Origin of the sequence: Pseudomonas sp. AL 58 (assembly GCF_036348395.1) — a bacterium.
Lineage (GTDB): Bacteria > Pseudomonadota > Gammaproteobacteria > Pseudomonadales > Pseudomonadaceae > Aquipseudomonas > Aquipseudomonas defluvii.
Window position 1 is genome coordinate 1 of the sequence record NZ_JAZBQR010000015.1, and the last position, 115,343, is coordinate 115,343.

Sequence of the window (115,343 nt, forward strand, 5' to 3'; positions counted from 1 at the left end):
GCCTAAGCTCTGCCGGACTGGCTTCCTGATTCATGTTGCATCCTTGTCTAATTCGATTGCCAGGCAGTGGTCATCCACGAAGGGCGTGCCAACAGTGGCCTTGTTGACTGCAGTGGCAATGAGCGGGGTGCTCGCGCATAGCGGAACACCTCGAATGGCAAAGGACTGGAACGCTAGCAGATGCACTTCTGGAGGGATGTAGGACGCTTCCGAAAGTTGTTACAAGGCCGGTGTCGGCAGCTTCGCCTCACATTGCAGTGTGAGGACGGGAAGGGGGCAAAGGTCGAGGTTACCGTCTGGGCAATGATTGAATGCGCGGCTCAAGCTGTTGCCGGGGGATGATCTGGTAACCGGTCCGGTTGCTACCGGTATCCACTGAGGATGGATTCTGCCGGTCATTGGCGCTGTCATCGTTTCCATAGTCATGGCAGGACGACCCGCCCAGTGCGATGGCGACGGCAATCATGACGAGCGGTAACGTTGGCCTGAGCATGGACATTCTCCTGCGCGATGAGGTCAGGGGCTGAGTCGCGGGTGCGCAGCATCGCCGGTACGCCATTGTCACTGCGCATGAACGCACCTGCAGGAGCTCATCCCTGCAGGTTAGCGTATCCAGAGCGGTGTATCGGGAGTGGAAGACGAACTGTCAGGGCACTCAGGCCGCTTGTGCAGCACTAGAGTGGCTCTACGAGCCACTCGTTGGCCTTGCGGATATCGGCTTGTGCCAAGCGTCCGCTCCAGCGGTGCAGCACCAGCATGCTGGTGATGAAGCGGTACTGCGCCTGGTAGAGGTCACGGCGGGCGCGGAACTCTTCCTTGATGCTGTAGAGCACATCGACTGCATTCTTGACCCCGTAGCCAAAGGCTTTTTCCGTCGAGATGCGTGACTTCGTTGCTGATTCCAGCGCGCGGCGGGTGGCCTTGATACGTCCGAGTTCGGCGCTCATGCCGATGTAGGCTGTACGGGTTTCCTTGATGATCTCGCGGCGCAAGGCTTCCATTTCTTGCTGGGCAGCGTCCTTGTCGCCTTCCGAGCTGACCACGCGGGCGCTGGTGGAGCCGCCGCTGTACAGCGGTACTTGCAGGTCGAGGGACGCGACATAGTTTTCCGAGCGCGGTGTCAGGGTGCCCTCATAGCCGATGTCGCTGCGCAGTGCGGTCAGGTTCAGCCCAAGACGGGGCAGGTGCCCGGCCTTGGCTTCGGCGATTGCCGCATCGGCGGCATTGACGCTTTGTTGGCGGGCCAGCAGTGCCGGATTGCTGCTCAGGGCCGCTTCTACCCAGTAATCCTGGGCTTGAGCCGGCAGGCTGAAACTCGGGTTGTCGCCCAGCCGTTTGAGCGGTTCCTGAACGTCACGCCCTACCAGTTCGGAGATGGCCTCGCGGCTGTTCGCGACCTTGTTGCCTGCCTCGATCTCATCGGCCAGCAGCGTGTCGACCCGTGCCTCAAGATCGTTTACGTCGGTGATCATCGCCATTTGCCGGGCGAACATGGCTTTCACTTGCTTGAGGTTGCGCTCGGTCGCGCTGCGTTCGCTACGCACCAGGGAAAGCTCGTCCTCGGCGGCGAGCACGGCAAAGTAACGTTCGGACAAGTCGATGCTGGCTTGTACCTGAGTGTCGTCCGACTCGTACTCACGCTGCTTGGTCAGTTGCGTGTACTTCTGGTAGCTGCGCCAGACCTGCGGGTCATAGATCACCTGATTCAGGCTCAGGGTAGCGCGCCGACCGGTGTACTCGGTTCGGCTCAGGTCGTCATCACGCCGGCTACGGTTGACGCTGGCACCGGCGCTGAGCTGCGGCAGGAGTTGGCCAAACGCTTCGCGCTGGCGGCCTTCGCCACTGCGAATCAAGGCGTTCGCACGCAGTATGCGTGGGTCGGCGCTGCTGGCCTCCTGCTGCAGTTGCCAGAGGTCGACGGCGTGGCCTGCGGCGCTGCTTTCAACTGGGCTGTTGGCCAGTGCTGCCAGTGGCACGGTTAAGCACATCGCGATCAGGTACTTCATGTCAGTCCTCGATCAGCGAGCGGGCGAAGGCATTGCTGGCAGGTTGTATCAGGTACTGCAGCAGGGTACGGGCGCCGGTGTTGATCAGGACTTCGGCAGGCATACCCGGTACCAGCGCCAGGTTGCCGAGGGTTTTTCGACCCGTTTCGGTCAGCGCTACACGGGCCAGGTAATACGCCGTCCCGGTCTCCTTGTTGGTCAGGCGGTCGGCGGAGACCTGCAGCAATTGCCCCTCGATGACCGGGGTTGCGCTGCTTTTGAAGGCGCTGAAGCGAATGTCCACCAACTGGCCGACCACGATACGGTCGATATCGGTGGGCGACAGCTGTGCTTCGACAATCAGTTCTTCGTTGGCCGGAACAATGTCCATCAGCGGCGTGCCCGGGTTCACCACTCCGCCCAAGGTATGCACGGTCATGCCCATGACCATGCCCGACTCTGGTGCCAGCACTTCCGTGCGCTTGTCGCGGTCTTGTACGGTGGCCAGTCGCTCGCGCAGGTCGTAGATCTTGGTGCGGGTTTCACCCAGTTGCCCGGCAACTTCGGTGGCGAAGGTCTTTTTCAACTGGAGAATCTTCAGCTCGGCCTCACCGATTTGTACCTGGGCGCGGGCGCTGGCTGATTGATGCTCGACCACTTCGGCCTGCAGGCGTGCGAGGCTGCGTTCCTGTTCGCGCAGGCGCTGTTTATCAACGTAGCCTTCGGCCAACAAGGCGCGCAGGTCGACGATTTCTTCCTGGTAGGAGGTGGCCAGGGTCTGTTTGCTGGCGATGATCGCCCGGAAGCCGCGAATCTGTTCCTCGATCTGACGGATCGCTTTTTCCTGTATGCCGATCTCGCCCAGCAGCCCGCTGCGGCGGGTCTGGAAGATACGCGCTTCACTGTCGCGGGCTTCACGTACTCGCGGATCAGTGGCGTCGAGGTCGGGCACGGCGGCAGGCTCTGCCAATCCGTCGCGTTCGGCGACCAGTCGTGCTTCCAGTTCGCGTGCGGCGATCAGTTGGCTGCGCATCATCTCTGTCTCGGAGCGGGCCTGGGTGTTGTCCAGGACCAGCAAGACGTCGCCTGCCGTTACTCGGTCGCCGTCGTGTACCCGCAGTTCGCGGACGATGCCGCCTTCCAGGTGTTGCACGGTCTTGCGGTAACTTTTAACGGTGACGACACCGGGCGCCAGTGCAGCGCTTTCCAGGGGGGCAAAGACCGCCCAGCCGCCGAACAGGCCAAAGGTCACCATCACAATAAGGAAACCGACACGACGGGTTGGCCGGTCATCGACAGGCAACTGCGCCGTAGTGACGGAGGCGTGCATAGAGTCTTGCATGGCGTTGATCATCTGCTTGTTCGTTAGGCCTGAGCGGTTTGCGCGTGCGCGGTTATATTGCTGTGCAGGTGCGCCCAGACCTTGTCGCGTGGCCCGTACAGGCTCAGTTCGCCTTGGCTCAACACCAGCAATTTATCCACGTTTGCCAGCACGCCCGAGCGGTGTGTGATGACAAATACCGTGGCACCGCTTTGCTTGAGTTTGCGCAAGGCTTCAGCGAGCATCTGTTCACCGGTGTCATCGAGATTCGAGTTGGGTTCGTCCAATACCACCAGCCGCGGTGCCCGATACAGGGCGCGGGCCAGGCCGATGCGTTGGCGCTGGCCACCGGAAAGCCCGCCGCCATTGGCGCCGATAAGAGTGTCGTAGCCCTGTGGCAATTGCAGAATCAACTCATGCACCCCGGCCATGCGGGCCGCAGCGACAACGGCAGCAGCGTCGACTTCACCGAAGCGGGAAATGTTTTCGCTGATGGTGCCTTCGAACAACTCGATGTCTTGTGGCAGGTAGCCAATGTAGCGGCCCAGTTCGTCGCGTCGCCATTGGCTGATGTCGGCACCGTCCAGGCGTACCGTGCCGGCCAGGCTTGGCCAGATCCCGAGTAGGGCGCGGGCCAGTGTCGACTTGCCGGCACCACTGGGGCCGATGATACCCACGGCTTCCCCTGCAGCCACGCGAAAGCTCAGGTTACGCACCAATGGCGTGCGGTTGCCTGGCGAGCTGACGGCGAGGTTCTCGACCGTGATGGCGCCGTGTGGTGCCGGCAGTGACATACGCACTGGTTCAGCGGCAACTTTCTGCAGGAGTTCATGCAGCCGGGCGTACTGCGCACGCGCACCAACGAAGCCTTTCCAGATACCGATCAACTGGTCGATCGGGGCCAGGGCGCGCCCCAGCAGAATGGAGCCTGCGATCATCAGACCGGAAGAAATCTCATGCTTGATGGTCAGGTAGGCGCCCAGGCCCAGTACCAGTGACTGGACAATCTGGCGGAAGGTCTTGGAGACCGCTGCAATGGCGCCAGCGCGATCACTGGCGCAGCTTTGTAGCATCAGGACCTTGTTGATGCGCTCGCTCCAGCGCTGGCGCAGGTCTGCAAGCATGCCCATCGATTCGACGACTTCGGCATTGCGCAGGCTTTTCTGGGTGAAGGTAGTGGCCGCCATCTGCTCGCGGTTGGCCGCTTGCAGGGGGGGCTGGGTGAGTTTTTCGTTGAGGTAGGCCAGCGCACCCAGCAGCAGGGCGCTGATCACGCCCATCCAGCCATACCAGGGGTGGAAGATAAACATGACCGCCAGGTAGATCGGTATCCAGGGTGTGTCGAAAAAGGCGAACAGGCCATTGCCGGTCAGAAACTGGCGCAGGCTACTGAGGTCGTTGAGGGGTTGGGCCGACGCATTCATGCCGCCGCTGTTCAGCGCCTGCTTGAAGCTGGCATCGAACAGCCGCTGGTTCAGCAGCGTGTCCAGGCGGGTGCTGATGCGCACCATGACTCGCGAACGCACCCATTCCAGGGCGCCGAGGGTGACCATCAACAGCAGCATGATCAGCGTCAACATCAGCAGTGTCGAGAGGCTGCCGCTGCCTACGGCGCGGTCATACACCTGGAGCATGTAGAAGGAGGGCACCAGCATCAGCAGGTTGACGAAAAAACTGAAGAAGCCGACCGAAAGAAAACTCTCCCTGCATGCTGCGAGGGCGCTTTCCAGTTCAGTTCTGGGTTGCGTTGACATGGTCCCTTACCTGAGGCCCGCGAGGGGGTGTCTCAAAAATCATTGTCTGTAGAGTGAACAAATGCCCACCCCTGACGGCCACACATCTGTGTTGGCCGTCAGGGGTGGGCATTAGTGTGTGCTGTCTCTGTGACCATCAAGGCCACAGAGACAGCTATCACTGATGCTTAGAGCACCAGGTCTGCAGCAGCCAGGGCAGTGACACCCACCAGCTTGATCGAGAAATCAGCGTTGTGGTCAGCGTTCGAGGTACCGTACAGCGTCACGGAAGAGCCATCCGTCACGTAGCGCAGTTCCTTGGCCGCCCCGCTGAAGTCGGCCGCTTCACCGATGAACGTGTAGCCCTTGAGCGCGGAGAAGTCGAGCTTGTCGCCTTTGCCTGGGCTCACTGCATTGGTGGTGAAGCCATGGACGACGTCCTGCTTGTTGTTCAGGCCCAGTTCCTTCAACGCATTGAACTTGATGGTATCGACACCGCTGCCGGCATAGAGCGTGTCGGCACCGGTGCCGCCGATCAGCACGTTGTTGCCACCATCGCCGGCATACAGGGTGTCGTTGCCCACGCCGCCATTGAGGGTGTTGTTGCCGGTGTTGCCCCACAGGGTGTTGTCTGCAGCATTGCCGGTCAGGGTGATGCCCAGTTTACCGGTCGCGCGTGCGTCGAGGTTTTCCAGGTTGGCGCCCAGCGTGATGGTTGCTTTGCCCTGGAAGGCGTTGACGGAAGCGTCGCTCATGCGCAGTGCCAGGGTGTCTAGGCCCTGTTTGGCACTCTCGATGACGGTGTCTTCGAGCACCACGGTCGCCTTGCCACCAGCGCCCTTGGCCAGCAGGTCGACGATGTAGGTGTCATTGCCAGCGCCGCCGACCAGCTTGTCAACGCCCGCACCGCCGTCCAGCGTGTTGTTCGCCGTGTTGCCGATGAGGGTGTTTTTCAGGGCGTTGCCGGTACCGTTGAGGGCACCATCAAGCAAGGTCAGGTTTTCAATGTTGGCCCCCAGTACGTAGTCGATGGAGGCGTTGACAGTGTCCGCACCTTGGTTGACGTTCTCGATCACACTATCGCCAGCGTTGTCGACGACGTAGGTGTCATTGCCCTTGCCGCCGATCAGGGTATCGACACCAAGGCCGCCGTTGAGGGTGTTGGCTACGTCGTTACCGGTCAGGGTGTTGCTCAGTGCGTTACCGGTCAGGCTGATCGCAGCCTTGGAGTCGACGATGGCGTTTTCAACGTTCGCGGCCAAGGTGTAGCTGTTCTTGAGGTAAGACACGACCCGCACGGTGTCGGTACCTTCGCTGGCGTTCTCGATGACCACATCCTTGTTGCTGTAGACGTAGTAGGTGTCATTGCCCGTGCCGCCCTTGAGGGTGTCGACACCTTTTTTACCGTCAAGCACGTCATCCCCGGCACCACCGCTGAGGGTGTTGTTGCCCATGTTGCCGATCAGGATATTGTTCTGCGCATTACCCGTCAGGTTAAACAGGCCTGCACCGGCCACGGTGACGTTCTCGAAGTTCAGCAGATTGTTTTGGTTCAAGTCGATGGTCAGTGCCTTGCCCTTGTTGACGTAGCCAACTTTCAGGGTATCGGTGCCCTCGTTCGCGTTTTCTTGAACCAGCGCCAGTTCGCCAACGTTGTCGAGCAGGTAGGTATCGTTGCCCTTGCCGCCGATCAGGGTGTCGATGCCGGCCTTGCCGTCAAGCAGGTTGTCGCCATCACTGCCGACGATCCGGTTAACCAGGGCGTTACCCGTCAGGCCAATGTTGAGCTTGCCGGTAGCGGAGGCATCGAGGTTTTCCAGGTTCGCACCCAGGGTCAGTGCGGCTTTACCGGCAAAATTCTGGGCCAGGTTGGTGTCCATGCGCAGCTTCAGGGTGTCGGAGCCCTTATTGGCAGTCTCGAGGACCGTGTCTTCCAGTACCACGGTTGCCTTGCTGCCTGCACCTTTGCTCCGCAGGTCAACGAGGTAGGTGTCGTCGCCGGCACCACCACTCAGCTTGTCGACACCGGCACCACCGTCCAGGGTATCGTTGCCTGCAGCACCGGTCAGGGTGTTCTTGGCGCTGTCGCCGATGATGACGTTGTTCAGTGTGTCGACGGTCGTGTCGACACCCAGCAGCTCGCCCGTGCTGCTGATGTTTTGCAGGTAGATTGCGGTAGGGCTGTCGTTTGTCTGGGTACCGGTTTCCCAACTGATGGAAATCGTGCCATCGTCCCGGACGGTCACTGCCGGGGTGTCCCAGAGGATTTCATCGACACCTGCGGTTGCGACCTTGATCGGTGTTGCATCGCTGGCCGTGCCGTCTGCGGCGAAGCGCTGGACATAGACATTGGCTTCGCCCATGGCGTATTCGTTCCAGGCCAGCAGGTAACCGCCATTCGGCAGTGAGGTGATGCTGGCGCCATTGACCGAATAGGCGCTCTCGACTTCCGATGGCGTGCCGACTGGATTGAACTGGCTGTCGTAGCGTTGGGTATGAATGACCCGGTTCATGCCGGAGGCGCTTTGGTCAACCCAACTGACCACATAGCCACCGGTGACGTCGACAACGTTGAAATAGGCAGCATTGCCATAGTTGCTGGTGACAGTGTCGAGGGTTTTTGCCGTGCCTGTGACCACCTTGCCATCGGCACCGATCTGGCTGATCAGGTACTTGGAGGTGTACTGATAGGTCGGCGGTGTGGTGGCGTCAATCACCTCGCCGCGTTCAACACTGTACGCCAGCCAGTAGCTACCGTTGCCGGTGGGCAGCACGGTCATGTCGTCCGCTTCGCCGTCGGCCGGATTGGCGGTGGCGAGGGTCTGCACAGTGCCTGCCACGTTGTTGGTGTACACCACGGCCTTGAGGTCGGAGGTGTCTTCGCGCTCGTCACCCGAAGGGCTTTCATGGGTCTCGCCCCAGGTGACGATGTATTGGGTGGCGCTCAGTACGGTGACTTTGGCGTCTTCAAGCTCAAGCGGGGAGGTGGTAACGACCACCGGGCTGCCGCTTTTATTGCCATTGGCATCGAACCGCTGGGTGTAAACGGTAGAGGTGTGGGTCGCATCATTTTCCGAGCTCCAGGCCAGAATGAACTGGCCATTGGGCAAGGCGGTGACCGATGGATCGTCGACATCGTTGGAGCGGATCTGGGTACTTTTCAGCAAGTCACCATTGGCCGCGTAGCGATTGACCACCATTCCCTCGAAGTCGGCGTTGTCCACCGACCAGGCAACTACATAGCCGTTGTCGGTAAGCCCCGTGAGGTTTGGGCTTTCTACGTTGCCGGAGGCGATGATGGCGCTGGTGTCCGTTTGATTTCCGTTAAATGTAACCGAGGTGCTCATATTCCATTTCCTTGCATGACCAGGTACGGCGCTGGTGCCGTGACGATCGGGTATTGGGATAAACAGTCGTGATTGGGCGTCAGTTCCGAGAACGGTTGTGTTTAGTGGTTATTCAAAGCGCAGCTTTTACCACCAGCAGGCCTTTGATGGTGGCATTCTGGCATTAACTAGCGTTATGTAAAGCGCTTGGACGAGCTGCTCTGGTCGTCGCCTCGACAGGGAATTGCAACCTGTATCGGCCCATTCCAGGCAATCTTTAAGGCGAAATGGTTGCGCGCAGGCGTGCATTTTTCGGCAGACGTTTCAGGCGGGAGGTATACGGCGAGTGTCTATCGGGGGGATGGCCCGATGGTGGGAATGTCCTGGCGCACGCGTTACACGTACGGCGCCAGGACCCGATCAAACATTACTTCAGGCGAACCTGCTCCGGCAGCATGCGCTGGAGGGTGTTGTCGCGGTTGACGTAGTGGTGGAACAAACCAGCCACGGCATGCAAGCCGATCAGCCAGTAACCCGCCGAGCCGGCCAGTTCGTGCCACTCCTTGATTTCACCTGCCAGCTCAGGGTTCTTGCCAATCAGTGGGGGTAATTCCAGGCCGAAGAACGGGATGGGTTTACCGGCAGCGCTCAACACCAGCCAGCCGGCCAGCGGTGCGCCGATCATCAATGCATACAAGGCCAAGTGCATGAGATGGGACAGTGCCGTCTGCCATTGCGGTGGTGTCGGGGTGATTTTCGGCGTGGGGGCAATCAGGCGGCTGAGCAGGCGTATCCACACCAGAGTGAAAATGCCCAGGCCCAGCATGAAGTGCCATTGCTTGAGCAGTTCACGAGGCTCGCTGCCCTTGGGGAAATTACCTTTGAGTTCTATGCAGGCGTACACGCCAACCATCAACACCAGCATCAGCCAGTGCAGGGCAATGGTGAGGCGACCATAGCGCTGTTCATTGTTGTTCCGCGTCATAACGATTCCCTAGTTTTGCGCGATTGTGGGTGGGTTCGCCGCAGACGGTAATCGGGGGAGCTTAAGCATAGCTTAAGGCCATGAGTTGTCGGGCAACGGCGCCTCAGCTTCGGCCTCAGCGTGGCATGTAGCGCAGTTGCCAGCGTCGAGGGATCTTCAACGAGATCAGGCCGAGGCTGAGTGTCATGAGCGCGCTGAACAACATGGCGCCCAGGCCAAAGGTTGTTTCCAGCAGGGCGCCGATGACGGCACCTACGAACATGCCGGTCCAGGGCACCAACTGCACACGCCAGCCGTGCCGACGCTCACCGAGCAACGTGCGGCCCAGGCCGCGGCCGAAGCGCGACAATGCCCCTGTGACGTAGGTCAGGCCGATGGGCAGGCCGTTCACTTCCTCCACCACGGTGTTCACCAGGCCCATGGCAACCACTGCGGTGACCAGTGCCAGCAGTTGCAGTGATGCGGGCAGGAGGGCGGTGATGCAGAGCAGAGTGGCAATTGTCAGCAGCAATGGCCATGGCCGACGACCGCTAAGGCGGGCGGCGATGACACCCAAGGCATTCCCCAGCACAAAGGCTGCGATCAGCAACACGATACGCAGGGCCGGGCCAAACTGCTGTTCGCCCAGTGAAACGGCGAGGCGGGTAGTGTTGCCACTCATGAAGGAGACGAAGTCGCCGGTGGCCATGAAGCCGATGGCGTCGGTCATCCCCGCGAGTACCGACAGGCCGGCAACAAAGTACAGGCCCACACGGCCGCGTAACTTCGCGGAATGAACGGTACGGACGCTGGTATGGGTTGAATCGGGCAGCATTGGTCCCCCTGAGTGAGCCTTGTAAATGAGCTGGAACCCTACACGCTCATTACGCCGTACCTGTATTTCTACCACAGCCGGGCAGCCCGGCAGTAATACCTTGGTCTATTGATCCGGCTCGCCGAGCCGGTGCGTCCCCCGTGCAGGCCGCTCCATGGAACTTAAGCGGCAAATGATGATCGATTGGCTGGCTGATCATCTGCACGCGGGGAACACATGTTCAAGAAAATAGCGGCTTCCCTACTGGTGGCCGGTTCCGTCTTGCTGGCGGGCTGTGGCAAAAGCATCGAGTTTCGCAATACCGAAATCGTCAACGGCGCCGTCTACGAAAAGGGTGCCAACCAGCCGTTGACCGGTGAAGTCACCAACTTTCCTGAGCGCTTGCTGGCCTTTCAGGTCGGGCATAACGACTTGCTCGACACACTGAACCGGCTGTTGAACCTGATCGGGAATACCTCCGATGGTTTGCTCGGGCAGAACCTGCTGTGCACCATCACGGTCGACGAAGGTCGGCTCGACGGGCCGGTGACCTGTTTTACCCCACGATCCACACTGGTGCGTTATCAGGCCCGCTATGCCGGCGGCACCTTCGAGGGTGAGACCACCGTCTTCAGCCATGACGGTAAGCGCACGCTTGCCAAAGGCCATCTGAAGGGCGGCCTGCTCGACGGTGAACTGGAAGTGCTCCATCCCGAGACCGGCAAGCCGCTGTACCGCGCCGAGTACAAGGATAACCAGACCCAGGGCACGATTGAGAGTTTCAGTGCCAAGACCGGCAAGCGGGTCCTGTCTGCTGGTGCGGTTGCAGGGAAGTACAACGGTCAGATGCAGCGCTTTACCGAGCAGGGCCAATTGATTTATCGCGGCACCTATGCCGACGGGGCAAAGGTCGGCTTGCATGAAGAGTTCTACCCCGACAGCGGCAAGCCATCGGTTTCAGCCGAATGGGCCAACGGTCAGCTCAATGGCGCGGTCAAGCAGTGGAATGCCCAAGGCACGCTGGTGGAAGAGTCCACTTACAAGGACGGCGTCAAAGTCGTCGCGCGGCCGACCGCTCGTGCCGCTGGCAGTGATGATTGCGTCAGCAAAATGGCGGCCGAGTACCGTAAGGAAGCGGGGGCGGCGGCAGTGGTGCGGGCCGGTATGCTGGATGAGTGGGCCGCCATGTGCCGTCAGCTTTGAGGCCTGAAAACACCCCCTTCGACGCTGACGTCGCAGGGGGTATTGGCCAGGCAGGTAGCGCTTAGCCAGGAAACAGGAAAGGATTCAGCGCACTGCGTCCGAACCCTTCGCGTTCCAGTTCCGCATCCAGCGCCAGTGAGGCCAGGTCATCGGCTACCAGCTCCAGGTCACGGTCACGCTCTGGATAGAACACCTTGAGATAGCTCTGGCAGTCGTCACAGCTCTCGGCCTTGATCGGTGCCTCTTTATTCTCCAGCGACCAGTAGTCGAGCGCGCCGGTGGCTTCGCAGTTGCTGCATTTCAGGCGCACCATGTGCCAACGGCTTTCACACAGGCCGCACTGCAGGTAGCGCAGCCCGGCCTGGGCGCCGGTCATGATCACACTGGCGACCGGCGCGCTGGCGCACACCGGGCAATGCTGGCGCGCCTCACCCGGCAGGGCCTTGGCAGAGGCGGGCAGGTGCGCCGCCAACTGGGTGAAGTACAGCGACAAGGCTGCCCAGAGGAATACTGCCTGGCCGCTGTCGACTGCCGTGTAGTCGCCTGCGAGCAGGGCGCTGGCTTGCTGCTCACGTTGTGCAGGTGTTTGCGAGCGCAGCGCGTCCAGGGCGGCACTTACGGTGGGCGTTGCCGCGGCAGTCAGTTGATTGAGCAACTGCTCCAGCACGTCTTGCCAGTAAGGCGCACGCGGGTACTCGTGATAGGCCAGTGGTGGTTGTGCGCGGCCCAAGCGTTCGGCCAAACCGTCGACGCAGGCCGCCGGTAATGGCCGCGTGTCGAGCAGGTGTTGCTGTGCTGCAACGATGTTGGCGGCGAAGTTCAGGTAATCGGCCATCACATGCTCTTCAGCCAACTGACGCAGCCGCGCGGCACGCGGTGCATAGCGTTGCTTGAGGCTTGGCAGCAGGACGGCGGGGATCTCGGTGATACCCGGCGAGCGCGGCTCGACCGGGGTCAGTTGAATGCTGCTCATTGCTTGCGACCGCTCCCTGGTTGCTTGTTGCTGATCTGCCGGTACCAGCGATCATGGTGGGTCTTGGCCCAGCGATGCGAGACATAACCGGTGACCATGCCACGGATCGAGCCTTTTACCCAGAACGCCAGGTAGGCGTGGCCGATGATCAGCAGGATCAGGCTGATGCCGGCCAGGGCATGGACGAACAGGCCGATGCGAATAATCGGGATCGAGAACAGCGGCGCGAAGTACGGTCGCCAGATCACCACGCCACTGATCAACAGTAGGGTGATCAGGGCCATGATGCCCCAGAACAGCACTTTCTGGCCGGCGTTGTACTTGCCGATCTGCAGCGCCGGTTCATGCTTGCCGGCCAGTACCTGCTTGATGTTCTTGAACCAGGTCAGGTCCTCGCGCTCCGGCAGGTTGTATTTGACGAAGCGGATGAACAGGAACATCAGCAGCAAGAACACCACCACCCCGAAGAACGGGTGCAGGATGCGCGCCAGTTGCGGCGTGCCAAACACCGCGTTCAGGCCATTGAGCGACGGGAAGAACCACGACAGCCCCGACAGCGCTACGGCAAAGAAGCAGATGACCATGAACCAGTGGCTGGCACGCTCGATGAAACGGGTGCGCAGGATCAGTTTGTCCTTGTTCATGCGTGGGTGTCCTCTTCGTGCGTTTCGTCCTGTTCATCCACTTCGTTCGGCCCGACGCCAACGTAGTGGAAGAGGGTGCCGGCCAGGGTGGCGAAGAACGCCACTGCGGCAGCAGGCTTGAGCCAGCCCTTCCAGCCATGAACGGCGCTGCTGATACGCGGGTCGGTCGGCAGCTTGTGGTACAGGTGCGGTTTGTCGGCATGTTGCAGCACATACATCACATGGGTGCCGCCGACGCCTTGCGGGTCATAGATGCCTGCCCCGGCGAAGCCGCGCCCCTGCAACTCGACCACCCGCTCGCTGGCCAGGTGCTGCATGTCCTGCTTGCTGCCGAAGTTGATCGCGCCCGTCGGGCAGGTCTTGACGCAGGCCGGCTCCTGGCCGACCGAAACACGGTCGACGCACAGCGTGCACTTGTAGGCTTTGTTGTCCTTCTGGCTGATGCGCGGCACATCGAATGGGCAGCCAGCGATGCAATAGCCGCAGCCGATACAGTGCTCGGATTGGAAGTCGACGATGCCGTTGGCGTACTGGATGATTGCCCCCGGCTGCGGGCAGGCCTTCAGGCAGCCCGGGTCGGCGCAGTGCATGCAGCCGTCCTTGCGGATCAGCCACTCCAGCTTGCCGCTCTCGTCTTCTACTTCGTCGAAGCGCATCAGCGTCCAGGTTTCAGCCGAGAGGTCGGCCGGGTTGTCGTAGACGCCGACGTTGTGACCCACCTCGTCACGCAGGTCGTTCCATTCGTTGCACGCGACCTGGCAGGCCTTGCAGCCGATGCAGATACTGACGTCGATCAGCTTGGCCACTTCGGCCTGGTGATCGCGGGTATGTGGCGCCGGGGTCAAGGCATTGGTGGCGGAGCGCCTGACGATGTCTTGGGATTGCATGGACATGGGTTCGCTCCGTTACACCTTTTCAATATTCACGAGAAACGCCTTGTATTCCGGCGTATGGGTATTCGACTCGCCGACACCCGGGGTCAGGGTGTTGGCCAGGAATCCCTTGCGTGTGCTGCCTTCGTAGCCCCAGTGGCAGGGGATGCCGATGGTGTCGACGTCCTGGCCGTCGATGGTCAGGCGGCGGATACGCTTGGTCACCACGGCCTTGGCCTTGATGTAGCCGCGCTTGGTGCTGACCTTGACTGTGTCGCCTTGAACGATGCCCTTGTCACTGGCCAGTTTTTCACCGATCTCGATGAACTGCTCGGGCTGGACGATGGCATTCAGCCGTGAGTGCTTGGTCCAGTGACGGAACAGCTCGGTGATCGAGTAGGTGGTCGCCACATACGGGAACTCCTCACGGGTGCCCATGCGCAGGCGGTCGCTTTCGTACAGCCGTGCCGTCGGGCTATAGGTGACGTTGGGGTGCAGCGGGTTCTTCGCCAGCGGGCTTTCGGTTGGCTCGTAGTGTTCCGGGAATGGCCCGTCGTTCATGGCACCGACCGAGAACAGCCGGCCAAGGCCTTCTGGCAGCATGATGAAGGGGTTGGTATTGCTGCCCGGTGCGGCGGTGACGGCAAAGTCCGGTACGTCGACACCGCTCCAGCGCGTGCCGTCCCAACCGATCAGTTTGCGCTTGGCATCCCAAGGGTTGCCCTGCGGGTCGGCCGAAGCACGGTTATAGAGGATGCGGCGGTTCTGCGGCCACGCCCAGGCCCAGCCCGGCGTGCAGCCCAGGCCACTGTCGGCATTGTCGCGCCGTGCCATCTGGTTGCCTTGCTCGGTCCATGAACCGGCGAAGATCCAGTTGAAGCAACTGGTGCTGCCGTCGTCGCGTAGTTGCGAGAAGTCGTTGAGCAGCTGGCCCTTGCGCAGGATCAGATTGCCCTGGTCATCGTGCAGGTCGGCCAGGGCGCGACCGTTGGACTCCTTCGCCACTTCTTCAGGTTTCGGGTCCAGCGGGTCGGCATAATCCCAGGCCATGTTAAGGATCGGCGCCGGGTTGGCGCCGCCTTCCTTCTCGTACAGCTCGCGGATCTTGAGGAACAGGTGGCCGAGGATCTTGCCGTCGTGCCAGGCTTCCCCGGGCGGTGCGGCACCCGCCCAGTGCCATTGCAGCCAGCGCCCGGAGTTGACGATGGAGCCGTCTTCTTCGGCGAAGCAGGACGAGGGCAGGCGGAACACCTCGGTCTGGATCGAGGCGGTATCGACGTCATGCTGTTCGCCGTGGTTCTGCCAGAAGCTTGAGGTTTCAGTGGCCAGCGGGTCGATGATCACCAGGAACTTGAGCTTGGCCAGGGCAGCCTGGGCCTTGTTCTTGTCCGGGAACGCCGCGACCGGGTTGAAGCCTTGGGCGATGTAGCCGTTGACCTTGCCTTCATACATGCGGTTGCTGAAGTTGAGCACGTCATAGCTGTCGTCCCACTTCGGCAACCAGTCAAAGCCCCAGCTGTTCTCCCGGGTCGCCTTGTCACCCCAAAGGCTTTTCATCAGGCTGACGAAGAACTTCGGGGTGTGCTTGTAGTAGTTGACCTGATCAGGCAGCAGCGCCGTTGGGGTGATCTGCTTGAGGTAGGTTTCAAGGTCGGTTTGCGCGTCGGACGGCAGGTTCATGTAACCCGGCAAGCGCAGCGAAAGCAGGCCCAGGTCGGTGTAGCCCTGGATGTTGGAGTGCCCGCGCAAGGCGTTGACCCCGCCACCGGCCATGCCGATGTTGCCCAGCAGCAACTGGATCATGCCCGAGCCACGGATCATCTGCGCGCCGTTGGTGTGGTGGGTCCAGCCCAGGGCGTAGAGGAAGGTCGCGGTCTTGTCCGGGGCGCTGGTTTCACCCAGGATCGCGCAGATCTTCAGGAAATCGTCTTTGGGTGTGCCGCAAACCGTGGTGACCATCTCCGGGGTGTAGCGGCTGACATGGGCCTTGAGCAGGTTCCACACGCACCGTGGATGGCTCAGGGTCAGGTCGCGCTTGGCATAGCCTTGCGCGTCCAGTTCGTAGGTCCATGAACTGCGGTCGTAGGCTCGCTTCTGCGCGTCGTAACCACTGAACAGGCCATCGTCGAAGTGGTAGTCCTCGCGGACGATCAGGCTGGCGTTGGTGTAGGCACGTACGTATTCATGCTGGATCTTGTCGTGGCTGATCAGGTAGTTGACCACGCCCATCAGGAAGGTCACGTCGGAGCCCGCGCGGATCGGCGAGTAGATGTCCGCTACCGAGGCACTGCGGTTGAACCGTGGGTCGACCACGATGACCTTAGCGCCATTGCGGATCTTCGCCTCTATCACCCACTTGAAGCCTACCGGGTGCGCTTCGGCAGGGTTGCCACCCATGATCATCACCACGTTGGCGTTCTTGATGTCGACCCAGTTGTTGGTCATCGCGCCACGGCCAAAGGTCGGCGCCAGGGCTGACACGGTCGGGGCGTGGCAGACCCGCGCCTGGCTGTCGGTACCGAGGATGCCCAGGGCGCGTGTGAAGCGTTGATCGAGTGAGCCGGTCTCGCTGCTGGCGGCCGAGGAGCAGAGCATGCCGGTACTCAGCCAGCGGTTGACCGTGGTGCCCTTGGCATTTTTCTCGATGAAGTTGGCGTCGCGGTCGTCCTTCATCAAGCGGGCGATGCGCTCGATGGCGTGTTCCCAGCTGATGCGCTGCCATTTGTCCGAGCCCGGCGCCCGGTACTCTGGGTAGAGCAGGCGTTGTTCGCTGTGGATGTAGTCCACCAGCCCGGCCCCTTTCGGGCACAACGAGCCACGGCTGACCGGATGGTCCGGGTCGCCTTCAATGTGGAAAATGCGGGCCTTGGCGTTCTTCGCGCCGTCGCCCAGGCTGTACATGAGGATGCCGCAACCCACCGAGCAGTAGGTGCAGTTGTTGCGGGTTTCCTTGGCGCGCAGCAGCTTGTACTGCCGCGACTGGGTCGCTTGTGCTACGCCGGGAGCGAAGCCGAGGGTGGCACAAGTGGCGGTGGCAGCGCCGACGGTACAGAGCTTGAAGAACTGTCTTCTGCCAAGACCCATGGTTATCTCCTTATACAGACGACGTCAGGCATTGCGCGTCGGGGCCAGGCCCGACAGCAACATGTCGATGGTGGTCTTCGGTTTACAGGCTGGAAATCAGAGGGTGCGCCGGTGCCCATTCTGCGCAGGGCTGAGTGCGCGCTTGCGCCGCAGTCTATTGCCTTACTAAATGTAAGACTAATTGACCTTGTCGATGGCGCCATCGACACGCTCTATCGGTGACGCATGTACAGGCCCGGCTGGAGGTTTTCACGGGCAGGCACGCTCATCAGCCCCGCGCAGTGATACAGTCGCGTTTTCTCAAAGAGGATGGACCATGCGGGTAGTCATCGCGGTTGTTGCCGCAGCGTTGTTGGCGGGCTGTGCGTCCTCGACGATGGATGAAGCACGAAGCAAGACACCGGGCAAAACGTTTTCATCGGCCAAGTCGGCGGACGTCGTTGCCCAGTGCATTCAGTTTTCCTGGCAGGACGAAGCCGTGTTCGGTGTCGATGCCAGTGGTTACCTGGAACCCGGCAAGCAGGGCGGCTTTACTGTCTACACTCGCGGTGCGGAGTCGTTTGCAGACATCCAGAGCCAAGGGGCGGCCTCGCGCGTCAACTACTACGCGGTGAAGCCTGACGCGGTTGCCCAGCGTCGCATGGCCGCCTTGGCCACCTGCCTCTGAACGGGGTCAGTGTGTTGCCGCCAACTGGGCTTCCAGGTCGGCAATGCGTGCCTGCAGGCGCGCCTGCTCTTCGCGCTGGGCACTGATGTCCTCGTACACACTGATCAGTTGTTCCGGCTCACCGTTCTGGCAGCGTTGCAGGGCGGTACGCGCCCGTACCCAGACATAATGCCCGTCTTGATGGCGCACGCGCTTTTCCACGACATAGCGGTCGATCTCGCCGGCCAACAGACGCTGCAGCAGTGTCAGGTTGGTCGCCAGGTCGTCAGGGTGGGTGAGTTGCTGGAAGGTCATGCCATAGAGTGCTTCGGCGCGGTAGCCCAACAGCTCGCAGAAACTGCTGTTGACCCGCTTCCAGGTGCCGTCCAGATCAATGTAGGCGAGGGCGCCCCAGGCCAGCTCGAAGATCGCCCGAAAGCGTTCTTCACTGTTGCGCAATGCTTCTTCAGCCACCTTGCGATCCGTGGTGTCCATGCTGATGCCGACCATCCTGATCGAACGCCCGGCGCTGTCGCGGACCACCGTGGCACGCGAAGAGATCCAACGCAGTTCGCCGTCGGGTTGGTAGATGCGGAAGTCACACTCGCAGCCAGTGCCTTCAGCCACGGCCTGGGCGTACATGGCCTGCATGTTGAGGACATCCTCTTCGGGCAGGTGAACCCAGAAGTCCTCGTTACGGTTGACTTGCCAGCCGTAGACCGCTTCGACGTTAGGTGAATAGGTGACTTCGTCGCTGATCAGGTTCCATTCCCAGGTCACGATGCGGGCGCCTTCCTGGGCCAGCTTCATGCGGGTTTCGCTTTCCATGATCTCGGCGGTATAGCGGCGACGCAGATCGGTCATCGGCAGTTCGACCACCTGGGTAGTCTGCACATCCTGCAGCGCGTCTTCGCCATAACGCAGCCAGATCCAGTTGACCTTGAGGAAGGCTGCCAGCTTGCGCAGGTTGTCGTAATCGATTTCGCCGCCACGGGTCCATTTGTGTACCGCCGTACGCGAAATGCCCAATGCCGTACCCACCGCCTGCAAGGTGAGTTTGTGGTGTTCAAGCAATTCTTTCAGGCGAAACGCGAAGCTGTTTTCCATCATGCGCAGGGGTGTCCTGGTCAGGTACAGAGCCTGCAGTATACCTAAGCTGTCAACTTGAGGTTGACGGTGTGCGCCAGTGTCAGTCGTCAGGGGGGCTTGCTGCGCCGACAAGCCAGCACCCCTTTACCACAGGATCACAGGACCACAGGGTTGGGGCTGGCTTGTCGGTGAGGCGGTGTTACAGGTCCAGCACCAGGCGTGCCGATTTGGCCCGCGACACACAGACCATCAGGCTCTGCTGGGCGGCTTTTTCTTCATCGCTCAGGTATTGGTCGAAATGTTCGGCCTCGCCGTCGATGATCCGCGTTTCGCAGGTACCGCATACGCCTTCCCGGCACAGGCACTCGACGTTGGCGGCCTTGGACTTCTGGATGGCCTGCAGGATGGTCATGCCTTCTTCCACCAGCAGCTCCTGGCCGGAACGGGCCAGCACCACGGTGAATGCCGCGCCGGTGGCCGGCGTGGCGGCAAATTGCTCCCAATGTACGCGTCGCTCGGCGATGCCGGCCTTGGCGGCAGTGGCGATCACCGCATCGATCAGTGGCTTGGGCCCGCAGACATAGAGGTGGGCATCGTCCGTCAGGCCTGCGCAGAGTGCGGCCAGGTCGAGCTTGCGCCCCAGGCTGTCGATATAGAACCGGGTACGCCCGGCATGGGGGCCGCTCGAGAGGTCATCCTGGAAGGCGCCGTGCTCCGGGCTGCGGAAGGCGTAGTGCAATTCGTAGTCGGTGTCGCCACCTTCCAGTTCATGCAGTTGCGCCAGGAACGGCGTGATGCCGATACCGCCGGCGATCATCACGTGGCGTCCGGCGGTCGGGTCCAGGGCGAACAGGTTGTTCGGGCTGGAGATGGTCAAGGTACTGCCGACCTCGACCTGTTGATGCATGAACGCCGATCCACCCTTGGACTGCTCTTCCAGGCGTACGCCGATCTGGTAGCTGCGGGTGTCGCGTGGGTCGCTCATCAGCGAGTAGGCATTGCTGAACTGGCTGCCGTCGGCACCCTGCATTTGTACGATGATGTGGCTACCACCGGTAAAGGCTGGCATCGCTGCGCCATCGTCGCGCGCCAGGGTGAAGCGCTTGATCAGGGGTGTTGCTTGCTCTACTGCGGTTACCCGCACGTTGAACATTTCATAGGGGTTGGCCATGGTTCACCTCGACTGCAGCAACGCGCGGCAGGCCCTGCCGCGCGCTGTAACTCAATGCCTGTTCAAACGGCCAGGCACAGGTACTTGATTTCCAGATAATCCTCGATGCCGTACTTCGAGCCTTCGCGGCCCAGGCCGGATTGCTTGACCCCGCCAAAGGGGGCGACTTCGTTGGAGATCAGCCCGGTATTGACCCCGACCATGCCGTACTCCAGGCGCTCGGCCACCTTGAAGACCCGTGCCAGGTCACGGCTGTAGAAGTACGCAGCCAGGCCATAGAGGGTGTCGTTGGCCAGGGTGATCACCTCTTCATCACTGGAGAAACGCACCAGTGCCGCCACTGGGCCGAAGATTTCCTCGTCCAGCAGTTCCATGCCTGGGCCAATGTTGGCCAGCACGGTCGGTTCGAAGAAATTTCCGCCCAAGGCATGGGCCTTGCCACCGAGTACGACTTCGGCGCCTTTGCTCACCGCGTCGTCGATCAGGCTCTGGACCTTGGCCACGGCCTTGTCGCTGATCAGCGGTCCGACCTGCGTGCCGTCGCTTTGGCCATGGCCGACGCCGAGGGCGCGTACGCGCTCGACGAAGCGCTCGGTGAACTGTGCATACACGCGGTCATGCACATAGAAGCGGTTCACGCAGACGCAGGTTTGCCCGGCGTTGCGGTACTTGGCTATCAGGGCACCTTCCACGGCGGCGTCGATGTCGGCGTCTTCAAACACAATGAACGGCGCGTTGCCGCCCAGCTCGAGTGACACCTTCTTGATGGTTTCGGCGCATTGGCCCATCAGCATGCGGCCAACCGGGGTCGAACCCGTGAAGCTCAGTTTGCGCACGGCCGGGTGACGGGTCAGTTGCGCACCAATGGCCGGCGCATCACCGGTGACCACGCTGAACACGCCCGCCGGTACGCCAGCGCGCTCGGCCAGTTCGGCCAGGGCCAGGGCCGAGAAGGGGGTTTCGTTGGCCGGCTTGACCACGATGGTGCAACCGGCGGCCAGTGCCGGGGCGACTTTGCGCGTGATCATCGCCGCCGGGAAGTTCCACGGGGTGATGGCGGCACAGACACCGATGCCTTGCTTGATCACCAGCAGACGCTTGTCGCTGGCCGGGCTTGGGATGACATCGCCATAGACACGTTTGCCTTCTTCGGCGAACCACTCGACAAACGAGGCGGCGTAGCGAATTTCACCCAGGGCTTCGTGCAGCGGCTTGCCCTGTTCCAGGGTCATCAACTGGGCCAGGTCTTGTTCGTGTTCCAGCAGCAGCTCGAACCAGCGGCGCAGTACCTGCGCGCGGTCCTTGGCGGTGCGCCCGCGCCAGCCGTCCAGTGCGGCTTCAGCGGCTTCGATGGCCCGCACCGCTTCGGCGCCGCCCATCAGCGGTACGTTGCCGAGCACGTTGCCATTGGCCGGATCGGTCACGGCCAGGTGGCGACCGTCATCGGCCTCGCACCAGGCGCCAGCAATATAGGCTTGCTGGCGGAACAGTTTGGAATCGTTAAGTTTCACGCAAGGCACTCCGTATACCGCCGCCGACCCGTAGGTCGGCGGCTGGCAGGGTCAGTCGTTGATATGGGCGACGGCGATCAGGTTGTGGAAGTGGGCAATGCCGTGCTCGCTCATGCCGCTGCGCTGACGGTCGGCCATGATCCGGCCCTGACCACGGTAGCCACGCGACTTCAGGCCCTTCTGCACGCTTTCCACCAGGCGCAGGTCTTCAGGACGGAACACTTCGCGGTACCAGTCGATCAGCTTCTGCTGCTCTTCGGTGATGTCCTTGTTCAGGAAGTAGATGTCGTAATGCTGGAGTGTGGTTTCAGCATCGACCGGGAACTCATAGATCACGGTCATGAAGTTCGCACCTGGCGGTACGTTGAACATGGTGCATGGCCAGGTCCAGAAACCGGCGAAGGATGGGTCTTTCACCGAATCGTCGAACTTGAACGACTGCTCCGACGGTTTGGCCAGACCGTATTGCAGGGTCCAGTTACCGAAGGTGGTGTGGGTGTACTGGCCAACGTCTACCGAGTCGGCGAAGCCTGGGTGGGCCGGCGCGCAGTGGTAGCACTCCAGGTAGTTGTCGACGATCGACTTCCAGTTGGCCGGGGTGTCGCTGACGAAGCGGGCAGCCAGGTGCAGGTCATCAATGACCGCACAGGCTTGACGCATGCGCGCCTCCAGGCCAGGCAGCTGTTCTTCAACGGTGCCGGCTTCCATGTCCATGTTGATGAAGATGAAACCGGCGTACTCCTCGACGCGCAACTGCACCAGGGTGGAGTTTTCCTTGTCGAAGTTCACCACGTTTTCGCAGTTACGGGCATGGGCCAGCTCGCCATCGAGCTTGAAGGTCCAGGCGTGGTAAGGGCAGGTGATGACGTTCTTGGCCTTGCCGCTGCCGCTGAGCAGCTGGTGACCACGGTGTGGGCAGACGTTGTAGAAAGCGCGCAGCACGCTGTCACGACCACGAACAACGATGATGCTTTCGCCGATCACTTCACGGGTGATGTAGGCGTTGTTTTCGGCGACTTCGCTGCGGTGGCCCACACAGATCCAGCTATGGGCGAAGATCGTTTCTTTCTCGTGCTCAAACACCGATTGCTGGGTGTAGAAGTTCGCCGGAATGGTAAAGGCTTCATCGGCGTTGCTGCAGAAGTCGGCGGGCAGACGTTTGAAATCGTTCATGGTGGTTTCCTCTTACAGGCACTGACGCGTTAGCGTCGTACTTTTTACTTGTTGGTTAACGAGTATCTATTGGTTAACAAGCAGGGCAAAAAAAATAGCCTGCCGCCTCGGTCCCTGAGGGCGAGCAGACCGTCGCCGTGGTTACGGCGTTGCGACAACCGCAGGGGCCGGGGCTTTTTCTTCAGGGGATTCACCTGCCAGCCGCGCCGCTTCTTCTTCGATGCGGTATGCCGGCACATGGCTGTAGTCCTGAAGCATCCATTTGAAGAAGCCGTAGATCTTCACCAGCAGGATCAGCATGAACGGGATCGCAGTGAGCACGACAGCGGTTTTCATGGTCGACAGCGAAGCCTTGGCGAACAGCATGGCCAGTGGCACCAGGGTCAACACCAGGCACCAGAACAGGCGGTGGGTTGGCGTTGGGTCTTCACCTTCGCGCAGGTTCGGGGTGCTGGTGGCTGCGACCGCATAGGCAGCAGCGTCCATGTGCGAGGCGCAGAAAACGGCCATGATGAACAGGTACACGGCGAGGAACACCTTGCCCAGCGGCAGGGCGGTCAGCAGCGCACTCACGGCGCTTTCGCCACCTTGTTCCGTCAGGATTTTCGGCACGTCGATGGCACCCGTGATGAACTGGTGCATGCTGTAGCTTTCCAGTGCGCCGAAGAAGAACCAGCACCCGAAGCTGCCACCCAGCAGCAGGGCGAAGACCACTTCCTTGATCTGCCGGCCACGGGAAACGCGGGTCACGAACATGGCCACGCCCGGTGCGTAGGACACCCACCACAGCCAGTAGAACACCGTCCAGTTACGGGTAAATGCACCGTCACCGGCAGGGTCGGTGAACAGGCTCATGTGCACGTAGTTCTGGATCATGATGCCGACGGCGTTGGCCGTGTTGTTGATGGTGAACTGCGTTGGGCCGACCAGCAGTACCACACCGGCAAACACCAGCGCGCCGATACAGACCATCTTGCTCAGACGCTGCAGGCCGCCATCGATGCCGATGTAGGAACTGAGCGAGAACAGCACTGCCACGGCACCGATCACCATCAGTTGCACGGTAAAGGTGTTGGGCGTGCCGGCCAGGTCAGCCAGGCCTCGGGTCAGGGTCGAGGCGGTCAGGGCCAGGGATACCGTCAGTGCGCCCATCATGGTCAGCAGGAAGATCAGGTCCACGGTGCGACCGACCGGGCCGGTGGCCTTGAAGCCGGTTACCGCTTCAACGATCGAGGCCAGGTTCAGGCCGCTCTTCTTGCGGACATGGAAGTGGTAGGCCATGGCCAGGGATGCCAGCGCGTAGATCGACCAGGCGCTGATGCCCCAGTGGAAGAACGAGTAACTGACACTGTATTCCAGTGCCTGGCGCGACTGCGGAACAATGTTCAGGCCCGGCGTCTGGTAGTAGTAGGCCCATTCCATGACGCCCCAGTAGAGGGTCGAGGAGCCCATGCCGGCGCAGATGAACATGAATACCCACGTGGTCGTGGAGTATTCCGGTTTACCACTGCCGAAGCGGATGTTGCCGTACTTGCTGAAGGCCAGGTACAGCACCGCCAGGGAGCTGATGAACACCAGCAACTGCACGCTGGTACCGAAGGTGCGGGTGGAAAACTCGAACAACAGGTTGGCCGTGGTTTCGGCCTGGGTGGGGAACAAGGCTAACCCGATGACAGTGAGCAGCACGGCAATCAGGCTCACGGTAATCAGAAACACATCAATCTTTTTATTTTTGTGGGACATCATCGTCTCCTGGACGTTGGCGTACGTAGTGCTTGGCCCGGAGCAAGTCCGGGGTACTGCGGTACCTCTACCTCCTTGTCGTTAACCAAAAGTTAACGTGAATCTTTCGGTTAACAGTTTGCATAGAATCGTCGAGGACTGCAAGCACGCGAAGGCCGGTTGTCGGACAATCCTGACAACCGGCCCTGGGTGATCAGGCCCCGATCAGTTCGGCGATCGCCTTGCCGACCTGCTGGGTGGACGCGTTGCCGCCCATGTCGCGGGTGGTGTCACCGTCGGCGATGACCTGTTCAATGGCCTTGAGGATGTCGTCGTGGGCGGCGCGGTAGCGTGGGTCGGCACCGTCATTGCCAAGGAATTCAAGCATCAGTGCACCGGACCAGATCATGGCAATCGGGTTGGCGATGTTCTGCCCGAAGATGTCCGGCGCCGAGCCGTGTACCGGCTCGAACAGCGACGGGAATTTGCGTTCCGGGTTGAGGTTGGCCGACGGCGCGATGCCAATGGTGCCGGCGCAGGCCGGGCCCAGGTCGGAGAGAATGTCACCGAACAGGTTGGAGGCCACCACCACGTCGAAGCGCTCTGGCTGCAGGACGAAACGTGCGCAGAGGATGTCGATGTGCTGCTTGTCCCAACTGACGTCAGGGTAGTGCGCAGCCATGGCGGCGGTACGCTCATCCCAGTACGGCATGCTGACCGCCATGCCATTGGATTTGGTCGCTGAAGTCAGGTGCTTGCGTTCGCGGGTCTGGGCCAGGTCGAAGGCGTACTTGAGGATGCGGTCGACACCACGGCGGGTGAACACCGACTCCTGCAGGACGAACTCATTCTCGGTGCCTTCAAACATCCGCCCGCCCAGCGACGAGTATTCGCCTTCGGTGTTTTCGCGGATCACCACGAAGTCGATATCGCCAGGTTTGCGCCCGGCCAGTGGGCACGGCACGCCAGGGAACAGGCGAACCGGGCGAATGTTCACGTACTGGTCGAAGTCGCGACGGAACTTGAGCAGCGAACCCCACAGGGAAATATGGTCCGGTACTTTGTCCGGCCAGCCGACTGCGCCGAAGTACAGCGCATCGAAACCTTTGAGCTGCTCGAACCAGTCGTCCGGCATCATCTTGCCGTGCGCCAGGTAGTAGTCGCAGCTGGCCCACTCAAAGAATTCGAACTCAAGGTTCAGGCCGTGCTTGCGCGCAGCCGCTTCGACCACGCGGATACCTTCTGGGAGAACTTCGTTGCCGATGCCATCGCCAGGGATTGCGGCGATCCGGAATGTCTTGCTCATGGGGGACACACTCGTTGTCTAGGGAACAGGTGCGGACCATGCTATAAGGGCTTCGCTTAGAGATAATCTCGTCAATCATGGATTCTTAGTGCACGTATCGTGAACAATATGCCCAGCCTTGAAGACCTGACCATTTTTGTTCAGGTCGCCAAACGTGCCAGCTTTGCGGCAGTTGCCGATGAGCTTGGAATGTCTGCCGCGTTCATCAGCAAGCGCATTCGCGTGCTTGAAGACAACCTGGGGGTTCGGTTGCTGCACCGCACCACCCGGCGTGTGTCGGTGAGTGAAGAGGGCGAGCGCGTCTACCGCTGGGCGCTGCATATCTTTGATGCGGTGCAGCGCATGGGTGACGACATCAGTGCCCAGCACCGCGAGCCGGTAGGGCAACTGCGCATTGCCAGCAGCCTGGGGCTGGGCAGGCGTTTCGTTGCCCCGGCCTTGTCGGAGCTGGCCGAACGTTACCCGAAGCTGGATATCCGGCTGGACGTGCATGACCGCCTGGTTGACTTGATCGACGAAGGGGTCGACCTGGATATCCGCGTGGGCAACACCATCGCCCCGAACCTGATCGCCAAGCCACTGGCGAAGAACCGCCGTGTGCTCTGTGCCTCCCCAGACTACCTCGAACGTTGTGGCACGCCGCGAACCCTGGCGGAACTGGCCAGCCATGACTGCCTGGTGATCAAGGAACGTGACCACCCGTTCGGGATCTGGCAACTGGAAGGCCAGCAGGGTGAGGAGAGCGTGCGAGTGACTGGCACATTGTCGACCAACCATGGCGAAGTGGCCCACCAGTGGTGCCTGGATGGTCGCGGGATACTGCTGCGCTCCTGGTGGGACCTGCACGACAGCCTGGCGGCAGGGCGGTTGGTGCAGGTGCTCAGCGAGTACCACCAGCCGGCGGATATCTGGGCGGTGTACGCTTCGCCGCTGGCCAGTTCGGCGAAGGTTCGCGTTGCGGTGGAGTTTTTCCGTCAGTACTTTGCCGAACGCTACACCCTGCCTGGGTAGTCATTGTGTTCTCACGCCCTGTGCGCGGCTTCTGGATCGCCAGCAAAGCTGGCTTACCTATCGGCGCCGTAGCAGGGCGATGAAGAACACCCCGCCAATCGCTGCCGTGGCGATGCCGATGGGCAAGTCTTGCGGGGCGATCAGGGTGCGGGCGGCAACGTCCACCCAGACCAGAAACAAACCGCCGAGCAAGGCGCTGACCGGCAGCAGTCGCCGGTGTTCGGCGCCCACCAGGCGCCGGGCCAGGTGCGGCAGCATCAACCCGACAAAACCAATCGCCCCGGACAACGCCACCAGCACCCCGGTCAGCAATGCCGTGCAGACGAATACCTGCACGCGTACCGCCTGGACATTGAACCCCAGGCTCACGGCTGTGTGTTCTCCGCTCATCAATGCATTCAAGCCACGGGCCAGGGCCAGCAAGGCGAGCAGGCCGAGCAGCAAGCACAGTGCCGGCAGCCAGAGCATCTCCCAACGTGCCAGGCCAAGCCCGCCGAGCATCCAGAACATCACCGAATTGCTGGCGTGTTGGTCGCCGGTGTACAGCAGCAGGTTGACCAGTGCCATCAGCACGAACGACACCGCCACCCCAGCCAGCAACAACCGTTCGCTGCTCATTCGGCCTTGTTGATTGGCTACCGCCAGCACTAGGGCCATGCTGCCCAAGGCGCCGATGAAGGCGGCCAGCGGCAGGCTGAACACCCCGGCAAAATCGCCGAGGAACAGCACCACCAGTACTGCGCCCAGCGCCGCGCCGGAGCTGACCCCCAGCAGGTGCGGGTCGGCCAGCGGGTTGCGAGTCACGGCTTGCAGGGCGGTACCGACCAGGGCCAGGCCGGCGCCAACCAGTGCGCCCAGCACCACCCGTGGTGCACGAATCAGCCAGACGATGCGTGACTGGCCCTGCGTCCAGTCACCGCCACCGCTTAGCCCCAACTGCTCGCCAACAATCCCCCAGACGTACGCCAACGGTACGCTCGCCGAGCCAAAGGCCAGCGCCGTCAGGCACGACACCAGCAGCACGCCCAGTAACCCAAACACCAACAGGCGGTACGCCGCCACGCTACGTATCGGCATCACTGACCTGCCCGCGCCACGGTCTGCGGATGCAGGGCGTTGGCGATGGTTTCGATGGCCTCGGCGTTGTCCACGGACGGCGTCACCGCCACATAGGGCAGCACGATAAAGCGTTGCGTGCGGATTGCACTCACGCCCTGCAGGGCCGGGTGCTGCAGCAGGAAATCACGCTTCTGTTGCCAGGTGCGTGGGCCATAGTCGACGATCAGGATGACCTCGGGGTCTCGTTCGACCACACTTTCCCAGTTGACCTGGGTCCAGCTGGCGGCGATGTCGTCCATCACGTTTTGGCCACCTGCCGTCGTCAATAGCGCCTGTGGAATACCCAGGCGCCCAGAGGTCATGGGGCGGTCTTCGCCGCTGTCATAGAGGAATACGCGCGGCGTTTCGTTCGTTGCCGTCAGCCGCGCCTGAACCCGGGCGATACGTTGGCGCAGCTCGTTGATCAACGCCTCGGCGCGGGCTTCGACCGAGAAGATTCGCCCGAGATTGCCCAGGTCACGGTACAGGTCGTCAAGGCTGGCCTCGCGTTGCGGCATGATCCGCGAGCAGGACTCGCTCAGTTCATAGACCTTGATCCCCAGCGGTTCAAGGCTGGCCGGGGTGAGCGGGCCGCCAATCCGCATGCCATAGCCCCAACCGGCGAAAAAGAAGTCGGCACCCGCGTCCAGCAGGTTCTCTTCGCTGGCGTAGTGGCTGGCGAGTTCCGGCACACCCTCGAGGGCCGTGCTGAGCCTCGGGTCGAGGGTTTTCCAGCCGCTGACGCCGGTGTAGCCGACCATGCGTTCGCGCAGGCCGAGGGCCAGTAACATCCCGGTCAGGTTGATGTCATGGCTGACCACGTGCTGCGGCGCCTGCTTGAACGTGACCTGGCGGTTGCAGCTCTGCACACTCAGCGGGTAATGGCTGGCCTGGGTCGAGAGGGCCGGCAGCAGCGCAAGCCAGGCGAGGTAGGGAAGCGCTCGTTTCATGGTTCGGTGATCCAGGTAATGCGCGGGTAGCCGGCCAGTGGATGGGTGTCGACCAGTGCATGCACACCGAATACCTGGTGCAGGCGTTCGGCCGTCAGTACCTCGGCCGGTGTGCCGCTGGCGACAATGCAGCCGTTGTCGATGACGTAAAGGCGGTCGCAGAATGCCGCAGCCAGGTTCAGGTCGTGGAAACTGGCCAGGGTGCTCAAGCCCAGGCGGCGCAAGTGGCCCAGCAGTTCCAGTTGGTAGCGTGGGTCGAGGTGGTTGGTCGGCTCGTCGAGTATCAGCAGTTGCGGTTGCTGCACCAGTGCACGGGCCAGCAGCACGCGCTGTTTTTCGCCACCGGAAAGGGTGGCGAAATCGTGTTGATCAAGGTTGCCCAGGCCAACCGCGTCGAGGGTCTGTGCGATCAGCTGGCGGTCTGCCTGGTTGTCGCCGGCAAACATCCCCTGGTGGGGCGTGCGGCCCATGGCCACGACGTCAGCCACGGTAAGGCCGAACGCCTGGGGAAACTCCTGCAGCACGACGGCGATGCGTTGCGCGCTCCAGCGCGGGCGCTGCTGCCAGAGGTCAGTGCCGTCCATGCTGACATGCCCGGCCAAGGGCAGGTTGAAGCGGTAGGCGCAGCGCAACAGGCTGGTCTTGCCACTGCCATTGGGGCCGATCAGACCGACGAACTCACCGGCCGCCACGTGCAGGTCGATACCGTGCAGCAACCAGTGCTGACGACGCTCGAGTGCTGCCGGCGTCCAGCGCAGTTGGTGGATATTCAATGCGGTCATGAGCGGCGGTTCCTTGTGCCTTAGAAACGGTAATCGAGGGTGGCGAAGTACGAGCGCGGCGCCCCCATCAGCCATTGCTCAGTGCTATGGGCCGTGACGGCATAGCGGCGGTCGAGCAGGTTATTCAGTTGCAGGCCCAAACGCACCTCCGGCAGCAGTTGCCAGCCGAGATTCCCATCGATCACGGTGTAGCCCGGTACCGTTGCGGTGTTGGCGGTATCGGCATAGCGCGCATCAACGTAACGCAGGCCCAGCCCGGCATCGAGGTTGTTGCGCAAGGCCTTGCTGAGCCAGAGGTTGGCGGTGCGCCGTGGTACACCGATCGGGCGGTTGCCCGAGCGGGACACGATATTACCGGCCACCACCTCGTCGAAGTCATCATACGCGGCACGCACCAGCGAGGCGTTTGCCGAGACGTGCCACTGCTGCGCAAGGGCCAGCTCCAGGGTCGCCTCCAGGCCTTCGGAAGACTGCTGGCCGACTTGCTGGGTGAGTCGCGTGTGGCTGTCGGTGACCACCGGCAGCTTCTTTTTCACGATCTGATAAGCCGCCAGCGTCCACTCGCCGCGGCCGTTCCAGAACTGCTGCTTGAGGCCGAGTTCGGTTTGCTTCGACTCGGTCAGGTCCATCTGCTGTGCAGCCGGGCTGAGGCTGATCAGGTCGCCAACCCCGTCTTCACTGGTGGAGTACTGGCCGTACAGCGACAGCTGCTCGGTGACTGCATACACCAGCCCGGCACGCCAGTTGCCACCGTCGAGGCTGCGGTCGCTGCGCGTGCCGTCGACCCGGTTGTCGCGGTCGATATGGTTCTGGTCGCGGCGAATTCCGGTGACCAACGACCAGCGCTCTGACAATTGCGTGCGGTTTTCCGCGAACAGGGCAAAGGTCTGGGTGGTGCTGTGAGTTTGTGGGCGGGTGGGGTCCTGGCTGCTGAAGTATCCCGGGGCCGGCTGCCACGGGTCGATGTAGTCGCCGCCGTTGTCGGTGTACGGCGAATTGCTGTCGACGTCGAAACGAATCCGGTTGTATTCGGCACCGACCACGGTCTTGCTCGTCAGGCCGAACAACGTATGGTCGAGGGAAAAGCTCTGGCGATCGCCGATTTGCTCCTGATCATGCTTGATGTGCAGATAGCTCTGGCGCAGCAGTTGGTCGCGGCTGCTGTCCCAGCTGTAGTCCTCGGCATTGCGCCAGTGCCGGCGGCTCTTGATGTAATAGAGCTGGTTGCTGGCCGTCAGGCTCTCGTTGATCGACCAGTCGCTGTTCAGTCGCGTCCATTCATCGTGGTAACGCTGTACCGCGTCGTGGAGGTTGTAGTTCTTTTTGCGCAGGCTGTCGCGGTAGTGGCCGTCGATCAGCGGAGTACCGAAGTCGTTCATCGGCTCACTGTCGCCACGCTCATGGGCCAGGGTGAAGCTCAGGTCATCACTGGCATCCCAACGCAGCGCGGCACTGACGGCGAGGTTTTCCGAGTCGCCGCGATCAATCCAGCCGTTGCTCTGCTCACGGTTGAGGGTGAGCCGGTAGCTCAGGCGCTCGTTTAACGAACCACCGCTGTCCAGGCCCAATTGCTGGCGGTCATACGAGCCATAGCCCAGGCGCAGGTGGTTACGGATCTCGCCGGTGAAGGGCTTCTTCGGGATCACATTGATCACGGCCCCGGTTGCCCCTTCGCCATACAGCACTGAGGCCGGGCCACGAATGATGTCGATGCGTTCGACCATCCACGGGTCTACCGGGAAGCTCTGGGTGCCTGCGCCGGTGTACAAGCGCGAGCCGTCGAACAGGGTCATCACCGAGCTGTGACCGCTGAAGCCTCGGGCAGAAAGGGCTGTGTTGCCGTTGCCCGGGGTGCCCACAGAGGTGATGCCCGGCGAGCGACTGACCGCGTCCTGCACACTGCGGTTGTTGCGCCCGTCGATGGCCTCGGCATCGAGACTGCTGGTACTGGCAGGCGTCTCCAGCGCACTGAGGTTCAGTCGGGAGCCGGTCGGCAGTGGTGTTGCCAGAGTGATGGCTTCGCGTTCGCTATCACGATCGCCCGTGATGGCTGTCGAGGGCAGGGCGAGGATGCGCTCGGTATCATCAGTGGCCAGTGTCGGCAGCGAAAGCGAGAGGCAAGCAGAGGACACAAGGGTGTGAAACAGGTAATTGCGGGACATGTCGTTCCAGGCTGAAACAGGAATGAATGAATCCCGGGGGAATAACGCATAGAGGCATGGCGAGCACGCAGGCGCCCGCCCACCGGCCTGCGCCCGCCCACCGCGGGGTTGCCAAACAAGGTTTCAGGCCGGTCTCCGGGCTTGCGAGGGTCATGAGGCCTTCACCTTCCCATGCCGTGGCACAGTGGTCTGTCGAAGGCCTCGCTCGCTTACCGTTGCGGGGGCAGCGCCGGACTGGTCAAAGAGACGCACCGGCTTCCCGTTTCACCCTGCGCACGGCGGCGCAGGACACCTGAAACTGGCGCGCATCTGAACATCGAACGCCAGCTCAGTCAATCACTTAGCCGCGTTGCGCGGCAGCAGTGGCAGGTGTTGTCGTGCTCGATTTGCGCACCAGGCTGATCATCAGGACGATGCCGGCGACCGCTGCGGTCATCAGGGTTTCATAGCGATATGCAGCGCTGAACAACATGTAGCCGAGCACGCTGCAGATCAAGGCGATGACGAACCAGGTCAGCCATGGGAACAGCCACATCCGAAACACCGGGGTCTGGCCTTTCTGCTCCAGCTGTTTACGCATGCGCAGTTGTGACACCGCGATCACCAGGTATACCAGCAGGGCGATGGCGCCGGTGGTCGAGAGCAGGAAGCCAAAGACCTTGCCCGGCAACAGGTAGTTGATCAGGCAGCCGACGAAGCCTGCCAGGGTGGACATCAGCACGGCCACGGTCGGCACGCCGCTGCGCGAAATGTAGCGGGTTGCAGTCGGTGCTTCGCCGCGTGCGCCCAGCGAGTAAAGCATGCGCGATGCGGTGTACAGGCCCGAGTTCATGCAACTGGTCACGGCGACGAACACCACCAGGTCAACGATCAGTTTCGCGCCTGGCACATTGAGCACTTCCAGTGCGCGCTGGAACGAGCCGACCTCCAGCAGCCGTGGGTCGTTCCAGGCAACCAGCGAGACGATGAAGAAAATCGAGAAAATGTAGAAGATCGCAATGCGGTAGATCACCAGGTTGGTGGCGCGGCGGATCTTCTCTTTGGGGTTCTCGGTTTCGTCGGCGGCGATGGTGACGATCTCGGCGCCGAAGAACGAGAAGATGGTCACCAGAATGCCGCCCAGTACCGCACCAAAGCCATTCGGCATGAAGCCGCCATTGCTCAGCAGTTGGCTGACCCCCGAGACTTCAGCCAGCGGCCAGTAGCCCAGTACGGCCGCGCTGCACACGCCGATGAAGGCCAGAATGGCGATGATCTTGATCAGGGCGAACCAGTACTCGAAGGTGCCGAAATTGCGCACGCTGATCAGGTTGGTGGCCGACAGGGTGATCATGATCAGGAAGGTGAAGGCCCAGGACGGGATGGCGGGGTACCAGGCATGCAGGATGTCGGCACCGGCGATGGCTTCGACCGGGATGATCAACACCCAGAACCACCAGTACAGCCAGCCGATGGTGAAGCCGGCCCAAGGGCCGATGGCCTCGCCGGCGTAGGTGGAAAACGAACCGCTGTTCGGGTTTGCAACGGCCATTTCGCCGAGCATGCGCATGACCAACAGCACCAGCAAGCCGGTCAGTGCGTAGGAGATCAGGATGGCCGGGCCTGCGGTGGCGATGGCGTTGGAGGAGCCGATGAATAGACCCGCACCGATAATGCCTGCGATGGAGATCATCGAGACCTGGCGTGTGGTCAGGCCATGCTTGAGCGAGCGTTGCCCGCGGTTGTTATTGTTTGAACTCATGCATCAACCCTCGGTTCAGCAGCCCCCTGGCTCACAGGTCCGTTCGGGGTGAGCCGGCGCTGAACAATCGTTAGTAAGGAAACCTTCCGTGTCGGTACTGCGTCCTGGTCCTGGTAATTGATCCAGATCAGTATTGGTCGACGAACGGGGCTTCAACAAACGAGCAATACTCAGAACATCATTCCTTGGAGGAATTCAAGGTGTGCCTGGGACGACCGTGCGAGGTCTTAAGGAAAACATTCTTGCTAAGTGCTTTGTGACCGATGACGCCAAATTCGATACTTTTAGGAATGACAGTAGAATTTTTATTCGCTTGTGCCAGGCCACCGTCACTCGCTTAGATAGCCGCCATACACGACCCTCAAGCCACGGGAGCGGCGCTTGTCATGCCTGCGCAAACCATCAGCAATTCCATCGCAATAGTTCACCCGATCGAACTCGATCATGGCTGCAATGCCGAGGTCTGGGATGTCGATGGCAAGCGTTACATCGACTTTGTCGGCGGTATCGGCGTGCTCAACCTGGGCCATTGCAACCCGGCGGTGGTGGCGGCGATTCAGGCGCAAGCGGCACGCTTGACCCACTCGGCGTTCAACGCTGTGCCGCACACGCCTTACCTTCAGTTGATGGAGCGGCTTGTGGCGTTCATCGGCCTGAGCTACCCAGCCAGTGGCATGCTCACCAACAGTGGTGCCGAAGCAGCCGAAAATGCCCTGAAAATTGCCCGGGGCGTTACCCGGCGCACTGCAGTGGTGGCGTTCGACGGCGGTTTTCATGGCCGCACCCTGGCCACCCTGAACCTCAATGGCAAGGTCGCCCCGTACAAACAAGGCATTGGTGTGTTGCCGGGGCCGGTCTATCACTTGCCATACCCTAGCCCGGACAACGACGTCAGTGTCGATCAGGCGCTGAAGGCCATGGAGCGCCTGTTCAGTGTCGAAATCGACGTCAACGAGGTGGCCTGTTTTATCCTGGAGCCGATTCAGGGCGAGGGTGGTTTCCTGGCGCTGGAGCCAGCGTTTGCCCGGCACCTGCGTCAGTTCTGCGATGAGCGCGGGATTCTGCTGATTGTCGATGAGATTCAGTCTGGCTTCGGTCGCACCGGGCAGCGTTTTGGCTTCGGTCGCCTGGGTATTGAGCCGGACCTGCTGCTGCTGGGCAAGAGTATTGCTGGCGGGGTGCCGCTGGGCGCGGTGGTGGGCCGTCGGCAATTGATGGACACGCTGCAGCGCGGCGCATTGGGCGGTACCTATTCAGGCAACCCAATAGCCTGTGCGGCGGCGTTGGCCAGCCTGGAGCAAATGAGCGACAGCAACCTCGCCACCTGGGGCGAGCGGCAAGAGAAGGCGATTGTCGAGCGTTATCAGCGCTGGAAAGCATCCGGTTTGTCCGCTTACCTGGGGCGCCTGACCGGCACAGGCGCCATGCGCGGCATCGAGTTGGTAAATGCCGACGGCTCGCCAGCACCTCAGGCGCTGGCCACGTTGTTGCAAACCACCCGCGAGGCGGGGCTGTTGATCATGCCGAGTGGCAAATACCGGCATATCGTGCGCCTGCTGGCGCCGCTGACCATCGAACCCGAGGTGTTCGAGGAAGGTCTGGATATTCTCGAACGCTGCCTGGCTGGACTCAGCGTCTGACATCATTGCCCGCCGTACTGCTCACAGCGGCCCTCGGGCCGCTGTACCACGACGTCCTGAAGACGCTGACCCGGCTGGCGACCTTGCCACCTCGGTAAAAAATACCCTTCACCCCATGAACCTTGTGCAGCGGCTCCAGTCTTAGGCCCTGCCTTGGCATGTCTTGCCTTGGCTGCGTTACTGCCTTTTCTGTCGTCACCTCTTCAGAGCTGTCTGCCTCATGCGCCAAGCCGTCCACTGTTCCCGCATTGTTTCGCTCTGCCTCGTCCCGCTGTTGCCGCTGCTTTCCAGCCCCGCCCATGCGCGCGGGGAACAGCAGCTGGCGGAGGCGATCAACGACTACCGTGCTCATCCCCAGCGTTGCAGCAGAAGTGCGGGCCGCGCCTTGCCCCCACTGGCGCTGAAGTCGAGCCTGGCGTTGCCGATTCGCTATCGCGGTGAAATGCGCGAGGCGTTGAAGGATTCCGGCTATCGGGCCGTTTCAGTACGGAGTATCCGCTTGGTGGGCGCCTACGACGCTGATGAGGCGTTCGACCAGCTAGAGCGTGATTACTGCGCAGCCTTGCTCGATAACCAGTACGCGGATATCGGCATCCGTCGCGACGACAGTGAGTGGCGAGTCGTGTTGGCGCGCCCCTTGCTCGAGGGTCATCTGGAGGATCGGCGAGCAGCGGGCTCTACCTTGCTGGCACAGGTCAATGCGGCGCGGGCAAAGCCGCGCCTCTGTGGTCGTAAACGGTTTGCCGCCGCCCGGCCGCTTACCTGGAGTAGTGCCCTTGGGGCCGCAGCGCAAGGGCATAGCCAGTCGATGGCCAGCGGCAGCTACCTGGCCCATCGGGACCTTGATGGTGACATGCCCGCAGACCGGGCATGGGCGGCTGGCTACCGTGGCCGGCAGATTGGCGAGAACATCGCCGCCGGGCAAGGTTCAGCAAGCAAGGCTATGGCGGGCTGGCTGGCCAGCCCTGGCCACTGCGCCAACCTGATGAACCCGATGTTTACCCAGGTTGGCGCGGCCTATGCGACCAACTCGCGTAGCGATGCGGGGGTCTACTGGACGATGGTGTTCGGTGCGCCCTGAGTAAAGCCCTTGTGCCGCAGGGGGTGATTTCGCGCATTATTAGCACCATCAGAAAAAGGGAGAGTTACATGCGCGTCCTATCATCCGCTTTGCGTTTTGCCGCGTTGTCTGCAGGGTTGGTGTTAGCCGCCACGGCAGCCGCGACCGAGGAGACGCAACTGGTCCAGTCGATCAATGCCTACCGCAGCCAGGTGCAGCGTTGTGCGGGGCAGGCCTCGCAAGAGTTGCCGCCACTTGCAGCCGATCCGCGTCTGGTGCTGTCTGCCAGTGGTGTCGGTGACCTGCAGCAAGCACTGGCGCGAGCCTCGTACCCGATGGTCAATGTGCAGGCGATCAGCTTGTCCGGGCCGCGTGATGCGCAGGCGGCGATGAAGGCGGTGCAGGAGAGTTTCTGCCAGATTGTGCTCGACCCGCAGTTCGTCGATATCGGCGTCAGCCGCGAAGACCGTGCCTGGCGCATCGTGCTGGCCCGGCCGCTGCTGGCGGGGCGACTGGGCGACTGGCAAGCCGAGGGCCAGAAGCTCCTCGAACAGATCAACAGCGCACGTGCGCAGGCCCGCCAGTGCGGCACCCAGCCCTTTGGCGCGACAACACCGTTGGTTTGGAATGCGACACTGGCAACGGCGGCTGAAGGCCATACCCGATCCATGGCCAACAACAATTTCTTCGATCACAAGGACCGCGACGGCCGTACACCGGGTGACCGGGCTGAACTGGCAGGCTACAGCGGCCAACTGATTGGCGAGAACATTGCCGCAGGGCAGGACACCGTACGCAAGGTGGTCGACGGCTGGCTGGCGAGCCCTGGCCATTGTGCCAACCTGATGAACCCACGGTTCCGCGAACTGGGCGCAGCCTACGCAGTCGACCCCAAGAGTGACGCGGGGATCTACTGGACCGCGATGTTCGGTACGCCGTGAGCGCCGGGGTATCAGTACGTGCGCGGCGCCTGCATCGTTGGCAAGCCAACTCCCACAGGGAGCACTGCGCTTTCGGTATTTGGCTTAGGGGCGTTTCTTTTGCAGGCTTTTCAGGCGCTGGGTTGCGCGTTGTACGGCGGCCATCTTTTCCGGCCGCTTCATGCGCTTCCATTTCTTGATGTCTTCCTTGCTGCGACCACAGCTCAGGCACAGGTCGCCGCTTAGCTGGCAGACGGCGATACACGGGTTCTCGATATCCTTGGCCATGCTTCAACCCCGTGCCAAACGCTGTTGCCAGTTTCCCGCATGGGTGCGCTGGCATTGTTCTTCGGTGTCGTAGTGCACATGTGTCGACACGGGGTCGAGGGCAATCCCGGCTTCAACCAGCGCCGCTGCCGTCAGTTCAACCATGCGCGCGCCTTGCCCGCTGGCCAGGGCCTGTTGCTTGTTGGTCAGGGTATCGAAGACCCAGGTCACCTTCAGGCTGGAGGGGAACGCCCGGTAATCCACCGTGTGGGTTAGCCAGCAGAACCCGACGATTTCTGCCTTGGCCGTCTCGCAGGCCTCGGTCAGGGTTGCCACCAGGCGGCGCTCGATGTTCGCCTGATCGCGTTTGTTGAAAAACATGGGTTGATCCTTGCCTGTGTGTCGACGTGCAGTCTCTGGGGTGAAACGTTTTTTGCGCGAAGGGGTGACTTGTTCCGCTTGGCCGTCATCTCTGCTTGCATCATAAGCGATGTGCTGATGCCTCAAGCACAGAATGCTGAGTTGCTGATCGATATCGACTACTTCAGCAATCGCGCTGATTCGGGCTGCGGACCAGGCGTTGTACAGCGCGAAAGCCGCAGGCCGCAACCGTGTGGCTGTTCATGCGGCGCTACAGCAGGAGCAGCAACCCCCCGGCTGCCAGGCCTAGCAGGAAGCACAGGCTTTCCACGCCCGCTTTGCGGGAGGCCAGGGTGAAGGCATAGATCCCCTTGACCAGGTTGTTGCTGGCCGCTGCAACGATGATGGCGGAGGCTGCGACCGACAGTGGGGTGCTGCTCACGGCAGACTGCGTCATGCCGAGAATGAACGGGTCTACATCGGTGACGCCCATCACCGAGGCCAGTGAGTAGATGCCCACGGACCCCAAGTATTCGATTGCCAGGTGTGTTGCCACCAGCATGCCGACAAACAGAAATGCAAACAGCAGCGCGGCACTGATTTCCAGCGGGTTCTTGGGTTCAAGTGGCTTTATCGTCGTCGCCCCGGCGTATCCTTTTCGCGACCATAGCCAACCGATGAGTATCGCCATACTGCCCAGGACGATGAACGGAAGTGCCAGGCGGCTCATCAGGTCGCGGTTGAACAGGGCCAGGAGTGCCGCCAGGCGCAAGTACATGGCGCCCGATGCAATCAGGATGGCGCCAGAATAAAGGTGCGCCTGTTCTTCCTGCTGCGAGCGCCTGGCAAGCACCACCGTGGTCACAGTCGATGAATAGGCGCCCCCCACGAGTGCCGACATCAACACGCTGCTCTGGTTTTTTGTCACGCGCTGCAACACATAGCTGCCATACGACAATGCGCTCACAGCAACCACAACAAGCCAGGTGGTGAAGGGGTTGATCTGAAACGGGGTGAGTGGTGTGTTCGGCAACAGTGGCAGGATGACTGCGGACAGCAGGAGAAATTTTGCGAAGGTCAGGATGTCCGTGGTTTCAATGCGCTTAGCCAGGTTTTCCAGCTGTGTCTTCAGCTCCAGGAGGATGATGCTCGACACGGTCAGCGCGGTGGCCAGCCAGAACATCTCGTGATAGATCAGGGCGCCCACCAGGTAGGTGGTCAGCCCGGACATTTCCGAGGTGATGCCGGGTGATCCGGTAGAGGAGAGTCGGTGCCAGTAGGCCAGTAACAGGAAGGCGGCCACAACGGCAAAGCCCAACGCTTGCGGCAGCAGTTCGCCACTGTTCAACACTGCAATCGAGTAACCGATCAGGCCTATCAGTGGATAGGTACGGACGCCGCCAAACGCATACTGGTCATTGTTGGTCTTGTGCTCTTCGCGTTCCAGCCCGATGAGGAAAGACAGGAACAGCACAAAGAACAGGTGGATTGCGTCTGTGGGTAGCCAGTCAAAGCTGTTCATCGAATCTCATCAAGGCAGGTGGCAAGAAACTTTCACACTATAGACTCATCCGGTCGGAATGCTTGCCGGTTACCGGTGTTCGCATCCATTCACTGCCGGGTTAGCCGTGTTTGAGGGGCAGGCGGAACCCATTGCGCTTCAGTGTCTCACTCGGAAGCTCCTTGAACAGTGCCTGGTAACTGCTGGAAAACCGCCCCAGGTGCCAGAACGACCAGCGCATTGCCACTTCCGCCACGGTCACATCGCGGGCCTTGAGCAGTTCGCGTCGTGCGCCGTTGAGGCGACGCAGGCGTAGCCAGTGGGTCGGGGTCATGCCGGTATAGGCTTTGAAGGCGCTCTGCAGTTGGCGCAACGATCCCCCCGCAATGTGCGAGAGCTCCAGCAAGTTGACGGTTTCCTCGGGTGAGTCCGCCGCCCACTCGCATACCCTGCGCATGATGTTGCGCTCTTCGGTGCGCCGCCACAGCTCGTTCTGCCCAAGGCGGGCACAGGCGTTGTCGAGGATGAACAAACAGTCTTCCAGCAACTGCTCGGCCAGTGCGCCCTCGTCGGGTGAGTCGAGGCTTTGCGAGAGTCGGGTGAGGGTGCTGCTCAGCCAGCTGCTGAACAAGGCATTCTGCTGGGAGTTGAGCGGCGCCATGAACAGGCCTTCCATCGCGGCGACATCCAGCCCGTGCCCACGAACGAACTCCGGGCCAAACACCACGGCCACTTCCTGGTAGTTCTCCGGAGTGATCCAGATATTGCGGCTCTCGCCGTTCAACACGTAAAGGCTGTTGTCGCTGCGGTCGAAACAGAACGCCAGTGAGCCACTGGGCGCGCTGAAGCTCTGTTCTACACGAGTGTTCATGCGTTCTTCGTAGACGTCCACGCCCTGTAGGTCCAGGCAGCGCACCAGCCCCGCGAAATGCCCAGGGGACATCTGCTGATAGTGCTGTGCCCAGCCAGGGGTCGCACGCACCTGTTCGGCAACATCGGCGGTGGTAAAAGCCTGGACACGCAAGGGGTTCAGCGATGTCATGGAAACCTTCAATGCACTACATTGGTGCATTTTGTTGTGTTCAAAGTGGATAGATCGAAGCCCGATCGCTCGCCCAAGATAGTCCTCAACGCGATGCAGGGGAAGCCATGCACCCCGCGATGCGTAGAAGGCGCCATGTCGGGTGCCACCCCAAAACAACAACGAGGTTTTTATGAATACCCCTTTCGATCAGCTGTCCGCCTGGCTGAAAGAACACAAGATTACTGAAGTGGAGTGCGTGGTCAGCGATTTGACCGGGATTGCCCGTGGCAAGATCGCGCCCACCAACAAGTTCCTGCATGAACGGGGCATGCGCCTGCCGGAAAGTGTGCTGCTGCAGACGGTGACCGGCGATTTCGTCGACGACGAAATCTACTACGACCTGCTCGACCCAGCCGATATCGACATGATCTGTCGGCCAGACTCAAACGCGATCTATGCCGTGCCGTGGGCCATCGAGCCGACCGCCATTGTGATTCACGACACCTTCGACAAGCTCGGCAACCCGATCGAACTGTCGCCGCGCAACGTCCTGAAGAACGTCTTGAAGCTGTATGCCGACAAAGGCTGGCAGCCCATCGTCGCGCCCGAGATGGAGTTCTACCTGACCCAGCGCTGCGACGATCCGGACCTGCCGCTACAAGCCCCGCTGGGCCGCTCGGGCCGTGCCGAAAGTGGTCGGCAGTCGTTTTCAATCGACGCGGCCAACGAATTCGACCCGCTGTTTGAAGACGTCTATGACTGGTGCGAAGCCCAAGGCCTGGACCTCGACACACTGATCCACGAAGACGGCCCGGCGCAGATGGAAATCAACTTCCGTCATGGCGATGCGCTGGACCTGGCCGACCAGATCACCGTGTTCAAGCGCACGATGCGCGAGGCTGCGCTCAAACACAACGTCACCGCCACCTTCATGGCCAAGCCGATAGGGGATGAGCCAGGCAGTGCCATGCACCTGCACCAGAGCGTTGTGGACATCGCCAGCGGAAAACCGATCTTTGTCGATGCCGACGGGAAGATGAGCGAACTGTTCCTCCACCACATCGGCGGCCTGCAGAAGTACATCCCGAAAGTACTGCCGATGTTCGCGCCCAACGTCAACTCGTTCCGCCGCTTCCTGCCGGACACCTCGGCGCCGGTGAACGTAGAGTGGGGCGAAGAAAACCGCACGGTGGGCCTGCGTGTACCGACCTCCAGCCCTGAAGCCATGCGCGTGGAAAACCGCCTGCCAGGGGCGGATGCCAACCCCTACCTGGCGATTGCCGCCAGCTTGCTCTGTGGCTATCTGGGCATGGTCGAGCAGATCAACCCGAGTGCCGCCGTGCAGGGCCGAGCCTATGAGCGCCGCAACCTGCGCCTGCCGATCACCATCGAGGATGCGCTGGCGCACATGGAAGACTGCCCGACCATCGAGCGCTACCTGGGCAGTAAGTTCGTGCGCGGTTACGTCGCGGTGAAACGTGCCGAACACGAGAACTTCAAGCGGGTCATCAGCTCATGGGAGCGTGAGTTCCTGTTGCTCAGCGTCTGATTTCGGCCACGTCATAACCATCGATAAAACAATATGAAAGGTGTCGATATGCGTCTTATGAAAACCGTTGTTCCGGCGGGCTTTGCCTTGCTGTTCGGTACGCTTGCCCAGGCTCAGCCAAGTGTCAGTGTGTACAACTGGACCGACTATATCGGTGAGACCACGCTCGCTGACTTTCAGGGCAAAACCGGGATCAAGGTGATCTACGACGTATTCGACTCCAATGAAACCCTGGAGGGCAAACTGTTGGCAGGGCGGACCGGGTACGACGTCGTGGTGCCGTCCAACCACTTTCTGGCACGCCAGATCAATGCTGGCGCGTTCCTGAAACTGGACCGCGCCGAGCTGCCCAACTGGAAGAACCTCGATCCGGCGCTGCTCAAGCTGTTGGAAAAGAACGATATCGGTAACGCGCACTCGGTGCCCTATCTGTGGGGCACCAACGGCATCGGCTACAACGTCGACAAGGTCAAGCAGGTGCTGGGTGTAGACCACATCGACTCCTGGGCCGTGCTGTTCGAGCCCGAGAACCTGAAAAAACTCAGCCAGTGCGGCGTGGCGATGATGGACTCGGCCGATGAGCTGTTTCCGGCGGTACTCAACTACATGGGCATGGACCCGAACAGTACCCGCCCTGAAGACTACAAGAAGGCCGAAGCCAAGCTGATGACCTTGCGGCCGTACATCACCTATTTTCATTCCTCCAAGTACGTGACGGACCTGGCCAACGGCGATATCTGTGTGGCGATGGGTTACTCAGGTGACGTGTTCCAGGCCGCCAACCGTGCCAAGGATGCAAAAAACGGTGTTCACATCGCCTACGCCATTCCCAAGGAAGGCAGCAACCTGTGGTTTGACCTGCTGGCGATTCCCGCCGATGCCAAAAACACCACACAAGCCCATGCCTTCATCAACTACCTGCTTGAGCCAAAAGTGATCGCCAGCGTGAGCAGCACCGTTGGTTATGCCAACCCGAACCCGGCGTCCAAGGCGTACATGGAGGCCGAGCTTGCCAGCAACCCGGAGGTCTACCCGCCGCAAGCCGTGCTGGACAAGCTGTACATCTCGCAAACGCTGCCGCCTGCGATCATGCGCTTGATGACCCGCGCCTGGAGCAAAGTGAAATCCAACCAATGAGTCGAGCACGTACCATGGCAACGTCGTCGGAACATGCCCGTTCGTACTACTACGCAACGGCGAAACACATGGCTGCCTATCCCGCGCTCGCATCAGATGTTATCGCCGATGTCTGTGTGATCGGCGGCGGCTTTACCGGGGTCAACACCGCGATTGAGCTGGCCCAGCGTGGGCTCTCGGTGGTGCTGCTCGAAGGCAGGCGAGTCGGCTGGGGTGCCAGTGGGCGCAACGGCGGCCAATTGATTCGCGGCATCGGTCATGATGTTTCAGGCTTTGTCCGTCATGTCGGCCAGGAGGGCGTGCGCTATCTGCAGCGCGCGGGTATTGAGTCGGTCGAGGTGGTCGGCACGCGGATTCGTGAACACGCGATCGACTGCGACCTGCGCTGGGGGTTCTGTGAGCTGGCCAATACGCCTGCGCAGTTCGCTGCCTTCAGCGAGGAGCAGGAAAGCCTCGCAGCCTTGGGTTACCGTCATGAAACCCGACTGATCAGGCCAGAGCACATGCGCCAGGTCGTGGCGTCCGATGCCTATGCCGGTGGCTTACTGGACATGGGCTCGGGCCACCTTCATCCCCTTGATCTGGTCTTGGCTGAAGCGCGTCTGGCCGAATCACTGGGCGTATGTATCTACGAGCAAAGCCCGGTGCTGGAACTGATCCACGGTGACACGGTACAGGTGCGTTGTGCCAAGGGTACGGTCAAGGCGGGAAGCCTGGTGCTGGCGTGCAACGCGCACCTGGACGACCTGGAACCGCGCCTGAGCGGCAAGGTGCTGCCTGCTGGCAGCTACATCATCACCACCGAGCCGCTGGCGCCTGCCGTGGCCAACGCGCTGATCCCGCAGAACCTGGCCCTGTGTGACCAGAAAGTCGGCCTGGATTATTACCGCCTGACCGCTGACCGGCGCTTACTGTTCGGTGGCGCGTGTCACTATTCCGGGCGCGACCCGGCGGATATCGCCGGCTACATGCGACCGAAAATGCTCAAGGTGTTCCCGCAGCTGGCCGACGTGCGCATCGACTTCCAATGGGGCGGCAAGATCGGCATTACGGCCAACCGTTTTCCCCAGGTCGGGCGTTTGCAGCAGCACCCGAACGTGTTCTATGCCCAGGGCTACTCAGGCCATGGCCTGAACGTCACCCACTGGACCGCGAAACTGCTGGCTGAAGCGATTCATGCCGGGCACAGCCATGGCCTGGACATCTTCAGCAAAGTGCCGCACATGACCTTCCCCGGTGGCCCGGCCTTGCGCTCGCCGCTGCTGGCGCTGGGAATGTTGTGGTATCGAATGCGGGAGTTGTTGGGGTAGCGCCAGTATTCTCGTTAAAAGGACGAGGAGGTTACTCGGCCGCAACCACCTGATTGCGGCCGAGGGCCTTGGCGCGATACATGGCTTTGTCGGCATTGTTCAACAGGTCGTGCAGGTCCATATCCTCGGCACTCGCCGAGGCTACCCCGAGGCTGGCGGTAAGGCGTTGTGTTCGTGTTTTTTCGAGCATCAAGGGCATCTCGGCAATCGATTTTCCGAGCTGTTCGGCAATGCGTAGCGCTGCCTCCAGGGTGGTATCTGCCAGCAGTACCGCGAACTCCTCACCGCCAAGCCTGCCGTAGACGTCCGATTCGCGAAAGGACGCCCGGATCACTGCACCTATTTGGCGCAGAACCTCATCACCGGCCTGGTGGCCGTGTGTGTCGTTGATCTGCTTGAAGTGGTCGATGTCCAGCACCAGGGCGCAAAGAGGGCGCTGATTGCGCTTGCAGTAGCTATAGAGTTGTTGGGCGTGCTCGAAAAATGCGCGGCGATTGTTCAGGCCGGTGAGTTCGTCGGTCTGTGCGGCATAGCTGGCAATGCGGTGTGCATGCTCCATTTCATGGGTTAAACGAAAGGCTTTCTCCAGCGCCTCGGAGAGCTCGCGCGTCGCCCGCACGATGGATGCCGAGAACAGCAGGGCGGCGATGGCCATGCCGACCTGCATCGCCGAGGGTTGAAGCAGTAGCCAGAGCGTGCACGGCAGCAAGACCAGCCCCATGGCCGACAAGGTCATGGATCGGTACGCCGAGTAGCAGGACACGGCGCTGCCGGCCATGCCGACGGTAAACAGCAGTACGATCGCCTGCGCCAGGAGGTCATCACTTGGCATTATCGCCAGCGCGCCGAGCCCCCAGAGGCCGGCAGAGAGCACCAGGGTGATCCAGTACTTGCCTTCCCAGCGGTCAGGAATGCGTTCGCGCTCATGGCTGCGAAAGTAGGCCAGGAACAAGCCGATGCGCAGCAGTGTTGCGCCACCGAGCAGTGAGATCCATAACAGAATGACGGATTGATCCGCACGTTCCCAGCACAGCCAGCAGAGCATACAGGCGGCAATGAAGCTGCCGACCACCGCCGTTACGGACTGACGGAACAGCAGATGCAAGCGGTCGGTACGAACTTGCTCGGCAATGAGCACATTCTGGTCATGCTGTAGTGCAAAAGGGTTCATTCGCGCCGCCCAATCATGACACTGCTCCATCAGCGCAGTTGGGGGATGGTTGACTGTCATCGACCCAGGCGCGCGAGTGCTAAAACCTTACGAATATAAAGGATAACTCAGCGACGTATCTATGCAATCCAGAGGCCACCCGGAAAATACCGGAAAATAGCCAACCTGCGTCATGTACAAGCCCCTAAAACCCACTTCACTTTCATCAGTACTCTGGGAAGTCACCCAGGTAGCACACAGGCGAGCTTGCGCCTGCCGATCGATCAAGTGCCTCTTCCAGCCAGTCGGCGAGGACCACGGCATTGTTTGCCTGCGGATCCCTGGCTGCGAACACAAGGGTAAGCGTACCCTTTTCGGCATGGGGCAAAAGCGTTTGCCAATACTCCGGATGTGCGGCCAGCTCTTGCCGATAGGCCGCGGTGAACTGGGCAAAATCCAGTTCACCGGACTTGAAGGCCTTGCGTAAGTGCGTAGAGGGTGCAACGTCTTGCAGCCACGCGTTCAGCAACAGCTGGTCTTTCCGACAATTTCGCGGCCACAGCCGATCAACCAGAACGCGGTATCCGTCTTCCGCGGCTGCTGGGGTGTAGGCGCGTTTGCACTGAATCATGGGGGGATCGGGTTACTGCCGATCGACCGAGAACTTGCCTGCGCCTGTCACGCTGAGCAGCAACAAGCCTCCCATGATGCTGATGTTCTTGTAGAACTGGATCATGTTGGCGGCCTTGTCGGGCTCAGGCATGCTCCAGAAGGGATGGCCAATGAGTGCCGTCCCCAGCACGAACAACGCCATCAATGCCGCCAGTGGCCGGGTAAAAAAACCGACTATAAGGGCAATGCCGACGAAGAACTCCATCAGTATTGCGATCCCTGCTGCCACGGGCGGCATCGGTGCGCCAAGCGACGCAAGATAGCCTGCAGTACCTTCGAAGTTGGTCAGCTTGCTCCAGCCAGACATGACAAAAATAGTCATCAGCAAAAGGCGTGCGATGAGGATGATCAAGTCTTTCTGCTGTTCAAACAGGGTGTAACGCATGGTCTTTACCCGATGCTGAATGTAATGCCATGAGTCTAGTCATTGCATCGCCGAGTGCCAGTACGCGCAAAGGCTGAGGTGAGTACCTGCAGCCAGCCCATCACCGCGTCTCTAAGCTGTTCGCTGTGTTGAACAGGCGTTGCATCTGGTCGGCCGGTCGTGGCTGGCTAAACCAGTAACCCTGGCCATAGTGGCAGCCTTCATTGAGCACAAAATCGAGTTGTGCCGGGGTTTCGATGCCCTCGGCGACGACTTCCAGGCCGAGGTTCCGGCCAAGGCCGATGATCGCCTGGCTGATCGTGCCTTGTTTGCTATTGAACGGGATACCGCCGATGAAGCTCTTGTCCAGTTTGAGAATGTGCAGTGGAAAGCGCGTGAGATAGCCGAGTGAGGAGTATCCGGTGCCAAAGTCGTCCAACGCCAACAATACGCCCAGGCTGGCCAGTTCATTCAGGCAGGCCAAGGTGTTCGAGTCCTCATTGATCAACTGGCTTTCGGTAATTTCCAGGATCAGGCTGGCAGGGGGCAGGCCGCTTTCCTGCAGGATGTCGATCAGCCTGGGGGTGAAGTCGGTTTGTTGCAGTTGCAGGCTGGAAATGTTCACCGAACAGCGGATGTGCTCATGTCCTTCCATCTGCCAGGTGCGGGTCTGCTGGCAGGCCTGGCGCAGTACCCATTCGCCGACGTGGATGATTTCTCCTGATTCCTCCAGCGCTGGAATGAACTCCAGGGGTGAAATCAGGCGTTCATCCTGGCGCCAGCGCAGTAGCGCTTCCACCCCGCACACCTGTGGTACCCCTTGGTCCAGGCGATAGATCGGTTGGTAGTGCAGTTCGAATTCATCGTGCTGGAGTGCCTGGCCCAGCGCGGATTCCAGTTCCAGATGGTGCTGTGCATCGTCCTGCAAGGCTTCACTGTAGTGGGCAAAGCGTGCCTTGCCAGCAGATTTGGCGCTGTAGAGGGCAAGGTCGGCGGCCTGCACGACATCCAGCGCCTTGCCATGTTCGTGCATGGGGGCGATGCCAATACTGGCACTGACCACAAGGGTATGGCCGTCGATATGCAGCGGCTGATGCAGGTTGTCCAGAATGCGCTGGGAGATGTGTTCGGCGTCGAGGCTGCAACTGAGGTCGCTAAGCAGGACGATGAATTCGTCGCCGCCGAAGCGAAACAGTTGATCACTGGGACGCAGCGCGTTTCTCAGGCGCTGGGCCACTTCGACCAGCACGCGATCACCGACACTGTGGCCCAGGCTATCGTTGATCAGCTTGAAGCGGTCGAGGTCGATGAACAGCAGTGCTTCGTAGTCGCCGCCCCTGCGTTCTTTCATGATGGTCTTTTGCATTTGCTCATCAAGGCGTATGCGGTTGGCCAGACCGGTCAGCGGATCATGGTGAGCGGCATGCATCAGGCGTTGCTCGACGTCTTTGCGGGCACTGATATCGGACTGCGAGCCGGCCATGCGTAACTGGCCCGGTGTGGTGACTTCGGCGACCCCGCGTACCAGTACCCAGGTATAGTCACCGTTGCTTTGGCGGATACGGTACTCATGGTGCACGAAGGCGGTCTGCCCTTGCAGGTGAGCATCGATGGCTTGACGAAAATCCGGCAAGTCGTCCGGGTGAACGCGGTTGAACCAACTGGCACTGCTCTCGCCCATGCTGTCGCGGCTGAGGCCGAGCATGCTGGCCCAGCGCTCGGATACATACAGTCGATCCTGGTCGATGTGCCAGTCCCAGATGCCGTCGTTGGCACCGCGCAGTGCACGGGCAAAGCGTGCTTCGCTGTCTTCCAGCGCCTTGTGCTGCGCTGCGCTGTAAGTGTCGATGGCCAGGGTCATGTCGAAGAACACGGCCTTCAACAGGCTGGAGTAAAGCGTGGCCTGATCGCTGTCACCGAATACGCTGGCAAGCATATCGTCAAGGTACAGACGGTAGGTGCCCAGGTACCATTTCAACTCCAGGCCGACCTGTTGGTGGATCACGCCAATGCGCAGGCGGCTGTTGATGTAGGCATCATCGTAGAGACCGGCCCACAAGCGCTGGTAGTACTCCGCCTGGCTGTGCTTCAGGCGGGTAGTGACCTCGGGCGTGCGCAGCAGTGCAGAGGGTGTGGCAAACTGCTCCAGGTGACTGTACAGCCGATTGATGAACGTCGGCTGAGCAGGGGCCATGTGCGCTGCTGCTGCGCTGAGACGCTCGGCATCTGCTGCGCTCCAGTCTAGAAAGCGAAAGCGCTCGGCGATTTCCTCCTGGTCGAGGCGAATACGTTTAAGCAACTCCGTCAGATCTGCTGTCACCTTCATTCACATGTCCCTGTACTTGTACAGATACGTTTTCTGCTGAAAAAAAAGCGCCGTGACCCTGCATTCTGCTCAAGAACGCATGGTCACGGCGCTTCGTCTTTCAGGCCCGATGTCCTGCTCGGCAAAGCCGGTTCCCGCTTCTAGCGGAACCTTCTGATGGCATAATTACATCATTCTGGATTGTCTGACAACTTCTCCAGCAACCCGACCAGACGCCGCCGTAACATCCCCAGTTCGCGGGATTTGAAGGCATGACGCGTCTGCTCCAAAACCTCGGTCGTTTCGACCAAGGCTGCGTGTACTCGCCCTGTCGACCCGAGGTGCGCGTCACCTAGCCAGCGACAAAGGGGGGCGGCACTGCAATCACTCGGTACAACCAGCACCTCGCAGTCTGGCGCGATGTTAGCCAGCAGCGGGCGTAGCTGGTCGGCTAGCACTTCATTGCTGCAGATGATTCGGGCTGCCTGGTTGGACTCGTACATGGCACTGCATCCCTACGAAGGTGGACGGGCTATGTACAGCAACGCCTGTTGCAGTTCACTGACATGAATCAACGTTCAAGCCGACCGTGCTCAGTTGCTGCTGTTTGATATGTGCGCCTGCCTCATGGTTGATAACAGTATTGAATACTTGGATGATGGCTGATTGATGTCAATGCTGCGTCAGTGTGACGCGTTTAAAGTTCCTCGATACGATCAAGGTGCACCGACTTCAGGCCCGCGTTTTGATTACTGACACCATGACGTTTGGCACACGGGTGCTAAGGAGCGGTTGCGATGTTTAGTGGTAAATGGCGAACGCGAGTTGCCGAGCAGGACGATGAGCTGGTCGCGTTGCGCCGAGAAAACGAAGCCTTGCGCCAGGAAAACCGGCAATTGGCCGATCTGGTTGCCCAGACCCAGGCCGAACAGGCTGCGCTCAATGGTTACAGCCGCTACCAGAGTGAGCTGCATGACAAGCTGGGCATGTTCGATGAGTCCATGAAGCAGACCCGTGATGGCGTGGTCCATCAGGCAGAAATTCTGCGCGGCGAAGTGGACCACCTCAAGGCCAATAGCGGTGTATTTGCCCAAACCTCCGAGATGCTGTCCTCGTTCTCCAGTTCGCTCACGCACATGGCAGAGCAGGGCGTGAGCAGCGTGGAGAGTGTCAGCCAACTCAAGACCCGCGTGAGTGAGATCAGCAACATCGTTGGCTTGATCAAGGCGATTTCTGACCAGACCAACCTGCTGGCACTGAATGCGGCCATCGAGGCGGCGCGTGCCGGTGAACAGGGCCGTGGTTTTGCAGTGGTTGCCGATGAGGTCCGGGCGCTGGCGCAACGCACCCATCAGGCGACCCAGGACATCAGCGTCCTGGTGGATGGCATCAACACCGATACGGCGGCGGCAAGCGCCTCGATCGGTAACCTGTCCACCGAGGCAACCCGCCTGGCCAGCGATGTGTCGTCGTCGGCGCAGACCCTGGATGAAATGGTGGTGATGGGCGACCACATGACCGGCTTGATCGAGAATATCGCGCTCAGTTCGTTCTGTGAGGCGGTCAAGCTTGATCACCTGTTGTTCAAGTTGATGGTCTATCTGCGCCTGTTCAATCAAGACCAGAACCTTGAGCTCTCGGACCACAAGAACTGCCGTCTCGGGAAGTGGTACCTCACGCCTGAAACCCAGGAAACCTACCGAAATGATCGGTCATTCAGCCAGCTCGACGATCCGCACCGTCTCTGCCACGAGTCCGCAAGCGAGGCGTTGCACAAGGCACAGCACAAGGATTGGAATGCCGTGGTGCAGTCGTTGAACAGCATGGAAGTCGCCAGCTTGAAGGTTAACCAGGTTCTGGTTGCGCTGGCTAACCGGGACGCTTAGTAGAGGAATGCCGCGTACGGGTCGCACTCATGCTACTAGTATGAACATGCAGCCGTTAAGGAGCCTGGCATGATTGCGATACGTGAAGCATGGAAAGCCGGCTTGTTCGGGCGCGAGCATTGGCTAGGCAATCTGGTGTCCGGGGTGGTTGTCGGGGTGGTTGCACTGCCGTTGGCCATGGCGTTTGCCATCGCCTCGGGAGTCAAGCCCGAGCAAGGCATCTACACCGCAATCATTGGCGGCCTGCTGGTGTCGATCTTTGGCGGTAGCCGGCTGCAAATTGCCGGCCCGACAGGGGCATTTATCGTCATCCTGGCAGGTGTCACCGCGACCCACGGTGTCGAGGGCCTGCACATTGCCACGATGATGGCCGGCGTCATCCTGTTGCTGCTGGGCATCACCCGCCTGGGTGCAATCATCAAGTTCATCCCGGACCCGGTGATCGTCGGTTTTACCGCGGGCATCGGCGTGATCATCTGGGTGGGTCAGTGGAAGGACTTCTTCGGCTTGCCGGCAATTACCGGTGAGTACTTTCACGAGAAGTTCTGGCATTTGCTGCTCGCGCTGCCGAACCTGCACATGGCCACGACGTCGTTGGCGTTGCTCAGCCTGTTCCTGGTGCTGATCACCCCCAGAATTGCAGCGCTCAAACGCTTTCCCGGGCCATTGGTTGCCATGGTGGTTGCGACGCTGATCCAGTCACTGTTCCACTTCGATGGCGTCGCCACGATTGGCAGTGCCTTCGGCGGTATCCCTCAAGGTTTCCCCGACTTCAACCCGCCGCAGATCACCCTGGCGCGTGTTATTGACCTGATTGGGCCGGCGTTTGCGATCGCCATGCTGGGGGCCATCGAATCGCTGCTTTCCGCTGTGGTTGCCGACGGAATGGCCGGCACTCGGCACGACTCCAATCAGGAACTGATCGGCCAGGGTATCGCCAACCTGGCAACCCCTCTGTTTGGTGGGTTTGCTGCGACCGGCGCGATTGCCCGTACCGCGACCAATATCCGTAATGGCGGTACAAGCCCGCTGGCCGGTATTGCCCATGCCATTACCCTGGTCTTGATCATTCTGTTCCTGGCACCCTTGGCCTCGAACATTCCTCTGTGCGCCCTGGCGGCCATCCTGTTCGTTGTCGCCTACAACATGAGCGAGTTGAAACACTTCAAGCGTATGGTTCAACGTGCCCCGCGCGCCGATGTAGCGATTCTGCTCATTACCTTCACCCTCACCGTATTCAGCGATCTGGTAATCGCCGTGAACATCGGCGTGATTCTGGCGATGCTGCAGTTCATGCGGCGCATGGCATCCTCCGTCGAGGTGCAGCAGGTCGTCGAGCACGAGCTCGAACACGAACTGCGCCAGAACGGTCACCAGCACCTGCCGCCTGGCGTGTTGATCTACACCGTCGAGGGGCCGCTGTTCTTTGGTGCGGCGGAAACCTTTGAGCGTGCCCTGGCCCAGACGCATACCGATCCCGTCGTACTGATTTTGCGCCTTAAACACGTACCGTTCATGGACATCACCGGCCTGCAAATGCTCGAAGAAGTCATCCAGCAACTGCACAAGCGGCACATTGTCATAAAACTCTGTGAAGCCAATGCCAAGGTGTTGGGCAAGCTCGGCAGGGTAGGCATCCTGCAAGCCATTGGCAGCCAGCATTACCATGCGGCGTTCAGTGACGCACTGGCTGACGCTGCCGAGCTTGCGCGCTGACCTCGACAGCGGGCGCTACGCTTGCCGCATCGTTTTTCACCTGCACCGGGAAGTTGTTCATGAGGCATATCGAAGCTCATAAAACACAGCGTATCGGCTGGCTGCGTGCCGCTGTGCTTGGCGCCAATGACGGTATTGTTTCCACTGCCAGCCTGATCCTGGGTGTGGCGGCGGCCGGCGCAAGTGCTGCCAGTATTCTGATCGCCGGCGTTGCAGGCCTTGTTGCGGGGGCGATGTCGATGGCCGCTGGCGAATACGTGTCGGTTAGTTCGCAGGCGGATACCGAGCGTTCCGACCTGGACCGGGAGCGTAAAGAGCTGGCGGCTGATCCTGTACATGAACACGCCGAGTTGACCGAGATCTACGTTGGTCGCGGGCTCGATAAAGAATTGGCCAGCCGCGTCGCCACACAGTTGATGGCACACGATGCGCTGGGTGCGCATGGCCGCGATGAACTGGGCATTTCCGAAGCATTGGCCGCGCGACCGGTGCAGGCTGCCCTGGCCTCGGCAGGTACGTTTTCAGTCGGTGCGGCACTGCCATTGCTGATCGTTCTATGGGTGCCGCAATCGCTGTTGATGTATGCCGTGGCTGGCGGTTCGCTGCTGTTTCTCATGCTTCTGGGGGTATTGGCAGGCTACACCGGTGGCGCGTCGGTGGTGATTGCTGCAGCCCGCGTGACCTTTTGGGGCGCACTGGCCATGGGCTTGACGGCGGGGGTCGGTGTTTTGTTTGGCGTCACCGCTTGACGGGTGTGCGCCAGGTTATGTGGCAGCCGTAATCAACGACCGCGACGCCGGGACACCACCGCCTCGATGTTCTTGCGGCCAATCAGCTTTGGTTGCTCATGCTGCACAGGTTCGCCCAGCCATTTGTACATTACCAGGCAGTCCACCAGGCCCAGCCGTGCGTGCTGGTAGGCCTTGGGCAGGCGCCCGACCACCTCGAAACCAAGCTTTTGCCAGAGGGCCACGGCCACTTCGTTGCTCGACACTACCGAGTTGAACTGCATCGCCATGAAACCGTTATCGCGGGCCAGTTGCTGAGAGTGTTTGCACATCGCCTGCGCTACGCCTCGGCCGCGTGCGGCCTCGGTAACCATGTAGCCGCAATTGCACACATGGGCGCCTGGGCCGGCGGCGTTGGCCTTGAGGTAATAGGAGCCCAGCAGTTCGCCGTTTTCCTCGGCTACCAGGGTATGCAAGGGCATTTCCAGCCACAGTTGGCGTGCCTGTTCGACAGTGATGGCGGGGTCGAAGGCATAGGTTTCGCGGGCGCCGACGATGGCCTTGAAGGTCGGCCAGAAGTGCTCGAAGTCGGCGGCGGTCATGGGGCGGATGTGAATCATGCTGTACTCGGAGGGGGCGTGCGGGTGGGCTGGCGGCAACGGACGTGTCGCGCCAGCCTGGCGATGGCGGGATTATGGCTCGACCTTGCCTACCGCATCCAGTGCCCGTGCCGAGTAAACCAGTGCTGCACCCGCGTTCATTGCGATGGCAACGCCCAGTGCTTCGGCAATTTCTTCCCGGGTGGCACCGTGTTTCACGGCCTGTGCCGAATGCACGGCAATGCAGCCATCGCAACGGGTCGTGACGGCCACGGCCAGAGAGATCAGTTCGCGGGTCTTGGCGTCGAGGTGGTTGGTTTTTTCGCCGGCAGCACTGGCGGTCAGGTAGCCGCTGACCGTGTCCGGTGAGAGTTGCTTGAGGTCGCGAATGCCGGCCGTCAGCTGTTTACGGTACTCGTTCCAGTCCAACATGGTGTTCACCTTGTGTGTTTCGACAAAATGAACAGTGAAGCTAGTTTTTCGGCAGTTGCTGCGCCGTTGGTCGATAGGCGCAGGGCAGGGACGTGGGCAGCCTTTGCAAGACGTGGGCGCCGACTGTGTCGGCGCCGCCATAACAGGTCAGATATAAATGAAGATCAGCGCCAACACGGCCACTACCGCCCATTTTTCGGCGTAGTAACGTGCGCGGTTGCGTTTCTTCAGTGCCTTGCCGCGCTCGCGGATCTTGTAGATCCGGGTGAACAGGCGGTTGATGCCGCCGGTCTTGTCCCCGTCAGCGTTCGGCGCGGCAGCCGCGGCCATGACATTGCGGCTGAACCAGCGGTTGAACGCAGTGGCCCAGCGGTACTTCAGGGGGCGCTCGATATCGCAGAACAGAATGATGCGGTTTTGATCCGTCTGGTTGGCGGCATAGTGAATATAGGTTTCATCGAACACGACACCTTCACCGTCACGCCAGTGGTACTTCTCACCGTCCACGTCGATGTAGCAGTCCGGGCTGTTGGGGGTGTCCAGGCCTAGGTGGTAGCGGTAAGAACCGGCATAGGGGTCGCGGTGACGAACCAGTTTCGAGCCCGGTGGCAGGGTGGCGAACATGGCTGCCTTGACGGTGCCGATACCTTGCAGCAGCTCTGTGGTACGTGGGCACAGCTTCATCGCCGAAGGGTGACTTTCGCCATACCACTTCAGGTAGAAACGTTTCCAGCCACTTTTGAAAAATGAGTTGAAGCCCACATCGTCATAACGCTGCGAGCTTTTGATTTCGCCGACATTCAGGAGCTGTTGGGCCTCTTCGCGGATGGCTTCCCAGTTGTCCTGCAGGGGTTTGAGCTCGGGAAATGAATCGGTGCTGAGGTAGGGCCGGGCGGGCAGCCTGGAGAACAGGTAGAGGAAGACGTTGACGGGCGCCAGGAAGCTGGAGTGGTCGCCCAACTGACGGGTCAGTTTGTGTCGAACGCGACCGCGCAGGTGGACATAGGCAATCGAAAAAACGAACAGAAGAACGAGAAATAGTTTCATGCACGGTTACTTGTCGGTGTGGCTATGAGCCATTGCGTAAGTGCGCCAGCATAAACAATCGCGCCTAGTCTTTGAACATATTGTTACTGTTTGACAGGTCGACTTATGTGCAATATCCAGCCGGGATTTACCCGTTAATCAGCCGATAATCCTACACATCGACACTGCCTGGACTCACTTTCGAGTGCCGCACCGCGTGTGGCAAATCAGTCATTGGAGAAACCCGTTTGAAATGTTCCCGACTTGCCCTGATGGGTGTATTGAGTCTTGCCTCTACGTTGGCCTTGGCCGAAGGCGGCAGTGATCGCCTGCAGGCGCGCTATGAAGCGATCTTCTCCGCTCAGCAACAAGCCCCTGACAACGTAGCCTCGGTCGAAGCCCCTGAGCAGGCCGCTGAACACACCGATGCCGAGTCAGAAGGCTAGTTACACAAGCCCGCTTGCCGGCGATGCTATCGTTGGCAAGCCTTCACTGCTTCACGCCGCACCGTTCATCCACCAGCGAAAGACGAAGAAAAACGCCATGCTCAGCAGCATGCTGATCAAGGTGTTACGGGTCAACAACACCAGCACGACTGCCACCATCGAGCCCACCAGGTAGGGGTTGGCCGGGTTGAGGTCAAGCTGGTGGTCGGGCATGAAGATGATCGGCCCGCAGATAGCGGTGAGCATGCCGGGCACGGCAAAACCGAGAAATTGCCGCGCATTTGAACTCAGGCGCAATGGCAGGCGGGGCTCGAGAAAGGCGTAGCGGTTGAGAAACACGACCAACCCCATGCCGACGATCAGCAGGAAAATCATGAGCGGCCTCCGCTCAGTTTCTGGCAGATGAAACCGGCGCTCATGCCCAGCAGGCCGGCCAGCACCAGCGCTGTTTCCCAGTGCCAGAAACTGAACAGCACTGAACTGAACAGCGAAACCGCGACGCACACCACCGTCGGCAGGTTGCGTACCAGTGGCGCAATCAAGGCTACAAACGTGGCAACGATGGAGAAGTCCAGGCCCAGTTTGTCCAGGTGTGGAATGTTCTGGCCCAGGACGATGCCGGCCAGGGTGAACAGGTTCCAGGCCACGTAGAAGGTCAGGCCTACGCCCAGCGCATACCAGCGGTTGAACTGTTGTTTGTCGTACTGGCTGGTCAGGGCGAAGAATTCGTCGGTCAGCAGAAAGCCCAGCCCCACCCGCCAGCGCACAGGCAGGTCAGAAATCACGGGGCGCATCGACAGACCGTAGAGCAGGTGCTGTGAGGTCAGTAGCAGGGTGGTCAGGATGATCGAAAACAGGTTCGCGCCGCCCTTGAGCATACCGATGGCAACCAGTTGTGCGGCACCGGCGAAGACAATTGCCGATAGCCCCTGACCTTCAAGGGGTGTCAGGTTGGCTTCAATGGCCATCGAGCCGGCCAGCAGGCCCCAGGGCGCAACGGCCAACGACAGCGGCAGGATGGCAATGGCGCCATGGATGAATGCCTGGCGGGCGAGGTGTGGGTGAGTCATGGTCTACAAACGCGACTGAACAGGGGGGCATAGCATGCCAGAGTGCCAGCTGCGCTGCTTGAGCGATCTTGTCAGGCTGCGAACTGGCGCAGGTCACCTCACTCAGCGCTGGCTGGTCAGGCGATGCTGGGCGGTTGCGCAGCCATTGGCATCAACCGCCTTGCGGTACCACATCTGGCGCTGCGGTCGGTCGACGGCACCGAGCAGTCGATAGACCTCGGCCTGAAAGTCACGTTGCTGGCCCCATTGCAGCGTCAGCCCCCGACGGCCTTGCGGTCGGCACTCCAGGCGCATGGCCGGTTGCGGGTAGTAGGTGGCATAGCGCGTGGCATCTTGTACGGCTTTCTTCAGCGCTGCCCGATAGGCATCGCTGTCGCGGTACTCGCTACACAGCGAGTTGATCTGCAGCGAGGCCGGTGCGAACCCCTGGCTGAGGCTGGCGGCAAGTAGCGGGCAGGCCTGTGCCGGTACTTCGGCGGGGCTCAGGTAGGTCATGTAGTAAAGCGCCAGTCGGTACTCGGCCACCGGATGGTTGAGCGACGCTGCCTTGCGCAGCAGTTCCACACCTGGCGTCAGGGTGTGCACCAGTGTCGTGCCCTGGCGCAACAGGTCGTCCTGGGTTGCGTTGGCTTGCGGGCTGAAGGTACTGGCCTGGGTGTCAGCCTGCTCCAGAAACGGCAGGGCCTGGCGGTACAGCAGGTCGGCGTGAGGGTCGATAGGGCTGTCGGCCAGGCTCAGGCAAGGTGCCATTATCGAAAGCACCGTCAACAGACGCAGGCAGCGGTTCACTTCGCGCAACCTGTGAGCAGGGATGAGTGCTCGACGTGTACACGCCAGAGCGAAGCAGATGAGCCGACGACGGTATGCATGGGTCGATCCGATGGTCCAGCAGTGGAAAGGGCGTTACCTGATGCTCGCTATTCTAGCGGCTGCAGGCAGACAGCTGAAGTGATGCCTTATGCCCTGTCATGCACCTTGTCGGCAAGCGGCTGCAGGGCCGCGTTATCGACATCGTTGCGGTTAAGCGCAGAGGACACGCCGGAGCGGGTGACAGCTCGGGTAGAATCGACGCTCACGATTCAGTTCAGGGGTTGCAGCGGTGGATGTACAACAGGGCTTCGTCCTGACCCGGCATTGGCGGGATACGCCAGACGGCACCCTGGTGGAATTCTGGCTGGCGACCGATGCCGGCCCACGCCAGGTGCGGCTGCCGGTGCAAACCTCCGTGGCCTTTGTCCTGGCCGAGCAGCGAGACCGCGTCGAGGCCTTGCTGGCTGGCGAGCGAGAGGTCGAACTGCGCCCGCTGGACCTCTGTGACTTCCAGCACCGCCCTGTACTGGGCCTGTATTGCCGCCACCACCGTCAGTTGATGCAACTGGACAAGCGCTTGCGTGCGGCCGGCATTGAACTGCTGGAAGCCGATGTTCGTCCGCCGGAGCGCTACCTGATGGAGCGCTTTATCACCGCGCCGGTGAGTTTCGCCGGGCGCGTCGACGCCAGCGGTGTATGGCTGGATGCTCAGCTCAAGCCCGAATCAGGCTATCGCCCACAGTTGAAGCTCGTGTCGCTGGATATCGAAACCACCGAACGCGGTGAGCTGTACTCCATTGCACTGGAAGGCTGTGGCCAGCGTCAGGTGTACATGCTGGGGCCGGCCAATGGCGACGACCAGACCGTGGATTTTGCCTTGGAGTATTGTGCCAGCCGTGCGCAATTGCTTGAGCGGCTGAATACCTGGTTGGCCCGTCACGACCCTGACGCGATCATTGGCTGGAACCTGGTGCAGTTCGACCTGCGTGTACTCCATGAGCATGCTCAAAGGCTGAAGGTCCCTTTGATCCTCGGGCGTGGAGGCGAGCCGATGGAGTGGCGCGAGCACGGCAGTCGTTCTCATTTTTTTGCCGGTGCCGCAGGGCGCTTGATCATCGACGGCATCGAAGCGTTGCGTTCGGCGACCTGGAGCTTTCCGTCGTTCAGCCTGGAAAACGTTGCCCAGACCTTGCTCGGCGAGGGCAAGGCAATCGACACGCCTTATCAGCGCATGGACGAAATCAATCGCATGTTTGCCGAGGACAAGCCGGCTCTGGCGCGCTACAACCTCAAGGACTGCGAACTGGTGACACGGATTTTCGCCAAGACCGAATTGCTCACCTTCCTGCTGGAGCGTGCCAGCGTCACCGGCTTGCCCGCGGACCGCAGTGGCGGCTCGGTGGCGGCGTTCTGTCACCTGTACATGCCGCTGATGCACCGCCAGGGGTTCGTGGCGCCCAACCTTGGTGGCCGTCCGGACGAAGCCAGCCCGGGCGGCTTTGTCATGGACTCGCGCCCGGGCTTGTACGAGTCGGTGCTGGTGCTCGATTACAAGAGTCTGTACCCGTCGATCATCCGCACGTTCCTGATCGACCCGATCGGCTTGGTCGAGGGCCTGCGCGAACCCGGCGATGCCACGTCGGTGCCAGGTTTTCGGGGGGCGCGTTTTTCGCGTACCCGGCATTGCCTGCCCTCGATTGTCGAGCGGGTGTGGCAGGGGCGTGAAGCGGCCAAGCGCGAGCGCAACGCTCCGTTGTCCCAAGCCTTGAAAATCATCATGAACGCGTTCTACGGGGTACTCGGCTCCAGTGGTTGCCGGTTCTTCGACCCACGGCTGGCATCGTCGATCACAATGCGCGGTCATGAAATCATGCGTCGCACCCGCGAGCTGATCGAGGCCCAGGGGTATGAAGTGATCTATGGCGATACCGACTCGACCTTCGTCTGGCTCAAGCGCACGCACAGTGAAGAGGATGCAACGGCCATCGGCCGACGCCTGGTGCAGCAGGTCAACCTGTGGTGGCAAGCACACCTGCAGGCAGAGTACGGCCTGACAAGCGCTTTGGAGTTGCAGTTTGAAACCCACTACCAACGCTTTCTGATGCCGACTATCCGAGGTGCCGAGGAGGGTAGCAAGAAGCGCTATGCCGGCTTGGTGCGCCGTGCAGACGGGCGTGACGAGATGGTCTTCAAGGGCCTGGAAACCGTGCGTACCGATTGGTCGCCGCTGGCCCGGCAGTTCCAGCAGGAGCTCTACCAGCGCATCTTTCTGCGCCAGCCTTACCAGGCTTATCTGCGTGACTATGTGCGGCAGACGCTGGCGGGTGAACGGGATGAGCAACTGATCTACCGCAAGCGCCTGCGTCGACCCTTGGCGGACTATCAGCGTAACGTCCCGCCGCACGTGCGTGCCGCGCGCCTGGCCGATGACTACAACGACCGTCAGGGGCGTCCACGCCAGTATCAGAATGGTGGCTGGATCAGCTACGTGATCACCTTGGCCGGGCCTGAACCCTTGGAAAGCCGCAACGCGATGATCGATTACGATCATTACCTGACCAAGCAGCTGCAGCCGATCGCCGATGCAATCCTGCCGTTTGTTGGCGATAGCTTCAGTGCCTTGATTGACCGGCAGATGGGGTTGTTCTAACGCCGGGTGCCTTCGCGTGGATTAGATGAAACTCGATGCTGCGAGCCGATGGACGGCAGCAAAGTGCGGACCATCAGCTATCCTCTGGTTCAATGGATTCAGCCTTACATAGCGCGTCGGGTGGGGCTTGGTCATCGGAAGTTACCGTTGTCTTGCGTACATGGTCGGTACAGTCGTTTAGGCTCGCAGGTCGGATCTTTCGTCAGGATTCGTAGCCTATGGAGCATTGAAACAAGAAGGAGATGCGTATGCTCACTCGTTCACTGACCCTTGCCACCCTGCTGGCTGTTGCCTGCCCCTTGATGGCCGCTGACAGTGACGGCCCCCTCGCTCTGGAGCGGGGTAGAACCCGACCCTTGATCATCATTGCGCCCAGTACAGTAGACCCGACGCTGGTCAGCCTGAAAAAGGCCTTGGATGAACCGGCCAACCGTCAGGCGTTCACTGAGCGCAACATGGTGCTGTTCACCATCGCCAATACCATCGGTCAACGCGACGGCAAGAACATGGACCCGCAAACCACCATGGCCTTGATTCGCGAGCTAAAGCTGGGTGCCAGCGTGGGTACCAAGGTGATTCTGATGGGCAAGGATGGCGAGAAAAAGCTCGAGCGCATTGGTACGGTTGAGCCCAAGGAGCTTTTCACCACCATCGATCAGTTGCCGGCCAGCGAGAAAGAAATGGTTACGACGACACCTGTCGTGACAGAGGCTGCGCCAGGCAAGGAGGGCAAAGAGGGCAAACCGGTAAAACCGGCGAAGCCAGCAAAACCGGCAGCGCCGCCCAAGCCGCTTGAAGACTGATCATCCCCGGCACGTCAGCCCAGTGCCTGCAGCAACGCGGCAGGCACTCACCGCGATACCCTCCTTTCGGTAAATGATTCTCTCTAAGCAGTAGGATAATGCTCGCTTTATTGTTATGTTATTACGTAGTCAATAAAGGAGCCCCCATGAATCACCCGCTAGGAAGGTTGTACCTCGGCCTGTCCGCAGGCCTGTTGAGCGTGCCTGTCACTGCCGAACAAACCATCGTCCTCGATGCCGTCACCGTCAGTGACAGTCGTTTTGAAGAGCGTGCCGATGGCCCGGTACAGGGTTATCGGGCCACGCGCTCCAGCACCGCGACCAAGACCGATACCGACATCCGCGACACCCCGCAGAGCATCAGTGTGGTACCCGCCCAAGTGCTCGATGACCTCAACAGCACCCGCATTGATCGCGCACTGGATTTTGCCGGGGGTGTGTCGCGGCAGAACAATTTTGGTGGCTTGACCTTCCTCAACTACAGCGTGCGGGGCTTCACCACCGGCGAGTTGTACAAGAATGGTTTTGCCGTCAACCGGGGCAGCTACAGCGCGCCGGATACCTCAAGTATCGAGCGTATCGAAGTGCTCAAGGGGCCTGCTGCCAGCCTGTATGGGCGAGGTGACCCCGGCGGGTTGGTGAACATCGTGACCAAACGGCCCGAGGCCGAAGCCTTCACCCGCTTCAAGGCCAGTGCCGGCAGTTGGGACCGCTACCGCAGCAGCCTGGATGTGAACACCCCGCTCAACGACGATGGTTCGCTGCTGTCGCGGGTTAACCTGGCGGTGGAAGACAACGGCAGCTTCCGTGACCATGTCGACAGCCAGCGGCGGATCGTCAGCCCGTCGCTGAGTTGGCAGCTCAACCCGGACACGCAACTGTTCGTCGATACGGAATTCTCCCGTACCGAGTCGGTGTTCGACCGTGGCATTGCGGCCGTGAACAACGAACTGGGTTCAGTAAAGCGTTCGACCTTCCTGGGTGAACCCAACGATGGCCGTATCCGCAATGACAATCAGACGCTGGACCTGGCGCTGGAACATTACCTCAATGACGGTTGGAAGCTGCGGCTGGCCAACCATTACACCCAGGGCACCCTCAACGGTGACAGCTCGGAAGCTTCACGGGTGGTCGGAACGGCCATCAGCCGGTTCTACCGTCAGCGGAATTTTGAATGGAACGACAACATCACCCAGGCAGAACTGCATGGCCGTTTCGATGTGGGCAATTGGCAACACCAGACACTGATTGGCCTGGAGTACGAGAACTACCGCAACAGCCAGAAGTACCCGCAAAGCGCTACGACCCTGGACTATGGCCTGGATGTTTACAACCCGGTGTATGGCCAACCCAAACCTGCCATCGTCAAGGCCAACGACTTCTTCGAGCGCACCGAAAGTTACGCCCTGAACCTGCAGGACCAGATCGTTTTCACCGAACGGCTGCGAGGGTTGCTCGGCGTACGTCTTGAACATATCGAGCAGACCGCTCAGAACCGAGCAACGCAGGTCAGTAACACCCAGGAAAAAGATGCCGTTACGCCTCGGGTGGGCCTGTTGTATCAGTTGACACCGCAGGTGGGGGTGTTCGCCAACGCATCGACCTCGTTCAAGCCTAACGGCATGGGCACCCAGGGCGAGGTCTACAAGCCGGAGAAAGGCCTGGGTTATGAAACCGGGGTCAAGCTCGACCTGTTCGACAGCCGTTTGGGCGCGACGATTGCGTTGTTCCAGATCGACAAGGAAAACGTCATCACCACCGATGCCAATGGCGACAGCATCGCGGCGGGCAAAGCACGCAGCCAGGGCCTGGATGCACAGTTCAGTGGCCAGTTGAGCGATGCCGTGCGCGTGATTGGCGCTTATGCCTACATCGACGCCGAAGTCACCAAGGGCGATGCCAGCGTGCCCAAGGGCAGCGACTTGCTGGGTATTCCCCGGCATAGCGGCAGCCTGATGGCGGTGTATGAGTTCCAGGACGGTGCCTTGCGCGGTTCTGACATGGGGGTGGCGGCCAACTATGTAGGCGAGCGCTCGGGCCTTGCTGGCAGCGATTTCCGCTTGCCCGGTTACAGCACGGTCGATCTGTTGGCCCATTACAAGGCGACGGAGAACCTTACGCTTGGTTTGAACCTCAACAACCTGTTCGACCGCACCTATTACGAGCGCAGCTACAACGCGGCGTGGGTCATGCCAGGTGATCCGCGCAATGTCAGCCTGAGCCTGGCCTTGAGCCTGTGATTCTGGCTTGGTCCCGTGTGCCAGGCTTGCCTGCGATGCAAACGCCGCGCACTCACTGGCACCCCGCCGAAGCCATCGCAGGCAAGCCTTGCTCCTACAGAGTGGACTGCCCCCAAGAAGTTGGACACAAATCCAACCCTTGGGGGATTTATGGGCAAGTACACAGAGCAGTTCAAGCTCACTGCAATCACAGCCTACTTAAATGGCAGCGACGGCTTCCGGAAGGTGGCTCGACATTTCAGCCTCGATGTCAGCCTGCTGAGACGGTGGGTGGCAAGCCATCAAGCCAATGCCAGTCTTGGCCCGCGATCCCATGCGCAACGCTACAGCGATGACTTCAAACGGCAGGTGCTGAAGTACATGCAGGAGCAGCGGCTTTCGTTGCGTCAAACGGCTGCCTATTTTGGTTTGGGCCAGTCTTCTCAGATAGGCATCTGGCAGCGGCAGTACTACAGTGGTAGCCCCACTGCCCTGATTGCCATTCAACAGAGAAAGCCGAACAACGTGGCCAAAAGAATCAAGCCAGCCAAACCCCTGGACTCCAACGACACGGAGAAATCCCGAGAGCAGCTGATGGCTGAGCTCGAATATCTGCGCATGGAGAACGCTGTCCTAAAGGAGCTCAAGGCTTTGCGGGAGGAAAAGGAGCGAACACGGGCGAAAAAGCCCTGATTGTCTAGCAACTCAAACGCAGATTTCCGTTACCAGACCTCCTGAAGCTAGTTAGTCTGGCGCGTAGCACGTTCTATTAACAAATCAAAAGCCAGCAGAAGCCGGACAAGCATACTGCGCTCAGAGAGTTGGTACAGCGCGTTTATCACGAGGAAAAGGGGCTTTACGGCTATCGGCGTGTGGCGTTGGTCATCAGAAGCCAGGGAACTTTGGTCAACAAAAAAGTTATCGAGCGGCTGATGGCCCAGCTAGGCCTGAAATCTGTAGTGCGCCCCAAAAAATACCGTTCCTACCGAGGCGGCGTCGGCAAAGTGGCCAAGAATCTGCTGGAGCGTAACTTCATCGCCCAGCAGCCCAACCAGAAGTGGGTGACGGATGTCACTGAGTTCAAGGTGGCTCAGAAAAAGCTCTACTTGTCGCCAGTGCTGGACTTGTACAACGGAGAAATCATCGCCTACGAAACGGCTAGCCGGCCCAGCTACAGCTTGGTTGGAAACATGCTGGACAAAGCGCTAAATCGCTTGGGAGAAGAGCCCAAGCTAGTGATCCATTCTGACCAAGGCTGGCATTACCAGCAGGCTCAGTATCGCCACAAGCTCAATGAGCATGGCGTGAAGCAAAGCATGTCCCGCAAGGGCAACTGCCTGGACAATGCGGCTATGGAAAGCTTCTTCGGCACACTCAAGGCTGAATTTTTCTACCTGAAGCGATTTGAGAGTGTTGAGGAACTGAAGGAAGGTCTGGAAGAGTACAACCATGACCGGATCAAGCAGAGGCTCAATGGCCTAAGCCCTGTCGATTACAGGACTCAGGCCATTGGCTGAAACTGTCCAATTTTTTGGGGGCAGTCCAAATGTGGCAGGCGCTGCGCGCGTGCTGATACCCCACTGATCCTATCGTAGGCAAGGCCTACTCCTACAAAGGTGCAGTCACGGGTTATGTGCTTATCGCGGGCTTTAGTAAGAATATTCCTGCATTTTCTGGGCTTAGTACCTACATCTTGCATGTAAAGCAATCGCCATACTGTGCGCATTGGTTAGCAGTGATGAATGCCTGACAGATAGCGCTGTAAGCCATAGACAGGAACTTGCTTATGTAAGGCTGTCGATTGCATCAAACCCATTTTTTCTCGAAATTCCCTGTGGAGTTCATATGAAGAAGTTCCTGGTTGTTCCTTTCGCCATGCTCGTTGCTGGCAGCGCCTTTGCTGTCGATACGAAAAACAAGACGGTTGATATCACTGCTAATATTCCAACCGATGCATTCTATGTTGAGGCCGACACGGGTTGGGATACTGCCCCTCAAGCATTGCCTTATAACGCAGTTACGCAAACTTTGACGCCAGTTCAGCAGCGTTATGTTGCCAAGAGCACCTCGGGCGCCATTAGTGCCAAACTCGACGGTGTTCCGCAAATCAACAGCGGCGCAGACGCCATTCTCCTTGATGTTGAGTTTAACGGCATCCCACTGACTCAAACCAGCGCGGTAGTTATCCCGACTGCTGCTGCCGCTACAGAATCGATCGTGGGGTTCAAAGTTGCTGCCCAGCCCGGTCCATATCAGCCTGGTAACTACAGTGGCACTGTCAACATGACGTTTGAAACTCCGACGCCAATTACTGTGCCGTAACATTTTTGGAATAACCGCTACACCGTCTCTAGTTTGAATGCCTGGGGGTATTATGTTCCCCCTCGTGCCCCCAGGCTGCTGTTGCGCTTTTCCCGTTTAAACCTCCCCATCTTTAATTGTTTGCGCTTGTTTTTGCGCGAGCCGGGGACTTATTGCCCGAGAGATGATCATGACAACTTTTCCGTACCCTGGCCGTACGGGTCGACCTCGACGGCCGTTTCATGGCAGAAGCCATGCTGGTACTCAGCCGTGACGAGAAGGTTCAACTGCTTGAGTACACCGATACCCACGAGTCGGAGGTTTCGGCGCAGGTGTTGCAACAGTGGTTGGCCACGTTGAACGAACCGCAGCTGATCTTTGAAACACCCTTGTGAGTGATGCGGCGCCGGGCACTGAGCGTGGGATGCGTGAACATGGCCCGCGCCAGCTGTAGGAGCCGGGCTTGCCCGCGATGCAGGCGCCACGAACTCACTGGCACCCCGCCGAGGCCATCGCAGGCAAGCCAGCTCCAACAGAGCCCGCGCCAGCTGTAGGAGCCGGGCTTGCCCGCGATGCAGGCGCCGCGCACTCACTGGCACCCCACCGACGCCATCGCAGGCAAGCCAGCTCCAACAGAGCCCGCGCAGGCTGTAGGAGCCGGGCTTGCCCGCGATGCAGGCGCCACGAACTCACTGGCACCCCACCGACGCCATCGCAGGCAAGCCAGCTCCAACAGAGCCCGCGCCAGGTGGGAGCAGGCTTGCCTGCGATAGTCTCAACTCGGTTCGCGTACGTACCTGATGCCGTCAGGCGGTAACGGCTTGTGCGGGAGGGACAGCCAGCGCCGTTTGCTTCAACTGCTGTCGATAACGCGGCAGTGCCAGCGCCAGGAAAACCGCCGCCAGCACCAGCAGCGAGACGGAAGAGGCGAGTGCATAGCGCAGCGACTCACCGCCCAGGGTCGGGATGAAGAAATCACTGAGCATGCCAATCAGCAGCGGGCCGACACCGACACCGAGCAAGGTCATCGACATCACAAAAATAGCGGTGGCCTGGGCCAGTCGCGAGGCCGGAAACAGGTGGGTGATCGCGCTCAGGCAGGGCGTTGCCCACCAGACACCGAAGAACCCGAACGCACTGTAGAACAGGAACGCTTGCGGTACGGCGATGCTGCCGATATGGAAGGCAACGCCTTGTGGCCAGAGGAAATAGGCCAGTGCAAAGGGGATGCTGATCAGCGTGCCCAACAGGGGTACACCGATTTGCCAGCCGACATCGCGCCGTGCCATTCGGTCGGTCAGCAGGCCGCAGGTCAGGGTGCCGATAGTCGAGCCGGTGCCGCCGACCACGCCGACCAGGAACCCAGCCTCCTGCAGGTTCAGGCCATGGGAGCGAATGAGGAAACTCGGGCTCCAGGTACCAATCGCATACCCGGCAATGGCCGCCGCACCGCCGGTGAGCACCAGCCACAGGAATGATGGCATCTGGAACAGCTCGACCAACGTCTTGAGCCAGCCTTCCTGCTGCAGTGCAGCCTTGTTCAGGTGCGCTGGCGGCAGTGCAGGTTTTGGCGCGCGTACGGTCAACAGCAGGAGCAGGCCAAGGAAGATACCGGGGGCGCCGATCAGCAAGAAGGCGTAGCGCCAGCCATGGTGCTGGGCAATCCAGCCGCCCAGGCCGAGGCCGACAATCGCACCCAGGCTTGAGCCCAGCATCAGCACGGCCAGTGCTGTCGAGCGTCGGCGTGCCGGGTACAGGTCCGAAACCATCGCCACTGACGGCGCGGTACCGCCGGCTTCACCGACAGCGACGCCGATCCGTGCCAGTACCAGCGTCAGAAAGCTGCCAGCCATGCCGCAGAGCATGGTCATCAGGCTCCAGGCGATGCAACTGAAGGCAATGACCGGTTTACGCCCGATGCGATCCGACAGGCGGCCCAGGGGGAAGCCAAAAACCGTATAGAACACCGCGAAGGTCACACCCGACAACAAGCCGATGCCGGTGTCCGATATGCCGAATTCGAGCTTCACCGGTTCGATCAGAATCGCCATCAACTGGCGGTCGATGTAGTTGAAAACGTAGATGCTGGCGAGCACGAAAAGCGCGTAATGCGTTCGCCATGTCACGGGGTTGGATGCGTTCACTGCGGGTGCTCCCGGTCTTGTTCTAGTGGGCTTGATCGTCAGTGCATCCGGCTGTTTTTTCATCGTCCGTTCAGACCATTTTTCCCGTAGTTGCGGGCATTTGGCTGCGATGTCCAGGCCGGTAAATCTAGTCTTGTCGGACGATGTTTCAGTTGCGTTCAAGGTGAATCATTCAGCCCATATCCGGTTCTGCGCAATCCCTGGCCACCTTGCGGTGAGCCGCTTGGCATCGCCGGAAACAATAAGACGTTAAGGAGCTGACATGAGCATCTTGTTCGAGCCGGTGTGCCTCGGCGAACTGCAGCTGGCCAATCGTATCGTCATGGCGCCGATGACCCGCAGTCGTGCCGATGCCGGTGCGGTGCCAAGCGCCGACATGGTCGAGTACTACCGCCAGCGTGCCAGCGCCGGGTTGATTGTTGCCGAGGGTACGGCGCCATCGGCCAGTGGCCTGGGCTATTGCCGTACACCGGCGATCTACACCGGCGAACAGATTGCCGCCTGGCGCCAGGTGACCCGTGCGGTGCATGACCAAGGCGGTCGCATCGTACTGCAACTGATGCATGTGGGGCGCGCTGCCAGCCATTACAACAAACCCGGCGGTGCGGCTACCGTGGGCCCGTCGGCGGTGCGCGCACGCACTCAAGTGTTCAGTGATGCCGTTGGCCTGGTAGACACCGATAGCCCGCAGGCGTTGACCCTGGAAGGCATCGCCGCGGTGATCGAGGACTACCGTCAGGCAGCGTTGAATGCGCGTGAAGCCGGTTTCGATGGCGTCGAGTTGCATTGCACCAGCGGCTACCTGCCGATGCAGTTCATGGCCTCGGGCAGCAACCAGCGTACCGATGCCTACGGCGGTTCGGCGAGCAACCGGGTACGGTTTGCCAAGGACGTGATCGAGGCCATGGCCGCAGCGATTGGCGCTGGCCGTGTGGGCTTTCGGATGTGCCCGGGCAACCCCTATAACGATATCGACGACCTCGACCCGGCAGGCACCGCTGTCGCACTCTGCGCCGCCGTGGCACCGCTGGGCCTGGCCTACCTGCACATCATGCGTTCACCGGTGGCGGGGCTCGATGCCTTTGCCCTGGCGCGCGAGCATAGCGCCCATGGGCTGATTCTCAACGACGGTTTTGATGGCGCTTCGGCCCGCGCCGCGCTGGAAGCGGGCGAGGGCGCAGCGGTCTCCTTCGGTCGACACTTCATTGCCAACCCCGACCTGGTCGAGCGCTTGAAGCACGGCTTGCCGTTGGCCGGGTTTGACCGCAAGACCCTCTACACCTCTGGCCCTCATGGCTATACCGACTACCCCGTGTATCAAGCCGCTGCACTGGAGGTGACGCCATGAGCCTGAGTAACCTGGCCAGCGTCCTGCCGAGCTGCCCTGTGCCCCGTGAACAGACCCAGGCGATTCTGGATCGACGTTCGGTAGCCAGTGCGCAGATCAAACCCCGAGACCACTACACCCTGGCCGATCGGCTCGAGCAGCAGGCCATCCGTCATGCCGATCGGGCGTTTCTGATCTATGGCGACGAAATCCTCAGCTACGCCGAAGTCGATGCGCGCGCCAACCAGATGGCCCATACCTTTTACGCCAACGGCCTGCGTGCCGGTGATGTCTGTGCCATCGTGATGGAAAACCGCCCGGCGTTCTTCTGCACCTGGTTTGGCCTGGTCAAGCTGGGGGTGGTGGTTGCGTTCATCAACACCCAGGTCAATGGCCGGCCCCTGTTGCATGCGCTGGAAACTACCGGGGCCAAGGCACTGGTGGTCGGGGAAGAGTGCCTGGCCAATGTCCAGGTTACCGAGGGCCTGCCTGAGCTGCCCTACTGGCTGGTACGCGACCCAGAGAACCCATGGCCCGAGGCGCTTCCCAAGGGGGTTGACGGGCATTTCGCTGCGCGCCTGGACAGTGCGCCACGCAGTGCCTTCCCCCGCGATGTGCGTGCGGACATCGAGGCCCAGGCCCCGACCTTGCTGATTTTTACCTCGGGTACCACCGGGTTGCCCAAGGCCGCCCGTTACAGCCATATGCGCTGGATGTCGTCTGGCGATGTAATGGAGGTAACGCTGCAGGCCACCTGCGACGACGTGTTCTATTGTTGCCTGCCGCTGTACCACGGGGCCGCCGCCACCTCGGTGACCTCGACCGCGCTACGTGCCGGCGCGAGCATCGTGGTGCGCCGCAAGTTCAGCGTGCGTGAGTTCTGGAGCGATGTCGCCCGTCACCGTATCAGCGTCTTCCAGTACATTGGCGAAATCTGCCGCTACCTGCTCAACCGGCCGGTTGTACCGGGTGAACGCGAACATAGCCTGCGCTGCATGCTCGGTGCCGGCCTGACACCTGAGTCGTGGCAACGCTGGATTGAACGTTTTGGACCGATCCAGGTTTTCGAGGGCTGGGGTGCCACCGAAGCCAACACCAACCTGATCAATGTCGACAACTACATCGGTTCGTGCGGGCGTGTACCTGACTGGAACAAGACCAACCTGCGGCTGGTGCGCTTCGATGTCGAAAATGACTGTCATCCGCGCGACGAGAATGGCTTCTATCAGCTCTGCGAGGTCGGCGAAGTGGGTGAAGCCATGGGTTTCATCGTCGATCATCCGGATATCGGAGGAGGGCGCTTCGAAGGCTATACCTCGACCGAGGCCACCGAGAGCAAGATCCGCCGCAATGTCTTTCGCGAAGGTGATGCCTACTGGAGTTCGGGTGACTTGTTGCGTGAGGACGCCGATGGCTACTGCTATTTCGTGGACCGTATCGGCGACACCTTCCGTTGGAAGAGCGAGAACGTCTCCACCCAGGAAGTCGCCGATGCCCTGGGGGATCTGCCGGGCCTTGAACTGATCAATATCTACGGTGTGCAGGTACCGGGGCATGAAGGGCGTGCGGGCATGGCCGCAGTGCTGATGCAGCCGGGGCAGGTGTTCCAGCCCGAGGCCTTGTACGCACTCACCGAAGCGTGCCTGCCGCGTTACGCCGCGCCAGTGTTCGTACGTGTGACCGCGGCGGCGGACCTGACCAGCACCTTCAAGCTGCGCAAGGTTGATTTGCAGCGCCAGGGCTATTGCCCGAGTGCCTGCAGTGATCCGTTGTTCATTCGTGATGAAAGCACGCGAACCTACCAGCCCTATTCGCCAGAGGTGTTGGCGCGAGTCGGTCTGGCGCCGTTCGCAGGTGCTCATCATGGTTGATCTGGACCCGAACGGCCATGAACTGCGCAGCGGCCTGCGCTACCCGTGGCCGCAGGCCCCGGCCGCCGGGCAGGTCTGTGAAGTCGCGCCGGGGGTGCTCTGGCTGCGTATGCCGCTGCCGTTTCGTCTGGACCATATCAACCTCTATCTGCTGCGTCATGGCGATGGCTGGGTAGCGGTGGATACTGGCATGAACACCGCGCAAACCCGCGAGGTCTGGGAGCGCGTGTTGAGTGAAGCGTGTGCGGGGCTGCCGCTGCTGGCGGTGGTCTGCACGCATTATCACTCCGACCATGCCGGTGTCGCCGCCTGGCTGGCCGAACGCTTTCGCTGCCCGGTGTACATGACCGCCAGTGAATACCAGTCGTTGTACGTCAGCGTCCCCTCTGATCAGCCGCCCGGCTGGGACTTCCTGGCGTTCTACCGCAAGGCCGGTTTCAGCAGCGAGCAGGCCGCCCAGATGTACGAGGTGATCCAGAACGGGCATTTCCGTCCCGCGCACTTCAACAGTTACCGGCGCTTGCGCGACGGCAGCCAGCTGCGCATCGGCGGTCGCCTCTGGCAGGTAGTGGTCGGTCGCGGGCACTCGCCCGAACATGCCTGCCTGTTTGCTGAAGAGGATGGCCTGCTCATTTCCGGGGATCAGGTGTTGCCGCGCATCACCCCGACGGTCGGCGTGCATGCCACTGAGCCGGAAGCCGATCCGCTGCGCGACTGGCTGGCCTCCCTTGAGCGCTTGCGTGGCTTGCCGGACAGCGTTCTGGTTCTGCCGGCCCATGAACGGCCGTTCTTCAACCTGCATCAGCGCCTGGACCAGTTACAGGCCCATCACCAGGCCCACCTGGCGCTGCTGTTGGCCAGCTGTGAGGAGCCGCGTAGTGCGCTCGACCTGATGGCTGTGTTGTTCCCGAAGCTTTCAGGTCGTTTCGACGAACTGATGGCGCTGGGTGAAACGTTGGCGCATGCCAACTACCTCGTGGCCGAAGGGTCGCTGTTGCGGGAGGAACACCGCGGGCTTCACCAGTATCGGCGTTCCCCGCAGGGGGCACCTGCTGTTACGCCGCTCGTGGTGTTTTGAGCGGCCGGTGCAGCGGCAATGTTCAACATTCCAGGCGGCCAACCGGTTGCCCTTGAGGAGAGTCAGTGTGATCGATAAGAACAACAATAATTGTACTGGCCTTGGTTCGCGCGGTGTTCAGGCAGTCAGCCTGACGGCGGCCATCGCTTTGGTTTCGACACCGGTATGGTCGGGGGAGACGATCGAGTTTGATAACGGCACGACCCTCGACTGGTCGGTAACCACCAGCTACGGCGTGGGCGTGCGCCTTAACGATCAGAATGATCGCTTGCTTGGGGTCAACGCTGACGATGCCAACCGCAACTTCGATCGCAGCAGCCTGACCACCAACCGTGTGGGTGCGCTGGGTGAGATGATCCTGCGCAAGGACAACTACGGTGCCGTCGTGCGCGGCAGTACCTTCTACGATGATGTCTACCACCAGGAAAACGACAACGATTCGCCCGCGACCGTCAACAAGGCCGGTCGCAATGACGAATTTACCAGTGATACCCGTTACTACAGTGGTGGTCGCACGCGTTTGCTGGATGCCTACGTATTCAGTGGCTGGCGCTTTGACAATGACTCCATGCTCGACGTCAAGGCGGGCCGCCATATCGAGTCCTGGGGCGAGAGCCTTTACTACCCCGGCGTCAACGGCGTACAGAACCCCTCCGACGCGGTAAAGGCGGCGCAGCCGGGCGTTGAGGTCAAGGAAATCCTGTTGCCGGTAGGGCAGTTCTCCGGGTCCTATCGGTTGAATCCAAGCCTTACCTTTGGCGCTTATGTGCAGTACGAATGGAAAGGCACCGAGTTGCCGCCAGTGGGCAGCTACCTGTCTGGCAGTGACGTCGTCGGCCCGGGCCGCGAATTCATCATCACCCAAGGCGGCAAGGTTGCCTACCGTGGTACCGACGAGCCTCGCGACGGTGGGCAGTGGGGGGTTCAGGTTCGCTACCGCCCCGTACCGGCTCTTGAATTGTCGCTGTTTCACGTCAACTACCACGACAAGAACCCGGCCACCGCGCTGGTGGGGTATGACCCGTTGCCCGTGGGTGGCGGCCTCTATGCCTTCACGCCCAACGGCTACCGGGTGAAGTATTTCGAAGACATCAAGCTGACCGGTATCAGCGCCTCGACCAAGCTGGGTGATACCCAGGTCGGTGCCGAGTGGTCCTACCGCGACGGTGCGCCGGTCATGGTCAGCACTGGCCTCGGGCCGGTACCGGCCAAGGGCAAGGGCCAACAGATGCAACTGTCGGCGATCCGCATTCTCGGCGATCGGCCATGGGCCAGCCAGACCAGCCTGACGGCGGAGATTGTTCACGTGCTGGTCGACAGCGTCGAATCCACTTCGGCCGCGGGCAATCTGCAAGGCGTGAACCTGTTGCCTTCGCTGGCACCGTTGGTTGGGGAGTCGGATGACTACACCTACAAGACCAGTTCGGCCTGGCGCACCAAATCGGCCAGCGCCTACACCCTGGGCGCCTCGTTCAGCTACCCGGGCGTTTTCCAGGGCTGGGACCTTGAAGTGCCCGTGCGCTTTTCCAACGTATTCAGTGGCTCGACCCCGATGGCCGGCAGCATTTCCGGCGTTCAGGGCGACCGCCGCATGAGTATCGGTACCACATTCAAGTACCTGGGCAACCTGGAAGTCGGCATGAACGTGACCAGCTACCTGGGCGCAGCGGATGCGATCAAGCGGCCGTTTGCCGACCGTGACTACGCCACGTTCTCGATGAAGTACACCTTCTGATCCCGGCTGTTTCGTCTTGACCACTCAGGTCCGGGGCAGGTTGCCTGCCTCGGGCCTTAACCATCACTTGGAAATGTCCGAAGCCCGGCGCTTCGGAGTGGAGGCACTATGGGGCTCAAAGGGCATGCGGCCATTATTGGTACCGCGCAGTACAAACCGGAGAAGTACGCGACTGCGCCGAAGATGTTTCACCTTGAACAAGTCGCCGACCTGGCGGCCCAGGCCCTGCGCGATGCGGGGCTCAGGGCTGAAGACCTTGACGGGCTGGTGATCAACGGCCCGCAGTTTCATGAGGCGTCGGTGTTCGTCCCGGCAATGGCCGCCGAGTACCTGGGGTTGCGGCTGAATTTTGCCGAAGTGGTGGACCTTGGCGGCTGTACCTCGGTGGGTATGGTCTGGCGCGCTGCCGCCGCCATCGAACTGGGGTTGTGCCAGGCGGTACTGTGCGTACTGCCTGCACGCATGGCACCGCTGGGCCCGGATGAAGACCCGAGTTGGATGGCCAGGGCCATGCGCTTTGGTGGCCACAGCACGGCGTTCGGTGCGCCGGAGGCTGAGTTCGACCTGCCCTACGGGCACATGGGCCAGAACACCGGTTACGCCATGATTGCCCAGCGGTATGCCGCCCAGTACGGCTACGATCCGGTGGCGATGGCCAAGATCGCCGTGGATCAGCGCACCAACGCCCAGGCCAACCCGCAGGCCATGTTCTATGGCCAGCCGTTGACCATTGAGCAGGTGCTGGCGAGCAAAATGGTTGCCGATCCCCTGCACATACTGGAAATCGTCATGCCCGTGGCCGGCGGTGCGGCAATGATCATCGCTTCCAAGGAAGTCGCGGCACGGGCGCGCAAGCGGCCTGCGTTCATTACCGGTTTTGGCGAACACCTGGCCTTCAAGTCGCCGTCCTATGCGGCAGACATGATTCACACGCCGATTGGGCCGGCGTCGCGACGTGCCTTCGAGATGGCCGGGCTCAAACCGACCGATGTCGACGCGGCGCAGATTTACGACTGCTACACCATCACCGCGTTGCTGACCCTTGAGGATGCAGGTTTCTGTGGCAAGGGCGAGGGCATGGCGTTTGTGCGTGAGCATGACCTGACCTGGCGGGGTGATTTTCCGATGAATACCCACGGCGGGCAGCTCAGTTTCGGTCAGGCCGGTTCGGCCGGCGGCATGTCCCAGGTGATCGAGGCGGTGACGCAAATCGCCGGGGTAGCCGGCGAGCGTCAGCTTGGACGCTGTGACAGCGTCTATGTCTCCGGTACCGGCGGCGTGATGAGTGAGCAGGGCGCATTGATACTTCAGGGAGCATAAGCACCATGTCCAACAATAAACCGATGCCTGTACCGACGGAAATTTCCGCACCGTTCTGGGAAGGCCTGAAGGCCCGGCGCTTACTGATTCAGCAATGCACAGCCTGTGCGCACTGGATTTTCTACCCGCGTCGGCATTGTCCCGCCTGCATGGCCCATGACCTGGCCTGGCGCGAGGTCGAGGGCAGCGCGACGCTGTACAGTTACACGCTGACGCGCATTCCCACCTTGCCCGATTTCATGGATGAAATGCCGCAGAAACTGGCGGTTGTCGAGTTGGCCGAAGGTGTGCGCATCAACACCAACCTGGTCGGCCTGGCTGAAGACGAAATACACATCGGCATGCGCTTGAAACCGGTGTTTGCCGAGGTCGACGCCAAGGGCAATCGCTTGTTGCGCTTCACCGGCCTGGACAAGGAGGCTGCCAGCCTTGAACGCTTGCCCGCCGTCGACAGCGAACCGACACCGACGCACTCGCAACCCGAGCCACGCAAGATCGATTTCAACGATGCCGCGAGTCTGCAGGCGCTGGTCAGTGAACAGTTCAGTGACTGGAGCAACAGCATCGTGGTGGATCAGGCCCTGATCGATGCCTTTGCGCAGTTGTCTGGCGACGACTACTGGATCCATACCGACCCTGAGCGTGCTCGTCTGCAGAGCCCGTTCGGCGGCACCATCGCCCACGGCGCCTTGGTGCAGGTGTTGCAGTCGCGGATGAAGCTGGCGCTGGGTTTCGAGATCACAGGGTTCACTACCCAGATCAACTATGGCTCCGACCGTTTGCGCTTCCCGGCACCCGTGCCAGCGGGTTCGCGTATCCATTCGCGGGCGCGGGTCAAGCAGGTCGAACTGCTTGCCAGAGGCACCCAACTGACATTGGAGCTCAACACCCATGTCGTCGGTCATGAACGGCCGTCGGTCATCAACGATCTGGTGATTCTCTACCGGGCCTGATCGTGCCCGTCCTGCGCCCACGGCAAGGCTGTGGGCGGCATTGCCGTGCGCCTTTGCCGCGCATTTCCAACATACGCCATTCACGCCATTTTTAAGCCGTTTGGACGATGTTTCAAACGGCCCTACACCTGAGTATCCCCCCTAGGCAATGCCCACTTAGCTCGCTGCGACCCAAGGCGTGGCGCCATACAAGAACAAGAGGACTGGCCCAATGACCCCCACTTTGCACGCGTGTCACGAACAGGAGCGTCCCTCATGCGCTCAGTGATCGGATACCTGGTCTGCCTGGTTGTCGGGCTGACCATCCTGTTTACCTTTTCCCCCAAAGCCGAGCCCGAGCAGGCGAAAGTCGCGCTGCGTTCGGACCGGGTTCAAATCAACGGTTTGCTCAGCCTGGGGACACGTGTCGTGGCCGTGGGCGAACGGGGCAGCATCCTGTTCAGCGACGACCAGGGTGTGAGTTGGCAGCAGGCCAGTGTCGACCGGCAACGTGATGTCGCGCTGACTGCCTTGGTGGCACTGGGTGAGCAACGCCTACTGGCGGTCGGGCACGACGGTTGGATCCTGCGCTCCGAGGATGCCGGTAGCCACTGGCAGGAAATGCGCTACGACAACGAATTGGGCGAGCCGCTGCTGGGTATCTGGGCGGCCGGTGACGAGAGTGTCCTGGCGTTCGGCAGCTTCGGTAAGTTCTATCAGTCCGATGATGCCGGGCTGAGTTGGCGCAAGCTGGCGCTTGATGTCGACAGCGCGCACCTCAACAGCATGGACGGCGGCCCTGATGGCCGAAGGATGTTGGTCGGCGAGCAAGGCCTGGTGCTGCGTACTCGCGATGGCGGCAAGCATTGGCAGACCCTGCCTGCATTTTACAGCGGTTCGTTGTTCGGCATCGTGCGCCTGAGCCCAGAGCATTGGGTGACCTATGGCATGCGCGGCCATGTATTCGTCAGCCACGACTTCGGTGATAGCTGGGCACAGGTCAACGTCGGTAACCAGTTGCCGCTCTACGGGCATGTGCTGTTGCCCGACCACTCTGGCCTGGTGATCGTCGGAGCTGGCAGCTCGGTCGTTCGGCTGGATGCTCGGGGTGTGCTGGTTGGTGTCAGTCGCTTGGCCGGCCTCGGTACCTTGACCTCGGCGACGATGGTCGGTTCGCGTCTGCTGGTCGGTGGTGAGCGCGGGTTACTCCAGGGTTCTGGTGGCAGCGTTGCCGCCCTAGGTAAATGAGAGGCGGGCAATGAAACAAGCTAAAAGCTGGGTGACGCACAGCGTCGAAGCGGTCGCGGATCGGCTGATGGCATGGCGCAAGGGGTTGTTAGTGCTGTTTGTGCTGGTGACCGCAGGCCTGGGTTACAGCGCTACCCACACGCAACTGGACCCCGGCTTCAACAAGCAGATTCCGGTGCGACATGCGTATATGGTCAACTTCCTGAAGTTCAGCCAGTACTTCACCGGTGCCAACCGTTTCCTGGTCAGCGTGCATTGGAAAGGCGAGGGGGATATCTATAACCCGGTGTTCCTCGACACCTTGCGCAAGGTGACCGACGATGTGTTCTTCATCTCCGGTGTCAGTCGTGCCAGCGTCACCTCGCTGTTCACCACCAACGTACGCTACATCGAAATCACCGAGGAGGGTTTTTTCGGTGATGTGGTCGTACCGCCACGCTTCAGCGGCACCGAACAGGACCTGGCTCAGGTACGCAGCAATGCCGCCGCGTCCGGGCAGATCGGGCGCTTGTTGGCCAACGACCTGAAGTCGGCCATGGTGCGTGCCGACCTGCAGGATATCGACCCGCAGACCGGCGAACCGGTGAAATATGCCGAGGTTGCCCGCCGTCTTGAAGAGCTCCGCGACAAGTACAGCAATGAGCAGATCGAAATCAACATTGTCGGTTTCGCCAAGCTGGTCGGTGATGTGGTCGAGGGGTTGAACACGGTCATCGGCTTCTTTGTGATCGCCTTCGTCATTACCGGGCTGCTGCTTTGGCTCTATTCGCGCTCTTTGCGCCTGACCGTGGTTGCATTGGTGGTGGCGTTGCTGCCGGTGGTCTGGTTGCTTGGCCTGTTGCCGCTGTTGGGGCTTGGCATTGATCCGATGTCGATCCTGGTGCCGTTCCTGATTTTCTCCATCGGTGTGTCCCATGCCGTGCAGATGACCAATGCCTGGAAGCAGGATGTGGTGGCGGGTAGCGATTCGTTGCGGGCCGCGCATTCGGCATTCTGCAAAATCTTCATTCCCGGCTCCCTGGCGCTGTTGATGAATGCCCTAGGTTTTGCGGTGATCATGTTGATCGATATCCCGATCGTGCATGAACTGGGTGTGACCGCCTGTATCGGCGTGATGCTGATGATCATCACCAACAAGCTGATGCTGCCGGTGATCATCTCCTACCTGCGGCTGGAGCCCGGGTTGCTGCGACGGGCGCAAACCCGTCAGGCCGGCAGGCATCGCCTGTGGTGGCGGTTGTCTGCGCTGGCCGAGCCGGGACCTGCACTGAGTGTGTTCGCCATCAGCCTGTTGCTGCTGGTGGCCGGCGCCTACAAGGCACGTGACCTCGCGGTGGGCGATATCGGTGCAGGCGCGCCGGAGCTCAGGGCCGACTCGCGCTACAACCAGGACAACCGCAAGATTGTCGACAGCTATTCGATCGGCCTCGACGTAATGTCAGTGTTTGTCGAAGTCCAGGGCATCGAAGAAGGGTGCTTGTCGCCGGAAGTGATGCGCGCGGTAGAAGCCTTCGATTTCCGCATGCGCGCTGTCACCGGTGTGCAGTCGGTCCAGAGCGTCGCCGGCATGGGCAAACGGGTCATTGCCGGTAACAACGAAGGCAACCCGCGATGGGCGGCGATCCCTGGTTCAGCACGCGGGCTGAGCCAGGGCGCACGGGCCTACATGCCGGACGACGGGTTGGTGACCGACGGCTGCCAGCAAATGCAGATCCTGGTGTTCCTGGCCGACCACGAAGGGGCTACGGTGGCCCATGCGATCAATGAAGCCAAGCGCATCATCGCCGAGGTTCGCACCCCGCAGGTGGCGTTTCTCCTGGCGGGCGGAAACGTGGGTGTGATGGCGGCATCCAATGAGGCGGTGAAACGGGCGGAGATCATCATGTTGGCGGCACTCTTTGGTTCGGTGGCGCTGTTCTGCTGGCTGACCTTCCTCTCGGTCCGCGCCGTACTGTGCATTCTCGTCCCCCTGGCGATTGTAGCGATCCTCTGCAACGCACTGATGGCGATGCTGGGCATTGGCCTGAAAGTCGCGACCTTGCCGGTGATGGCGCTGGGTGTGGGTGTGGGTGTCGATTACGGGATCTACCTGTATGAACGTATCCAACACGAAATGGCCGGTGGTGCGAACCTGCGCGAGGCGTTCTACGAGGCGATGTGCCAACGGGGCACGGCTGCAGTGTTCACGGCCTTGACCATGTCGATTGGTGTGTGCACCTGGGCGTTTGCGCCGCTGAAGTTTCAGGCAGACATGGGCGTGCTGTTGTCCTTCATGTTCCTGGTGAACGTCTTGGGGGCCATATTCCTGCTACCGGCGCTGGCAGCCTGGTTCAACCGTGGGCGCCGGTTGGTGGCCACGGAAAGTCCCGTGGCCCAGGTCCAGTGAGCCGGCAAAAGGCCTTGTAGGAGCGTGCTTGCCCGCGATGGAATTTAGACATTCAGTAACTAAAAATAAAAGGTCAACACCTATTGTGGAGTACGTAGTGGACAGGGAGACTGTGGCGCGGGCCCTGTTGCAGGCCTGTGCAAGTCGCGTGTAGTCAAAAAGGGGGCGTGCTGCCCTCAAGCCGAAATTATAAAAATAACAAGGGAAGGTCATCGTGCCTTACCCGTGCGCGGAGAAGACTATGGTAAGTGCTGTCTTGACCCATGAGGTTTTGGCCAGCGTCGGCCTTGACCTGAGCGAATACGACCGCCTGGTTGGTGAAGTCTATGAAGGTGCCCTCGACCCAAAGTTGATGGCGCGTGCTCTCAAGAGCTTCCGTACGCTCTACGACGCCAACTACGTCACACTGATCCTGCGGGTGCCGGACCAACCGGACATGGGTGTGATGATCATCGCCGGCGACATCGAAGGGGCCGGCGACGTCAGCTACATGACCTACCCCCAGACCAATACCCCGTTTGCCAACCAGCCGCTGGACTACGTGTTCACGGTCGACGACGTCATGACGTCCGCGGAATGGGAGCACAGTGCCTACTTCAAGATGTTCTGCGGCCCGCAAGGGGTGTACCACGTGATGGGGGCCGATATTTCCACCCCGGACGGCGGCAAGTTGCGCTTTCGCATTACCCGTCCCAAGCACGCTCCCAACTTCTCGGCCAACGAACGCGCGTTGTGCGGCGTGTTCTTGCCACACCTGCGGCGGGCGCTACAGGTGCATAACTTGCTGGACCGCAGCGAGTCGTTGAGCGAGCTGTATTCCCAGGCAATCAGTCGGCTGTCGGTGGCAACCCTGGTGCTGGATGAAAGCGGCAGTGTGCTGCGGGTCAACCCGGTCGCCCAGGACATCCTCGCCAACGCCGATGGGCTGAAGTTGGTCGGCGGCCGCCTTGAGGCCAGCTACCCAAGTGACAATCGCGAGCTGCAACGGCTGATTCGTGCCGCATTTTCCCCGGATGCCCCCAAGAGTGCCGAAGCGATGTCTGTTACGCGGCCGTCCGGGCTGGTCAACCTGGGCCTGGTGGTCGAGTCGATTCCCTCGCTGGACTGGGCGGAAGAGAAGGGCCAGCCCGCCGCGCTGGTGTATATCCGCGACGCCGCGAGCAAATCGCTGGCCAGTGAAGTGGTGACCAAGCAGTTGTTCAACCTGACCAGGGCCGAGACTGCCCTGGCAATGGAGTTGGCCAACGGTTTGTCCCTGGAGGAAGCGGCCGAGGTGCTGAACATCCGGCGTAACACCGCGCGTGCCCATCTGCGTTCGATTTTCTCCAAGACCGGCGTGCGCCGGCAGACCGAACTGGTGCGCATCATGCTCAACAGTGTCGTGGCGCTGGGCAAGCCCAAGGTCGCCCTCAAGGCTGTTGAAAAACTCAAGGTTCCACCGCCACAACTGGCGGTAGCTGCCCGTCAGGCGTGAGTCGCCATTCTGTTTCCGGGCGGCAGGCAGTCGCCCGGCGCCACCACGAGCCTGAACACCCTTAGTCCGCACAGACGATGCAGCCTCGTGGTCGGTCTCTGAATACTGCCCGAACCTATCACGGAGAATACCTATGCCAGTTACAGCTATCAGCGGCAGCGCTTCGGGAATCGGTGCCGCGGTGAGCACTGCGTTACGCGCCGCCGGACATCGTGTCATCGGAATCGACCGCAGCAATGCCGAGGTGATCGCCGACCTTTCAACGCCCCAAGGCCGCGAGGCCGCGATTGCCCAGGTACTCGAGCTCAGTGACGGGGTACTCGACGGCCTGGTCTGTTGTGCGGGTGTCGGGGTAACGGCCCCGTCCTGCGGGTTGATCCTGGCGGTCAACTACTTCGGCGTCAGCCAGTTGCTGAGTGGCCTGGCCGGGGCTTTGGCCAAGGGCGACAGCCCGGCTGCGCTGGTGATCGGCTCGGTGGCCGCGACCCAGACCGGTGCCGATCAGCAGGCGATGACCGAGGCGATGCTCGCTGGAGATGAAGCCAATGCACTGGAACTGGCCAATGCCCTTGGTCAGCCCCATGTGGCCTATGCCTGCTCCAAGTATGCAATCACCCACCATGCCCGGCGTACCTCATCCAGTTGGGCGAGCAAGGGTATTCGCTTGAATGTGGTGGCACCGGGGGCGGTGGAAACCCCGCTGCATCAGGCATCGCTCGACGATGCACGTTTCGGCAAAGCGGTACGGGAGTTCGTTGCGCCCTTGGGCCGTGCCGGGCATCCGCAGGAAATTGCCGCTCTGGTGGCGTTCCTGCAGTCCAGGCAAGCCGCGTTCATCCATGGCAGCGTGGTGTTCATCGATGGCGGCATGGACGCCATGGTTCGCCCGCAGCGTTTCTAAAAGGACTCCCCATGAGCAAGGTGGCATTCATTACCGGCGCGAGCCGTGGCATCGGTCGCGAAGCGGCATTGGCGTTCGCGCGGGCCGGCTTCGACCTGGCGATCAGCGCGCGCACCCTCGACGAAGGTGAGCAGCACCCGCACGCCCTGCGCGACGCCACAGGCGCGCCGCTTCCCGGCAGCCTCAACGGCACCGCCGAAGCGATCCGGGCACTGGGGCGGCGGGTATTGGTCGTGCCCATGGACCTGCTCGACAGTGCCTCGGCCATCGGCGCCTGTGAGGCGGTGCTGGCCGAGTATGGGCGGATCGATGTACTGATCAACAACGCGATCTACCAGGGCAGTGACCTTAATGCGGGCTTCATGAGCCTGCAGCCGGAAACGCTGGAGCGGATGTACAAGGGCTACATCCTGACGCCGTTCCTGTTGACCCGGGCAGTGGTCGAGCACATGGCCGAGCAGGGCACTGGCGTGGTGATCAACGTTACCTCCGGGGCCGGCGAGAGTGACCCGCCCGTGGCGGCGGGCAAGGGCGGTTGGGGGTACGCCTATGGGGCCGGCAAGGCGGCGGTATCGCGTCTTTCAGGGATCCTCTCGGTAGAACTGGGGGAAGCCGGTGTGTGTGCCTACACCCTCAACCCGGGTGTGGTAACGACCGACGCGCTCAAGGCGACCATTGGTGACAAGGGCGTGATCGCCTTGCGTGCCGGCAGTGCGCCGCCGCAGGTTCCTGCCGAGGTGATGCTCTGGTTGGCGACGGCAGAACAGGCGCCTCGTTATCAGCGTCGAACCATCGCTGCACAGCCGTTTGCACTGGAGCATGGCATCGTTGCCGACTGGCGTTGAACCCTTGATGTATTGACACCTTGATGTGAAGTTATTGGCGACTCAGGTCGCCAATAACGTAGGTGCAGGATCAGCCGATACCCAGTGGCTCAGGCCTGGCGGCGTTGCCGGGCGAGGGTCATGGCGGTGTCTTCGATCATGTCCTCCTGGCCACCCACCATGCCGCGACGGCCCATTTCGACGAGGATTTCCCGCGCCGAGACGCCATACTTCTTCTCGGCTCGCTTGGCAAACAGCAGGAACGAGCCATAGACCCCGGCATAGCCCATGGTCAGTGCATCGCGGTCGCTGCGGATCGGGAAGTCCATGATGGGCACGACCAGGTCTTCGGCCACATCCTGGATGCCGAACACACTGACACCCGTCTCGATGCCCATGCGGTCGCAGACCGCGACCAGTACTTCCATGGGCGTATTGCCGGCGCCTGCGCCGAGGCCGGCACAGGCGGCGTCAATGCGGGTGGCCCCAGCGGCGATGGCGGCGATCGAGTTGGACACGCCCATCGACAGGTTGTGGTGGCCATGGAAGCCGATCTCGGTTTCCGGTTTCAGTGCCGCACGCATTGCCGCCACCCGGGCGCTGACGTCATGGGGCAGCAAGTAGCCTGCCGAGTCGGTCAGGTAGATGCAGTTGGCGCCATAGCTTTCCATCAGCTTGCCCTGCTTGACCAGGCCTTCCGGGCTGTTCATGTGGGCCATCATCAGGAAACCGACCGTGTCCATGCCCAGACTGCGGGCGTGGGAAATATGCTGCTCGCTGACGTCTGCTTCCGTGCAGTGGGTGGCTACGCGAATGGTGTTGACGCCCAGCTCATGGGCCATCTTCAGGTGGTCGACGGTGCCGATCCCTGGCAGCAGCAGGGCCGAGACCTTGGCCCGTTTCATCAGCGGGATGACGGCCGACAGGTAGGCCTCGTCGCTGTGCGCGGGAAAGCCGTAGTTGACCGAGCTGCCGCCCAGGCCGTCGCCGTGGGTGACTTCGATCAGCGGGACGCCAGCTGCATCCAGGCCGCAGGCAATGTCTTTCATCTGTTGCAGGCTGATCTGATGACGCTTGGGGTGCATGCCATCGCGCAGGCACATGTCATGAACGGTGATGTGTTTACCGCGAAGATCCATGGTCGATTCCTCAGGCAAGGGCGGGTTGTGCGTGGGTGGCGTGCAGGACCAGTTCGCCCTTGAGGATTTCTTCGGCGAACATTTCGGCGGTACGCGCTGCGGCGGCGGTCATGATGTCGAGGTTGCCGGCGTACTTGGGCAGGTAGTCGCCCAGGCCTTCGACTTCCATGAACACCGAGACGCGGTTGCCCTCGAACACCGGGCCGTTTACCAGCTTGTAGCCGGGGACATAGCGCTGCACCTGCAGGATCATTGCTTCGATAGCGGCGGTGATGGCTGCCTGATCGGGTTCCGTTTCGGTCAGGCAATGCACGGTGTCGCGCATGATCAGCGGTGGTTCGGCGGGGTTTATGATGATGATCGCCTTGCCCTTTTTCGCACCGCCGACCTGTTCGACCGCGCTGGATGTGGTGCGGGTGAACTCGTCGATGTTCTTGCGCGTGCCCGGGCCGACCGATTTGGAGGCCGCGGTTGCGATGATTTCGGCGTATTCCACCGGCTGCACGCTGGATACTGCCGCGACCAGCGGAATGGTGGCCTGGCCGCCGCAGGTGACCATGTTGACGTTCATCACGCCCAGGCCGAGGTTGGTCTTGAGGTTGACCGGTGGTACGCAGTAGGGGCCGATGGCAGCAGGGGTCAGGTCGATCATCAACACCCCCAGCGCATTGAGCTTGCGTGAGTTCTGCTCGTGAACGTAGGCGGATGTGGCATCGAAGGCGATCTGTACCTGGTCTTCGATAACGTGGGGCAATAAGCCGTCGACCCCGTCAGCGGTGGTTTTCAGGCCCAGCTCACGTGCCCGTGCGAGGCCCTCGGAGGAGGCATCGATACCGACCATCCAGACTGGCTCAAGCACCTCGCTGCGCATCAGTTTGTACAGCAGGTCGGTGCCGATGTTGCCCGGCCCGATCAGCGCGCATTTAATCTTCTTGCTCATTGTCTATGGCTCCAGGGGAGGGATTGCGTAAGGTTCACTCAGGGCACGAAGCGCAGGCTGGTCTGGCCCAGGCCGCTCATGGAAAGGCTGATGCGGTCGCCCGCCACAACCGGAACGAGCGGTGCCAATGCTCCCGAAAGGATGATTTCGCCCCGGCGAAACGGGATGCCGAGCTCACCCAGGGTGTTGGCCAGCCAGGCCACCGCCGCACACGGATGGCCCTGCACCGCCGAACCCAGGCCGCTGCCCGCCGGTTGGCCGTTCTTGGACAGCTGCATTTCGACCCGGGCCAGGTCCAGCTCGCGAGGGTCTATGCGCTGTGGGCCGAGGGCGAACACGCCGCAGGAGGCGTTGTCGGCCACGGTGTCGTGAATACGGATCTGCCAGTTGTCGATACGCGAGTCGACAATCTCGAAGCACGGCACCACGTATTGGCTTGCCGCCAGCACGTCTTCGGCGTTGATACCCGGGCCTTGGAGGTCTTCGCCGAGAATAAAGGCGATTTCGCCTTCGGCGCGCGGCTGAATCAGGTTGTAGCGGGCCAGGCTGACATCGCTGCCGTCGTCGACCTGCATGGCATCGGTGAGGAAGCCGAAGTCCGGTTGGTGGACATCGAGCATTTCTTGTACCGCGCGGCTGGTGACACCGATTTTCTTACCGATGACACGTTCACCGAGGGCTTCGCGGCGTTGCAAAAAATGCAGGGAAATCCGGTAGGCCTGCTCCAGGGTGATGTGCGGGTAGCGGCGGGTCAGGGGGGCGAGCGTCTGGCGTGTGCGCAGGGCGTTGAACAGTTCGTCACCGAGTGCGTTGATCAAGTGGGCGTCCATGACGGGGTGCTCTGTGTGAGGGAAATAAAAGGGCCGGGCCCAACGGGCTCAGGGCGCCGGCCAAAAAAGGGCGATGTTCAGCCGGGCCAGACCGTGGAGTCCGCGCCGCCGTCGACATCGATGATTTTTCCGCTGACCCAGGCCGAGGCGGGGCTGGCTAGGTACAGGGCTGCGGCGGCGATATCTTCCGGGCTGCCCAGGCATTTGAGCGGGGTATTGGCTTCCATGGTCTGACGCATGGCCGCCGGCATCACGCCGTTCAGCGCTTCGGTCAGGGTGGGGCCGGGCGCGACGGCATTGACCCGCACCAGCGGAGCAAAATCCTGTGCCAGCAAGCGGGTCAAGTGGCTCAGGGCGGCCTTGGCGGCGCCGTACGCGCTGAAGTGCCGCTGTGAGTAGCGGGCGGCTACCGAACTGATGTTGACGATGTTGCCGCCACCGGCCTCACGCATCAGTGGCACGCACAGTTGGCAGAAGGCGTAGGCGGTGGACACGTTGAAACGCAGGATCTCGTCGAACTGTTCCGGGCTCATGCTCAGTGGATCGTTGGGGCCGCCACCACCGACGTTGTTTACCAGATGAGTGATGCGCCCCATCTGCTCATGGCTCTGGCTGACCAGCGCCTTGCGCTGCTCGCTGTCGTTGACATCGCAGGCGATGGCCAGGGCGCGTCGGCCCAAGGCGCGCACTTCCTCGGCAACGCGTTGCACATCCTCAAGCGAGCGCGCGGAGCAGACGACATCGGCACCCGCTTCGGCATAGGCCAGCGCGATGGCGCGGCCAATGCCTCGGCCACTGCCGGTGACGATGGCGACGCTACCGTCCAGGTGGAAACGCTGCAGGATACTCATGGGCTGTCCTTCCTCAAGGTAGGGGTTGGGTTGAACCGGTTTTCAATGTATCGAATATCCCGAGACTGACTCGCGGCTGCATCGTCTCAATGGACTAACGCAGGTGACCCGCGCCCTTTGCGGCAGCGGGTGTCCTAGTCCGCTTTGACGATGAACGATCCGTCACTCGCCCCGATGATCAATCACGGCTCGCGCACCGGCGCAGCGAGATTGGGAGAATTGAGTGATGCAAAGCATGCGAGAAAGGACCCAGGACGAAATCGAACTGATCGAACGTGCGCGGCGCCTTGTGCCGGCACTCAAGGAGCGTACGGCGCAGGCTGACCGCGACTTGAAGGTCCCGGACGAAAGCATTGCCGAATTGCAATCGGCCGGGCTGCTGCGTGCCTTGCAGCCGCGTGCGTTCGGAGGCTATGAAGTCGACCCGCGGACCTTCTTTGAAATCCAGATGATTCTTGCCGAAGGCTGCATGTCCACGGCCTGGATCTACGGTGTGATGGGGGTCCACCCGTGGCAGTTGGCGCGCTACCCTGTCGAAGCCCAGCGTGAGGTCTGGGGCAACGATCATGAGGCCCTGATTTCCTCGACCTATATGCCGTCGGCCAAGGTGACAGTGGTCGAGGGTGGATATCGCATCAGCGGCCAGTGGAGCTTCTCCAGTGGCAGCGAGCACTGCCAATGGGTGCTGCTGGGTGGCATTCTGCCCGCCGAGGGTGATGTTGCGGCGGAGCACGGCACCTTCCTGCTGCCTCGCAGCGACTACCGCATTCAGCGCAACTGGGATGTACTCGGGCTGCGCGGTACCGGCAGCCACGACATTCTGGTCGAGGATGTGTTTGTGCCGGCGCACCGGGTTCAGCGCACCAACAACTGCACCATCGAGGCCACGCCAGGGCGTCTGGTCAACACCAACCCGATCTATGCGATTCCGTTTGCCCAGGTGTTCTCCCGCGCGGTCTCGACCTCGGCCATCGGCGCGCTGCAAGGGGCGATCAATGAGTTCCGCGCCAATGCCGCCAAGCACATCGGCAAGCATGGTGCACGCACGGCGGATGACCCCGTGGCGCAAACCGCGGTGGCCGAAGCGACGATTACCGTCGACAGCCTGAAGCTGGTGCTGGAGCGCAACTACGAGCACCTCATGAGCCTGGCCAGGGCCGGCGAATACCCGGACACCGAAACCCGCTTGTTGTATCGCTACCAGTCCGCCTACGTGACCAACGTCTGTGCCGACAAGGTGAATGACTTGCTGCGCAGCATGGCAGCGTCCGGTTTGTACAACACCAACCCGGTTGCCCGGCTGTTCCGTGACCTGCACCAGGCCCGTGGGCACATCGCCAACAACTTCATGGCCTACGGTCGCGCCTTCGGTGCGGTGCAATTGGGCTTGCCCAACCCTGACCCGTACGTCTGAGGCTGCCCGGCCGTTCTAACACCATCGCGTCTACACCCGCCTGTCTCTCGCAGGCGGGTGTTAATGAGTACCTGACCTATGAATGATTATCTTGCCCTGCGCGTGGCGCGGGTGATCGAGGAAACGGCCGACGCGCGCTCTCTGGTGTTCGACGTACCCGAGCACCTGGCCGAACGCTTTCGTTATCGCCCCGGTCAATTCCTGACGCTGCGTGTCCCGTTTGAAGATGGCTGGTTGCCCCGCTGTTACTCATTGTCCAGTACGCCGATGCTGGATGAGCCGTTGCGTGTGACGGTCAAGCGCGTGCATGAAGGCCGCGCCTCGAACTGGCTCTGCACTGAGCTGCAGGAGGGGCAGACCTTGCAGGTGCTGCCACCAGCAGGCGTGTTCGTGCCGCGTAACCTCGACAGCGACCTGCTGCTCTTTGGTGGCGGTAGCGGCGTAACTCCGGTGCTGTCAATTCTGCGCTCGGCATTACTGGCGGGGCAGGGGCGGATTCTGCTGGTTTATGCGAACCGCGACGAAGGCTCGGTGATTTTTCGCGATGAGCTCAGGTTTCTGGCCAGTGCTCATCCACAGCGCCTGCAAATCGTCCATTGGCTGGATTCGGTACAGGGCATTCCGGCGGTCGGGCAACTGGCCGAACTGGCCCGGCCGTTCATTGATGCGCAGGCGTTCATCTGCGGCCCAGGCCCGTTTATGGACGCTGCGGTCAGCGCCCTGAAAAGCCTGGGCATGCCCGATGCCAGGGTGCATGTGGAACGCTTCGTGTCGTTGCCGGGCGAGGGTGAGTTGCCAGTGGTCTCCAGCAGTGAGGCTGCCGTAGCCGCGCAACTTGCCGTTCGCCTGGACGGTGAGGAGCACAACCTGGCCTGCGACAGCGGCGAAACCCTGCTGGCAGCAATGCAGCGCGCCGGCCTGAACCCGCCGAGTGCGTGCCGTGTCGGTGGCTGCGCCTCGTGCATGTGCACCCTGGAAAGCGGCGACGTCGAACTGCTGCACAACGATGCCCTGGATGACAACGAGTTGGCCGAGGGCTGGATCCTTGCCTGCCAGGCCGTGCCGACCAGCGCGCACCTGCGTATCCGCTTTCCCGAATGATGCAGATGACCGAGCCTACGATGAATCAGAGCCTGAAGTGTTCCCCGCCGGTGCTCGACGCGCCGACCACCATTGCCCAATTACTGTTCTCCAGCGCCGAGCGGTTCGCTGGGTATACCGCCATTGAAGAGAATGGCCAGTGCACGGACTACGCCGAACTGCCCAATCAGGCGCTGACCATCACCCGTGGCCTGATGGCGCTGGGCATTCAGGCCGGTGACCGGGTCGGCATATGGGCACCGAACAGCCGGGACTGGATCCTGGCGGCGCTGGGTATCCACTGTGCCGGTGCGGTGCTGGTGCCGATCAACACCCGCATGAAAGGCGCCGAGGCGGCCGATGTACTGGCGCGCAGTGGCTGCCGGGTGCTGTTCGTCCAGCAGCGTTTTCTCGACGTCGATTACCCGGCGATGCTTGAGCCCCATCGCCCCGCCAGCCTTGAGCATCTGGTGGTGTTGGCCAGTGACACGCCGCCGCGCCCGGGCGATCTGAGCTTCCAGCAGTTTCTGCTGGGGGCTGCCACCTACGACAGCGAGGCGGCGCGACGTCGTGCGCTGGCCATTGAGCCGCAGGCGATGTGCGATCTGCTCTTCACCTCGGGTACCACGGGCAAACCCAAGGGCGTAATGAGCGGTCATGGGCAGAACCTGCGGGCATTCAGCGAGTACGTCAAAGTGATTGGCCTGGTGCCGGGTGACCGCTACCTGATCGTCAACCCGTTCTTTCATGCCTTTGGCTACAAGGCGGGTTGGTTGACCTGCCTGATTGCCGGGGCAACCATCCTGCCGCATGCGGTGTTCGATGCTGATGCGGTGTTCCAGCGTATTGCCAATGAGCGCATCAGCGTCTTGCCCGGCGCCCCGACCCTTTACCTCTCACTGCTGGCCCACCCACGTTTGGCCGAAACCGACCTGTCCAGCTTGCGGATTGCCGTAACCGGCTCGGCCAGTATCCCGCCGAGCCTGATCGAGCGCATGCGCAACGAGCTGGGTTTCAGCGTGGTGACCACCGCCTACGGGCTGACCGAATGCGGCGGCCTGGCGACCCTGTGCGACCCGCAGGATTCGGCGCAGGTGATCGCCGGCACCAGCGGGCGGCCGATTGCCGGTACCGAAGTCAGCATCCGCGACCCGCACAACCACGCCTTGGCCGATGGCGAAACCGGCGAAATCTGCTTGCGCGGCTTTCATGTCATGCAGGGCTATTTCGAGAACCCCGAGGCCACCGCCGAAGCCATCGATGCTGACGGCTGGCTGCACACCGGCGACGTCGGGCGCCTGGATGAAGCGGGCAACCTGATCATCACCGACCGCCTGAAAGACATGTACATCGTGGGTGGCTTCAACTGCTACCCGGCGGAAATCGAAGCCGCATTGATCGCCCACCCGGCCATTGCCCAGGTTGCCGTCATCGGCGTTGCGGACGCACGCATGGGTGAAGTGGGGTGTGCCTGTGTGGTGTTGCGTGAAGGCCAGACGCTGGACGAAAGCGCGTTGATCAGTTGGAGCCGTGAACGGATGGCCAACTACAAGGTGCCCCGTCTGGTGCGCTTCTTCGATGCGCTGCCACTCAACCCCTCGAACAAGGTTGCCAAGAACGAACTGCGCGCTGCGATCAATCCAGGCTGAAGGGCAATAGGCCGACATAACCAAACGGACGATGCGCAGGCCCAGGCAGTTTTTCAGACTGGGCCCGCAAACCGGAAAACAACAAGAAAGGAGAGGAGCATGTCTACGTTGAACCCTGCGGCGCTCAACGCGGCTAACGGTACTCGCCGGCACTGCCTGCTGGCCGTGGCCGTTGCGCTGGCCAGCGGTACGGCCAGCGCCGGGCCCACCATCGAGTTGGGCGAAAACACCACGCTGGACTCGTCGCTGACCGTCAACTACACCGCGTCGGTACGTACCGCCAAGCCTGCCCAGCAATACCTCAACGACCTGAACAATGACGACGGTACGCGCAACTTCGACCGCGGCTCGATGATCAACAACCGGGTCAGCCTGTTTGGTGAGCTGCTGCTCAAGCACGACAATCTCGGCGCAGTGCTGCGCGGCAGTCATTTCTACGATGACGTCTACCACGAGCGCAACGACAACGATTCGCCGGACACCGTGAACAAGATCGGTCGGGCCAACGGCTTCAGTGAAGACACCCGTCGCCTGAGCGGGAGCAAGGCGCGCCTGCTCGATGCCTATGTCTACGGCAACTTCGATGTCGCCGACAGCCAGTACCTGTCGGTCAAGGCCGGTCGCCACCTGGTGGCCTGGGGTGAAAGCCTGTTCTGGCCGAACATCAGCCAGGGGCAGGCGCCGGTGGACGCTACCAAGTTCAACGTGCCAGGCACCGAAGCCAAAGACTCCTACCTGCCGGTGGGGCAGGTGTCCGCGTCCTGGTCGCTCAACGAAGACCTGGCGCTGGTCGGTTACTATCAGTACGAGTGGGAGAAGACCCAGCTCAACCCGGTGGGTGACTACTTCGGCAGCGATTACTTCGGCCCGGGCGCCGAGTTCTTCCGGCTCAACGCGGGGGTGATCAACAGCCTGCCGGACAAGACCTTTACCGGCGTCAACTATGCCGGTGAAGTCGATGCCCGCGACAGTGGCCAGTGGGGCCTTGGCGCGCGCTACCGGCTCACCGAAAACACCGAAGTGGGGTTGTTCCATTACCGCTACCACGAGCGGGTCGGGTCGATCTTTTTCGACTTCAGCGGCAGTACCCAGTACTCCTCGCTCAAGAGCATCGGCGAGCGCTCGAACACGGCTGTTGCGCCGGCCTACCGGTTGGGCTATTTCGAGGATGTCGAGCTGACGGGAATCAGCTTCAGCTCCAAGATCGGTGACTCGGTACAGTATGCCGGTGACTTGAGTTACCGCGATGGTGCCTCGGTTTATCTGAACAATGGTGCACCGACGACCGGGCAGCTCTGGCAGGCCAACCTCAACGCTACCTACATCCTGGGCCCAAGCTTCCTGGCCCAGCAGACCACCTTCCTCGGCGAAGTGGTGCATCAGCGTATCGAAGGGGTCGACACGTTGGTGGTCAGCGGTGGCGGTCCCGGTATCGACGGGACATTCAACCAGTTTGAGTCCAACACCCAGACCCGCGGTTCGACCCTGCTTGGCGTCGGGGCCTACATGGATTATCCGGCAATCAGCGATGGCCTGGACCTGACCACCAAGGTGGTCTGGACGCAGAACGTCGACGGCAGCGCCTACCAGGGCCTGGGCCGTGATGAAAAGCGCCTCACCGTCGGCGGCGACTTCAAGTACCTGGGCAACTTCCAGGTGGGCCTGACCTATGTCGCTTACCTGAGTTCGCCGGATGTCGCCCAAGGGCGCCTGTTGGCTGACCGCGACTACCTGTCGTTCAACGCCAAGTACACCTTCTGATGCACTACCGGCCATGCCCAGCGCCTAGGCAGGCGTGGCCGGTATTCTCCGATAATCTGCTGCCAAAAAAGGGTCTGCCATGAACCTTCATCCGACACCGTCACCGTTCAGCCCCATTACCATTGGCCCGCTGACGTTAAAAAACCGTTTCATCAAGGCGGCGACCAATGAGGGCATGAGTGCCCAGGGCGTGCCCTCCAAGCAATTGGTCAAACTGCATGCCGCCCTGGCCAACGGCGGCACAGCGCTGACCACCGTGGCCTATTGTGCCGTGAGCCGCGATGGTCGCACGCTGCCCAACCAACTGATCCTGGCGCCTGAGAGCCTGCCGCACTTCAAGGCGTTGACCGATGCGGTACACCGCGAAGGTGGGCTGGCCAGTGCGCAGATCACCCATGGAGGCTGTTTTACCTTTATTCGTGAACGCTCCACCCCGCGTCCGCTGTCCGCCAGTGGCGGTTTCAACAAGATCGGCATGATGAGCGGCATGTTCCTCAAACAAGCGATGAATGAGGGCGATATGCAGCAGGTTGTGCAGGATTTCGCTCGCGGTGCGCGGCTGGCCCGGCAGGCCGGATTCGACGCCGTGGAAATTCACATGGGGCACGGCTACCTGCTCAGCCAGTTCATTTCGCCGCTGTACAACAAGCGTCGTGACCAATACGGCGGCAGCCTGGAAAACCGTCTGCGTTTTCCGCGTCGTGTGCTGCGAGCGGTACTCGATGCGGTTGGTCGGGACATGGCCGTGATTTGCAAGTACAGCATTACCGAAGGCGTACGCAGCGGTAACAGCGCCGAGGATGGTGCCCAGATTGCCCGCATGCTGGAACAGGAGGGCGCGCACCTGCTGGTGCTCAGTGCCGGCATGAACGCCGAGTCGATTACCACCATGTTTGGCTCCTCGTTTCCCAAGGAGAATCGCGTCCAGCAGAAAAACCCGGTGATCGCCCTGGCGATGGCCATTCAGCGACGGACCGATCCCAAGGTGGAGTTCCGAGAGCTTTACCTGCTTGAGCATGCTCGCAAGGTGCGTGCCGCGGTGAAGATGCCGCTGGCCTATCTGGGCGGTGCGAAGAGCCTCAACAGTATCGAGCGGATCATGGCCGAGGGCTTTGACCTGATCGCCATGGGGCGGGTGTTGTTGGCGGAGCAAGACTACGTCAACAAACTGGCCAGCGGGGCGAGCAAGAACTCGATCTGCACCGCCTGCAACCGCTGCGTGGCCATGATGTACACGCCAGGCGGTACCTCGTGCGTACTGGGCAAGCCCGGCGATGCCGAGCTGAACCGGCAACCGGCAGCGGCCCAGTAGGGCGGCTTGTTCTACCCTGGCACCGCCAGGATGCGTGAGCCCTTGTAGGTCAGCGCATCCTGGGTGCATCTCGGTGAGGCTACAGCGCGTGTAGCCCCTGTTCCCAGGCTCAGCCGTGCTGCAGGAAGTCGATGCAGCTGCGGTTGAACAGCTCGGGATGTTCGACCTGCACCCAATGCCCGCAGCGGTTGAGCACAATGAAGCGGGCGTTTTCGGCTCCGTCGATAATGCGCTGGACACCGCTGACCGGGTTGAAGTTGTCGTTGCTGCCCCAGAAGCCCAGGATCGGGCACCTGATCTCGCCCAGGCGGGCTTCCATGTTGGGCACCATCATGGTGCTGAACAGGTTCTTCGGTTGCGTCACCGCGACCGCTACGCGTTCCAGCAGCAGGCTCTCTGGCAGGATCGAGTCATCGAACAGTTGCAGGCGCATCATGCTGCGCATTTCTTCCAGGCCTATGGGACCTGCGTTGAACAGGTTGACCATGCGCACGATGCCTTGCATCTGGAAGTAGGTCTCGCGTTCTTCGACGCCACCGGGTGCCAGCAGAATCAGGCGCTCTGCCAGTGATGGATAACGCAGTGCCAGCCCCAGGGCAATCGCACCCCCCAGGGAATTGCCCAGCATCGTGCAGCGTTCTACGCCGATTTCCGTCAGGAAAGTGCCCACACAGTCGACGAAGAAGTCCAGGTTGTACTGCACATCGTCGGGTTTGTCCGAACGCCCGAAGCCCGGCAAGTCCAGCAGGATGTTGCGGTAACCGGCCTCGACGAATGCCGGGTAGTTACCTTTGAAATTGCTGAAACCACTGGCGCCCGGTCCGCTGCCATGCAGCCACAGCACCACCGGGCCGCTGCCTTCGTCCAGGTAGTGCAGGCGCAGGCCGTTGGGCAGGGTCGCGTAATGGCCTGTAGGCAATGGCAGGTCTACGGCTTGATTCATGGGGGTTCTCCAGAGTCTGCGGGTTCATGAGGCGCTTACCGGCCGGGCCACATTGATGCCTGAAGGGGATGCTGATGCCCGGCCCGGTTTGCGCAGAACAGATCCTGGGCTGCCGTGGTCCTGATGGCATCGTCCGTTCAGACCACGCCGATCGGCGTGCCGTTAGTCCTATCGGACGATGTTCGTATCGGGGTGGCAGCTAATCATGCAGGTGACTGGCTCGCTGCACCTGCAGCGGGTTGCGATGCACGTCAATCCAGGAGAACGCAATGAAGTTGCTGAATAAAGTGGCCTTCGTGACAGGCGCAGGACAAGGTATGGGCCAGGCCATCGTGCGTCGGTTCGTCGCCGAAGGGGCGAAGGTGGTGGCGGTTGATCTCAACCTGCCAGCCTTGGCTGAAAGCCTCGCAGACCTCGGTGACAGTGTGCTGGCCTTGGCCTGCAACGTTGCCGACAGTGGATCGGTTGCCGATGCCATGGGGCAGACCGAACAACACTTTGGTGGCCTCGACATCCTCGTCAACAATGCCGGTGTCGGTGCCCTCGACAGTTTCCTCGACACGCCGGACGAAAGCTGGGCGCGGGTGATCAATGTCAACCTGGGCGGGACCTTCCTGTGCTGCCGCGAAGGTGCCAGGTTGATGGTCAAGGGGGCTCGCAAGGGCGTCATCATCAACCTCTCCAGTACGGCCGCACTGACCGGTGAAGGGCCTAGCCACTACTGCGCGTCGAAAGCCGGCGTCATGGGCCTGACCCGCTCGATCGCCCGCGACCTTGCTGCCAGTGGCATTCGCGTCAACACCCTGGTACCCGGCCCGACCAACACACCGATGATGGCCGGCATTCCCGACGAACACATGCAGGCGCTGCTCAAGAACGTACCGTTGGGACGCATGTGCGAAACCGACGAAATCGCCCGTGTCGCGGTATTCCTGGCCAGCGAAGACGCCAGCTTCATGACAGGGCAGAACATTGCGGTCAACGGCGGCATGGCCTTTATCTAAGAGAGGAGTGACCTATGAGCAAGCGTCTGGAAGGAAAAATTGCCTTTGTCACCGGCGCAGGTTCCGGTATCGGTGAAGCCACTGCGTTGCGGTTCGCCGAGGAGGGCGCCACCGTGGTGTTGTGTGGCCGACGTGCCGAACCGTTGCAAGGCGTCCAGGAGAAGATCCTCGGGCTGGGTGGGCGCGCTGAAATCGCCGTTGCGGATGTGAGTGATGAGCAGGCCTATGTCGGCGCGCTTGAAGCTGCAGCGCAACGTCATGGTCGCCTGGATATCCTGGTCAACAACGCGATGGCCTACACCTGGGGCGGCATCGACACGATGTCTACGGCAGACTGGCATGCCAACTTCGCCACCACCGTGGACGGCACCTTCTGGGGTACCCGTACCGCCATGCAATTGATGAAGGCACAGGGCGGTGGTGCCATCGTCAATATTGCCTCCATCTGCGGCCTCTTCGGTACGGCCTGGATGGCGGGCTACTCAGCGGCCAAAGCGGCGGTGATCAACTTCAGCCGTGCCGCTGCCAGTGAAGGCGCCCCCAACAACATCCGCTGCAACGTGATCATCCCGGGCGTGGTCGATACCCCAGCGACCGCCGGCATGCTCAGCGACGACAAAACCCGCAGCAACACCGAAAAAGTCATCCCCATGAAACGTGTCGGCCTACCGGTGGAACTGGCCAACGCCATTCTCTTCCTGGCCAGCGATGAGGCATCGTACATCACCGGCGCGAGCCTGGCAGTGGACGGCGGGCGTAGTTCCGACCTGTACACGGTGCTGGATTGATGAACATGGACTCGACCTCACTGCTTGAACGGATCGACCGTCTGGAATCGCTGGATGCCATTCGCCAACTGGCCGGCAAGTACGCGTTGGCGTTGGACATGCGCGACATGGACGCCATGGCCAACTGCTTCGCCCCGGATGTTCGGGTTGGTCGTGACAAGAGCGGGCGCGCGCACCTCAAGGCCTGGTTGGACGAGACCATGCGCAAACAGTTTCACGGCACGTCTCATCACCTGGGGCAGCACATCATCGAGTTCAGCGATCCGGACCATGCCACTGGCGTGGTCTACTCCAAGAACGAGCATGAGACCGGCCCTGAGTGGGTCATCATGCAGATGCTGTATTGGGATGACTATGAGCGTATAGACGGCCGCTGGTGCTTCCGTCGGCGTTTACCGTGTTACTGGTATGCCACCGACTTGAACAAACCACCGATTGGTGGCTTGAAAATGCGCTGGCCGGGGCGTGAGCCTTACGCGGGGAGTTTTCACGAGTTGTTCCCGTCATGGGACGCGTTCTGGGCACAGCGGCCGGATAAAGACGCGTTGCCTCACATTGCCGAACCGGCACCGCTGGAAGGGTTTCTGGCGAACCTGCGACGGGGTGCGGGTGATCCCAAGATTCGTGTTCGGTAGGTTAGGTTTTTCGCAGGCAAGCCTGCTCTCACTCCTGTGAGCGTTGGCTTGCCAACGATGCAGGCGCCGCGCATCTACTGACACCCCGCCGACGCCATCGCAGGCAAGCCTGCTCCAACAGAAAAGCAGTGTTTCGCGCAGATCCCTGTAGGAGCCGGGCTTGCCCGCGATGCAGTCGCCGCGTATTCACTGACACCGCGCCGACGCCATCGCAGGCAAGCCTGCTCCAACAGAAAAGCAGTGCTCTGCGCGGATCCCTGTAGGAGCCGGGCTTGCCCGCGATGCAGGCGCCGCGTATTCACTGACACCCCGCCGATGCCATCGCAGGCAAGCCTGCTCCAACAGAAAGGTAGTGCTCTGCGCAGATCTCTGTAGGAGCCGGGCTTGCCCGCGATGCAGGCGCCGCGCACGTACTGACACCGCGCCAAGGCCATCGCAGGCAAGCCTGCTCCAACAGAAAAGCAGTGCCCTGCGCAGATCCTTGTAGGAGCCGGGCTTGCCCGCGATGCAGACGCCGCGCACGTACTGACACCCCGCCGACGCCATCGCAGGCAAGCCTGCTCCAACAGAAAGGCAGTGCCCTGCGCAGATCCTTGTAGGAGCCGGGCTTGCCCGCGATGCAAGCGCCGCGCACGTACTGACACCCCGCCGACACCATCGCAGGCAAGCCAGCTCCAACAGAAAAGCAGTGCTCTTCGCAGATCCTTGTAGGAGCCGGGCTTGCCCGCGATTCAGGCGCCGCGCATCTACTGACACCCCGCCGACGCCATCGCAGGCAAGCCTGCTCCAACAGAAAGGCAGTGCCCTGCGCAGATCTCTGTAGGAGCCGGGCTTGCCCGCGATGCAGGCGCCGCGTATTCACTGACCCAGAACCTGTGTATCAACCACGCACACGCGCTTCGCGCGGCATCCCCAGGGCCCGTTCAGCGATGACATTGCGCTGGATCTCGTTGCTGCCACCATAGATCGTGTCGGAACGGGTGAACAGAAACAGCGACTGCAACCGGCTCAATTGGTAAGGCGCACCTTCGAGAATCTCCCCCTCGCTGCCCAGCACGTCCATGGCCAGCTTGCCAAGGTCGGCATGCCAGGTCGACCAGGCCAGTTTATAGATCATGGCCTCGCGGCTCAGGCTACCGTCCTGCGGCCCGGACAGCATCCGTAGCGAGTTGTAGCGCAGCACCTTGAGCCCTGCCCAGGCCTGGGCAATGCGTTGTCGCAGCAACGGGTCGCGGGAGGCGCCGTTGTCACGGGCAATGCGGATGATCTCGTCAAGTTCGTTCTGGAACTGCATCTGCTGACCCAGCGTCGATACCCCGCGTTCGAAACCCAGCAGGGCCATGGCGATTTTCCAGCCATCGCCGGGTTGTCCGATCAGGTTGTCCGCCGAGGTGCTGGCCTGGTCGAAGAACACTTCATTGAATTCACTGGTACCGGTCAGTTGCTGGATAGGCTGCACACGAATCTGCTCCTGGGCCATCGGCACCAGCAGGAACGACAGCCCATGATGCCCGCTGCTGCCCGGCTCGGTTCGGGCCAGGACGAAGCACCAATCGGCCTCGTGGGCCAGTGAGGTCCAGACTTTCTGCCCACTGATCAGCCAGTGCTCGCCGGTGGCATCAAGCCGGGCGCGGGTTTGCACGTTTGCCAGGTCAGAGCCGGCACCGGGCTCGGAATAGCCCTGGCACCAGAATTCAGTACCGTTGAGGATGCCCGGCAGCAACCGCTGCTGCTGGGCTGGGGTACCGAACGCGGCGAGTGTCGGCCCGACCAGGCCTTCGCCGATGTGGCCCATGCGTCCAGGACCGCCGGCGCGTGCGTATTCTTCATGGAAAATTACCTGTTGGCTGATGCTCAGGCCGCGCCCACCGTGTTCCTTGGCCCAGCCCACACCGATCCAGCCGCCAGCGGCCAATGTTCGCTCCCAGGCTTTGCGTTCGGCAGGAAAGCTGTGCTCGTCGCCAGGGCCGCCGCGAAAACGCAGGGGTGCGAAGTCGCCTGTCAGGTGTTCGGTCATCCACTGGGCAACCTGTCGACGGAACGCTTCATCTTCGTTGTTGAAACCGATTTTCATGGTTGCTCTCCAAATAGATGCGCGGCCAGGCGCTCGCGGTGGAATGCGGGGGTGCCCAGCAACTGCTCGCTGGCACGGGCCCGCTTGAAGTACAGGTGCGGGTCATATTCCCAGGTGAAGCCAACGCCGCCGTGCAGTTGAATGGACTCGGCGGCGCAGTGGAAGAACGCTTCGCTGGCGTAGATCTTGGCCGTTGCGGCGGCTGCATCGAGCTCGCTCGATACGGCAGCATCGCCCGCTGGATCAAGGCGCTCCTGGGCTACGCAAGCGGCGTAGTAGGCTGCCGAGCGGGCGCATTCGACCTGCAGCATCATGTCGGCGCAGCGGTGCTTGACGGCCTGGAAGCTGGCGATGCTGCGGCTGAACTGCCGGCGTTCGGCGGTGTAGGCCAAGGTCAGGTCGAGGGCCTGTTGCGCGCCGCCGGTCTGTTCGGCAGCCAGGCCGATGGCGGCGATCTGCAAGGTGTCACGCAGCAACGGCCAGCCTTGGCCGGTTGCGCTCAGCAACTGGGCGTCGCTCACCTCTACCGCATGCAGTTCGATCCGGGCCAGGCGCCGGGTTTGATCCAGCGTCGGCAGTGCCTGGCGCACGACGCCCGCAGTATCCGCAGGCAGTGCGAACAGGCTGATGCCGTGTTCGCCCTGACTGCCAGGGGTACGCGCGGCGACGATCAGCAGGTCGGCCTGGGCCCCATCGATCACTTGGGTATAGGTACCTGAGAGGCGAAAACCGCCGGTGCAGGGGCGGGCCTCGGTCTGCACGCTGTTGGCGTCCATGCCCGGGCCACTGGCGAAGGCCAGGCTGGCAGTGGTCGTGCCGGCCGCAATGGCGCTGAGCCAGGTGGCCTGCAATGCGGCGTTGTCGGCCAGCAGCAGGGCTGGGGTCGCCAGGCAGGTGGTGGCAAAGAGCGGTGAGCAGAGCAGGTAGCGGCCGCTTTGTTCGAGCAGGATCGCCAGCTCGACAAAGCCCAGGCCCATGCCGCCCAAGGCCTCGGGCACCATCAGGGCGGGCCAGTACAGCTCCTGGCCGATGCGTTGCCAGACGGCAGGGTCGTAGCCGTCAGGGCGGCTCATGGCGGCGCGTACCGCATGCGAGTCGCTGACTTGTGTCAGAAAGCGTATCGCGCTGTCCCGAATCATCTCGTGTTCTTGAGTAAAGGCGAACTCCATGGGGCTGTCTCTGCTGGGCGGATGGATGCCCGAGTCTAGGGTTGCGTGGCTTTTAGCCGAATCATTGAAACGGACTAGTCCGCCATCTACCCAAGGGCCCGGGAATGGCCAAGTTGCGTAGTCTCAACGGACGATGAAGGCAGCGCTGCGGGTTTGCACAATGTTCATCAGGCAATGAACTCAGCCATTGAGGAACATAGGCATGATCGACATTCGCGGTTTGAGCTATTTCGTCTCGCAGATCGAGAACCTCAGCCAGTGGCAGCGTTACGCCGAGGACGTCCTCGGTATGCAGGTCCATCCGGCGCCAGGTGGCGGCCTGTACGTGAAAATGGACGAGCGGCCGTTCCGCATGCTGATCGTCGAAGGCAGCGAAGCGCGTTATCTGGCCTCCGGTTGGGAGTTGGGTTCCGAGCAGGCGTTCAGTGATGCACTTCAGCACCTGACCCAGGCCGGCGTTGAGTGGGAGCTGGGCAGTGCCGCGCAGGTCGAGCAGCGCGGCGTGCAGGCACTGGCGACGCTGGTCGACCCGTCCGGCAACCGTCATGAGTTGAGCTGGGGGCATCGCTCCGACTGCCAGCCGTTCGTCTCGCCCCAGGGGGTGCCGCGTTTCGTTACCGGCGACATGGGGCTGGGGCACACCGTGCTGCCGGCACCGAACTTCGACGCAACGCTGGCGTTCGCCAAGGACGTCCTCGGCTTTGGCCTGTCGGACATTTTCAACTTCCGTCCTGATCCGGCGGCCGCGCCGATCCGTATCCACTTCCTGCATTGCCGCAATGCCCGGCACCACAGCCTGGCGCTGGCCGAGTACCCGGTGCCGTCGGGCTGTGTGCACGTGATGGTCGAGGTTGACTCGATGACCGAGGTTGGCCGTGCCCATGACCGCCTGCTGGCACATGACGTGCGCCTGTCGGCGACGTTGGGGCAGCACCTGAACGACCGCATGACCAGTTTCTACATGAAGACGCCGTCCGGCTTTGACCTGGAATACGGCTACGGCGGGTTGCAAGTCGATTGGGCCGAGCACTCGGCATTCGAATTCACCCGCGTGAGCATTTGGGGGCACGACTTTTCGGTCGGCCAACAGTAAGGAACCTGCACATGAACAAACAACTGACAGCGGCCGATGCGGTTGCTCAATTGCGTGACGGCATGACCATCGGTTTCGGTGGATGGGGGCCGCGGCGCAAGCCGATGGCGATTGTCCGCGAGATTCTCCGTTCGCCAGTCAAGGACCTGACCGTGGTTGCCTACGGCGGCCCCGAAGTGGGCATGCTCTGTGCGGCGGGCAAGGTGCGCAAGCTGGTGTTCGGTTTCGCCACCCTCGACGCTATTCCGCTCGAACCTTACTACCGCAAGGCCCGTGAAGCCGGTGAGCTGGAACTGCTTGAACTGGATGAAGGGATGTTCCAGTGGGGGCTGCGCGCTGCCGGCATGCGCTTGCCGTTCCTGCCGACCCGCTGCGGGCTGGCCACCGATGTGACCCGTCTCAACCCGGAACTCAAGACGATTCAGTCGCCCTATGCCGATGGTGAAGTGCTGTTGGCAATGCCCGCGTTGAACCTCGATGTGGCGTTCCTGCATGTCAACGTCGCGGACCGCTTGGGCAACTGCCTGGTGACCGGGCCAGACCCGTATTTCGATCACCTGTTCGCCCGTGCCGCCGCGCAGTGCTTTGTCTCGTGCGAAACGCTTGAAGAGCGCCTTGAGCTGAGTGCCGAACTGGCCCGTTTCAATACCTTCGAGCGTTATCTGGTGACCGGTGTGGTGCATGCGCCGCTGGGTGCGCACCCGACCTCCTGCCCGTCGGATTACGGCTGGGACCTGGAACATCTCAAGCGCTATGTCGCCAGCAGCCAGGAAGAAAACGGCTGGAACGCCTATGTCGAGACTTACGTGGCGGGTGGCGAGCAGGCCTATCAAGCGCAGAACGGCGGTGCCGTACGCATGGGCGCCTTGCCCCTACCCGTGTTCTGAGGAGTATGAACAATGTCTGCAACCTGTGATTTCACCCTCGCGGAATTGATGATTGTCGCCGCAGCCGAAGCCTGGCGCGGCAATGGCGAGGTGATCGCCTCGGGCCTGGGCGTGATCCCCCGTTTGGGCGCAAGCCTGGCCAAGCTGACCCACAGCCCTGAACTGCTGATGACCGACAGCGAGGCCTTCCTGGTCGAAGAGCCGATCCCGCTTGGGCCGCGTGGCGATTTCGTGCCGCGCTACTCGGGCTATCTGTCGTTTGAGCGTGTGTTCGAATGCGTCTGGGGCGGCCGCCGTCACGCGATGATCGGGCCAACCCAGATCGACCGTTGGGGCCAGACCAACCTGTCGTGCGTCGGCGACTACCAAAAGCCGAAGACCGCGATTCTGGGGGTGCGCGGCTTGCCGGGTAACAGCATCAACCACCTCAATTCGTTCTTTGTGCCCAACCACAACACACGGGTGTTCGTCAGTGGTGAAGTGGATATGGTCTCGGGCGTCGGCTTCAAGGCCGAGCGCTGGCCTGAGGGGGTTCGCCGCGACCTGATGGACATTCGCCGGGTGGTCACGGACCTCTGCACCCTGGATTTCGACGGCCCGCAACGTGCCGCCCAAGTGCGCACCCTGCACCCCGGGGTGAGTTTCGACGAGGTTCAGGACAAGACCGGCTTCCCGTTGCTCAAGTCTGCGCACCTGCAGGAAACCGCGCACCCCAGCGCTGAACAGTTGGCGCTGATCCGCCGACTTGACCCCCACGATTACCGGGCCTCGGCGATCAAGGGCAACCCGGCCGGTATCCGTACGGCCTGAGGCGAGGACAGCGAACATGCACAGCCGCGACAGTGAATTCGTCGTCCGCGAAGACCAGGCGGTCTATGAGACAGATGCACCGGTGCTGTACGGCGTGGCTGAGGGTATTGCCACGCTGACACTGAACCGACCGACCTTCAACAATGCACAAAACTCGCAGATGACCTATGCGCTGGACGCCGCCTTTCGCCAGGCGGTCGACGACGACAGCGTCAAGGTCATCGTCTTGCGCGGCAACGGCAAGCATTTTTCGGCAGGGCACGATATTGGTACCCCAGGGCGGGATATCAACAAACCGTTCGAGCGGGCGCACCTGTGGTGGGACCACACCAACAAGCCGGGCGGGGAGCAATTGTACGCCCGAGAACAGGAAGTCTATCTGGGCATGTGCCGCCGTTGGCGTGACCTGCCCAAGCCGACCATTGCCATGGTCCAGGGCGCCTGTGTGGCCGGTGGGCTGATGCTGGCGTGGGTCTGCGACCTGATTGTCGCCAGTGAGGACGCGTTCTTCCAGGACCCGGTGGTGCGCATGGGCATTCCGGGCGTTGAGTATTTCGCCCATCCGTACGAGTTGAACCCGCGCATCGCCAAGGAATTCCTGTTCTGCGGTGACCGCATGAGCGCCGCACGGGCTTATCAGATGGGCATGGTCAATCGGCTGGTGCCGGGCGAGGAACTGGAACAGGCGACCTACGCGCTGGCCGCCGGTATTGCCCGACAACCGCGCATGGGCCTGGCCTTGACCAAGCAGGCCATCAACCATGTCGAGGACCTTCAAGGCAAGCGCACGGCCATGGACGCGGCGTTTGCCTGGCACCACTTCGCCCATGCCCACAACGAATTGCTCTCCGGCGACAAGCTCGGCGGCTTCGATGCCAAAGGCATGGCCCAGGCCAACAAGCGGGCGGCCACAGCCGAGGATAAATCCGTATGAGTCGCTGGTTGAACACACCGCTGACCGAGGCCCTGGGCTGTCGCTATCCGATCGTGCAAACCGCCATGGGCTGGGTCGCCGACGCGAACCTGGTGATCGCCACCACTCAGGCCGGCGGTTTCGGTTTCCTGGCGGGGGCGACCATTCCCGCGGATGAGCTCGAAGGCGAGATCCGCAAGGTGATCGACGCCACCGGTGGCAGCAACTTCGGGCTCAATTTCCACATGTTTCAGGACAACGCTGCGCAATGCGTTGACCTGGCCATCCAGTACCGCTTGCGTGCCGTCAGTTATGGCCGTGGGCCGGACAAACAGACCATCGCCCGTTTCAAGGCGGCCAAGGTGCTGTGCATCCCGACGGTGGGTGCGCTCAAGCATGCGCTGAAGGCGGTGGAGCTGGGTGCCGACCTCATCACTATTCAGGGCGGCGAGGGCGGTGGCCACACCGGCGGCGTGCCCAGTTCGATCCTGTTGCCGCAAGTCTTGGCGGCGGTCAACGTACCGGTGATTGCCGCTGGCGGTTATGCCACCGGGCGCGGCCTGGCCTCGGTGCTGGCGGCGGGTGCCAGCGGGATTGCCATGGGTACGCGGTTTCTGATGACCCGCGAGTCGCCAACCCCGCGCGCGACGCTTGAGCGTTACCTGAAAGTGGCCGATCCACAGCACGTGCGGGTGACCACCGCGGTGGACGGCATGCGCCACCGAATGATCGAAAACCGTTTTATCAATGAGTTGGAGCGGGCCGGGCCTTTTGGCCGGTTGCGCATTGCCCTGGGCAGTGCCTGGCAGTGGAAACAGCAGACTGGCATGAGCCTGGCGCATATGGCCGGGGTGTTCTTCCGGTCGCTGCGCGAAGACCCGTCCGCCTTGTCGCAGGTGGTCATGGCTGCCAACCAGCCGGTGCTGCTGCAGCGTTCGATGGTCGATGGGCACCCGGACGAAGGCATCTTGCCCAGCGGCCAGGTGGCTGCGGCCATCGATGAACTGCTGAGTTGCCGCCAGGTGATCGAAGGCATCGCCGATGAAGCCGAACAGTGCCTCGATGCGCTCCTGGCCCGTTGCCAGCCCACCGCCGAGCCGTGCCAACCCCATCATCCCGCCAGCATTGGAGAACCCCTGTGAACCAGGCCTTTACCACGCAGCTCAATCAGGGGATCGCGGAACTTGTGATCGCCAAACCACCGGTCAATGCACTCGACAGCCAGGAGTGGCTGGCATTGGCCAAGCAGATCGAAGCGCTCGGAGCCAACCCCGAGGTGCGCGTCATCGTCATCCGCGCCGAAGGCCGGGGGTTCTGTGCCGGGGTGGATATCAAGGAACTGGACGCTCACCCGGAGCGCATTGTCGAGGTCAACGCGGGCAACTACGCGACCTTCAAGGCCGTACACCGCAACCCGGTGCCGGTGATCGTCGCTGTGCACGGTTTCGTGCTCGGTGGTGGCATCGGCATTACCGGCGCGGCCGATATTGTCGTGGCCTCCGAATGCGCCACCTTTGCCTTGCCGGAGGTCGATCGCGGCGCCATGGGCGGCGGCGCGCATTTGCAGCGGCTGTTTCCGGTGCAGAAGGTGCGTTACCTGTTCTTTACCGGCGCCTCGATTGGTGCCATCGAGGCTCAGCAATTCGGCTTTATCGAACAGGTAGTGCCGAAGGATCAACTGCGTGAAACCGCACTGGAAATCGCTGCGCGCATCGCGGCGAAAAGCCCGGGGATGATCCGCATTGCCAAGGAGGCCTTGAACGGTATCGAAGACGGCAACCTGGAAGACAAATACCGCTGGGAGCAGGGCTTCACTTTACAGGCCTACAGCAGCCCCGATTCGGCGGAGACCCGTCGGGCCTTTGTCGAAAAACGCGACGCCAAGTTCTGAGAGAACGCCATGGAACTGACTTACACGCCAAAACAAAAAGCCTTCCGCGCCGAAGTCCGCGCGTGGTTGGCAGACAATCTGCCGCGTGAACCGCTGGCCAGCTACGACACCCGCGAAGGCTTTGAGCAGCACCGCGCCTGGGAGGCGAAGCTGTTTGACAGTCGCTGGTCGATGGTGATGTGGCCCTCTGAACTGGGGGGCCGTGGTTGCGACCTTATCGAGTGGCTGATCTTCGAGGAAGAGTACTACGGTGCCGGGGCGCCGATGCGCGTCAACCAGAACGGCCAGTTACTACTGGGCCCCACGCTGATGGAGTTCGGCACCACCGAGCAGAAACAACGCTTTCTGCCGCGTATGGCGGCCAGTGCCGACATGTGGGCTCAGGGCTGGTCGGAGCCCAATGCCGGTTCTGATATGGCGGCGATCACCAGCAAGGCGGTACTTGAGGGTGAACACTACGTCATCAACGGTCAGAAAACCTGGTCTACCCGGGCTATCTTTGCCGACTGGCTGTTCGGGCTGTTCCGCAGCGAACCGGGCTCCACCCGGCACCACGGCCTGTCGTTCCTGATGGTGCCGCTGAATGCGCCGGGGGTGAGTATTCGCCCGATCAAGGCCCTCAATGGCAAGGACGCGTTCGCCGAAGTGTTTTTCGACGACGTGCGGGTGCCGGTCGGCAACCGTATTGGTGTCGAGGGGCAGGGCTGGCATGTAGCGATGGCCACTGCCGGTTTTGAGCGCGGGTTGCTGCTGCGTTCACCGGCACGTTTCCAGCACACCGCCCGCAAGCTGGTCGAGCTGTACAAGGCCAACCGCGAAAGCGCCGACCGTGACCCCGGCCTGCGTGATGCCGTGCTTGAGACCTGGATGGGCGCCGAGGCCTACGCATTGTCTGCGTACCACACCGTCGGCCGGCTGAGCCGGGGAGAGGCGATTGGTGCCGAGTCGAGCATCAACAAGATCATCTGGTCGGAACTGGACCTGAAGATGCACGAGACCGCCATGCGCATTCTCGGCGCGCGCGGTGAGCTGCTGGCCACTGCACCTGTCGCTGGCGATGCGGCGGGCTGGCTGGAGGGTTTCCTGTTCGCCCAGTCCGGGCCGATCTATGCCGGTACCAACGAAATCCAGCGCAACATCATTGCCGAGCGGATGCTCGGCTTGCCGAAGTAAGGAACAGGCCATGGACTTCACTTTTACCGATGACCAGCTCACGTTTCGCGAAGCCATCAGCCGTTTTCTGATGACCGAAGCTGCGCCGGAAATGCTCCGCGAAATCTGGGAAACCGATGCCGGGCGCTCGCCCGACCTGCGTAACAAGATCGCCGCCCAGGGCCTTACCGCACTGTCGGTGCCCGAAGCGGAGGGCGGCCTGGGCATGGATGACGTAGCGTGGGCCTTGATGACTCAGGAGTTGGGCTACTACGCCATTCCCGACTCCATGGCCGACACCGCTTATGTCGCCACGGGCCTGCTTGCAGGCCTGGCGCCAGCGCATCCGGCGCGTGCTCGCCTGCTGCCCCGTATCGCCGAGGGCAGCTTGCGCCTGGCCATCGGTCACCCGGTCAACCCGCTGGTCAGTGATGCGCAACTGGCCGAAGTTCTGATCTTGCTTGATGGGGATGACATTCATGTCGTGCCGCGGGCGGAGGTTGATGTCGAGGCCAACCCGAGTATCGATGCCTCGCGGCGCCTGGGTCGGGTGACCTGGAACCCTAGCCCGGCAACATTGATTGCCAGCGCAGAGCAAGGGCGTGCCTTGCAGGCCCAGTTGCTCGACCGTGGCGCGTTGTCGGTGGCCGGGCAACTGCTGGGCTTGGCGCAACGCATGCTCGACCTGTCGGTTGACTACGTGGCCCAGCGCAAGCAGTTCGGCAAACCGATCGGCAGCTTTCAGGCGGTCAAGCACCACCTGGCTGATGTGGCCCGGCAAATCGAACAGGCCAAACCGGTGCTCTACCGTGCCGCCCATGGCCTGGCCCGGGGTGAGCGCAATGCCAGCCTCTGGGTCTCCCAGGCGCGCCTGGCCTGTTGTGAAGCGAGCTGGCTGGCGGCGCGCAAGGGTATCCAGGTGCATGGCGCCATGGGGTACACCTGGGAAGTCGATTTGCAGATGTTCATGAAACGCGCCTGGTCGCTCGACGCATCCTGGGGTGACCGTGCCTTCCACAAGTCGCGTGTCAGCGACTACCTGTTCGCCGACGGCGCCCGACTCGGGCCAGGGCATACCTTCGAGGAGTGATTCATGGCACAAGCCTATATTGTCGATGCGCTGCGCAGCCCGACCGGCAAGCGCAAAGGGGCGCTGTCGGAGGTTCACGCGATTGATCTGGGTGCCCACGTGCTCAAGGCACTGGTGGCGCGCAACGTCATTCCCGGCGAAGACTATGACGATGTGATTTTTGGCTGCGTCGATACCATCGGCTCACAGGCCGGGGATATCGCCCGCACCAGTTGGCTGGCTGCCGGGTTGCCGCTGAACGTGCCGGGTACCACGGTCGATCGCCAGTGCGGTTCGTCGCAGCAGGCGCTGCATTTTGCCGCGCAGGCGGTGATGAGCGGCACCCAGGACGTTGTTGCCGTGGGCGGTGTGCAAACCATGACGCGCATCCCGATTTCCTCGGCGATGCTGGCCGGGCAAGCGCTGGGTTTTGCTGACCCGTTCTCCGGTAGCGAAGGCTGGCGCTCGCGTTTCGCCAACCAGCCGGTCAACCAGTTCTACGCCGCGCAGCGTATCGCCGACCATTGGCAGATCAGCCGCGAGCAGATGGAAGTGTTCGCCCTGCAGAGCCATCATCGCGCCTTGGCGGCCATCGAGAGCGGGCGCTTTGCCCGCGAGATCGTCGCCTGCCAGGGGCTGCAGCATGATGAAACACCGCGCCTGACCAGCCTGGAAAAAATGGCCGAGTTGCAACCGGTAGACCCACAGTTTCCTTCGATCACCGCTGCCGTCTCCAGCCAGACCTGTGATGCCTCGGCCGCCTTGCTGGTGGTGTCGGAGGCCGCCCTCAAGCGCTACGACCTGACGCCACGGGCACGTATTCATCACCTCACGGTGTTGGGTGATGACCCGATCTGGCATTTGACCGCCCCGATTGCGGCGACGCGCCACGCCTTGAAAAAGGCCGGCATGCGCATGGCTGATATCGACCGGGTGGAGATCAACGAGGCTTTTGCATCGGTGGTCATGGCCTGGGCCAAGGAGCTGGATTACGACCCGGCGCAGACCAACGTCAACGGCGGCGCCATCGCCCTTGGCCATCCACTGGGCGCCACCGGAGCACGGTTGATGACCACCTTGCTGCACGAACTGGAGTGCAGCGGTGGCCGTTACGGCCTGCAAACCATGTGCGAAGGCGGTGGCCAGGCCAACGTCACCATCATCGAGCGTCTGTAGTCCCGTTCCCTCAATCAATCCGTGCCGCCGCCCTCAGGGCGCGCGGCCATGCAGTCAAAGGAGTCAAACATGGCTATTTGCACAGACCGCACCGTGATCATTACCGGTGCTGGCGGTGGGCTTGGTCGCGCCTACGCGTTGGCGTTCGCCGCGCAAGGCGCCAAGGTGGTGGTTAACGATATCCGTGCCGAGGCGGCGCAGGATGTTGCTGGCGAGATCTGCGCCAGTGGCGGCCAGGCCATCGCCAACAGCGACGACATTACAACCCTGGACACCGCTCAGCGTATCGTCGACGCCGCGTTGGCGGCCTTCGGTGAGGTGCATGTACTGGTCAACAATGCCGGGGTGTTGCGCGACCGAATGTTTATCAGCCTCTCGGAAGAGGACTGGGACACGGTGATGCGTGTTCACCTCAAGGGGCATTATTGCCTGGCAAACCTGCTGGGGCGTCGTTGGCGCGACCTGGCCAAGGCGGGAACCCCGGTCGCTGGGCGGATCATCAACACCAGCTCCGGTGCCGGCCTGCAGGGCTCGATCGGGCAGTCCAACTATTCCGCAGCCAAAGGGGGTATCGCCGCACTGACCCTGGTGCAGGCTGCTGAACTGGCTCGATATGGGGTCACCGCCAACGCCCTGGCACCGGCGGCACGGACGTCCATGACCGAGAGCGCCATGCCCGACGTGGTGAAAAAGCCCGAGGACGGCAGCTTCGATGCCTGGGCCCCGGAAAACGTCGCACCGCTGGTGGTCTGGCTCGGCAGCCTTGAATCGTCCCATGTCACGGGGCAGGTCTTCGAGAGCCAGGGCGGGCGGATCTCCCTCGGCGATGGCTGGCGCACCGGCACCACCCGTGACAAGGGCGGGCTTTGGCAGGTCGAGGAAGTTGGCCCGGTCGTCGATGCGATTCTTGCTGAAGCGCCTGCGGCCCAGCGTGTCTGGGGCAGTTGAATCGGGGGCCGTTGAAGCGGCCCTGAAATGGCCGCTTCATGCGGCCATACCCCGTTTTGACGATGTGCCCGCCGGGGCGGCGCTTTATACCTGACAGCGTATTGATTTCTTCGGAGGTAATCGCTGTGAAACAAGCTCCCCCTTATGTACCCGGCCATCAACTGCTGGCCGGCAAGTCCGTACTGATTACCGCCGCTGCGGGTGCGGGTATCGGTTATTCGGCGGCCCGCCGCAGCGCCGAAGAGGGCTGCCGGGCATTGATGATTTCGGATGTGCACCCGCGCCGCCTGGAAGAGGCGGTGGAGCGGCTCAAGGCCGAAACGGGTTTACAGGCCATTTACGGCCAACTGTGCAATGTCACGGTAGAGGAAGAGGTTCAGGCCTTAGTCGACAGCGCCGAAACCCTGCTGGGTGGTGTCGATGTGCTGATCAACAACGCCGGCCTCGGTGGCCAGAAGCGGCTGGTCGACATGAGCGACGAGGAATGGTCGCGGGTACTCGACGTGACGCTCACCGGCACCTTCCGCATGACCCGCGCCATGCTCCCGCACATGCAGCGGCGTGGTGCTGGTGCCATCGTCAACAACGCTTCGGTACTGGGCTGGCGCGCCCAGAAAGAGCAGGCGCATTACGCCGCCGCCAAGGCCGGGGTGATGGCCCTGACCCGTTGCAGCGCCCTGGAGGCTGCCGAATTCGGGGTTCGGATCAACGCCGTCTCGCCCTCGATTGCCCTGCACGACTTTCTCAAGAAAGCCTCCAGCGAGGAACTGCTTGCCCGTCTTGCGGATCGCGAGGCCTTTGGCCGTGCGGCAGAAGTCTGGGAAGTGGCCAACGTGATGATGTTCCTGGCCAGCGACTACGCCTCCTACATGGTTGGCGAAGTGTTGTCCGTCAGTTCGCAGCAGGCCTGAGGAGTCCGTGATGAGTCATACCTTCAGTAGCGCCCAGGCGTTGCTCGAGGCCGAGGGCCTCGACCTTGGCTACACCGAATGGCTGAGCATCAGCCAGGAGCGGATCAACCTGTTTGCCGAAGCCACGGGCGACCACCAGTGGATTCATGTCGATCCCGTGCGCGCTGCCAGCGGCCCTTTCGGCGTTTGTATCGCCCACGGCTACCTGACCCAGGCACTGGCGAACCTGTTCATGCCGCAGTTGCTCACCCTCGAAAACATGGCGATGGGGGTCAACTATGGCAGTGACCGGGTGCGCTTTCCCGCGCCGGTCAGGGTCGGTTCGCGTGTACGCGGGCATGGCGTCATTGTGCGCGCCGAGCAACTTGGCGAAGCCGTGCAACTGGTGGTGCGCATTACCGTGGAAATCGAGGGCGAAGCGCGCCCTGGCTGTGTGGTGGACACCATCAGCCGTTACACCTTCAACCCTATTGCCGAGTGAGCCTGTTCATGGACCTGAATGAAGTTGTGATTGTCGCCACCGCGCGTACCGCGCTGGCTAAGTCTTTCCGTGGATCGTTCAACGACACCGAGGCCCCTGTGCTGGGCGGCCATGTAGTTCGTGCCGTCGTCGAGCGGGCCGGTATCGAAGCTGAGGCGGTAGAGGATGTAATCATGGGCGCTGCCGTGCAGCAGGGCACCCAGGCCTACAACATCGGTCGTCTGTGTGCCTATACCGGTGGTTTGCCGGACACTGTGCCGGGCATGGCCCTGGACCGCATGTGCGCATCAGGCCTGATGAGTATTGGTGTCGCCGCCAAGGGCATCATGACCGGCGAGATGAGCATTGCCATTGCTGGCGGCGTCGAGTCGCTGTCCCTGACCCAGACCAAGCACAAGAACACTTACCGTGCCCAGTCCGAGGCGGTGCTGGAGGTGATGCCCAGTGCTTACATCCCAATGCTGGAAACGGCCGAAATTGTTTCGCGTCGCTATGGCATCAGCCGGGCTGCGCAGGATGAGTATGCCTTGCAGAGTCAACTGCGCACTGCGGCCGCGCAGCGTGACGGGCTGTTCGACGATGAAATCGTCGGCCTGACGGTCGACAAGCTGTGTTTCGACGAGGCGGGCCAACCCAGCGGGCATACCCGAGTGTTGGTCGAGCGCGATGAGTGCAACAGGCCAGGTACCCGTCTGGAGGACCTGACGGCGCTCAAGCCGGTCTGGAAAGACGGCAAATGGGTCGCACAGGGCGAGTTTATTACCGCGGGCAACGCCTCGCAGTTCTCTGACGGCGCCTCGGCAAGCCTGTTGATGAGCCGTGCGCAAGCCCGGCACCGTGGGCTTACGCCGCTTGGCATCTACCGCGGGATCGCCGTCGGCGGTTGCGCACCCGAAGAAATGGGCATTGGCCCGGTGGTGGCGGTCCCTCGCTTGCTCAAGCGCTTTGGCCTGAGCGTGGCGGACATTGGCTTGTGGGAAATCAACGAGGCCTTTGCTTGCCAGGTGTTGCATTGCCGCGACGCGCTGGGCATCCCGGCCGAGCGCTTGAACGTCAATGGCGGGGCCATTGCCATTGGCCATCCGTTCGGCATGTCGGGCGCCCGTATGGTCGGTCACGCCTTGCTTGAAGGCCGCCGTCGCGGCGTGCGTTACGTGGTCGTGGCCATGTGCATTGGTGGCGGCATGGGTGCTGCCGGCTTGTTCGAGCTGCCGTGATCGCCAACGAACCCGGCCGAGCGCTCTGACTAGGCCGTTTGGACGATGTAGCACGGGCGGGGCGGTCTGATGATCCTTCAAACAAAATCAAGAGGATCGCCCCATGATGCCCGTCCCGTGCCCCTGCGTTTCGCCATGGAGTCCAGTATGCGCCAGCTGATTGGATACGCCATGAGCGCCATCATCATCGCTGCGGTGGCCTTTGCCTTCTCGCCGCGTAACCCCACACCGTTGGCGATCACCCGGATCAATGCCGACCGGGTTCAGGTCAACGCCTTGCTGGCCAATGGTTCGCAACTGATCGCGGTGGGCGAGCGTGGCACGATTCTGACCAGCACCGACAGCGGCCTGTCCTGGCAAACCAGCCAGGTGGCCGCCGGGCGTGAGGCGACCCTCACCGGGGTCATTGCCCTGAGCTCCGAGGTACTGGTCGCGGTTGGCCATGATGGCTGGATCCTGCGTTCAGGCGATAGCGGCAAGACCTGGCAGGAGATGCGCTATGACGCGCAGTTGGGTGAGCCGTTACTGGGTGTGTGGAGTGGCGACGGCAAGCACGTGGTCGCCTATGGCAGCTACGGTAAGTACCTGGAGTCGAGTGATGCCGGCGAACACTGGACGCCCTGTGACATGCCGGGCGAGGGCGCGCATTTCAATGGCCTGGACGGCGGCGCTGATGGCCGGCAGATGCTGGTGGGCGAGCAGGGGCTGGTGCTGCGATCCAGTAATGGTGGGCAAGACTGGCAGAGCCTGACGCCGTTCTACAACGGCTCGCTGTTTGGTGTGGTGCGCTTGTCGGCCTCTCGCTGGCTGGCGTACGGCATGCGCGGGCATGTCTTTATCAGTACCGATTTCGGGGACAGCTGGAGCCAGGTAGATATTGGCAGCAGCCAGCCAATTTATGGCCATGCGTTGTTGCCCCAGCACGCCGGCCTGGTGCTGGTTGGTGCCGGTAGCCGGCTGATCCGACTGGATGCCGACGGCGCGTTGGTTGACAGCGCGCAACGGGCTGGCTTGGGCACCTTGACCTCGGCGGTGGTGCTCAACGCCCGTCGTTTGCTGGTGGCCGGGGAGCGTGGGGTATTTCAGGGCGCAGACGGTGGTCTTGCCGCCGTTGCACAGTGAGTAGGCATATGACACAGACTACAGGTTGGATCGAACGCCGCGTGCAAGACTGCGCGGACGTATTGCTGAACCATCGACGCTGGTGGCTGGGGCTGTTCATGCTGGTGACGGTGGCCCTTGGCTATAGCGCAACCCAGGTGCGGCTGGATCCCGGGTTCAACAAACAGATTCCGGTACGCCACGAGTACATGTTGAGCTTCCTGGACTTCAGTCGGGTGTTCACGGGCGCCAACCGGCTGCTGGTGAACGTGCACTGGAAAGGCGAGGGTGACATCTATAACCCGGAGTTTCTTCGGGTGCTGCAGCAGGTTACCGATGACGTGTTCTTCATCTCCGGGGTCAGCCGCCCGAGTGTGACCTCGCTGTTTACCCCGAACGTGCGCTATGTCGAGATCACCGAAGAAGGGTATGTCGGTGACCTGGTGGTACCGCCGCAATACGCCGGTACCGATGAGGACCTGCAGAAGGTCCGCAGCAATGCCGCCCGCGCCGGGCAGGTTGGCCGGCTGCTGGCCAACGATCAGCGCTCGGCCATGGTGCGGGCCGACTTGCAGGACACCGACCCGAAAACCGGGCAGCCGGTGTCCTATGTCGAAATCGCCAAGCGCCTCGAAGAGATCCGGGCCAAATACAACAGCCCGACCATCGAGATCAACGTGGTGGGGTTCGCCAAGTTGGTCGGAGATGTGGTCGAAGGGCTCAATACCGTCATGCTGTTCTTTGTCGTGGCGTTCATCATCACCGCGTTGCTGCTCTGGGCTTACTCGCGTTCCTTGCCATTGACCGTCGTGGCCCTGGTCGTGGCGCTGTTGCCCGTGGTCTGGTTGCTCGGGCTGCTGCCACTGTTGGGGCTGGGCATCGACCCGATGTCCGTGCTGGTGCCGTTCCTGATCTTCTCCATTGGTGTTTCCCATGCGGTACAGATGACCAACGCCTGGAAGCAGGACGTGCTGGCCGGCAGTTCCTCGCTGCAGGCGGCGCGCTCGGCGTTCTGCAAGATCTTCATTCCAGGGTCCCTGGCGCTGCTGATGAATGCCCTGGGTTTTGCGGTGATCATGCTGATCGATATCCCCATCGTGCATGAATTGGGGGTGACTGCCTGCATGGGCGTAATGCTGATGATCATCACCAACAAGATGATGTTGCCACTGATCATTTCTCATTTGTCCCTGGGATCGTCTGCGCGTGCAGCACGACCGACGCATGACGAAGCTCGCCACCCATTGTGGTGGCGGTTGTCGGCGCTGGCTGAGCCGCGTCCGGCACTGGTGGTGTTCGCCATCAGCCTGGTGTTGCTCGGCTTCGGCGTGTTCAAGGCGCGGGAACTGGCGGTCGGCGACATTGGCCCGGGTGCCCCTGAGCTGCGCGCCGACTCGCGCTACAACCAGGACAACCAGCGCATTATCGACAGCTACTCGATCGGCCTGGATGTGCTGGCGGTCTTCCTTCAGACCCAGGGTATCGACGAAGCCTGCCTGAACCCGGGTGTCATGCGTGCGGTCGAGGCCTTTGACTTCCAGATGCGCAATGTCGCGGGTGTGCAATCGGTGCAAAGCGTTGCCGGCATGGGCAAGGAAATGATTGCCGGCAATAACGAAGGGAACCCGCGCTGGTCGGC

At 61.4% G+C, this 115,343-nt stretch carries 96 protein-coding genes, 3 pseudogenes and 1 riboswitch (1 of these 100 running past the window's edge); of the genes and pseudogenes, 54 read left to right on the forward strand and 45 right to left on the reverse strand.

Translation table 11 applies throughout. The features are described 5' to 3' along the window. Positions 1 to 422 precede the first annotated feature (422 nt). The 7 genes from UIA24_RS16570 to UIA24_RS16600 form a co-directional block, all read right to left on the reverse strand. Positions 423 to 572, reverse strand: a complete 150-nt coding sequence (locus UIA24_RS16570) for a hypothetical protein (RefSeq protein ID WP_330523353.1) — start codon at positions 570 to 572, stop codon at positions 423 to 425. Between the two features lie 102 nt (positions 573 to 674). Continuing rightward, entirely contained in the window at positions 675 to 2,006 is a 1,332-nt protein-coding gene (locus UIA24_RS16575; protein WP_102051931.1) for a TolC family outer membrane protein, read from the reverse strand. 1 nt (position 2,007) lies between these two features. Then, the gene (locus UIA24_RS16580) at positions 2,008 to 3,327 is read right to left on the reverse strand and encodes an HlyD family type I secretion periplasmic adaptor subunit (protein WP_330523354.1); all 1,320 of its coding nucleotides are present in this window, start codon (positions 3,325 to 3,327) and stop codon (positions 2,008 to 2,010) included. Between the two features lie 23 nt (positions 3,328 to 3,350). After that, on the reverse strand, positions 3,351 to 5,060 hold the full coding sequence (locus tag UIA24_RS16585) for a type I secretion system permease/ATPase (protein WP_330523356.1): 1,710 nt from the start codon (positions 5,058 to 5,060) through the stop codon (positions 3,351 to 3,353). 167 nt (positions 5,061 to 5,227) lie between these two features. Further along, positions 5,228 to 8,386, reverse strand: a complete 3,159-nt coding sequence (locus UIA24_RS16590) for a beta strand repeat-containing protein (RefSeq protein WP_330523357.1) — start codon at positions 8,384 to 8,386, stop codon at positions 5,228 to 5,230. A gap of 406 nt (positions 8,387 to 8,792) precedes the next feature. Next, positions 8,793 to 9,350 carry a cytochrome b gene (locus tag UIA24_RS16595; RefSeq protein WP_330523359.1) on the reverse strand — a complete coding sequence of 186 codons (558 nt, stop codon included), beginning with the start codon at positions 9,348 to 9,350 and terminating at the stop codon, positions 8,793 to 8,795. 115 nt (positions 9,351 to 9,465) lie between these two features. Further along, on the reverse strand, positions 9,466 to 10,164 hold the full coding sequence (locus UIA24_RS16600) for a YoaK family protein (protein WP_330523360.1): 699 nt from the start codon (positions 10,162 to 10,164) through the stop codon (positions 9,466 to 9,468). Positions 10,165 to 10,380: 216 nt separating this feature from the next. Here UIA24_RS16600 and UIA24_RS16605 point away from each other — a divergent pair, with 216 nt between their 5' ends. After that, positions 10,381 to 11,346, forward strand: a complete 966-nt coding sequence (locus UIA24_RS16605) for a toxin-antitoxin system YwqK family antitoxin (protein WP_330523361.1) — start codon at positions 10,381 to 10,383, stop codon at positions 11,344 to 11,346. Positions 11,347 to 11,407: 61 nt separating this feature from the next. Here UIA24_RS16605 and fdhE read toward each other — a convergent pair whose 3' ends face one another. From fdhE to fdnG, 4 genes are read right to left on the reverse strand one after another with little or no spacing between them, the layout of a single operon-like run. After that, a complete protein-coding gene (gene fdhE / locus UIA24_RS16610; protein ID WP_065758621.1) occupies positions 11,408 to 12,319 on the reverse strand; it encodes a formate dehydrogenase accessory protein FdhE in 912 nt (303 codons plus the stop codon). Further along, positions 12,316 to 12,963, reverse strand: a complete 648-nt coding sequence (locus UIA24_RS16615) for a formate dehydrogenase subunit gamma (RefSeq protein WP_065758622.1) — start codon at positions 12,961 to 12,963, stop codon at positions 12,316 to 12,318. The genes fdhE and UIA24_RS16615 overlap by 4 nt, the downstream gene beginning before the upstream one ends. Beyond that, positions 12,960 to 13,850, reverse strand: a complete 891-nt coding sequence (gene fdxH / locus UIA24_RS16620) for a formate dehydrogenase subunit beta (protein WP_330523413.1) — start codon at positions 13,848 to 13,850, stop codon at positions 12,960 to 12,962. Before fdxH ends, UIA24_RS16615 begins: the two co-directional genes overlap by 4 nt. 18 nt (positions 13,851 to 13,868) lie before the next feature. Then, entirely contained in the window at positions 13,869 to 16,919 is a 3,051-nt protein-coding gene (fdnG, locus tag UIA24_RS16625; protein WP_330523362.1) for a formate dehydrogenase-N subunit alpha, read from the reverse strand. A 316-nt stretch (positions 16,920 to 17,235) separates the two neighbouring features. On the opposite strand from fdnG, the gene UIA24_RS16630 reads away from it, so the two are divergent. Beyond that, positions 17,236 to 17,586 (forward strand): hypothetical protein, encoded by a 351-nt coding sequence (locus UIA24_RS16630; RefSeq protein WP_102051924.1) that lies wholly within the window; start codon positions 17,236 to 17,238, stop codon positions 17,584 to 17,586. A gap of 6 nt (positions 17,587 to 17,592) precedes the next feature. Here UIA24_RS16630 and UIA24_RS16635 read toward each other — a convergent pair whose 3' ends face one another. The 6 genes from UIA24_RS16635 to UIA24_RS16660 form a co-directional block, all read right to left on the reverse strand. After that, a complete protein-coding gene (locus tag UIA24_RS16635) occupies positions 17,593 to 18,675 on the reverse strand; it encodes a helix-turn-helix domain-containing protein (RefSeq protein ID WP_065758625.1) in 1,083 nt (360 codons plus the stop codon). Between the two features lie 178 nt (positions 18,676 to 18,853). Next, the gene (locus tag UIA24_RS16640; protein ID WP_330523363.1) at positions 18,854 to 19,825 is read right to left on the reverse strand and encodes a PDR/VanB family oxidoreductase; all 972 of its coding nucleotides are present in this window, start codon (positions 19,823 to 19,825) and stop codon (positions 18,854 to 18,856) included. 62 nt (positions 19,826 to 19,887) lie between these two features. After that, positions 19,888 to 21,336, reverse strand: coding sequence for an NAD-dependent succinate-semialdehyde dehydrogenase (locus UIA24_RS16645; protein WP_330523364.1), 1,449 nt, complete (start codon positions 21,334 to 21,336; stop codon positions 19,888 to 19,890). A 51-nt stretch (positions 21,337 to 21,387) separates the two neighbouring features. After that, entirely contained in the window at positions 21,388 to 22,509 is a 1,122-nt protein-coding gene (locus UIA24_RS16650; protein WP_065758628.1) for an aromatic ring-hydroxylating oxygenase subunit alpha, read from the reverse strand. A gap of 141 nt (positions 22,510 to 22,650) precedes the next feature. Continuing rightward, the gene (locus UIA24_RS16655; protein WP_102051922.1) at positions 22,651 to 24,252 is read right to left on the reverse strand and encodes a BCCT family transporter; all 1,602 of its coding nucleotides are present in this window, start codon (positions 24,250 to 24,252) and stop codon (positions 22,651 to 22,653) included. Between the two features lie 193 nt (positions 24,253 to 24,445). After that, on the reverse strand, positions 24,446 to 25,537 hold the full coding sequence (locus tag UIA24_RS16660) for a tartrate dehydrogenase (RefSeq protein ID WP_065758630.1): 1,092 nt from the start codon (positions 25,535 to 25,537) through the stop codon (positions 24,446 to 24,448). A gap of 108 nt (positions 25,538 to 25,645) precedes the next feature. On the opposite strand from UIA24_RS16660, the gene UIA24_RS16665 reads away from it, so the two are divergent. Further along, a complete protein-coding gene (locus tag UIA24_RS16665) occupies positions 25,646 to 26,548 on the forward strand; it encodes a LysR substrate-binding domain-containing protein (RefSeq protein ID WP_305885270.1) in 903 nt (300 codons plus the stop codon). 57 nt (positions 26,549 to 26,605) lie between these two features. On the opposite strand, the gene UIA24_RS16670 is transcribed toward UIA24_RS16665, so the two are convergent. The 5 genes and pseudogenes from UIA24_RS16670 to UIA24_RS16690 all read right to left on the reverse strand — a co-directional run bounded on the left by UIA24_RS16670 (position 26,606) and on the right by UIA24_RS16690 (position 33,281). Then, complete coding sequence (locus UIA24_RS16670) at positions 26,606 to 27,625, reverse strand: FecCD family ABC transporter permease (protein WP_330523366.1); 1,020 nt, start codon at positions 27,623 to 27,625, stop codon at positions 26,606 to 26,608. Further along, a complete protein-coding gene (locus UIA24_RS16675; protein WP_330523367.1) occupies positions 27,625 to 28,596 on the reverse strand; it encodes an ABC transporter substrate-binding protein in 972 nt (323 codons plus the stop codon). The genes UIA24_RS16670 and UIA24_RS16675 overlap by 1 nt, the downstream gene beginning before the upstream one ends. Continuing rightward, positions 28,593 to 29,378 (reverse strand): ABC transporter ATP-binding protein, encoded by a 786-nt coding sequence (locus tag UIA24_RS16680; RefSeq protein WP_330523368.1) that lies wholly within the window; start codon positions 29,376 to 29,378, stop codon positions 28,593 to 28,595. The genes UIA24_RS16675 and UIA24_RS16680 overlap by 4 nt, the downstream gene beginning before the upstream one ends. Before the next feature lie 20 nt (positions 29,379 to 29,398). Next, positions 29,399 to 31,590 (reverse strand): annotated as a pseudogene (locus UIA24_RS16685) (TonB-dependent receptor). A 59-nt stretch (positions 31,591 to 31,649) separates the two neighbouring features. Continuing rightward, a riboswitch (cobalamin riboswitch) is annotated at positions 31,650 to 31,851 on the reverse strand. 29 nt (positions 31,852 to 31,880) lie between these two features. Next, positions 31,881 to 33,281 (reverse strand): amino acid permease, encoded by a 1,401-nt coding sequence (locus UIA24_RS16690; protein ID WP_330523369.1) that lies wholly within the window; start codon positions 33,279 to 33,281, stop codon positions 31,881 to 31,883. 386 nt (positions 33,282 to 33,667) lie between these two features. Here UIA24_RS16690 and UIA24_RS16695 point away from each other — a divergent pair, with 386 nt between their 5' ends. The 3 genes from UIA24_RS16695 to UIA24_RS16705 all read left to right on the forward strand — a co-directional run bounded on the left by UIA24_RS16695 (position 33,668) and on the right by UIA24_RS16705 (position 36,922). Continuing rightward, positions 33,668 to 34,921 (forward strand): 2-aminoadipate transaminase, encoded by a 1,254-nt coding sequence (locus UIA24_RS16695; RefSeq protein ID WP_330523370.1) that lies wholly within the window; start codon positions 33,668 to 33,670, stop codon positions 34,919 to 34,921. A 220-nt stretch (positions 34,922 to 35,141) separates the two neighbouring features. Continuing rightward, a complete protein-coding gene (locus tag UIA24_RS16700; RefSeq protein ID WP_330523371.1) occupies positions 35,142 to 36,002 on the forward strand; it encodes a CAP domain-containing protein in 861 nt (286 codons plus the stop codon). 68 nt (positions 36,003 to 36,070) lie between these two features. After that, positions 36,071 to 36,922: a CAP domain-containing protein gene (locus tag UIA24_RS16705; protein WP_330523372.1), complete on the forward strand. Its 852-nt coding sequence runs from the start codon at positions 36,071 to 36,073 to the stop codon at positions 36,920 to 36,922. An 84-nt stretch (positions 36,923 to 37,006) separates the two neighbouring features. Here UIA24_RS16705 and UIA24_RS16710 read toward each other — a convergent pair whose 3' ends face one another. The 4 genes from UIA24_RS16710 to UIA24_RS16725 all read right to left on the reverse strand — a co-directional run bounded on the left by UIA24_RS16710 (position 37,007) and on the right by UIA24_RS16725 (position 40,071). Then, complete coding sequence (locus UIA24_RS16710) at positions 37,007 to 37,189, reverse strand: DUF1289 domain-containing protein (RefSeq protein WP_065758640.1); 183 nt, start codon at positions 37,187 to 37,189, stop codon at positions 37,007 to 37,009. 3 nt (positions 37,190 to 37,192) lie between these two features. Next, complete coding sequence (locus UIA24_RS16715; protein ID WP_330523373.1) at positions 37,193 to 37,549, reverse strand: hypothetical protein; 357 nt, start codon at positions 37,547 to 37,549, stop codon at positions 37,193 to 37,195. 250 nt (positions 37,550 to 37,799) lie between these two features. Further along, positions 37,800 to 39,050: an MgtC/SapB family protein gene (locus UIA24_RS16720; protein WP_102051913.1), complete on the reverse strand. Its 1,251-nt coding sequence runs from the start codon at positions 39,048 to 39,050 to the stop codon at positions 37,800 to 37,802. Between the two features lie 100 nt (positions 39,051 to 39,150). Next, positions 39,151 to 40,071, reverse strand: coding sequence for a helix-turn-helix domain-containing protein (locus UIA24_RS16725; protein WP_065758643.1), 921 nt, complete (start codon positions 40,069 to 40,071; stop codon positions 39,151 to 39,153). Between the two features lie 172 nt (positions 40,072 to 40,243). Between UIA24_RS16725 and UIA24_RS16730 the strand changes: the two genes are divergently transcribed. Genes UIA24_RS16730 through UIA24_RS16740 form a run of 3 tightly spaced genes read left to right on the forward strand, consistent with a single transcriptional unit; the run spans position 40,244 to position 44,049 of the window. After that, positions 40,244 to 41,602 (forward strand): glutamine synthetase family protein, encoded by a 1,359-nt coding sequence (locus UIA24_RS16730; RefSeq protein ID WP_065758644.1) that lies wholly within the window; start codon positions 40,244 to 40,246, stop codon positions 41,600 to 41,602. A 48-nt stretch (positions 41,603 to 41,650) separates the two neighbouring features. After that, positions 41,651 to 42,739, forward strand: coding sequence for a polyamine ABC transporter substrate-binding protein (locus UIA24_RS16735; protein ID WP_330523374.1), 1,089 nt, complete (start codon positions 41,651 to 41,653; stop codon positions 42,737 to 42,739). Beyond that, the gene (locus UIA24_RS16740) at positions 42,736 to 44,049 is read left to right on the forward strand and encodes an NAD(P)/FAD-dependent oxidoreductase (protein ID WP_330523375.1); all 1,314 of its coding nucleotides are present in this window, start codon (positions 42,736 to 42,738) and stop codon (positions 44,047 to 44,049) included. The genes UIA24_RS16735 and UIA24_RS16740 overlap by 4 nt, the downstream gene beginning before the upstream one ends. A gap of 31 nt (positions 44,050 to 44,080) precedes the next feature. On the opposite strand, the gene UIA24_RS16745 is transcribed toward UIA24_RS16740, so the two are convergent. The 5 genes from UIA24_RS16745 to UIA24_RS16765 all read right to left on the reverse strand — a co-directional run bounded on the left by UIA24_RS16745 (position 44,081) and on the right by UIA24_RS16765 (position 49,043). After that, positions 44,081 to 45,220 carry a GGDEF domain-containing protein gene (locus UIA24_RS16745; RefSeq protein ID WP_102051910.1) on the reverse strand — a complete coding sequence of 380 codons (1,140 nt, stop codon included), beginning with the start codon at positions 45,218 to 45,220 and terminating at the stop codon, positions 44,081 to 44,083. A 205-nt stretch (positions 45,221 to 45,425) separates the two neighbouring features. Continuing rightward, positions 45,426 to 45,830, reverse strand: coding sequence for a DUF488 domain-containing protein (locus tag UIA24_RS16750; protein ID WP_099775169.1), 405 nt, complete (start codon positions 45,828 to 45,830; stop codon positions 45,426 to 45,428). A gap of 12 nt (positions 45,831 to 45,842) precedes the next feature. Continuing rightward, positions 45,843 to 46,256 carry a DoxX family protein gene (locus UIA24_RS16755; RefSeq protein WP_099775168.1) on the reverse strand — a complete coding sequence of 138 codons (414 nt, stop codon included), beginning with the start codon at positions 46,254 to 46,256 and terminating at the stop codon, positions 45,843 to 45,845. Positions 46,257 to 46,356: 100 nt separating this feature from the next. Continuing rightward, entirely contained in the window at positions 46,357 to 48,561 is a 2,205-nt protein-coding gene (locus UIA24_RS16760; protein ID WP_330523376.1) for a putative bifunctional diguanylate cyclase/phosphodiesterase, read from the reverse strand. A gap of 170 nt (positions 48,562 to 48,731) precedes the next feature. Next, the gene (locus tag UIA24_RS16765; RefSeq protein WP_065758650.1) at positions 48,732 to 49,043 is read right to left on the reverse strand and encodes a hypothetical protein; all 312 of its coding nucleotides are present in this window, start codon (positions 49,041 to 49,043) and stop codon (positions 48,732 to 48,734) included. Positions 49,044 to 49,754: 711 nt separating this feature from the next. Between UIA24_RS16765 and UIA24_RS23340 the strand changes: the two are divergent. The 4 genes and pseudogenes from UIA24_RS23340 to UIA24_RS16780 all read left to right on the forward strand — a co-directional run. Beyond that, positions 49,755 to 50,030, forward strand: a pseudogene (locus tag UIA24_RS23340) (methyl-accepting chemotaxis protein); the annotation flags it as partial. 24 nt (positions 50,031 to 50,054) lie between these two features. Continuing rightward, positions 50,055 to 50,426 carry a CZB domain-containing protein gene (locus UIA24_RS23345; RefSeq protein WP_256587635.1) on the forward strand — a complete coding sequence of 124 codons (372 nt, stop codon included), beginning with the start codon at positions 50,055 to 50,057 and terminating at the stop codon, positions 50,424 to 50,426. A gap of 69 nt (positions 50,427 to 50,495) precedes the next feature. Further along, complete coding sequence (locus UIA24_RS16775) at positions 50,496 to 52,142, forward strand: SulP family inorganic anion transporter (protein WP_330523377.1); 1,647 nt, start codon at positions 50,496 to 50,498, stop codon at positions 52,140 to 52,142. Positions 52,143 to 52,201: 59 nt separating this feature from the next. After that, a complete protein-coding gene (locus tag UIA24_RS16780) occupies positions 52,202 to 52,891 on the forward strand; it encodes a VIT1/CCC1 transporter family protein (protein ID WP_330523378.1) in 690 nt (229 codons plus the stop codon). Between the two features lie 32 nt (positions 52,892 to 52,923). On the opposite strand, the gene UIA24_RS16785 is transcribed toward UIA24_RS16780, so the two are convergent. From UIA24_RS16785 to lpxO, 3 genes are all read right to left on the reverse strand, one after another. After that, positions 52,924 to 53,490, reverse strand: a complete 567-nt coding sequence (locus tag UIA24_RS16785; protein WP_330523379.1) for a GNAT family N-acetyltransferase — start codon at positions 53,488 to 53,490, stop codon at positions 52,924 to 52,926. 72 nt (positions 53,491 to 53,562) lie between these two features. Continuing rightward, on the reverse strand, positions 53,563 to 53,901 hold the full coding sequence (locus tag UIA24_RS16790; protein ID WP_065758655.1) for a carboxymuconolactone decarboxylase family protein: 339 nt from the start codon (positions 53,899 to 53,901) through the stop codon (positions 53,563 to 53,565). A 147-nt stretch (positions 53,902 to 54,048) separates the two neighbouring features. Then, positions 54,049 to 54,948 (reverse strand): lipid A hydroxylase LpxO, encoded by a 900-nt coding sequence (gene lpxO, locus UIA24_RS16795; RefSeq protein WP_065758656.1) that lies wholly within the window; start codon positions 54,946 to 54,948, stop codon positions 54,049 to 54,051. Positions 54,949 to 55,175: 227 nt separating this feature from the next. On the opposite strand from lpxO, the gene UIA24_RS16800 reads away from it, so the two are divergent. Beyond that, on the forward strand, positions 55,176 to 55,373 hold the full coding sequence (locus tag UIA24_RS16800) for a co-regulatory protein PtrA N-terminal domain-containing protein (protein ID WP_330523380.1): 198 nt from the start codon (positions 55,176 to 55,178) through the stop codon (positions 55,371 to 55,373). A 51-nt stretch (positions 55,374 to 55,424) separates the two neighbouring features. On the opposite strand, the gene UIA24_RS16805 is transcribed toward UIA24_RS16800, so the two are convergent. The 3 genes from UIA24_RS16805 to UIA24_RS16815 all read right to left on the reverse strand — a co-directional run bounded on the left by UIA24_RS16805 (position 55,425) and on the right by UIA24_RS16815 (position 57,193). Continuing rightward, positions 55,425 to 55,748 (reverse strand): AzlD domain-containing protein, encoded by a 324-nt coding sequence (locus UIA24_RS16805; protein WP_099775162.1) that lies wholly within the window; start codon positions 55,746 to 55,748, stop codon positions 55,425 to 55,427. After that, positions 55,745 to 56,443 carry an AzlC family ABC transporter permease gene (locus tag UIA24_RS16810; protein WP_102051905.1) on the reverse strand — a complete coding sequence of 233 codons (699 nt, stop codon included), beginning with the start codon at positions 56,441 to 56,443 and terminating at the stop codon, positions 55,745 to 55,747. Before UIA24_RS16810 ends, UIA24_RS16805 begins: the two co-directional genes overlap by 4 nt. A 102-nt stretch (positions 56,444 to 56,545) precedes the next feature. After that, complete coding sequence (locus UIA24_RS16815) at positions 56,546 to 57,193, reverse strand: sel1 repeat family protein (protein WP_442963044.1); 648 nt, start codon at positions 57,191 to 57,193, stop codon at positions 56,546 to 56,548. Positions 57,194 to 57,542: 349 nt separating this feature from the next. On the opposite strand from UIA24_RS16815, the gene UIA24_RS16820 reads away from it, so the two are divergent. The 6 genes and pseudogenes from UIA24_RS16820 to UIA24_RS16845 all read left to right on the forward strand — a co-directional run bounded on the left by UIA24_RS16820 (position 57,543) and on the right by UIA24_RS16845 (position 65,621). Continuing rightward, complete coding sequence (locus UIA24_RS16820) at positions 57,543 to 59,903, forward strand: DNA polymerase II (protein WP_330523382.1); 2,361 nt, start codon at positions 57,543 to 57,545, stop codon at positions 59,901 to 59,903. Positions 59,904 to 60,151: 248 nt separating this feature from the next. Continuing rightward, positions 60,152 to 60,706, forward strand: a complete 555-nt coding sequence (locus UIA24_RS16825; RefSeq protein ID WP_102051902.1) for a DUF4174 domain-containing protein — start codon at positions 60,152 to 60,154, stop codon at positions 60,704 to 60,706. A 146-nt stretch (positions 60,707 to 60,852) separates the two neighbouring features. Continuing rightward, positions 60,853 to 62,946, forward strand: a complete 2,094-nt coding sequence (locus tag UIA24_RS16830; RefSeq protein ID WP_330523383.1) for a TonB-dependent siderophore receptor — start codon at positions 60,853 to 60,855, stop codon at positions 62,944 to 62,946. A 150-nt stretch (positions 62,947 to 63,096) separates the two neighbouring features. After that, positions 63,097 to 64,442, forward strand: a pseudogene (locus UIA24_RS16835) (IS3 family transposase). 328 nt (positions 64,443 to 64,770) lie between these two features. Continuing rightward, positions 64,771 to 65,247, forward strand: a complete 477-nt coding sequence (locus tag UIA24_RS16840) for a CS1 type fimbrial major subunit (RefSeq protein WP_330523384.1) — start codon at positions 64,771 to 64,773, stop codon at positions 65,245 to 65,247. A gap of 221 nt (positions 65,248 to 65,468) precedes the next feature. Beyond that, the gene (locus tag UIA24_RS16845; protein ID WP_330523385.1) at positions 65,469 to 65,621 is read left to right on the forward strand and encodes a hypothetical protein; all 153 of its coding nucleotides are present in this window, start codon (positions 65,469 to 65,471) and stop codon (positions 65,619 to 65,621) included. Positions 65,622 to 66,032: 411 nt separating this feature from the next. Here the strand turns inward: UIA24_RS16845 and UIA24_RS16850 are convergent, their stop codons facing one another. Further along, complete coding sequence (locus UIA24_RS16850) at positions 66,033 to 67,370, reverse strand: spinster family MFS transporter (RefSeq protein WP_065758663.1); 1,338 nt, start codon at positions 67,368 to 67,370, stop codon at positions 66,033 to 66,035. A 262-nt stretch (positions 67,371 to 67,632) separates the two neighbouring features. Between UIA24_RS16850 and UIA24_RS16855 the strand changes: the two genes are divergently transcribed. The 11 genes from UIA24_RS16855 (at position 67,633) to UIA24_RS16905 (ending at position 82,487) form a co-directional block, all read left to right on the forward strand. Continuing rightward, the gene (locus tag UIA24_RS16855) at positions 67,633 to 68,718 is read left to right on the forward strand and encodes an alkene reductase (protein ID WP_330523386.1); all 1,086 of its coding nucleotides are present in this window, start codon (positions 67,633 to 67,635) and stop codon (positions 68,716 to 68,718) included. After that, positions 68,715 to 70,568 (forward strand): long-chain-acyl-CoA synthetase, encoded by a 1,854-nt coding sequence (locus UIA24_RS16860; RefSeq protein ID WP_330523387.1) that lies wholly within the window; start codon positions 68,715 to 68,717, stop codon positions 70,566 to 70,568. Before UIA24_RS16855 ends, UIA24_RS16860 begins: the two co-directional genes overlap by 4 nt. After that, positions 70,561 to 71,646 carry an MBL fold metallo-hydrolase gene (locus UIA24_RS16865; protein WP_330523388.1) on the forward strand — a complete coding sequence of 362 codons (1,086 nt, stop codon included), beginning with the start codon at positions 70,561 to 70,563 and terminating at the stop codon, positions 71,644 to 71,646. The genes UIA24_RS16860 and UIA24_RS16865 overlap by 8 nt, the downstream gene beginning before the upstream one ends. 67 nt (positions 71,647 to 71,713) lie before the next feature. Then, the gene (locus UIA24_RS16870; RefSeq protein WP_330523389.1) at positions 71,714 to 73,381 is read left to right on the forward strand and encodes a DUF1302 domain-containing protein; all 1,668 of its coding nucleotides are present in this window, start codon (positions 71,714 to 71,716) and stop codon (positions 73,379 to 73,381) included. 108 nt (positions 73,382 to 73,489) lie between these two features. Further along, complete coding sequence (locus UIA24_RS16875; protein ID WP_065758667.1) at positions 73,490 to 74,701, forward strand: thiolase family protein; 1,212 nt, start codon at positions 73,490 to 73,492, stop codon at positions 74,699 to 74,701. A gap of 5 nt (positions 74,702 to 74,706) precedes the next feature. Beyond that, positions 74,707 to 75,654, forward strand: coding sequence for a bifunctional OB-fold nucleic acid binding domain-containing protein/MaoC family dehydratase (locus UIA24_RS16880; protein ID WP_330523390.1), 948 nt, complete (start codon positions 74,707 to 74,709; stop codon positions 75,652 to 75,654). Between the two features lie 255 nt (positions 75,655 to 75,909). Beyond that, a complete protein-coding gene (locus UIA24_RS16885; RefSeq protein ID WP_330523391.1) occupies positions 75,910 to 76,881 on the forward strand; it encodes a WD40/YVTN/BNR-like repeat-containing protein in 972 nt (323 codons plus the stop codon). Positions 76,882 to 76,891: 10 nt separating this feature from the next. Further along, complete coding sequence (locus tag UIA24_RS16890) at positions 76,892 to 79,267, forward strand: efflux RND transporter permease subunit (RefSeq protein WP_099775150.1); 2,376 nt, start codon at positions 76,892 to 76,894, stop codon at positions 79,265 to 79,267. 241 nt (positions 79,268 to 79,508) lie between these two features. Then, a complete protein-coding gene (locus tag UIA24_RS16895; protein ID WP_099775149.1) occupies positions 79,509 to 80,741 on the forward strand; it encodes a helix-turn-helix transcriptional regulator in 1,233 nt (410 codons plus the stop codon). 133 nt (positions 80,742 to 80,874) lie between these two features. Then, positions 80,875 to 81,642 (forward strand): SDR family oxidoreductase, encoded by a 768-nt coding sequence (locus UIA24_RS16900; RefSeq protein ID WP_065761219.1) that lies wholly within the window; start codon positions 80,875 to 80,877, stop codon positions 81,640 to 81,642. Between the two features lie 11 nt (positions 81,643 to 81,653). After that, positions 81,654 to 82,487 carry an SDR family NAD(P)-dependent oxidoreductase gene (locus UIA24_RS16905; protein ID WP_330523392.1) on the forward strand — a complete coding sequence of 278 codons (834 nt, stop codon included), beginning with the start codon at positions 81,654 to 81,656 and terminating at the stop codon, positions 82,485 to 82,487. 89 nt (positions 82,488 to 82,576) lie between these two features. Here UIA24_RS16905 and dmpG read toward each other — a convergent pair whose 3' ends face one another. From dmpG to UIA24_RS16925, 4 genes are all read right to left on the reverse strand, one after another. Then, a complete protein-coding gene (dmpG, locus tag UIA24_RS16910; protein ID WP_065761217.1) occupies positions 82,577 to 83,605 on the reverse strand; it encodes a 4-hydroxy-2-oxovalerate aldolase in 1,029 nt (342 codons plus the stop codon). A 10-nt stretch (positions 83,606 to 83,615) separates the two neighbouring features. Beyond that, a complete protein-coding gene (locus UIA24_RS16915; RefSeq protein ID WP_330523393.1) occupies positions 83,616 to 84,545 on the reverse strand; it encodes an acetaldehyde dehydrogenase (acetylating) in 930 nt (309 codons plus the stop codon). A 38-nt stretch (positions 84,546 to 84,583) separates the two neighbouring features. After that, the gene (locus tag UIA24_RS16920) at positions 84,584 to 85,375 is read right to left on the reverse strand and encodes a fumarylacetoacetate hydrolase family protein (protein WP_330523394.1); all 792 of its coding nucleotides are present in this window, start codon (positions 85,373 to 85,375) and stop codon (positions 84,584 to 84,586) included. Positions 85,376 to 85,452: 77 nt separating this feature from the next. Beyond that, complete coding sequence (locus tag UIA24_RS16925) at positions 85,453 to 86,226, reverse strand: glucose 1-dehydrogenase (RefSeq protein ID WP_065761214.1); 774 nt, start codon at positions 86,224 to 86,226, stop codon at positions 85,453 to 85,455. Between the two features lie 226 nt (positions 86,227 to 86,452). Here UIA24_RS16925 and UIA24_RS16930 point away from each other — a divergent pair, with 226 nt between their 5' ends. The 5 genes from UIA24_RS16930 (at position 86,453) to UIA24_RS16950 (ending at position 93,442) form a co-directional block, all read left to right on the forward strand. Beyond that, a complete protein-coding gene (locus UIA24_RS16930; RefSeq protein WP_330523395.1) occupies positions 86,453 to 87,640 on the forward strand; it encodes an acyl-CoA dehydrogenase family protein in 1,188 nt (395 codons plus the stop codon). Between the two features lie 78 nt (positions 87,641 to 87,718). Beyond that, positions 87,719 to 88,741, forward strand: coding sequence for a ferredoxin--NADP reductase (locus tag UIA24_RS16935; protein ID WP_330523397.1), 1,023 nt, complete (start codon positions 87,719 to 87,721; stop codon positions 88,739 to 88,741). A gap of 20 nt (positions 88,742 to 88,761) precedes the next feature. Next, positions 88,762 to 90,369: a FadD3 family acyl-CoA ligase gene (locus UIA24_RS16940; protein WP_330523398.1), complete on the forward strand. Its 1,608-nt coding sequence runs from the start codon at positions 88,762 to 88,764 to the stop codon at positions 90,367 to 90,369. 99 nt (positions 90,370 to 90,468) lie between these two features. Continuing rightward, positions 90,469 to 92,130: a DUF1302 domain-containing protein gene (locus UIA24_RS16945; protein ID WP_102051890.1), complete on the forward strand. Its 1,662-nt coding sequence runs from the start codon at positions 90,469 to 90,471 to the stop codon at positions 92,128 to 92,130. A 79-nt stretch (positions 92,131 to 92,209) separates the two neighbouring features. After that, positions 92,210 to 93,442 (forward strand): NADH:flavin oxidoreductase, encoded by a 1,233-nt coding sequence (locus tag UIA24_RS16950; RefSeq protein ID WP_330523399.1) that lies wholly within the window; start codon positions 92,210 to 92,212, stop codon positions 93,440 to 93,442. A gap of 109 nt (positions 93,443 to 93,551) precedes the next feature. On the opposite strand, the gene UIA24_RS16955 is transcribed toward UIA24_RS16950, so the two are convergent. After that, positions 93,552 to 94,385, reverse strand: coding sequence for an alpha/beta fold hydrolase (locus UIA24_RS16955; protein ID WP_330523400.1), 834 nt, complete (start codon positions 94,383 to 94,385; stop codon positions 93,552 to 93,554). Between the two features lie 269 nt (positions 94,386 to 94,654). Here UIA24_RS16955 and UIA24_RS16960 point away from each other — a divergent pair, with 269 nt between their 5' ends. From UIA24_RS16960 to UIA24_RS16970, 3 genes are read left to right on the forward strand one after another with little or no spacing between them, the layout of a single operon-like run. Continuing rightward, positions 94,655 to 95,389: an SDR family NAD(P)-dependent oxidoreductase gene (locus tag UIA24_RS16960; RefSeq protein WP_330523401.1), complete on the forward strand. Its 735-nt coding sequence runs from the start codon at positions 94,655 to 94,657 to the stop codon at positions 95,387 to 95,389. A 14-nt stretch (positions 95,390 to 95,403) separates the two neighbouring features. Further along, entirely contained in the window at positions 95,404 to 96,177 is a 774-nt protein-coding gene (locus tag UIA24_RS16965; protein WP_330523402.1) for an SDR family NAD(P)-dependent oxidoreductase, read from the forward strand. Next, the gene (locus tag UIA24_RS16970; RefSeq protein ID WP_371918199.1) at positions 96,177 to 96,812 is read left to right on the forward strand and encodes a nuclear transport factor 2 family protein; all 636 of its coding nucleotides are present in this window, start codon (positions 96,177 to 96,179) and stop codon (positions 96,810 to 96,812) included. The genes UIA24_RS16965 and UIA24_RS16970 overlap by 1 nt, the downstream gene beginning before the upstream one ends. Before the next feature lie 880 nt (positions 96,813 to 97,692). Here UIA24_RS16970 and UIA24_RS16975 read toward each other — a convergent pair. Further along, entirely contained in the window at positions 97,693 to 98,886 is a 1,194-nt protein-coding gene (locus tag UIA24_RS16975; RefSeq protein WP_102051470.1) for an acyl-CoA dehydrogenase family protein, read from the reverse strand. Continuing rightward, positions 98,883 to 100,055, reverse strand: coding sequence for an acyl-CoA dehydrogenase family protein (locus tag UIA24_RS16980; RefSeq protein WP_330523403.1), 1,173 nt, complete (start codon positions 100,053 to 100,055; stop codon positions 98,883 to 98,885). The genes UIA24_RS16975 and UIA24_RS16980 overlap by 4 nt, the downstream gene beginning before the upstream one ends. 202 nt (positions 100,056 to 100,257) lie before the next feature. Here UIA24_RS16980 and UIA24_RS16985 point away from each other — a divergent pair, with 202 nt between their 5' ends. From UIA24_RS16985 to UIA24_RS17055, 15 genes are all read left to right on the forward strand, one after another. Next, the gene (locus UIA24_RS16985; RefSeq protein ID WP_065761514.1) at positions 100,258 to 101,148 is read left to right on the forward strand and encodes a VOC family protein; all 891 of its coding nucleotides are present in this window, start codon (positions 100,258 to 100,260) and stop codon (positions 101,146 to 101,148) included. Between the two features lie 11 nt (positions 101,149 to 101,159). Next, entirely contained in the window at positions 101,160 to 102,035 is an 876-nt protein-coding gene (locus UIA24_RS16990) for a CoA transferase subunit A (protein ID WP_330523404.1), read from the forward strand. A 12-nt stretch (positions 102,036 to 102,047) separates the two neighbouring features. Further along, positions 102,048 to 102,845 carry a CoA-transferase subunit beta gene (locus UIA24_RS16995; protein ID WP_065761512.1) on the forward strand — a complete coding sequence of 266 codons (798 nt, stop codon included), beginning with the start codon at positions 102,048 to 102,050 and terminating at the stop codon, positions 102,843 to 102,845. A 16-nt stretch (positions 102,846 to 102,861) separates the two neighbouring features. Continuing rightward, positions 102,862 to 103,779: an enoyl-CoA hydratase gene (locus UIA24_RS17000; protein WP_102051472.1), complete on the forward strand. Its 918-nt coding sequence runs from the start codon at positions 102,862 to 102,864 to the stop codon at positions 103,777 to 103,779. Continuing rightward, on the forward strand, positions 103,776 to 104,900 hold the full coding sequence (locus tag UIA24_RS17005) for an NAD(P)H-dependent flavin oxidoreductase (RefSeq protein WP_102051473.1): 1,125 nt from the start codon (positions 103,776 to 103,778) through the stop codon (positions 104,898 to 104,900). The genes UIA24_RS17000 and UIA24_RS17005 overlap by 4 nt, the downstream gene beginning before the upstream one ends. Further along, the gene (locus UIA24_RS17010) at positions 104,897 to 105,649 is read left to right on the forward strand and encodes an enoyl-CoA hydratase family protein (RefSeq protein WP_330523405.1); all 753 of its coding nucleotides are present in this window, start codon (positions 104,897 to 104,899) and stop codon (positions 105,647 to 105,649) included. Before UIA24_RS17005 ends, UIA24_RS17010 begins: the two co-directional genes overlap by 4 nt. Before the next feature lie 9 nt (positions 105,650 to 105,658). Continuing rightward, on the forward strand, positions 105,659 to 106,822 hold the full coding sequence (locus tag UIA24_RS17015; RefSeq protein WP_330523406.1) for an acyl-CoA dehydrogenase family protein: 1,164 nt from the start codon (positions 105,659 to 105,661) through the stop codon (positions 106,820 to 106,822). Positions 106,823 to 106,832: 10 nt separating this feature from the next. Next, a complete protein-coding gene (locus UIA24_RS17020; protein WP_102051474.1) occupies positions 106,833 to 107,891 on the forward strand; it encodes an acyl-CoA dehydrogenase family protein in 1,059 nt (352 codons plus the stop codon). 3 nt (positions 107,892 to 107,894) lie between these two features. Beyond that, the gene (locus UIA24_RS17025) at positions 107,895 to 109,046 is read left to right on the forward strand and encodes an acetyl-CoA C-acetyltransferase (protein WP_099775134.1); all 1,152 of its coding nucleotides are present in this window, start codon (positions 107,895 to 107,897) and stop codon (positions 109,044 to 109,046) included. A 69-nt stretch (positions 109,047 to 109,115) separates the two neighbouring features. After that, positions 109,116 to 109,994: an SDR family oxidoreductase gene (locus tag UIA24_RS17030; RefSeq protein ID WP_330523407.1), complete on the forward strand. Its 879-nt coding sequence runs from the start codon at positions 109,116 to 109,118 to the stop codon at positions 109,992 to 109,994. A 125-nt stretch (positions 109,995 to 110,119) separates the two neighbouring features. Further along, on the forward strand, positions 110,120 to 110,905 hold the full coding sequence (locus UIA24_RS17035; RefSeq protein WP_099775132.1) for an SDR family oxidoreductase: 786 nt from the start codon (positions 110,120 to 110,122) through the stop codon (positions 110,903 to 110,905). 10 nt (positions 110,906 to 110,915) lie between these two features. After that, entirely contained in the window at positions 110,916 to 111,386 is a 471-nt protein-coding gene (locus UIA24_RS17040) for a MaoC family dehydratase (RefSeq protein WP_065761872.1), read from the forward strand. A gap of 8 nt (positions 111,387 to 111,394) precedes the next feature. After that, positions 111,395 to 112,603, forward strand: a complete 1,209-nt coding sequence (locus tag UIA24_RS17045) for an acetyl-CoA C-acyltransferase (protein WP_083199915.1) — start codon at positions 111,395 to 111,397, stop codon at positions 112,601 to 112,603. A 147-nt stretch (positions 112,604 to 112,750) separates the two neighbouring features. Then, a complete protein-coding gene (locus UIA24_RS17050) occupies positions 112,751 to 113,725 on the forward strand; it encodes a WD40/YVTN/BNR-like repeat-containing protein (RefSeq protein WP_330523408.1) in 975 nt (324 codons plus the stop codon). Between the two features lie 8 nt (positions 113,726 to 113,733). Next, a protein-coding gene (locus UIA24_RS17055; protein ID WP_330523409.1) for an efflux RND transporter permease subunit crosses the window boundary here: on the forward strand, positions 113,734 to 115,343 show its 5' portion. It continues 802 nt past the right edge of the window; 1,610 of the gene's 2,412 nt are visible here — the first part of the coding sequence; its start codon is at positions 113,734 to 113,736; its stop codon lies off the right edge, out of view.

Coding starts and splice junctions, on each gene's coding strand:
- UIA24_RS16570 (WP_330523353.1), bottom strand. CDS start 572: ATGCGCAGTGACAATGGCGTACCGGCGATGCTGCGCACCCGCGACTCA.
- UIA24_RS16575 (WP_102051931.1), bottom strand. CDS start 2,006: ATGAAGTACCTGATCGCGATGTGCTTAACCGTGCCACTGGCAGCACTG.
- UIA24_RS16580 (WP_330523354.1), bottom strand. CDS start 3,327: ATGCAAGACTCTATGCACGCCTCCGTCACTACGGCGCAGTTGCCTGTC.
- UIA24_RS16585 (WP_330523356.1), bottom strand. CDS start 5,060: ATGTCAACGCAACCCAGAACTGAACTGGAAAGCGCCCTCGCAGCATGC.
- UIA24_RS16590 (WP_330523357.1), bottom strand. CDS start 8,386: ATGAGCACCTCGGTTACATTTAACGGAAATCAAACGGACACCAGCGCC.
- UIA24_RS16595 (WP_330523359.1), bottom strand. CDS start 9,350: ATGACGCGGAACAACAATGAACAGCGCTATGGTCGCCTCACCATTGCC.
- UIA24_RS16600 (WP_330523360.1), bottom strand. CDS start 10,164: ATGCTGCCCGATTCAACCCATACCAGCGTCCGTACCGTTCATTCCGCG.
- UIA24_RS16605 (WP_330523361.1), top strand. CDS start 10,381: ATGTTCAAGAAAATAGCGGCTTCCCTACTGGTGGCCGGTTCCGTCTTG.
- fdhE (WP_065758621.1), bottom strand. CDS start 12,319: ATGAGCAGCATTCAACTGACCCCGGTCGAGCCGCGCTCGCCGGGTATC.
- UIA24_RS16615 (WP_065758622.1), bottom strand. CDS start 12,963: ATGAACAAGGACAAACTGATCCTGCGCACCCGTTTCATCGAGCGTGCC.
- fdxH (WP_330523413.1), bottom strand. CDS start 13,850: ATGCAATCCCAAGACATCGTCAGGCGCTCCGCCACCAATGCCTTGACC.
- fdnG (WP_330523362.1), bottom strand. CDS start 16,919: ATGGGTCTTGGCAGAAGACAGTTCTTCAAGCTCTGTACCGTCGGCGCT.
- UIA24_RS16630 (WP_102051924.1), top strand. CDS start 17,236: ATGCGGGTAGTCATCGCGGTTGTTGCCGCAGCGTTGTTGGCGGGCTGT.
- UIA24_RS16635 (WP_065758625.1), bottom strand. CDS start 18,675: ATGATGGAAAACAGCTTCGCGTTTCGCCTGAAAGAATTGCTTGAACAC.
- UIA24_RS16640 (WP_330523363.1), bottom strand. CDS start 19,825: ATGGCCAACCCCTATGAAATGTTCAACGTGCGGGTAACCGCAGTAGAG.
- UIA24_RS16650 (WP_065758628.1), bottom strand. CDS start 22,509: ATGAACGATTTCAAACGTCTGCCCGCCGACTTCTGCAGCAACGCCGAT.
- UIA24_RS16655 (WP_102051922.1), bottom strand. CDS start 24,252: ATGTCCCACAAAAATAAAAAGATTGATGTGTTTCTGATTACCGTGAGC.
- UIA24_RS16660 (WP_065758630.1), bottom strand. CDS start 25,537: ATGAGCAAGACATTCCGGATCGCCGCAATCCCTGGCGATGGCATCGGC.
- UIA24_RS16665 (WP_305885270.1), top strand. CDS start 25,646: ATGCCCAGCCTTGAAGACCTGACCATTTTTGTTCAGGTCGCCAAACGT.
- UIA24_RS16670 (WP_330523366.1), bottom strand. CDS start 27,625: ATGCCGATACGTAGCGTGGCGGCGTACCGCCTGTTGGTGTTTGGGTTA.
- UIA24_RS16675 (WP_330523367.1), bottom strand. CDS start 28,596: ATGAAACGAGCGCTTCCCTACCTCGCCTGGCTTGCGCTGCTGCCGGCC.
- UIA24_RS16680 (WP_330523368.1), bottom strand. CDS start 29,378: ATGACCGCATTGAATATCCACCAACTGCGCTGGACGCCGGCAGCACTC.
- UIA24_RS16690 (WP_330523369.1), bottom strand. CDS start 33,281: ATGAGTTCAAACAATAACAACCGCGGGCAACGCTCGCTCAAGCATGGC.
- UIA24_RS16695 (WP_330523370.1), top strand. CDS start 33,668: ATGCCTGCGCAAACCATCAGCAATTCCATCGCAATAGTTCACCCGATC.
- UIA24_RS16700 (WP_330523371.1), top strand. CDS start 35,142: ATGCGCCAAGCCGTCCACTGTTCCCGCATTGTTTCGCTCTGCCTCGTC.
- UIA24_RS16705 (WP_330523372.1), top strand. CDS start 36,071: ATGCGCGTCCTATCATCCGCTTTGCGTTTTGCCGCGTTGTCTGCAGGG.
- UIA24_RS16710 (WP_065758640.1), bottom strand. CDS start 37,189: ATGGCCAAGGATATCGAGAACCCGTGTATCGCCGTCTGCCAGCTAAGC.
- UIA24_RS16715 (WP_330523373.1), bottom strand. CDS start 37,549: ATGTTTTTCAACAAACGCGATCAGGCGAACATCGAGCGCCGCCTGGTG.
- UIA24_RS16720 (WP_102051913.1), bottom strand. CDS start 39,050: ATGAACAGCTTTGACTGGCTACCCACAGACGCAATCCACCTGTTCTTT.
- UIA24_RS16725 (WP_065758643.1), bottom strand. CDS start 40,071: ATGACATCGCTGAACCCCTTGCGTGTCCAGGCTTTTACCACCGCCGAT.
- UIA24_RS16730 (WP_065758644.1), top strand. CDS start 40,244: ATGAATACCCCTTTCGATCAGCTGTCCGCCTGGCTGAAAGAACACAAG.
- UIA24_RS16735 (WP_330523374.1), top strand. CDS start 41,651: ATGCGTCTTATGAAAACCGTTGTTCCGGCGGGCTTTGCCTTGCTGTTC.
- UIA24_RS16740 (WP_330523375.1), top strand. CDS start 42,736: ATGAGTCGAGCACGTACCATGGCAACGTCGTCGGAACATGCCCGTTCG.
- UIA24_RS16745 (WP_102051910.1), bottom strand. CDS start 45,220: ATGAACCCTTTTGCACTACAGCATGACCAGAATGTGCTCATTGCCGAG.
- UIA24_RS16750 (WP_099775169.1), bottom strand. CDS start 45,830: ATGATTCAGTGCAAACGCGCCTACACCCCAGCAGCCGCGGAAGACGGA.
- UIA24_RS16755 (WP_099775168.1), bottom strand. CDS start 46,256: ATGCGTTACACCCTGTTTGAACAGCAGAAAGACTTGATCATCCTCATC.
- UIA24_RS16760 (WP_330523376.1), bottom strand. CDS start 48,561: ATGAAGGTGACAGCAGATCTGACGGAGTTGCTTAAACGTATTCGCCTC.
- UIA24_RS16765 (WP_065758650.1), bottom strand. CDS start 49,043: ATGTACGAGTCCAACCAGGCAGCCCGAATCATCTGCAGCAATGAAGTG.
- UIA24_RS23345 (WP_256587635.1), top strand. CDS start 50,055: ATGACCGGCTTGATCGAGAATATCGCGCTCAGTTCGTTCTGTGAGGCG.
- UIA24_RS16775 (WP_330523377.1), top strand. CDS start 50,496: ATGATTGCGATACGTGAAGCATGGAAAGCCGGCTTGTTCGGGCGCGAG.
- UIA24_RS16780 (WP_330523378.1), top strand. CDS start 52,202: ATGAGGCATATCGAAGCTCATAAAACACAGCGTATCGGCTGGCTGCGT.
- UIA24_RS16785 (WP_330523379.1), bottom strand. CDS start 53,490: ATGATTCACATCCGCCCCATGACCGCCGCCGACTTCGAGCACTTCTGG.
- UIA24_RS16790 (WP_065758655.1), bottom strand. CDS start 53,901: ATGTTGGACTGGAACGAGTACCGTAAACAGCTGACGGCCGGCATTCGC.
- lpxO (WP_065758656.1), bottom strand. CDS start 54,948: ATGAAACTATTTCTCGTTCTTCTGTTCGTTTTTTCGATTGCCTATGTC.
- UIA24_RS16805 (WP_099775162.1), bottom strand. CDS start 55,748: ATGATTTTCCTGCTGATCGTCGGCATGGGGTTGGTCGTGTTTCTCAAC.
- UIA24_RS16810 (WP_102051905.1), bottom strand. CDS start 56,443: ATGACTCACCCACACCTCGCCCGCCAGGCATTCATCCATGGCGCCATT.
- UIA24_RS16815 (WP_442963044.1), bottom strand. CDS start 57,193: ATGGCACCTTGCCTGAGCCTGGCCGACAGCCCTATCGACCCTCACGCC.
- UIA24_RS16825 (WP_102051902.1), top strand. CDS start 60,152: ATGCTCACTCGTTCACTGACCCTTGCCACCCTGCTGGCTGTTGCCTGC.
- UIA24_RS16830 (WP_330523383.1), top strand. CDS start 60,853: ATGAATCACCCGCTAGGAAGGTTGTACCTCGGCCTGTCCGCAGGCCTG.
- UIA24_RS16840 (WP_330523384.1), top strand. CDS start 64,771: ATGAAGAAGTTCCTGGTTGTTCCTTTCGCCATGCTCGTTGCTGGCAGC.
- UIA24_RS16845 (WP_330523385.1), top strand. CDS start 65,469: ATGGCAGAAGCCATGCTGGTACTCAGCCGTGACGAGAAGGTTCAACTG.
- UIA24_RS16855 (WP_330523386.1), top strand. CDS start 67,633: ATGAGCATCTTGTTCGAGCCGGTGTGCCTCGGCGAACTGCAGCTGGCC.
- UIA24_RS16860 (WP_330523387.1), top strand. CDS start 68,715: ATGAGCCTGAGTAACCTGGCCAGCGTCCTGCCGAGCTGCCCTGTGCCC.
- UIA24_RS16865 (WP_330523388.1), top strand. CDS start 70,561: ATGGTTGATCTGGACCCGAACGGCCATGAACTGCGCAGCGGCCTGCGC.
- UIA24_RS16875 (WP_065758667.1), top strand. CDS start 73,490: ATGGGGCTCAAAGGGCATGCGGCCATTATTGGTACCGCGCAGTACAAA.
- UIA24_RS16880 (WP_330523390.1), top strand. CDS start 74,707: ATGTCCAACAATAAACCGATGCCTGTACCGACGGAAATTTCCGCACCG.
- UIA24_RS16885 (WP_330523391.1), top strand. CDS start 75,910: ATGCGCTCAGTGATCGGATACCTGGTCTGCCTGGTTGTCGGGCTGACC.
- UIA24_RS16890 (WP_099775150.1), top strand. CDS start 76,892: ATGAAACAAGCTAAAAGCTGGGTGACGCACAGCGTCGAAGCGGTCGCG.
- UIA24_RS16895 (WP_099775149.1), top strand. CDS start 79,509: ATGGTAAGTGCTGTCTTGACCCATGAGGTTTTGGCCAGCGTCGGCCTT.
- UIA24_RS16900 (WP_065761219.1), top strand. CDS start 80,875: ATGCCAGTTACAGCTATCAGCGGCAGCGCTTCGGGAATCGGTGCCGCG.
- UIA24_RS16905 (WP_330523392.1), top strand. CDS start 81,654: ATGAGCAAGGTGGCATTCATTACCGGCGCGAGCCGTGGCATCGGTCGC.
- dmpG (WP_065761217.1), bottom strand. CDS start 83,605: ATGGATCTTCGCGGTAAACACATCACCGTTCATGACATGTGCCTGCGC.
- UIA24_RS16915 (WP_330523393.1), bottom strand. CDS start 84,545: ATGAGCAAGAAGATTAAATGCGCGCTGATCGGGCCGGGCAACATCGGC.
- UIA24_RS16920 (WP_330523394.1), bottom strand. CDS start 85,375: ATGGACGCCCACTTGATCAACGCACTCGGTGACGAACTGTTCAACGCC.
- UIA24_RS16925 (WP_065761214.1), bottom strand. CDS start 86,226: ATGAGTATCCTGCAGCGTTTCCACCTGGACGGTAGCGTCGCCATCGTC.
- UIA24_RS16930 (WP_330523395.1), top strand. CDS start 86,453: ATGCAAAGCATGCGAGAAAGGACCCAGGACGAAATCGAACTGATCGAA.
- UIA24_RS16935 (WP_330523397.1), top strand. CDS start 87,719: ATGAATGATTATCTTGCCCTGCGCGTGGCGCGGGTGATCGAGGAAACG.
- UIA24_RS16940 (WP_330523398.1), top strand. CDS start 88,762: ATGAATCAGAGCCTGAAGTGTTCCCCGCCGGTGCTCGACGCGCCGACC.
- UIA24_RS16945 (WP_102051890.1), top strand. CDS start 90,469: ATGTCTACGTTGAACCCTGCGGCGCTCAACGCGGCTAACGGTACTCGC.
- UIA24_RS16950 (WP_330523399.1), top strand. CDS start 92,210: ATGAACCTTCATCCGACACCGTCACCGTTCAGCCCCATTACCATTGGC.
- UIA24_RS16955 (WP_330523400.1), bottom strand. CDS start 94,385: ATGAATCAAGCCGTAGACCTGCCATTGCCTACAGGCCATTACGCGACC.
- UIA24_RS16960 (WP_330523401.1), top strand. CDS start 94,655: ATGAAGTTGCTGAATAAAGTGGCCTTCGTGACAGGCGCAGGACAAGGT.
- UIA24_RS16965 (WP_330523402.1), top strand. CDS start 95,404: ATGAGCAAGCGTCTGGAAGGAAAAATTGCCTTTGTCACCGGCGCAGGT.
- UIA24_RS16970 (WP_371918199.1), top strand. CDS start 96,177: ATGAACATGGACTCGACCTCACTGCTTGAACGGATCGACCGTCTGGAA.
- UIA24_RS16975 (WP_102051470.1), bottom strand. CDS start 98,886: ATGAAAATCGGTTTCAACAACGAAGATGAAGCGTTCCGTCGACAGGTT.
- UIA24_RS16980 (WP_330523403.1), bottom strand. CDS start 100,055: ATGGAGTTCGCCTTTACTCAAGAACACGAGATGATTCGGGACAGCGCG.
- UIA24_RS16985 (WP_065761514.1), top strand. CDS start 100,258: ATGATCGACATTCGCGGTTTGAGCTATTTCGTCTCGCAGATCGAGAAC.
- UIA24_RS16990 (WP_330523404.1), top strand. CDS start 101,160: ATGAACAAACAACTGACAGCGGCCGATGCGGTTGCTCAATTGCGTGAC.
- UIA24_RS16995 (WP_065761512.1), top strand. CDS start 102,048: ATGTCTGCAACCTGTGATTTCACCCTCGCGGAATTGATGATTGTCGCC.
- UIA24_RS17000 (WP_102051472.1), top strand. CDS start 102,862: ATGCACAGCCGCGACAGTGAATTCGTCGTCCGCGAAGACCAGGCGGTC.
- UIA24_RS17005 (WP_102051473.1), top strand. CDS start 103,776: ATGAGTCGCTGGTTGAACACACCGCTGACCGAGGCCCTGGGCTGTCGC.
- UIA24_RS17015 (WP_330523406.1), top strand. CDS start 105,659: ATGGAACTGACTTACACGCCAAAACAAAAAGCCTTCCGCGCCGAAGTC.
- UIA24_RS17020 (WP_102051474.1), top strand. CDS start 106,833: ATGGACTTCACTTTTACCGATGACCAGCTCACGTTTCGCGAAGCCATC.
- UIA24_RS17025 (WP_099775134.1), top strand. CDS start 107,895: ATGGCACAAGCCTATATTGTCGATGCGCTGCGCAGCCCGACCGGCAAG.
- UIA24_RS17030 (WP_330523407.1), top strand. CDS start 109,116: ATGGCTATTTGCACAGACCGCACCGTGATCATTACCGGTGCTGGCGGT.
- UIA24_RS17040 (WP_065761872.1), top strand. CDS start 110,916: ATGAGTCATACCTTCAGTAGCGCCCAGGCGTTGCTCGAGGCCGAGGGC.
- UIA24_RS17045 (WP_083199915.1), top strand. CDS start 111,395: ATGGACCTGAATGAAGTTGTGATTGTCGCCACCGCGCGTACCGCGCTG.
- UIA24_RS17050 (WP_330523408.1), top strand. CDS start 112,751: ATGCGCCAGCTGATTGGATACGCCATGAGCGCCATCATCATCGCTGCG.